This window comes from Ensifer sp. LC11, assembly GCF_001695835.1.
GTDB lineage: Bacteria > Pseudomonadota > Alphaproteobacteria > Rhizobiales > Rhizobiaceae > Ensifer.
The window spans coordinates 1-113,993 of the sequence record NZ_MBSO01000056.1; the positions used below are offsets into that span (position 1 = coordinate 1).

Genomic DNA, 113,993 nt, shown 5'->3' on the forward strand with positions numbered 1-113,993 from the left:
AAAACCTCCGTTCTATGTCTCGGCCAGCCTAGCGGTCCAAGCACGGAGGTCTCTCAAGGAAGATGTAGAACTCGTCCAGTCCTCCACCGGAGGTGGAGGTTTACTTGCTTACAACAAAAGCGGGCGGACGATCGCCCGCCCGCCCGCAGACCACCGCAGCAGTCTTGGGAGATTGGTCAGTTCCAGAACTATGACCGGCCGTAGCCGCCGCCGGTCGGCGTCACCACGGTGAAGGCTTCACCGGCTTCAAGAACCGTATGGGCGCAACCCGGCAGTTCCTCCGTCCGGCCGTCGTTGCGTCGGACGATATTGCGGCCGAGTTCGCCCGGGCTGCCGCCCTTGATGCCGAAGGGCGCGACACGGCGATGGCCGGAGAGGATCGCGAAATCAAGCGTCTCGCGGGCACGGATCGTGCGCTTCGTGCCGTTGCCGGCGTTCCACTGGCCACGGCCGCCCGAACCCACACGAATGTGAAAGTCTTCGAGCACCACCGGGAAGCGGGTTTCGAGGATTTCCGGGTCGGTCAGGCGCGAGTTGGTCATATGGGTATGGACCGCATCGGCGCCGCTGTAACCCGGGCCGGCCGGCGCACCGGAGCAGATCGTCTCGTAATACTGGTAGTTCTGGTTGCCGAAGGTCAGGTTGTTCATCGTCCCTTGCGCGCCGGCCTGGCTCTGGACCGCGCCGAACAGGCAGTTGGTCACCGCCTGGCTGACCTCGACGTTGCCGGCGACGACGGCCGCCGGATAGCGCGGCGTCAGCATCGTACCCTCGGGGATGACGATGTGGATCGGCCTGAGGCAGCCGGCGTTCATCGGGATCTCCGCCTCGACCAACACGCGGAAGACATAGAGCACCGCCGCGCGGGTGACCGGCGCGGGCGCATTGAAGTTGTCGCCGCGCTGTTCCGACGTGCCGGTGAAATCGACCGTCGCCTCGCGCTTGTCGCGGTCGACGGTGATCTTGACGACGATGCTGCAGCCCTGGTCCATCTCGTACGAGAACTCGCCGTCCGGCAACTGGTCGAGCACGCGGCGCACACTTTCGGCGGCATTGTCCTGGACGTGGCCCATATAGGCCTCGACCACGTCCTCGCCGAACTGGGCGATCATTTTCCTGAGTTCGGCGACGCCCTTTTCGTTGGCGGCAACTTGAGCCTTCAGATCGTTGACGTTCTGCAGGATGTTGCGCACCGGATAGCGCGCGCCGTTCAAAAGCGCTTCGAGTTCCGCCTCGCGGAAGCGGCCGGCGTCGATGAGCTTGAAGTTGTCGATATAGACGCCTTCCTCCTCGATGTTGGTGGCAAGCGGCGACATCGAGCCCGGCGAGATGCCGCCGATATCGGCATGGTGGCCACGGCTGGCGACCCAGAAGCGGATCTCGCTTCCGGCATCGTCGAAGACCGGGGTGCAGACGGTGAGGTCAGGCAGATGCGTGCCGCCGTTATAGGGGGCGTTGATCAGGAACACGTCGCCGGGCTTGATCATCGGGTTCTCGCGGATCGCGGTTGCAACCGAGGCGTCCATGGAGCCGAGATGGACCGGCATATGCGGCGCGTTGGCGACGAGATTGCCGCGGTTGTCGAAGACGGCGCAGGAGAAATCGAGCCGCTCCTTGATGTTGACCGAATAGGCGGTGTTCTGCAGCGTCACGCCCATCTGCTCGGCGATCGACATGAAGAGGTTGTTGAAGATCTCCAGCATGACAGGGTCGGCATGAGTGCCGATCGCGCTCTGCTGCTGCAGGGCCTTCACGCGGCGCAGCACGATGTGGTCCTTGGCCGTCAGTTCCGCCTGCCAGCCATCCTCGACAACGACGGTCTGGTTCGGTTCGATGATGATCGCCGGGCCGTCGAGCCGCTGGCCGGGAGCGATCTCTGCGCGCAGCACGACCGGGGCGTCATGGAACTGGCCCTGCGAATAGAACCGCGTGCGGCGTGAAACGTCCGGTGTGCCTGACGTGACCGCCCCACCCTCACGCTCCATCTGGGCAGCACCCCCGCCGACCGTTTCGACCTCGACGGCATCGATCACCAGCGCCTTGTTCTCGGCGACGAAGCCGAAGCGGCGCTTGTGCAGCTCTTCGAATTCGGCGCGCAGGCGGGCGATGTCGTCATGATCCGGGTAGGTCGCGTCGACGGCGAGCACCGTATCGGTGCCGGCATAGCGGATATGGGCGCGCAGATGCGTGCGGATCTCGTCACGGGCAATGCCCTGTGCATCGAGTTCGCCAAGGCATTCGACCTCAAGCTCGGCACCAAGCGTGCCGAGCGCTGCCGGTGCCTGGTCGTCGAGCGCGACGCCGAGCGCCTTCTGGCGCGTGGCGCGGATATCGGCAAGACCCATGCCATAGGCCGAAAGCAGGCCCGACATCGGGTGCACGAGAATGCTTTTCATACCGAGCTGGTCGGCAACCAGGCAAGCATGCTGGCCTCCGGCACCACCGAAGCAGCTGAGCGCATAGCGGGTCACGTCATAGCCGCGCTGGACGGAAATCTTCTTGATCGCCTCGACCATATTGGCAACCGCGATGCGGATGAAGCCGTCGGCCACATCCTCAGGGCTGCGGCCGTCGCCGATCTCAGTGGCCATGGCGGCAAAGCGGCCACGCACGGTATCGACGTCGAGGCGTTCGTCCTGATTCGGACCGAAAAGCGCCGGGAAGAACTCCGGCTGCAGCTTGCCGAGCATGACATTGGCATCGGTGACGGCGAGCGGCCCGCCGTTGCGGTAGCAGGCAGGGCCTGGGTTGGCGCCAGCGGAATCCGGGCCGACGCGGAAGCGCTCGCCGTCGAAATGCAGGATCGAGCCGCCGCCGGCGGCAACCGTATGGATCAGCATCATCGGCGCGCGCACCCGCACGCCGGCGACCTCGGTTTCGAAAGCGCGCTCATATTCGCCGTCAAAATGCGCGACGTCGGTCGAGGTGCCCCCCATGTCGAAGCCGATAACGCGGTCGAAGCCGGCCGCTTCACCGGTCTTGGCGAGGCCGACGACGCCTCCGGCCGGGCCGGACAGGATCGCATCCTTACCCTGGAACATTTCAGCAGCAGTCAGGCCACCTGAAGACATCATGAACATGACGCGGGCGCCGGTGCGGGCGACGTCGAGCTCGCCCGAGACCTGCGCCACATAGCGGCGCAGAACCGGAGAAAGATAGGCGTCGATGACGGTGGTGTCGCCGCGCCCGACATATTTGATCAGCGGCGAGACTTCGTGGCTGACGGAGACCTGCTCGAAGCCGAGTTCGCGGGCAATACAGGCGACGGTCGCCTCATGCTCCGGATACTTGTAGGCATGCATGAAGACGATGGCGACGGCCTTGTAGCCCTTGCCCTTCAGGTCTTCGAGTGCCGCCCGCGCCTTTGCCTCATCGAGAGGCTTCTCGACCGTCCCGTCGGCCAGCACGCGCTCGTCGAGCTCGACGATGTCCTGATAGAGCGCTTCCGGCTTGATGATTTCGGTCGCGAAGATCTTCTTGCGCTCCTGGTAGCCGATCTTCAGCGCGTCGCGGAAACCCTTGGTGGTGACGAGCGCCAGCGGCTCGCCTTTGCGTTCGAGCAACGCATTGGTGGCAACGGTCGTGCCCATGCGCACTTCGCCGATGAGGCCGGTCGGGATGGGTGTGCCGGTCGGCAGGCCGAGATGCAGGCGGATGCCCTGCACGGCGGCGTCGCGATAGGCGTCCGGATTTTCCGAAAGCACCTTGCGCGCATGCAGCACCCCTTGCGGATCGCGGCCGATGACATCGGTGAAGGTGCCGCCGCGGTCGACCCAGAAGTCCCAACTGCCGGTTTCGCGTGCGCTCATTGTCCATCCCTCTCGTTCGCGAGCCGCATCATTGTGCAAGCCCGGAAAATCATCAAAGCAGTTCGTTGACAAAATGTCGATAAAATGATGACATAAAATCGTCAAGATGAGGAAGAGCTGAATGACGAAGAAGTCGGAGGAGAGCTTCGAAGGACGGGAATGGGCCGAAAATGCCCTGCCCGAACATCTAAAGCCGGTCGCGGCCATCGGTCCGATCGTCTCTTCCGCGCACCTTGCCGAAGGCGGTTCTCCCGGTCTTTCCGAAGTGGAATACGGGCTGATCCTCGCATCGCACGCCTTCCATCGCTGGATGATGCGCTGCATGGCGGCCGCCGGCGTTCCCGGCCTTTCCCCGATCGAAATCCTGATCCTGCACACGATCCGCCATCGCGACCGCGGCAAGAAGCTTGCCGACATCTGCCTGGTGCTCGATATCGAGGACACCCACGTCGCGACCTATGCCATCCGCAAGCTCGAGGCCGCCGGCCTGGTGACGACGGGCAAGGAAGGCAAGGAAAAGACCATCCGCATCACCGACAAGGGCGGCGAGGCCTGCAGCCGCTACGCGAAGATCCGCGAAAGCCTGCTGGTCTCCTCGACTGCAAAGGCCCGCCCCTCCGAAGAGACACTTTCCGAGATCGCCGCCGTCCTGCGTTTCATGTCGGGCGCCTATGAACAGTCCGCGCGCGCCGCGACCACTTTGTAACGAGGAAGACCGCGTGACCGTCGATACGCCTGCGCCATTGCTCGCCGTTGAGAAGCTTTCCGTCGCCTTCAACGGCAATCCCGTCGTCGAAGACCTGAGCTTCACGGTGACGCCCGGCCGCACGCTGGCGATCGTCGGCGAATCCGGCTCCGGCAAATCGGTGACTTCGCTCTCAATCATGCGGCTTGCCGACATGATGGGCGGACAGTTCCCGACCGGCCGCATCCTGTTTCGCGGCAAAGACGGCGAGATCGACCTGACGAGCGCCCCGCAGAAGACCATGCGCGCCATTCGCGGCAAGGAGATCGCCATGATCTTCCAGGAGCCGATGACGTCGCTGAACCCGGTCTTTACCATCGGCGACCAGGTCGCCGAAGTGCTGATGCTGCACGAGAAAATGACGAAGGCGGGCGCGCTCGCCGAAACGCGCCGCCTGCTCGACATGGTGCGGCTTCCGGATTCTGCAGAGCTGATCGGCCGCTACCCGCACCAGCTCTCCGGCGGCATGCGCCAGCGCGTGATGATCGCCATGGCGCTGGCCTGCCGGCCGAAACTGCTGATTGCCGACGAGCCGACGACGGCGCTCGACGTCACCATCCAGGCGCAGATCCTGACGATCATCCGCGACCTGCAGAAGGAACTCGGCATGGCGGTGATCTTCATCACCCATGACATGGGCGTCGTTGCCGAGATGGCCGACGACGTCGTCGTCATGTGGAAGGGCCGCAAGGTCGAGGAAGGTCCGGTCGGCGAGATCTTTGCAGCGCCGAAGCACCCCTATACCCAGACGTTGCTTTCGGCCGTACCCAAGCTTGGCAGCATGACCGGCGAGGCGTTTCCGAAGCGCCTGCCGCTGACCATGATGGTCGATGGCGAACCGAAGCGCGTCGGCGAGACCCATATCCAGCGCACCGCCCGTTACGAGGCGGCCCCGATCCTCTCCGTGCGCGATCTCGTCACCCGTTTCGACGTGCGCAAGAACCTTTTCGGCAAGGCGACACATCGCGTGCATGCGATCGAAAACGTCAGCTTCGACATTTTCCCGGGCGAAACGCTGGCGCTCGTCGGCGAAAGCGGGTCCGGCAAGTCGACGATCGGCCGCACGATCCAGCAGCTGCAGAGCGCAACCTCCGGAGAAATTCTGTTCGGCGGGCGCCCGGTCTCGGCGATGAGCTATGCCGAGCGGCAAAGGCTGAAGCAGGAAATCCAGTATATCTTCCAGGATCCCTTCGCCTCGCTCGACCCGCGCAAGACCGTGGGCTTCTCGATCGCCGAGCCGATCCGCACCCATGGCCTGATCCTCGGCGAGAAAGACATCGAAAAGCGCGTGCACGAACTCTTGGAGCGCGTCGGCCTGACCGCCGCGCACGCCAGGCGCTATCCGCACGAGTTTTCCGGCGGCCAGCGCCAGCGCGTCTGCATCGCCCGCGCGCTCGCCTCGCGCCCCAAGCTGATCATCGCCGACGAGGCGCTTTCGGCCCTCGACGTCTCCATCCAGGCGCAGATCATCAACCTGTTCATGGAGCTGCAGGAGCAGGAAGGCCTCGCCTACCTCTTCATCAGCCATGACATGGCGGTGGTCGAGCGCATGAGCCACCGCGTCGCTGTGCTCTACCTCGGGCAGATCATGGAGTTCGGCAGCCGCCAACAGGTGTTCGAAACGCCCTCCCATCCCTATACCCGCCGGCTACTTTCCGCCGTTCCCGTCGCCGAGCCCGGCAAGGGCCGCGAACGCGCCATGCTCGAAGGCGAGATCCCGAGCCCGATCCGTCGTGTCGGTCAGGAACCCGCGGTCCTGCCGCGCAGAGAAATCGCCCCTGGCCATTTTGTGGCCAAGGGCGCGTGAGCCGCTTTCTTTCCTAAAGAAGGCTGTCGAAACAGGAGTGAGTAAATGATCAACAAAAAGGGGATCCACGCCGCTTTCATCGCCCTTGCGATGGCCGGTAGTTTCATGACCGCAGCCCCGGCTTTTGCCGCCGGCACGCTGACGGTTTCGTCGCCGCAGGATCCGGGCAGCTGGGACCCGGTCGACACCTTCCTCGTCAACTGGGCGTCGGTCGCCACCAATATCTATGACGGCCTGACCTATCGCGGCCCGGATCTCAAGCTCGCGCCCGGCCTTGCCACCGCATGGGAAGAGCTCGACGGCGGCAAGCGCCTGCGCTTCACGCTGCGCGAAGGCGTCAAGTTCCACAACGGCGAGCCCTTCAACGCCGAAGCGGTGAAGTTCACCTTCGACCGCCTGCTCGGCGAGGAAGGTTCCAAGGGCCCGCAGAAGTCCAACTATGCCGTGATAGAGAAGGTCGAGATCATCGACGAAAAAACCGTCGACCTGCACCTGAAGGCACCGGATCCGGTGCTGCTCACCAAGCTTGCCGGCTACGGCGCGATGATCGTTCCGCCGAAGTACATCCAGGAAAAGGGCGAGGACTACTTCAACGCCCATCCGGTTGGTACCGGCCCGTTCAAGGTCGTCTCCTATGAGCCGAAGGTCGGGATCAAGCTCGAAGCCTTTGCCGACCACTGGGGCGGCGCGCCGAAGCTTTCGAACCTCAACTACCGCTTCATCTCGGAACCGGCGACGGCCGTTGCCGAGCTGCAGGCCGGCCGCGTCGATCTCGTCATCCCGCCGACCATTCCGATCGGCATGATTCCGACGATTCAGGACGACAGCAATCTGGAGATCGTCACCAGCGCCGGTCCGACCGTTTACGCGCTGCGCTTCAACACCCGCGACGGCATCACCAAGGATCCGAAGGTCCGCAAGGCGCTGATCCTCGGCGTCGACCGCGACACCATCATCCAGTCGATCCTCGGCGGTCAGGCGGATCCGATCGCCAGCTTCCAGGGCAAGCTCTCCTTCGGCTTCGACCCGGCGATGAAGCCGCTGCCCTATGATCCGGAACAGGCGAAGGCGCTGCTGAAGGAAGCCGGTGTTGCGCCGGGTGCGACCGTCCAGATCGACGTTCGCGGCAATGATGCGACCTTCAACGAGGTCGTGCAGGCGGTCGCCAGCTACCTGCAGCTGATCGGCATCAATGCGACGATCAAGCCCTATGAAACCAATGTGCTGCTGAACGACATCATTCCGGCCGGCAAGACCGGCGCGATGTTCCAGCAGTCCTGGGGCGGCTGGACGCTCGACTACGACAACACCGCCTACTCGATGTACCACTCCGGCGAAAAGTGGAACCCGTACGACAAGGACGCGGAACTCGACAAGCTCTTGGAATCCCAGCGTTCGATCACCGACCGTGCCAAGCGTGAGGAAATCCTCAAGCAGATCGCCAACTACGCCGCCGACCGTTCGCTCGAGATGCCGCTCTACAACCTCAACGCCATTTTCGGCGTGAGCAAGCGCGTCAAGAACTTCACGCCGGTGCCGGACAGCCGCCTGCGACTGACGGACGTGACGGTCGAGTAAAACAATCCGGTCCGCCGCTCCACGGGTGAGGCGGCGGACCACTTTCCAAAAGGGCGGGTCACTTGGCCGGATTTCTGATCAAACGTTTTCTGCAGGCGGTCTTCGTCGTGTTCGTCGTGACGCTGACCGTCTCCTATGCCATCCGCTTCACCGGCGACCCGGCGCTGATGCTGGCGCAGGGCGCCGGCAGCGTGACTGAGGAAGACCTCGTGCGCATCCGCGAGGGGCTCGGCCTCAACCAGCCGTTCCTGGCGCAATATGCCGACTTCATCAAAGGCATGTTCACGCTCGATTTCGGCCGCTCCTTCCTCGGCGGCACGCCAGTGTCGCAACTGATCGCATCCGCCCTGCCGGCAACCATGCTGCTCGCCTTCGCTTCGCTGATCGTGTCGATCGCGATTTCCATTCCGCTCGGCATTCGCGCCGCCGTCGCGCGCGGCAAGTGGGCAGACCAGACGATCCGCATCCTGTCGCTGATCGGGCTTTCCTTCCCGAACTTCTGGCTGGCGATCATGCTGGTGCTGCTGTTCTCGATCGTCTTGAAATGGCTGCCGCCGAGCGGCATGGACGGTTTTGCCAGCTTCATCATGCCGGCGCTGACCATGGGCATCATCCTGACGGCGACCAATGTGCGGCTGGTGCGCACCGCGATGCTGGAAACCCTGCAGTCGCAATACATCATGGTTGCCCGCGCCAAGGGCCTCAGCGAAAGCAAGGTGCTTTACAAGCATGCCCTGCGTAACTGTGCCATCCCGCTGATTACCTATTTCGGCCTGCAGTTCGGCGGCTTGCTCGGCGGCATCGTCGTCGTCGAGCTGGTGTTCAACTGGCCGGGCATGGGCACGCTCGCCTTCGACGCGGTCGCGTCGCGCGACTATCCCGTGCTTCAAGCGGTCATAACGGTGCTTTCGCTGATGATCGTGTTCGTCAATCTCCTGGTCGACATCGCCTATGGCCTCGTCGATCCACGCATCCGGACGGAGTGAGCCGATGACGTCAAAGGCTGCCAACACCCGCTTCGCCCGCTTCCGCAATCTGGAATTCATCCTCGGCGCGCTTCTGACCGGCGGCATCTGCCTCGCCGTTCTTTTCTCGGGCGTGCTCTTTCCGGGTGGCGTCGACAAGATCGACCTGATGGCGCGGCTGACCCCGCCCTTCGTCAACTGGGCGCATCCGCTTGGCACCGATCCGCTCGGCCGCGACGTGCTCGCCCGCGTGGTTGCCGGCGGCAAGATCTCGTTGCTCGTAGGGCTGACCTCGGTTGCCGGCGCCGTTGTCGTCGGCGTGGTCATGGGCCTTGTCTCGGGTTATTATCGCGGCTTCTGGGACATGATCGTCATGCGCTTTGCTGACGTTCAGCTGGCGCTCCCCTTCATCCTGCTCGCGATCACCTTCATCGCCATCGTCGGCGGCGGGCTGACCAACACCATCATCCTCTTGATCGTGTCGCAATGGGTGCAATATGCCCGTCTCGTGCGCGGATCGGTGCTGTCGCTGCGCGAGCGCGAATTCATCCAGTCGGCCCGCGCCATCGGTGTGCGCGACTACAAAATCCTGTTCCAGCACCTGCTGCCCAACCTGATCGGGCCGGTCATCGTTTTGATGACGCTCAATGTTGCCAACAACATCCTGCTTGAAAGCAGCCTCACCTTCCTCGGCCTTGGCGTTGATCCGCTGATCCCGAGCTGGGGCGGCATGCTTGCCGACGGTCGCACCTATCTGCAGAACGCCTGGTGGGTCAGCGTCTTCCCGGGGCTTGCGATCCTGCTCACCGTTCTCGGCCTCAATCTTCTCGGCGATTGGCTGCGCGACAGCCTCGACCCAACCGGTAGAACTTCACGATGACGACGATTTTCGAAGGCGCCTTCGAGCGCGCGCTCGACACGCTGCTGACCACCTACGGCAAGGAGGCCGCGCGCGGCACCAAGCTCGAAGCCTGGCTGTTCGACGATGCCGCCAGCCGCAAGGCGGCCGAACAGAAGCTCGCGAGCTTCGGGGTCAAAGCGACGCTGCGCAGTGCCTACAAGCCGCTGCTGCATTTCTTCCTCGAAGAGGTCGACCGCGACGCGCTTGCCAGCGTCATTATCGGCTATCCCCAGCATGAGGGTGCTGCGCAGAACCGCTTCCTGCTCGAGGCCTATCCGCTCGCAGCACTCGTCGGCGACGCGGAGATCCGCTTCGAGGCCGGCAGCAAGGCCGCCTTCATCTATGATGTCGCTCTGACCTTCCGTGACGGGCGCCAGCAAAATCACGCCGTCTTCGCGCCGAACCGCATCCACACCGACTTCATCGGCGAAACGCTTCTATCGCCGACCGGCTGGATCCGGCTCGACGAGGGCTGCGATAAACATCGCGAGTGCCATCTCGAAACCGATTACGAACGGCTCTTCGCCGGCACGATGCGGGCGATCGCCGATCACGCCTGGGGTGAAACCGAACCCTATTTCGAAGAGCTCAGCATTCGCGCGACCCTGCCGATCACCGACTTCCGCCTGCCGGTCGGGGAAGAGGTCGTGAGCCTTCGCGAAGCACTGCACGAGGATTTCTATTTCTCGCTGCTCGAAGTCTTCCAGAAGAAGTCCGGCCGACCGCTCGGTGATCGTGGCCTGAAACCCGGCCAGATCGTGCCTGAAATCGTCTTTGGCGTCGGCAGGCCCACCGTCGTCGTCGAAGTGCGAGCCTTGCAGGCAACGGACGCCGATGGCCCATCCCAACCGATCGAAACCGCAGAAGCGCCGTTGTCGGTAGCGCAGATCCATGCCGAGCTCGCCGAAATCGACGGTCAACCGTTCGAAGCACAATCACGTGCGGGTCGGACGGTCAAGGCGCGCTATCACCAGGGCACCGACGCCGCTGTCATGGTCAGCGGCGGTCAGCATCCGAATGAGACGACAGGCATCGTCGGGGCGCTGCGCGCTGCCCAGGTGCTTGCCGCCCGTCCGGGCGCGCATTTCACCATCTCGCCGCTCGAAAACCCTGACGGATACGCCGTGCACCAGCGGCTTCGCGCCGACAACCCGCTGCACATGCATCACGCCGCCCGCTACACCGCGCTCGGCGACGACCTCGAATACCGCACGGGCGCTGCACTCAATGAGCGCGAGATCCGCAAGGAAGCGGAACGCGTGACGGGTGCGCAGTTGCACGTCAACCTGCATGGCTATCCCTCGCACGAATGGACCCGACCACTGTCTGGCTACGTGCCGCGCGGCTTTGCCATGTGGACCCTGCCCAAAGGTTTCTTCCTGATCATGCGCCACCACGCCGGGTGGGAAAGCCGTGCAGAGCAATTGATCGAGGCGGTCACGTTGCGTCTTGCCGCCGTTCCCGGGCTGCTCGCCTATAACGACGCCCAGATCGCGCTCTACGAGACCCATGCCGGCGAAACCGGCTTCCGGATCATCAACGGCTTCCCCTGCCTGATTTCCGTCGACGACCGCCACACGGCGCCGCTGACGCTGATCACCGAATATCCTGACGAGACGATCTACGGCGATGCCTTCGTCGCCGGCCACGATGCCCAGAAGGAGACGGTGCTTGCAGCCTACGAGGCGTTCCAAGGGATGATGGCGCTCGCCTGACGCGGGTCCGGCCACATCCACTCGTAACGCGGGGAAGCGGCCCGTCGCCAGGCGGACCGGCTCGCGTCGTGCGTGCAAGTCTTCTGCGGCGGGCGGGAGCTGGACATGGGCGGACGGGCCTTCGCGTTCGGCTATTCCGACGCTCTCCATCCAAAAGTCCCACCCTTGCCGGCCGAGCTCCCATTGCTCCCACAAAAATCCGGGAAAACACGCAACCGAATGTAGCAGAGCCCGCAACTCGCCCTTGACGGGCAAGACAGGTTCGATAAGAGGCCAATGGCCTGAGATATTTATTTTCGTAAATTCTCATAGGGCATGCGGGGCAAGCATATCGCGGGGGCGAAAACTAGATGAAGCTGCTGAAAAGCGCTCAGCAATCATTGATTGAGGGCATCTCCAACCGTCAGTTCGTCCGGCTGGCAAACAGCACCAGTGCGCTGAAGGGCCACAAGCATCGCATCGCGATGAACGACAATGAAAGCATAATGACGCTGACCGATGGCGACGGCGAATTGCACATTTGCCGCCGCGACCGGCTGTGGCTCTACAAGCGCGGCATTGCCGCGCGGGTGAGGCAGTTGGCCGAATCCTACCTTCTGCACCGCATTACCGAGCCGCTCGAAGGCGCATTCATCGATTGCGGTGCCAATGTTGGCGAGCTCGGCGCCTTTAGCCGCGCCAAGGGCCTTGCCTACCACGCCTTCGAACCCGAAAACCTGGAGGCGGATTGCTGCGATCTCAACAATTTTTCCGGCGCGCGTGGCACCAACCGTTTCGGGCTCTGGTCGAGCGACGGTGAATTGACCTTCTATTCGAAGCCTTCGTCGGCGGACAGTTCTCTGTTCGAGACCGAGGAGTATGTCGACCAGTTCAAGATCAAGGTGCGCAGCCTCGACAGTTTTGCTGCCGAGACCGGCCTGAAGAAGGTCGCCATTCTCAAGATCGAGGCGGAAGGTGCCGAGCCGGAAATTCTCGCCGGAGCACACGAGACGCTGAAGTCGACCGCCTATGTCGCCGTCGACTGCGGTTTTGAGAAAGGCGTCAAGAAAGAGAGCACGCTGGTTCCCGTGTTCAACATTCTGCTGGAGGCCGGCTTCGAAGCGATCGACTGGAACCCGAAGCGGGTGACGGCACTGTTTAAAGCCAAGTCGCGCTGAGCGGCCCCAGCCGGCCGCGCGATCCGCCTTTCCTGCGGCGTCGGGACGTCTGACGTCGCGCGAACTGCCGCTTGTCCTCACGCCACCGATCGGCAACAACGCGACCGAAACGGTGGCTTGCTCATCTTACCGGGCGTACGACGCCTCGCCTTTCATCGGGGTTGGGTAGCTTTGCTTCCCAACCCCGATGCTATTTCCACCTCGGAGCCCTCACGCATCTGGATACGGTAAGCTCCCACCGTGTTCCATTGCGGCCTTCTGGCGTGTCCCGCTAGAACCGACAAGGCCGCTCGAAAACGCCGCAACGTTGCTGCAATCCTCATCGACCAGACGTGGCTCGACGCGATTATCGGATTCGGAGACTTTCAATGCGCCTGCTTCTTGTCGAGGACGAGTTGGAAATGGCGGCGGCGCTGAGCGCCGCACTCGGTCGCTATGACATGATTCTGGATCATGCCCCCTCGCTCGACCATGCTCTGGCAGCCCTGGCCAATCACGTGCATGACGGTATCATTCTCGACCGGCAACTGCCCGACGGCGACGGTCTGTCGCTGATCCCGCGTGTGCGTGCGTTGAAATCGGGAATTCCGGTGATCGTGCTGACGGCGCGCGGCGATGTCGACGAACGGGTTAGGGGTCTCGATATGGGCGCGGACGATTATCTCGCCAAGCCCTTTGCCGTGGAAGAGCTGCTGGCGCGGATCCGCGCGCTGATGCGGCGCTCACCGGACATCGCCCCGATGACGGCACGCATCGGCAACCTTGTTTTCGACTTCGATGGCAGGCAGGCGCGCGTCAACGATCGTATCCTCGATCTTCCACGCCGCGAGTTGCTGGTGCTGGAAACGCTGGCGCGCAGACAGGGCCGAACGGTGCAGCGCTCGACGCTGGAGGAATCCGTCTATGGCTATGACGACGAAATCCAGTCCAACTCGCTCGACGCACATGTCTCGCGGCTGCGTCGCAAGCTCTCGGAGACCGGCGCCGATGTCGAGATCCACAGCATCCGCGGCGTCGGCTACCTGCTGCGGCCGGCCCCATGACCGCCAATCCGACAAACTCCCTGAAACGGCGCCTGATCTGGCAGATCCTCACCTTCCAGGTGCTGCTGCTGGTGGCCGTCATTGCCGGTTTCATGGCGCTGTTGACCCGCGCCGATCTCGGTGGAAAATTCCTCGATGCCGACGCGGCCTCGGTTGCGGTCGGGTCGATCAAGCCGATGCCGGGCCGTGGATTGACGCTTGTGGAGACGCCGCAGCTGCTGGCCATGCGGGCCGAGTCTCCGGATTTCTGGTTCATCGCGCGAAACGAACATGGCGAAATGATCCGCAGCGGACCGGTCCCGGACGCCTATCGCAGCATTGGCGAGCATCTGGATCGGATCGCCTTTGGTGACATTCGCGACAGCATCGAGCCCTACACGCTCTCCTCGATCGTTCGCTCCATCACAACCGATACCGGCACCTACACCGTGCTCACCGGCGGCGGTCGCCTATGGAGCGCGTCTTTCGCGGTGTTCCTGCTCGCGAACCTGCTGCTCTTGCCGATCGTTCTGATCGTCGTCCTCATTCCGGCCTTTGCCATCCCGATTATCGTCAGACGCGCGTTTGCCGGTCTTGCGGACGTGGTCGACCTGGCCAAAAAGATCGATGTCGACCGAAGAGGCGCGCGTTTGCCCGATCACCGCATTCCCGGTGAGGTGCGCCCGCTCGTCGAGGCGTTCAATGGCGCGCTGCAGCGGCTCGACGACGGCTATGAACGCCGCCAGCGGTTCATTCTCGATGCGGCGCACGAGCTGAGAACGCCGGTTGCGATCCTGCAGACGCGGCTCGAGGGCCTTGACGCCGGACCGCTCAGAAGCCGCCTGCTGATCGATTCCAACCGCATCGCCGGCCTCGCCGAGCAATTGCTCGATCTCGAACGCATCGATCGTGACGGCGCCGATTTTGCCACGCTCGATCTGGTATCGCTCTGCCGCGATGTGGCCGCCGACCTTGCGCCCCTGGCGCTGTCTGCCGGCTGCGAGCTTTCCTTTGCGCCTGGTGTCGAACGCGTCATCGTGCGCGGCGATGCCGGCGCCGTCGAGCGGGCTGTCACCAACCTCGTTCGCAATGCCATCGAACACGCAGGCGGCCTCATCACCATCTCGGTCGAGCGCGGCGGCGTGATCGAGGTCACGGACGAGGGACCGGGCGTTCCAGAGCGTGAGCGCGAACGGATTTTCGAGCCCTTCCACCGGCTGCAGCCGCGCGACCATGGCGCGGGCCTCGGCCTGCACCTGGTCAGCGAGATCATCGGGCGTCACAAGGGGCACATTTCCGTCGTTGACGGGCCTTCCGGCGGCGCGTGCTTCCGCATCAGTCTGCCGACAGCATGACCGAGATGACGAGACACTATGGTTAACAAATAGTTAATATAAATATCAACAGCTAGATCATTTGTGCAATGTTGGCGCAATCCGTTGGCCCGACAAGGGGGGCCTATCTTCCGACACCCGCGAGGCACCGCCCCATGCCCGACGCGGAAGCAGGAAGAAGGCGCCCCGAAAGGGCGCATGTCCCATCAACGGAGCACTGCCATGCGGCAACCCAGCAAACGTACCCTCTGGCTCAGCCTTAGCCTCCTCTTTCTCCTCGGCGCTCAACCGTTGAGGGCCGCGGATCTCTCCGCCTCTGCTTATCAGGACCCGCCGGCCTTCAGCTGGAGCGGCACCTATGTCGGTGCCCATGGGGGTATCGGCTTCACCGGCAGCCCCAATCCGTTCGCCGACCGCAACGGCGTCGCGGTCGGCGTCCAGGCCGGTTACAACATGCAGGCCGGCCCCGGCATCGTCGGCGCGGAAGTCGAGGGCTCCTACCTCGGCGACACGGAGCACAAGGTCAACGGCGGCAAGCTCAAGGAGAAATGGCGCGCTGCGATCAAGGCGAAGGCCGGTCTCACCTTCGACCAGACGCTCGTCTACGGCACCGCAGGTTATGCCATGACCAGCTACAAGAAGGGCGGCGTGCAGAACGACGTCGGCTTCAAGGGCGGTTATCTCGTCGGCGCCGGTGTCGAGCAGGCCTTTGCCGGCGGTCTGTCGGCCAAGCTCGAGTACAACTACATCATGACGCCGGATGTTCGCACCAGCACCATCGCCGGCTCCAGCGAAAAGGACATCAACAGCCACGTCATCAAGGCCGGCATCAACATGCGCTTCTGACCTGTGCCGTCGGTTCGCTTAAGCGCGCGACGCCTCCCGGCAACGCTCTGTGCGCCGACGACACCTTACGCATTGCCGAAAGCCGGGCCTGCAACCGCAGGCCCTGCAGTTTTCCCACCCGGATAGGGGCCGGACGATCAGGCGGCCGCGTCCCTCGCCAGCGGTTCAGGCGTCCCCAGCCGACGCCAGATCGGCGCCAGGGCCTCGGCGATATCGCTGTAGAGCGCGAAGCGCCTGTCATAGTGTTTGCTGAGCGCGGCATTCGGCCGGTAATGGCGCTCCGTTCGCACCATCGCGGCTGCGCCTGCGGAGATATCGGCGAAAAGGCCGATGGCAGCGCCGGCGGTGATCGCCGCGCCAAGCGCGCCGGTCTCACGCGAGCGGGCAACGGTGACAGGCACATCCAGCACATCGGCAAAGATCTGCGGCCAGACAAGACTGCGCGACCCGCCACCGGACAGCACCGCCTCGTTGAAGGTGGCGCCGGCGACGCGCAGTGACTGGATATGCTGCCGATGACCGAAGGCAACACCTTCGAGCACGGCGCGCACCAGATGGCCCTTGCTGTGCCATCCGGCAATACCGTAGAAGCCCGCTCGCGCATTGCCGTCCTGCTGTGCCCCGTAGAGAAACGGGTGATAGAGCGGATCATCCGGCGCCGGCTCGATCTCTGCTGCCAGTTGGCAGCACACATCGAAGGGCGATCGGCCGTCCTTGCCGTCATGCGGAAAGAGCTCCCTCACCAACCATTCGAGATTGGCAGCTGACGTCGCACTCGCCTCGATCGCCATGTAGCGCTTGCGGTCGAAGGTCGAGGACATGAAGATCGGATTGCTCAGGTCAGGCTGATCGATGATGACCTGGTTGATGCTCCAGGTGCCGGCAATGATCGAGGCGGCACCGGTCTTGGTGACGCCTGAGCCGATTGCCGAGGCGACCACATCGAAGAGACCGCCCACGACCGGGGTGCCGGCAGCAAGGCCGGTTTGCGCCGCCGCTTCGTCGCTGACCCTTCCGACGATCGCATCGCTTTCAGCAAGCTCGGGCAGCAGCTCCATGCAGTCGCCGAGGCCGTAGGCCCTCATCAGCGCGGCATCGTAGCGCCTTCCGGCGACGTCGAGCAGGCCGCAGCCGCTCATGTCGGAGACGTCGCTCACCCGCGCCCCGGTCAAGCGATTGACGACAAAATCCTTGCAGAGCAGCACCGTCCCCATTTTCGCGAACAGTTCGGGCCGAAAGCGCTTCAGCCAGGCAAGCAGCGTCGGCGTCTGCGACGGCCACGGCCGTTGCCCGGCGATCGGATAGGTCCGCTCGCCAACACCTTCGGTCTGCCATTCCTCGACGAGACCGGCAGCCCGAGTGTCGAGCGATTGGATGCCGATCAAGGGTTCGCCTGAGCGATCGAGTGCATAGAGGCCATTGCCATGACCGGCGCATCCGATCGCCACGATCTCGTTCGCGGTGATGCCGGCGCGCTCGATGCAGGCGCGGATCACGACCTTCGCGTGGCTCCAAAGCTCGCTGAGCCCGCGTTCCACATAACCGGGTTTCGGGACTTGGCTGTGGCCTTCCTCGGAGGCCATCGCGATCTCGTTGCCGTCACGGTCGAAAATAACCGCCTTGATTACGGTGTTCCCGGCGTCGATCCCGAGCAGATATTCTCCCATTCGCGAACCCCTCCCAAGGTTCTGATCCTGTTCGGCCAAGGCGCCGCCGCTGTCCTGCGCGGCGATGCGCTCCACCCTGTCACAAGAGGCATTGCGCCTTGAGGCGCGACGCCGTCCTAGCCATTCTCAACCGCGCTGGTAAAGCGCGTAGGCTTCCTCGCCGCCCGCATCCTCATGGATGATCGCCATCAGGCCACGCACGACGGCGCTCGGATTGGCGTGCTGGTAGATGTTGCGGCCATAGACCATGCCCATTGCGCCCTGGCGCATCAAGGCCGCCGATTTATCAAAAACGTTGCGCAGGTCCTCCTTGCCGCCGCCGCGCACCAGAACCGGGCAGCGCGCGGCCTCTACGACCTTGTGGAAATCTTCCGCGTTCGTCGTCGGGTCCGCTTTGACGATATCCGCACCCATCTCGCGCGCAAGCCGGGTCAGGGTCACGATCTTCTCGGCATCACCATCGACCATATAGCCGCCCTGTTCGGTCACCGGCTGCATCACCAGCGGCTCGATCATCAGCGGCATGCCATATTTGTCGCAATCGGCGCGGACACGGGAAATGTTGGCGACGCATTGGCGGAAGAGATCCGGCTCGTCCGGCAGCATGAACAGGTTGACGACGACGCAGGCGGCGTCCATCGCCAGCGCTCCGATCAGCGGCTCGGCTTCGTTCTGCAGCACAGCCCACATGTGCCGGTGGCGGATGCGGTTATAGGGGTTGCCCATATCGAGGCGCATGACGAGCGCCGGCTTGTCCTTGCCCGGCACCTCCTGCAGGAGATCTGCCTGGCCATAATTCATCTGGATCGCGTCCGGTGCCGCGGCAATCAGAGCCTTGACCACCGCTGACATGTCTTCGAGACCATTGAGGAAGGACGGTTCGTTGCAGACGCCATGATCGATCGCGACGTCGAGGCAACGTCCGCCGCCGAACAGACGGTTCATCCGGACCTTGCGGTTGTTTCGCATAATGCACTCCTTTGTTCATTCCGTGCGGAAAGGGTTTCCTCGTCGACGCCGTGGCGCTCGGCGAGGAGGGTGAGAAAGCGTTTGCGCTCGGCAACAGTGCGAGCAGGCGACCAGTGCTTGTCGCTGGCGAGCAAGCCGAGCACGGCGTCGACCATGTCGCTGGAAAGCTCGCCAGTGATCGCCAGCGTCGTACGGCGAAGCAGCAGATCGTCGAGATGTTCGATGGCTTCGTTGCGGATCAGGAACAGCAGCTCCCGCGCCGAATAGTCAGGATGCGGCAGCGCGTGATCGGCACCAGCCGCGATGGAATCGGCGATCAGCGTCGAATCCGTTCCATAGCGCGCAAGCAGTGTGTGCATCCGGTCTTTCGAAAGGCCGGTCGCCAGGGCGACGTCGTGGATCCAGGCCTGGCGGTCGGAGGGAAAATGCCGGCCGCCGCCGATCGCGCGCTCGCCGGTCGACACACGGCGCTGGCGTCCCAACCGCTCCAGCGCGAGATCGGCCGCCATTTCGCCGAAGGAGCGGAACGTCGTCCACTTGCCGCCGATCATGCACAGCACCGGCGGGCCGCTGTTACCTGTCTCGACAAAGGTGCAGAAATGATCACGCGGGATGCGACCCGTAAAACTGTCCTCGCTTGCCGGAAGCGGCCGCACGCCCGAGAACTGGAACACCACCTCCTCCGGCCGGATCGTGATTGCCGGCAGCACGAAGGCGAGGGACTGCAGGATGTAATCGCGCTCGTCCGGTTCGCAGCGCACGGTCTCGGGATTATCGACACGGATATCGGTCGAGCCCACCAGCACCTTGCCCAGATAGGGAAAGAGGATGCAGATGCGGCCATCCTCGTTCTCGTAATAGATCATGTGGCCGTCGAGGGCGTCCATCAGCGCGGGATTGTCGATGATGAGATGGGAACCCTTGGTACCCCCCATCAGCGGCGCCGGCTTCGATGCCGGGGAAAACAGCGCGCCGTTGGCGATATCGATCCAGCCGCCGGTGGCATTGATGATGAGAGCGGGCTCGATCGCGGCGACAGCGCCAGTGACGCCATCCTTCAGCTCGTATCGCCCGGATGCAGCACGTGTGAGCTCGGCATAGTTGATCGCGCGGGCATGCGCGCCGGCAGCAAGGCCGTCTTTCATGAGCTCTATGCCGAGACGTTCGGGCTGGCTGACCCAGGCGTCGTAATAGGTGGCCGAACTCTTGATCTGAGGATTGAGCGCCGGCCAGCGGGCAAGCGTCGCGCGCCGCCCGCGAAAGGCATGCCGTGGCATCAGAGCCCGCTTGCGCGTCAGGAAATCATAGATGCCAAGCCCCATCTTGACCGCGACGGCGCCGCGGCGGCTCGGTCGCCGCGTCAGACCCAGGAAACGAACGACACCATTGGCGAGACCGGAAAAGATATCGAAGACCGGCACCGTCGTCGGCAGCGGCGCTACGTAATGCGGTGCGTTCTTGAGCAGCCGGTCGCGTTCGACCAGCGATTCCCGCACCAGGCTGAACTCACCGTTTTCGAGATAGCGCAGCCCGCCATGCACCATGCGCGACAGCGCCGCACTCGCGCCCGAACAGTAGTCGTGCTTCTCGACGAGCAGCACGTTGATCCCCTGCAGCGCCAGTTCGCGGAAGACGCTGAGGCCGTTGATGCCGCCGCCGAGGACGCACACGTCCACCTTCGGGCTCTCAGCGAGCCCGTTGAAAATCTCTTCACGGTTCATGATGGCAGTCCGTTAGCTGTCCATGTTGACGAGTTTCGCCGCGACCGCCGCGTCGATCCCCTTAAGATCGTCGTCATCGAGCCGGATCGTCCCGGCTCGGGCATTGTCGAGCGCTTGCGCCGGGTTGCGCGCGCCGCAGAGCGCGAAGGTCACGCCCTCTTGGCGCAGCGTCCAGGCAATGACGATCTGGGCGATGGTCGCGCCGTGCTTTTCGGCGATCGGCCGGATCGACTTGGCGAAGGCCGCGACCTTTTCGCGATTGCCGACCGAGAAGCGCGGATTGTCGCGACGCTGGTCGTCGCCCGAAAACACGCGCTCCGGGCCGATGCCGCCCGAGAGAAGACCGAGCGCCAGCGAGGAATAGCTGAGCGTCGCGACGCCGTTGCGCCGCGTCAGCGGCAAAAGCTCGGCCTCGATCTCGCGATCGATCATGCTGAAGCGTTCCTGGATCGCATCGAGCCCGCCGACGGCGATGTACTGCTCCAGTTCGCCGCGGTCGACATTGCTGGCGCCGATCGCCCGGATCTTGCCGGCCTTGCGCAGCTCTTCCAGCGCGCCCATGGTTTCTTCGATCGGCGTCGTCGGGTCCTGCCAATGGGTGATGTAGAGGTCGATATAGTCGGTGCCGAGCCGTTTCAGGCTCTGCTCCACCTCGTGGCGGATCCCATCGCGGCCGAGGTAGCGATGCACCGGCTTTCCGTCCTGGTCGAAGAAGTGCCGTCCCTTGTCCGTATGCCAGACCAGCCCGCATTTGGTGGCGATCACCGCCTGGTCGCGACGGCCGGCGAGCGCCTTGCCGACGATCTCTTCCGAACGCCCGAGGCCATAGGCAGGCGCCGTGTCGATCAGCGTCACGCCGGCGTCGAGCGAGGCCTGGATCGCGGCGATCGATTCCTTCTCGTCGGTGCCGCCCCACATCCAGCCGCCGATCGCCCAGGTGCCGAGCCCGACGGCCGAAGCCGTCACGCCGGATCGGCCGATCTCCCGCATCAATTGGTCCCCACTCATGCCAGAAGTCCCTTTTCGCTTGCCATGGCGAGCACGCGCGCGCCGGTCGCCTCGTCCGTCACCAGTGTATCGAGATGCCGCCCGCGCAGGACGCTAAGGATCGGCCCTGCCTTGTTCGGCCCGCTCGCCACCCCGATCTTCGTCGGGATCGAGGCAAATTCCTTAAGCGTCAGCGACACCAGCGAACGGTTGAGGCTGTAGTCGCAGACGCGACCCTGTTCATCGAGCAGGTGCGCGAGCAACTCGCAGCTTGCACCTGAGCGCTCGATTGCCGCCCGGTCGGTGCTCGATAACGGATGCAGGTCGTAATAACTCGAATCGTCGGAGAGGATCGAACCGATGCCGACCACGGCGACCTTCGCCTCCCGCGCCCTGCCGAAAACGTCAGCCACCGAGCGCATGTTGATCAGCATCGCCCGCTCGGCGGCGCTGTCGGCAAAGAGCGGCGCATGGATCTGGAAGGACCGCCCGCCCAGCCGGTCGGCCATCAGCGTCGAGACATGGTTGACGTCGGTATAGTGCTTGCCCTGGACGCAGCCGGTTGCCGGGATCACCTCGACATCGAAGCGGCGCGGTGCCTGCAGACCGGCGACGACGGCGCTGACGCCCTTGCCGCCGGTGATGCAGATGGTGTCGCCGTCGCCGATCTCTTCAAGCAGCAATCGCGCCGCCGCCTCGCCGACCGCCTGCAACGCGGTCTGCTGGTTCTCGGATACGGTCGGCACGACGATCGCACGGCGGATACCGCCGATCGCCAGCAATTGCTCCTCCATATCGACCAAGGGCTCGATCGGCGATTTGATCTTGATCTCGACCAGACCGAGCTGGCGGCCGCGCTTGATCAAGCGGTTGACGGTCGGCTGCGAGATGCCGAGCCGGTCGGCAATCTGCGACTGGGTCAGCCCCTCGAGGAAGTGCAGAACCAGCGCCTGGTGCATCTGCCTGGCGACGACGAGTTCTTCGCGCGCGGATGAGACCGTGGACAGAGTGGGTTTGGCAATCGGCATGTTCAGACGGCCTTCCGCTTGTGCAGCAAGTGGTCGATGGAAACGGCAGCCAAGAGAATGCAGCCTTTGATCATGTCCTGCCAATAGACGGAGACGTCGAGCAGGATCAATGAACTGGTGACGACCGAAAGCAGGGCGATGCCGAGAATGGCGCCGAGGATCGTGCCCGAGCCGCCGTTGAGCGAGGCTCCGCCGATGACGGCCGCCGCGATGATGTTGAGCTCCATGCCGACGCCGAAGGTCGGCGTCGCCGCCCCGAAGCGCGACATGTAGATGACGCCGGCGACACCGGCGAGCGTCGAGCAGAGCACCGTCACCCAGAACTTCACCTGCTTGGTCTTGATGCCCGAATAGAGCGCCGCCTTCTCGTTGCTGCCGGTATAGAACACCTTGCGGAAGGCGGTCGCCCGGCGCAGCAGGAAATCGAACAGAATAACGACGGCGACGAAGATCAGGATGACATAGGGAACACCGTGAAAGGTGCCCTGCCCGACCGCCTTGAACGAGGCCGGCAGCGTGAAGAGCGACAGCGGCGTGCCCTTGGTGATGACGAGGCAGAGACCGCGCACGATCACCATCGCCGCCAGCGACGTGATGAAGTGGTTGAGCCCGACGACGGTGACGAAGAAGCCCATGATCATGCCGATCATGCTGCTTGCGAGGATCCCGACGAGCGAGGCCGTCCAGGGGTCGACACCGGCGAGGAACAGCGATCCGGCGAGCACCATGGCGAAGCACACGACCGAACCGACCGCAAGGTCGATGCCGCCGACGATCAAGAGGATCGTCATGCCGACGACGACGATGCCTTCGACCGAGAAGCTCATCAGCATGGCGCGCATGTTGCCGAAGGTCAGGAAGTGCGGCGAGGCGAAGCTCATGACGAGCCCAAGCGCCAGGATGATCGCGATCAGCCCGGCCTCGCGCATCGTGCCGATGCGTTTCCAGGCCGGCACCTGCCTCTCGGTTGCAACCATCGTATCAACTGCCATTTCCGCCTCCCCGGCTCTTTCCGTTCTTTCAGGCGACATTTGCTGTCCTGCCCGTTGCGATCTGATCCGTTTGCGTCACGCCGGACGCCAGGCGGATCACCGCCTCCTCGCTCATGTCAGTGTCGTCAAGCTCGCCGGCGATCGCGCCCTCCCGCACGACCAGCACCCGGTCGCAAAGCCCGAGCAGCTCCGGCAGTTCCGATGAGATCACCACGATGCCGATACCGGTTTCGGCAAGTTCGCGCAGCAGCCGGTGGATCTCGGATTTCGCGCCGACATCGATGCCGCGCGTCGGCTCGTCCATGAGGATCACCTGCGGGCGAACGGCGAGCTGCTTGGCGATCGCCACCTTCTGCTGGTTGCCGCCCGAGAGCGACGACACCGGCATGTCGATGCCGCCCATGCGCACGCCGAGGCGCCGCACGAAATCGCGCGCCAGATCGGCCTCCGCCTTGGAATTCAATAGTCCGAGCGGACCTGTCAGTGTCTTCAGATCGAGCACCGAAATGTTCTGGGCAATCGAGAGCTCGACGAAGACGCCGGAGCCCTTACGGTCCTCCGACAGGTAGACGATGCCGGCATTGACCGCGTCGCGGTAGTTGGCGATGCGCTGGACCTTGCCGCGCAGGGCGACCTCGCCCTTCGACCTGGCCCTCAGGCCACAGATCGCTTCCGCTATCTCGGTGCGGCCGGAGCCGATCAGGCCGCCAAGCCCGAGGATCTCGCCGCGCTTCAGATCGAAGGAGACGGTGTCGATACGGTCGCCGTCGCTCAAATTGCGAACCGAGAGAATTGTCTCGTCCGACCGCGCCTCCGGCGCCTGCTTCGCTGGATAGAGCTGGCTGATCTCGCGGCCGACCATCCGGCGCACGACATCGTCAGGCGTCACGTCGGCGATCTTCTCGGTGACCACATGGCGGCCGTCGCGAAACACCGTGACGCGGTCGCAGAGCGAAAAAATCTCCGCCATGCGGTGGCTGATATAGATGATGGAAATACCCGCAGCCTTGAGGTCGCGGATGATGCCGAACAGCGCCTGCGCCTCGGCCTCGGTCAGCGCCGCAGTCGGCTCGTCGAGGATCAGCACGCGGCAGTCGAGCGTCAGCGCCTTGGCGATCTCGACCAGCTGCTGGCTGGAAATGGCGAGGTCGGCAACCTTGCGCCGGACATCGATCGGTGCCAGCCGGTTCATCACCATCTGCGCCTCCCGTTCGAGCGCGCCGTAGTTCATCAGCGGCGAACGGCGGCGGTTGGTGGCGGCCATGAACATGTTTTCCGCCACCGTTGCATCCGGACAGAGCGCGATCTCCTGATGGACGAGGCCGATGCCGAGCATCTGGGCGATCGCCGGCGAGCCGACCTTCACCGGCGCACCATCGACCAGCACCTCACCGTCATTCGGCTGCAGCACACCGGCAAGGATGTTCATCAGCGTCGACTTGCCCGCGCCGTTTTCACCGCAGAGCGCGTGGATCTCTCCCCGCTCAAGCCGAAAATCCACCTCCGTCAGCGCCTTCACCGCACCGAAATGCTTGGTGACGCGCCGGACCTCCAGAACCGGTTCTGCTGCCATGCTGTCCTCCACCCGCATCATTGGCTGCCCGGCAGGGGCCGGGCAGCCAAGTCATGTCCTTACTCGTCGATGCCCTTGGTACCACGACGCTTCAGGTACTTGTCCCAGTAGAAATCGTCGGCATTCTCGGCGGTGACGATCGAGAGGCCGTTGTCGACGAAGGGGATGCTCATCGGGTTGAAGCCGGCGCGCTTGGCGTCGTTCATCGGGTCGATCAGCTCCGGGTGTTTGGCCATCCACAGCAGCATGAAGCCCATATAACCCTGCATGCCCTGGTTCGGGTTGATCGAACCGAAGACTTCGCCGGCCTTGATCATGTCGAGGATGTTGGCGTTGACGTCGGCGCACATGACGAGCACCTTGCCGCCGCTTTCCTTGCTGGCCTGGGCGGCACCTATTGCCGAGTTGGCTTCCGGCATGAACACGGCGCCGAGGTTCGGATTGGCCTGGATGATGCTCATCAGGCCTTGGTAGGCCTTGTTCGGATCCTGGTTCGAGGCAGCACGTCCGACGAGTTTCATGTCCGGCCACTTTTCGGCCATGCGGTTGACGAAGGCGGTGATGCGCTTGTCGTGGTTGTCCTGGCCGGGGTTTTCGAGAACCGCATACTCGCCCTTGCCACCCATTTTCTCGGCGATCGCGTCGGCCGCGTAGGTGCCTTCGCGGCTATTGTCCGAGGTGATGAAAGAGACGCGCTTCGACAGCGGCGAGTCCGCAGCGAAGGTGACGACGGCGGTTCCTTGATCGATCGCCCGGTTGATCGGCTCGATGAACGGATCCGAGTTCATCGGATGCACTAGGATGCCGGCCGGGTTCTGGGCGAGCGCCTGGTCGAAGGTGGCGATCTGCTTGTTGACGTCATATTCCGGCGTACCGGTATATTCGGTCTCGCAGCCGAACTGCTGGCCGGCCTGCTTGAACATTTCATAGACCGGGAACCAGTATTCGACGCCGGATACCATGACGTTCATGACGTATTTTTCGCCGGGCTGGCAGCGAAACGGGTTCGCCGTTTCGGCGCTTGCCGAGCCGGCCCAAAGCGAAGTTGCAATGACCGCCAGAGCGGTCGTGCTGAAAAATTTGCGCACGCGTCCTCCTCGAGGCCGAAGCCCCTCCCAAAACCGATGGGCCGCCTGTTTGCGGCCGCTGAATGTATGAGTTTGCCGGAACTCCTCCTCGACTTCCGACGATTGCGATTAAAGCGGCGGACTCACTGTCTGTCAATATAATTCATGGCATGAATAATAATTCATGCCCAATGTGGAAAAGGCGGGAGAGAGCCTTCAATCTGCTGTCACGCGGATCGGCTAGAGGGCGACGATGGTTACCCTGCAACAGATCGCCTTCCATGCCGGCTGCTCGCTGGCGACCGTCTCGCGCGTGCTGAACGGCGAAGGCCCGGTCAGCGACGAGATGGTGCGGCGCGTGCGCCGGGCCGCTGCCGAGCTCGGCTATCGGCCAACGCCGGCCGCAGGACGCACTGCCGCCCGCAACCAGCCGGTTGTCGGCGTGCTCGTGCCAAGCGTCACCAACCCGGTCTTTGCCGCCTCGCTCGGCGGCATCCAGCATCGCATGCAGGCCGCAAACCACGGCGTGCTGATCGCCCAATCCAACTACGACCCGGCGCTCGAAGCCCGCGCGGTACGCTCGCTGCTCGAACAGCGCCCGACCGGCCTGATCCTGACGCTTTGCGATGCCCGCACCAGCGAGGCCCTTTCCGCAGCACTGCCGCCGACCGTGCTTCTCAACAACCGGCCGGTTCCCCGCTTCGCCGCTGCCGTCACCGTCGATAACTACCGGGCCGGTTTCGACCTCACCCGCCATATGCTTGACCACGGCCACCGCCGCATTCTCGTCGTCTCCGGCCACTTCCGCTCCTCCGACCGGGCACGGCTGCGCTATGACGGCTATTCCGCCGCCATGCAGGAAGCCGGCTTCCAGCCGATGGAGGCGGTCGAGATCCCCTTCGTCGATGGCTACGAGAATCTCGATCTCGCGACGGTGATCGTCCACCATCGACCGACCGCGATCATCGCCTCCAACGATCTGCTGGCGCTTGGCGTGATCGCGGCGCTTAGAAGTGAGGGCCTGGCCGTGCCGGATGACGTCTCGGTCGCCGGCTTCGACGGCATCGCACTCGGGCGGCTGATGACGCCGACGCTCACGACGATCTCGATGCCCGATGGCGACATGGGCGTCGCGGCGGCGGCGCTGCTGCTCGACATGGCCGAAAATGCGTCAGGCTGCCGTCATCTGACCCTCGAAAGCCGGCTCTATCCCGGTGGAACGGTTCGCCGCCTCGGCTGACCGGACAAACAAACGCCGCCCGCGAAGCTTCCTCCGGGGCGGCGGCAGTCATCGGGATAGTCGAGATCAGCTGCGCGGCAGCAGGCTTTCGACTTCGGCTGCGGCCTCGTCCAGCGCTTCTTTCGGCGTCGCCGTCTGCTCGACGATACGCGACAGGTTCTCGACGATCGTCTGCGTGACCTTCACCCCGTTGCTGCCGGGGAAGGCATACCAGGGACGCATGCGCGGCATCTGCTCAAGACCGGCGCGGAACAGCGGGTTTTCCTTGTAGAAGTTGGCGAGATAGTCCGGCGACTTGGCGGCGAGCTCGTTGTTCGGCACATAGCCGGTGCCAGGAACGACGACGGATGCGCCGTAAGGGCCGGCGGCGAACTTCGCAAACTTCCAGGCCGCTTCCTGCTTTTCCGCGTCGCGGGTCAGGATGACGACGGCATTGCCGCCGGTGGGCAGCTTGCCGTTTACCGGGTCGATCAGCGGGATATGGGCTGTTCGCAGGTCGAACTTGCCGCCGACATTCTTGATGGTGTTGCGCAGCGCGCCCGTCGTCTGGAAGGCAAAACCGATCTTGCCGGCAACGAAGGCCTGTTCGCCGGCCTGCTTCGTCAGCACCGGCAAGCCGCCTTCCTTGACCATGCGGTCGAGCACCTCGACGGCCTTCTGGCCTTCAGGGCCATTGAAGGTGACCTTGCTTTCGTCGGCGCTCAGCATGTCGCCGCCGGCGCCGAAGAGCAGTGCGGAAAACATCCAGTCGTCGCCCTGCCAGCGGAAGTCGATGCCCTCGTTGCCGTCACCGAGCGCCTTGATCTTGCCCCCGAGCGCGATCACCTCGTCCCAGGTCTTCGGCGGGTTTTCCGGGTCGCCGCCGGCTTTGCGCACCAGATCGGCATTGTAGTACATGATCGGGTTGGAGGTGGCGAAGGCAAGGCCCACCTGCTTGCCGCCGACCTGGGCGAGCTTCAGGATATTCTCGGAAAAGCCCTGCTCCGCCATGTTGCCGTCCTTGGCGATGAACGGGCCGAGATCGACGGGAATGTCGCGCTCGTTGACCATGCGTAGACGATTGAGGCCGATGAAGGTGAGATCGGGCATCTCGGCCGTGCCGGCCTGACGCATGATCGTCTGGATGCCTTCCTCATAGGTCGCCGAGGGATTGGCGAAGGTGATCTTGATATCAGGGTTTTCTTCCATGAACTTCTTCGAGATCGTGTCCATCACGTCCTTGAAGAAGCCCGGCATCGGGTAATGCACCGTGAGCTGGGTCTCGGCATAAGCGGGGGCGGCGAGCATCAGCGATGCGGTGGCTGCGGTGAAAAGCTGTCTCAGATGTTTCATGGATTGCGCTCCGGGTTGGACCGTTCAGCCTTTGAGACCGGTCATGGTGATGCCCTCGACGAAGCGCTTCTGCGCCAGCAGGAAAGCCGTCACGAGGGGAAGGGTGATGATGAGGGTTGCGGCCATCAGCGCGCCGTAGTCGTCGCCCGCTTCCGCGGCGCGGAAATAGAGCAGGCCGAGCGGCGGGGTGGCATAATCCTGGTTGGTGACGACGATCAGCGGCCAGAAGAGATCGTTCCAGTGGGCGACAACCGAGAAGATCGCAAAGGCGGTGATCGCCGGCCAGGCGTTGGGCACGATGACACGCGCGACGATGCCCGCCTCCGACATGCCGTCGAGCCTCGCCGCATGGATCAGGTCGTCGGGCATCGCACGGAAGAACTGCAGGAACAGGAAGATCGCAAAGACCGAGATCGAGAATGGCGCCACCAGTGCTGTGTAGCTGTTCAGCACCGAGAGCCTGTCGAAGGCCACGTAAATGGGCAGCGCCGTCGCATGGATCGGCACGAGCAGACCGAGCATGACGAGGACCATCATGGTCCGCGCCGCGCGGAACTTCAGCTTGGCCATGGCGTAGGCACAGGGGATGGCAACGACGATCTGGATGACGAAGATCAGCGCGCAGACGACGACGCCGTTGAAGAGCAGGGTCGACATCGAGACGCGCGACAGGGCCTTCGAAAAGTTCTCGATGTAGGACCATTGCTCAGGGATCAGCGACAGCGACGAGGAGAAGATCTCGCTCTGCGCCTTGCCGGCGGTCGAGACCATGAAGATGTAGGGGGCGAGGAAGAGCAGCGCGCCTGTTGACAGGATCGCAAGGCGAAGGATGCGGGCGACGGAGATAGCGTTGCTGGTCATGCGTAGTGCACCTTCCGGTCAAGAACGCGGTACTGCAGGAACATCAGGACGACGAGGATGGCGAGAAAGACGACGGTCATCGCCGATGCGTAGCCGACGCGCAGATAGACGAAGCCTTCCTGGTAGATGGTGAAGAGCAGCACCTCCGACGCCTTGTTCGGACCGCCCTCGGTCAGGGTCTTCACCGTCTCGAACACCTTCACCGAATTGATGATGCTGATGGTGGCAACGAAGAGCGTCGTCGGCCCGAGCATCGGCCAGGTCACCAGCCGGAAACGATCGAACCAGGATTTGGCGCCATCGACCTCCGCCGCGGCATAGAGCTCTCGCGGAATGGCGGTAAGGCCGGCGAGAAACAGCACCATGTTGAAGCCGACGGATTGCCAGATGCCGATGATCGACAGGCCGTAAAGCACGGTTCCGGAGGCGCCGAGCCAGTTGGGGCCGGCAATGCCGAAGAGCGCCAGGAAGGTGTTGATCGGGCCGATCGTTGGGTGGAACAGGAACTGCCACACCGTCGCCATGGCGACCAGCAGCGAGGCAACCGGCAGGAAATAGACCGTGCGGAAGAAGGCCCTGCCCTTGGTTTCCGCCTCGATCAGCATGGCGATCGCCAGCGCCAGTACGATCGAGACCGGCGTGACGATCACTGTGTAGACCGCAGTGTTCCAGAGCGAGCGGCGGAATGTGCGATCACCCAGAAGTTCGGCGTAATTCTCGAAGCCGACGAAGCGCCAGTTGCTGTAGCCGAGCTCGAAATCGGTGAAACCGAGCACGATCACAGCGGCTGTTGGCAAGAGGATGAAGAGGAAAAGCAGCGTGATCGCCGGCAGCGCTAGCAGCCAGGCGATGCGGGCTTCGCGGCGATCGGGGAGGTTGGCAGCGTCGATCGCGTGGGAGCGAAGGTGCCGCGCCGGCTGGGCAGCGTGAGCGCTTTTGTCGTGCTCGGCGGGGCAGAGGGGGGTAGTCTCGACACCCGCCGCCCCAACCGCCGCCTCTCGATCGGAACCCGCCTTAGCCATGGATCTTCTCCAGCGTCGTCGCGATAGCGACCGGCTCTGCCTGCAGCCGAGCACCCTCGCTGTCGAACAGCATCACCCGCTCGGCCATGAACTCGACATCAACCGGCTGACCGATCGCGAGGGCCGCGGCCTCGGCCGGCGCCGCCTTGGCGGTGATAACCTCGCCGATCGCATCGAGGCGAGCATGGACGATGACTTCAGAGCCGAGGAACTCCATGCGCTCGACCCGCGCCGTCAGCCGACCGGCACCTGCCGCATGGAAACGCACGAATTCCGGGCGGATCGCGAGCTTCACCGGCGCATCCGGCGCCTGCCCGCGCTTTGCCAGCAGGACCAGATCGCCGAAGCGCACGATACCGGCGGCATCGGTGCGGGTCTCAAGCACGTTGATCTTCGGCTGGCCGAGGAAGCGTGCGACCTCGATATGGGCGGGGTTGTCGTAGATTTCCTTTGGCGTCGCCAGTTGCAACAGGCTTCCGCCGATCATCACGGCGACCCGGTCGGCCATCGACAGTGCTTCCGACTGATCATGGGTGACATAGAGCGTCGGCACGCCGGCGCGGCGGTGCAGATCGACGATCTCGCCGCGCGCATGGACGCGCAGGTTGGCGTCGAGATTGGAGAGCGGCTCGTCCATCAGGAAGACGGCCGGCCGGCGCACCATCGCACGGGCGAGCGCCACGCGCTGACGCTGGCCGCCGGACATCTGCCCGGGCTTGCGGTCGAGCAGATGGTCGATCTTCAGCGCCAGCGCCATTTCCTTGACCTGACGCTGGATATCGGTGCGGATCTGCTTCTGCCCCGGCAGGACGTTGCCGACGAACGGCAGGCGTTGCGCCGCCGTCAGGCGTCGCATGGCGAGCGGCACGGCAATGTTCTGGCCCGCGGTCAGATGCGGATAGAGGGCATAGGACTGAAACACCATCGCGACATTGCGATCGGCCGCGGCCATGCGCGCGACGCTGCGTCCGCCGATGACGATCTCGCCGGTATCACCGTGGTCGAGGCCGGCCACGATGCGCAGAAGCGTGCTCTTGCCGCAGCCGGAGGGGCCGACGAGGGCGATGAATTCGCCGGCCTCGGCTTCCAGGCTGACGCCCTTGAGGATGGCGTTGCCGGCGTAGGATTTGGTGATGCCGCGAAGCGAAAGCACGCTCATTGTGCAGCCTCCACGCGGATCTTCTTCTTCGCCGCCTGCGGGTAGACCTCTTCGACGATCGGATCGAGCACGTGGCTCGTCAGCCCCGGCACCGCGACGATCTCGCTCGCGACGTCGGCATCGGTGAACCTGTGCACGACGGCGCCGACCAGCCGCTCGCCCGGCATCGGCCGTTCCAAGGTGTCGATGATGAAGGAGGTCGGCGGCGCCCAGATCAGCGACGTTCCGGCATGTTCACCCGTCCAGGCCCAATGCAGGTGGCCGCTCGCATGCAGCGCCACATCGGAAGCCGCAAACAGATCAAAGAGACGCTGGCGCTGGCGGGGACGGATGCCCCAGTAACCGGTGTCGCCTTCCTCGGGCGCATCGACGAAAAGCGGCTTGTGGGCGAAGATTGCCACCCTGCGCCCATCGCGGTTCTGCAACTGCTCTTCCAGCCAGGCAAACTGCTTTTCCTCTTCCTCGTCCTCGAAGCCGAAAAGCAGGCTGTTGAGGCCGACCAGACGCCAGTCGCCGTGGTCGGAGACCCAGTAGTCCGGGCCGGCAAGGCCGCGCCAGCGGGCAAGGCGTTCCGGATCGACCGGCTGGTGCGAACCGGGCAGATGACCGACATCATGATTGCCGGGAACAATCAGCACGGGCATCGACAGTTGCCCGATCTGGTCAAGCGAGAAGGTGATGTCGGCTTCATCGTCGGCACCATCGATCGTGACGTCGCCGGTGTGGATGACGAGGTCCGGTGCCACGGCCTCGATCCAGACGCGCAGCGGCTCCCAATTGTTGTTGAAGTGGCTCTTGGAGGGGCTGAGATGAGTGTCGCTGATCTGGACGATCTTCATGGAAACGGGCCTCCGGCAATGGCTAACGGGCGTGCTCATCGGAGGGATTTGTCTCCCCTCCGCTGCGGTTGCCGCAGTCTTTAGGGAGTTGCCATGTCAGTTTGGTAACAGCCGTTCTCAGCTGATTTTCAGTTTCTCCATGAAAGTTTCACCTTCAGGAAAAACGGTTGTCGCAAAATCTGTCCGAGCCTCAGCCGGCGGAGGTCAGGTCGCCTTTGCGCTCAAAATCTCATACTATTGTATACGATAATTTGCGCATATTGACGACAAAAAGCTCAATTCATGAGCAGTCGCTCTAAAATGCGAACGGCCGCAGTTCGTCGTCGCAACGGACATTCTCACGCAAAACCATAGCCTTAAGGCACGACGATCGAGATTGGCACGATTGATGCTTCTTGTCTGTTGCAAGGAGAAAACCTCATGTCGAAAGCCGCAGAGATCGATATCGTTTCCGTTTCCAAGATTTACGGCTCGACCACGGCTGTACAGTCCATCAGTCTCAAGATCCCCGCCGGCAGCTATTGCTGCTTTCTCGGTCCTTCCGGCTGCGGCAAGACCTCGACGCTACGCATGATCGCCGGCCATGAGAGCATCTCGTCCGGCGATCTGCGCCTCGGCAATGTCGTCGTCACCGATTTTCCGCCGGCCAGGCGCAACACGGCGATGATGTTCCAGTCCTATGCGCTGTTCCCCCATCTCGACCTCGTCGACAACGTCGCCTTCAGCCTGAAGATGAAGGGTGTCGATCGTGATGCCCGCCGCGCCAAGGCGCTCGACATGCTGAAGCTGATGCAGATGGAGGCCTATGGCTCCAGGCGTCCGGCCCAGCTTTCGGGCGGCCAGCAACAGCGTGTGGCCCTCGCCCGCGCCCTCATCACCGAGCCGGAAGCGCTGCTGCTTGACGAACCGTTGTCGGCACTCGACCCGTTCCTGAAGATCCGCATGCGGGCGGAACTGAAAAAACTGCAGAAGACGCTCGGCATCACCTTCGTCCACGTCACCCACAGCCAGGAAGAGGCGATGGCGCTCGCCGATCTGATCGTGGTGATGAACAACGGCAAGATCGAGCAGGCGGCAGCGCCGCGCACCGTGTTCGAGCGGCCGGCGACCGCTTTCGTTGCACGCTTCATGGGTGACCACAATGTGCTTTCGGGGAAAGTCCGGACGATCACCGACAACTTGATCGAAATGGAGACGACCGAGGGGCAAGTCTTCTCGGTGCGCGACATCGCCCAGGAATTCGGCAAGCCAATCGACATCGGCATCCGCACTGATCGCGTGCGGCTCGATCCGCCGAGCGAGAAGGGCCTCGGGTTCCAGGCGGTGGTCTCCAACATCGAATATCGCGGCGCTTCGGTGTGGCTCACTGCCATTGGCGCCGGCAGCGACGACTTCACGGTGATCCTCAGCGACGCCGATTACTTCAGGAAACCCGTCACTGTCGGCGACGTGGTCTCCCTGAGCTGGACCCTGGAGGACGTCGTCCCCCTCGGCCGCCTTTCCGCATGAGCTACCAACCATCAAAAAGAAGGGGAACTGCACATGACGACTGAAACCAAGACTGAAACGCCTGGCGTCGGCCTGACCCGGCGCTCACTTCTGAAAACCGGCGCTGCCGCCGTCGGCGCGATCGCCGGATCGGGCGCCATCACCGGCTTCCCGACGATCTGGGCCCAGAACCCGATCACGCTGCGCCAGTTCGGCACCGGCGTTTCCAACATCAATGCGATCGCCGAGAAGTGCAAACAGGACCTCGGCATCACGCTCGAAATGACGGCGACCGATTCCGATGCCGCAGCCCAACGCGCGGTGACCCAGCCCGATTCCTACGACATCGCCGACATCGAATACTGGATCGCCAAGAAGGTCTTTCCAGCCGGCGTGATGCAGCCGATGGATGTGAAGAAGATCAAGTACTTCGACAAGATCGTGCCGCTGTTCATCGACGGCAAGCTCAAGCCCGAAAGCGTCGTTGCGCAAGGCACGGCACCGCACACCGTCGGCTTCGTCGAGGCGCCGGGCGCCAAGACCTTCGCCAAGTCGCCGACCGACTGGATGACGCTGATCCCGACGATCTACAATGCCGACACGCTCGGTATCCGTCCCGATCTCGTCGGCCGTGAGATCTCGACCTGGGCCGACATCATGGACCCGGCCTTCAAGGGCAAGACCGCGATCCTCAACATTCCCTCGATCGGCATCATGGATGCTGCCATGATCATGGAGGCCCTTGGCAACATCAAATATGCCGACAAGGGCAACATGACCACGGAAGAGATCGATAAGACGATCGACTTCCTTATCAAGGCCAAGCAGGACGGCCAGTTCCGTGCCTTCTGGAAATCCTTCGACGAGAGCGTCAACCTGATGGCTTCGGGCGAAGTCGTCATCCAGTCCATGTGGTCACCCGCCGTCGCCGCTGTGCGCTCGAAGGGCATCGCCTGCAAGTACCAGCCGCTGAAGGAAGGCTATCGCGCCTGGGGCGGCGGCCTTGGCCTTGCCGCCCACCTTCAGGGCGCCCAGCTCGACGCGGCTTACGAATACATCAACTGGTACCTGTCCGGCTGGGTCGGCGCCTATCTCAACCGCCAGGGCTACTACTCCGCCGCCATGGAGACCGCCAAGGGCTTCATGTCCGAGGACGAGTGGGGCTTCTGGGTGGAAGGCAAGCCCGCCCAAGGCGACATCCTCTCACCGGAAGGAAAGGTCATGGAGAAAGCGGGCGCGGTGCGCGACGGCGGCTCATTCGAAGAGCGCATGGGCAAGGTCGCCTGCTGGAACTCGGTCATGGACGAGGACCGCTACATGATCAAGCGCTGGAACGAGTTCATCGCGGCGTAATCGCCCGTGGGGATTGCCCCTCACCCTAGCCCTCTCCCCGCAAGCGGGGAGAGGGGACGCGTCCCACTAGCCGGCCAAGAGCACGTAAAACGACGCGGCAGATCCCTTCTCCCCGCCTGCGGGGAGAAGGTGCCGGCAGGCGGATGAGGGGCAGATCCAGCGCCCAGGAAATCAAGAGAGGAACGACGATGGCGACACTTGCGACTTCGCAGTCAGGGGAGATCGGAACGGAGAAGGCGCCACGCCGCCTGGTCGTTCCGCGCGCCCTTGCCTCCTACCTCCAGGCTCTGCCTCTCACGCTAATCCTCGGCTTCTTCTTCGCTCTGCCGATCCTGACGATCATCGTCGTCAGTTTCTGGGACTATGATTTTGCCGGGCTTTATCCGGATTTCCTGACAATGAACTACGCCGATACGCTCGGCTCCTGGGTCACCTGGAAGACCTATCTCAACACCCTGAAATTCACCATCCTCGTCTGGGCGCTGACGCTTTTGATCGGCTTCTGGGTTGCCTATTTCCTCGCCTTCCATGTCCGCACCACCACGATGCAGATGGTACTCTTTCTCATCTGCACGGTACCGTTCCTGACCTCGAACATCATTCGCATGATCTCGTGGATCCCGGTGCTCGGCCGCAACGGCTTGGTCAATTCGACCCTGATCGAACTCGGCCTCGTCCCGAAGCCGATCGAATGGCTGCTCTATTCCGACTTTGCCGTCGTGCTCGCCATGGTCCATCTCAACACGCTGTTCATGGTTACGCCGATCTTCAACACGCTGATGCGCATCGACCGGTCGCTGATCGAGGCGGCGCACGATTGCGGCGCTTCCGGCCGGCAGATCCTCTGGAACGTCATCCTGCCGCTTGCCAAGCCCGGCATAGCGATCGGTTCGATTTTCGTCGTCACGCTGGTCATGGCGGATTTTTCGACGGTGCAGGTCATGTCGGGCGGCCAGAGCGCTTCCGTGGCGCTGATGATGAAGAACCAGATGTCGCTGCTGCAATATCCGGCCGCGGCCGCCAATGCGGTGGTGCTTTTGATCGTCGTGCTTTTGATGGTCGCGGCGATCCTCCGCGTCGTCGACATCCGCAAGGAGCTTTGACATGAGCCACGAGAAACGCGGCAAGGAATTCTACCTGCTCGCAGCCTTCTTCACCCTGTTCGTGCTCTTTCTCTACGGCCCGCTCTCGGCCGTGCTGATCCTCTCCTTCCAGGGACCGGACGGCGGCCTGACCTTTCCGCTGAACGGTGTATCGCTGCACTGGTTCTACAATCTGTTCGAGAGGCAGGCGGTCGGGGATTTCGGCGCGTCGTTCCGTCGCTCCTTCACGCTCGGTCTGATGGTGATGGCGGTCAATGTCGTCGTGGCATTGCTCGCCGGCCTTGCCTTTCGCCGGCGCTTCCGCGGCGCGACGGCGCTCTTCTATCTTACCGTCGCAAGTCTCGTGGTGCCGTCGATCATCATCTCGCTTGGCATCGGCGTTGTCTTCCAGCAATTCGGCCTGAAGCCTGCCTGGTATTCCTCCGGTTTCGGCGCGCATCTCACCTGGACGCTGCCCTTCGGCGTGCTGATCATGTTCGCAGTCTTCAACCGGTTTTCGCCAGCCTATGAGGAGGCGGCGCGTGATCTCGGGGCGACGTCGTGGCAGACCTTTCGCCACGTCCTCCTGCCGATGATCACTCCAAGCCTGATCGGCGTCGGCCTCTTCGGCTTCACGCTCTCCTATGACGAATTCGCCCGCACGCTGATGACCTCGGGCAGCTACAACACCCTGCCGCTCGAGATTTACGGCATGACCACGAATGTGACGACACCGGTGCTCTATGCGCTCGGCACCGTCACCACCCTCTTCTCCTTCACCATTATCCTCGTCGCGCTTGCGGTCATCCTGATCCTGCGGCGCCGCCAGGCAAAGCTGAGCTAGGCCAGATGCGTATCCTCATCGTCAATCCCAACACCACCGCCTCGATGACAGCCAAGGCGGCGGCCGCCGCTCGGGCGGTCGTCGGCCCCACCACCGAAGTCCTCGCTCGCACCTCCAGGTCGGGGCCGGCCTCGATCGAGGGGCACTTTGACGGCGCCGTGGCGCTTCCCGGCCTGCTTGCCGAAATCCGCGACGGCGAAGTGGCCGGCGCCGATGCCGCGGTCATCGCCTGCTTCGACGACACCGGCCTTGAAGCCGCCCGTGCGCTCGCCCGCATTCCGGTCGTAGGGCTCTGCGAATCCGCCGTTGCGACCGCTGCCATGCTTGCGCAGCGCTTCACCGTGGTCACGACGCTCGAGCGGTCGCGCGTGCTGATCGAAAATCTCGTCCGGCACTATGGAATGGGCAACCGGGCCAGGGTGCGCGCCGCCGACATTCCGGTGCTGGAACTGGAGGACGAGGCCTCGAACGCGCTCGCCAAACTCCGGCGCGAGATCGAGCTCGCGCTACACCAGGACGGGGCCGAGGCGATCGTGCTCGGCTGCGCCGGCATGGCCGATCTCGCCCGGGATCTGCAAGCCGATTACGGCGTGCCGGTGATCGATGGCGTCTCCGCCGCAGTCAAGCAGGCGGAAGCGCTGGTGGCGCAAGGGCTTATGACCAGCAAGCGCGGTTCCTACGCGCCACCGCTCACGAAGACCTATTCAGGCTTCATGAGCGCGCTTTCGCCGACCACGGCCTGAGAAGATGCCGACCTGGAATCATCCATCACAGTCGCAAGCAACGCGTTCGACGCGTCCGCCTCGGCAATGATCCAGTCACGAAAGGCCTGGATCTTCTTCTGCCGTCGGCTGCTTTGCGGATAAACCAGCCAGTAGGCACGGCCGTCGCGCACGACATGCTCGAATGGCCGGATGAGCCTGCCGCTCTTCAGTTCCTCCATCAGGAAGGTGGAGACGGCAATCGCAATGCCGTGGTCCGCAAGGGTCGTTGCCACATCCATAGCCTGGACGTCGAAGATCAGCTCGGTGCCGTTGCTTGCCGGCGGCTCGACGCCGGTTTCGATCATCCACCGCCGCCACCAGCTGGCGTTGCCGAAGCGGCGCACCCGTAAAACGTCGGACGGGTGTTTGAGCTGGTGCTTTTCCAGGAAGGACGGCGTGCAGACCGGCACATAGTCGAGCGGGAACAGCGGAAACACGTCGTTCCCCGGCCAGTCGCCGCTGCCGCTGCGCACCGCGAAATCGATGGCATCGCGCTTGAAATCGACCAGATCGGTGGACATGTGCACCCGGATGCTGATGTTCGGATGGGCCGTCTGAAACGAGGCGAGCCGCTGGCCGAGCCAGCTCGAGACGACCGTCGGAAGCACTGAAATATGCAGGTGATGTTCGGTCTTGTCGGCAATCTCGGAGAAGGCCGCGCCCAGCAGATCGATCGCCTCGGTCACCCTTGGCGCCAGCTGGCGGCCTGCAGCGGTCAACCGCACTTCGCGCGGAAGGCGGACGAAGAGCGGTGTGCCGATGCGCTCCTCCAGCAGCCGGATCTGATAGCTGACGGCAGCCTGCGTCATGCCGAGTTCTTCCGCCGCGCGGGTGAAACTCAGGTGCCTCGCCGCCGCCTCGAAGGCGCGCACCGCACTCATGGGGGGAATCTTGCTCATGCGGCTGAGATAAGCATTCTTTATGCCAGCATGCGAGAAATCGCTTTGCGCGAAGCGGCAAAAATCCTCACTTTTTTCGCGAAAACACCACCCCGAGAGAAGTGAGGATAGCAATGCTTAGCGCAGTGCGATCAACGATTTACCATGTCCTGAACTGGACCGAGAGGGCGCTTCGCCCATCAACGCCAATCGATGCCTTCAACGAGTTTCAACTCAGAGACATCGGCCTGACACGGGACCAGGAGCACATCCGCGCGCGCGTCAGTGACGCCGCGGACCCCTGGCACTGGCCGGTGGAATGTGCGGAACAACAGCGGCCGGCGCCAGCACGGCAACAGGCAGATACCCCTCGCCCCGCGATCGTCTCGCCGCGCGCATCGGCGGGAGAAAATAAAGACATAAGCATTTCTTTATGCGATTGACGCGCGTTCGGTTGCAGGGCATTGTCTTGAAATCGTGGTTCTCAGTCCCGCCATCCGGCGGGGCGGAGCTAAGAGGGAATTCGGTGCGGCGCCTCAAAAACGCCCAGGCCGGAGCTGCCCCCGCAACTGTAGGCGGAGAGCGGCCGTTCGATGATGTCACTGAGGAAGACGCCTCGGGAAGACGGAACGGTTCGTGTTGACCCGCAAGCCAGGAGACCTGCCGCGATGAACAACGTCCACGGGCGGGGTGTCCGATGAGGCGCGTTGACGACGCGGGATAGCTCCTCGCGCCGCGGCTGCGTCGCATTCCAAGCCTTGCCCATAACCTTCGGGGTAAGGAAATGACCATCAAGACTGCCAATCTCGGTTTCCCGCGCATCGGCCGCCATCGCGAACTGAAATTCGCGCTCGAACGCTATTGGGCTGGAAAGGCGAGCCGCGACGAACTTCTCGACACCGGAGCCAAGCTCCGGGCCGAAAACTGGGCCGCACAGAAGGCGCGCGGCGTCGACATCATCCCATCAAACGACTTTTCCTTCTACGATCACGTACTCGATACCGCCGTACTCGTCGGTGCAATCCCGGCCGCCTACGGCTGGAAAGGGGGAGCTGTCGATCTCGACACCTATTTTGCCATAGCGCGCGGTTCGACCGGCGCGCCATGCGCCTCCGGCTGCACGCATACGGCAAGCGACAGCGGCAATCCCGCCCTCGAAATGACCAAGTGGTTCGACACCAACTACCATTACATGGTGCCAGAATTCGACCGCGACCAACGCTTCGAGCTGACGCACAATCGCCCACTCGACGCCTTTCTGGAGGCCCTCGCGCTTGGCTATCGCACGCGGCCCGTCCTGCTCGGCCCGGTGACCTTCTTGAAGCTCGGCAAGGCCAAGGACGGCGACTTCGATCCCGTCGATCTGATTGAGCGCCTGCTGCCCGTCTACGCGCGCTTGCTGGCGGAACTTGACGATGCCGGCGTCGAGTGGATCCAGATCGATGAGCCCTGCCTCGTGCTCGATCTCACGGACAAGGACCGTCGCGCCCTCGACCTCGCCTACCGCACGTTCGCCGCCGAAATTCCCAGGCTCAAGATCATGCTCGCGACCTACTTCGGTTCGATCGGCGACAACACGGCGGCAGCGCTTGCTCTCCCGGTTGCCGGCCTGCATGTCGATCTCGTGCGCGCGCCGCAGCAGATCGACACGCTCATCCAGTCTGCCCCGGCGGACCGGGTGCTCTCGCTCGGCGTCGTCGACGGCCGCAACATCTGGCGAACCGATCTTGCCGGCGTGCTGCGCCGGCTGCAGCCACTGGTCTCGGCCCATGGCCGCGACCGGATCGAGCTTGCCCCCTCATGCTCGCTTCTGCACGTGCCCATCGATCTCGACCTGGAGCGGGCGCTCGACCCCGAACTTTCCTCCTGGCTCGCCTTCGCTGTGCAGAAGCTCGATGAACTCAGGCTGCTTGCCCGCGCCTTCGAGCCGGGACTTGCCAACCCGGAGCAGGTGTTCTCAGCCTCGACCGAGGCTGCCAAGGCGCGGCTCACCTCACTCAGGATCCATGATCCGCTGGTGGCCGGACGGTTGAAGGCGCTGACGGCTGCCGACGGCCGGCGGCTATCGCCTTTCGCCACCCGTCGCGCGCTGCAGGCTGAGCGGCTGTCGCTGCCGCTCTTTCCAACGACGACGATCGGCTCCTTCCCACAGACCTCCGAGGTCCGGCAGGCCCGGTCGCTGCATGCCAAAGGCGAGCTCAGCTATGTCGATTATGTCGCCTACCTGCGCAAGGAGACCGAGCAGGCGGTGCGCTGGCAGGAGGAGATCGGCATCGACGTGCTGGTCCATGGCGAATTGCGCAACGACATGGTGCAGTACTTCGCCGAGCAGCTCTCCGGCTACGCCTTCACCCAAAGCGGCTGGGTGCAGAGCTACGGTTCGCGCTATGTGCGCCCGCCTGTTATCTTCGGCGATGTCTCGCGGCCGAACCCGATGACAATCGAATGGGCAGCCTTCGCGCAATCGCTGACCGACCGGCCGGTCAAGGGCATGCTCACCGGTCCGGTCACCATGCTGCAATGGTCCTTCGTGCGCGACGACCTGCCGCGAGCAGTCGTCTGCCGGCAGATCGCGCTGGCGCTGCGCGACGAGGTGATCGATCTCGAGGCGGCCGGCATCGCCGTTATCCAGATCGACGAACCGGCGCTGCGCGAGGGCCTGCCGCTTAAGGCGGCCGATCGGAAAGCCTATCTCGACTGGGCGGTGGAGTGCTTCCGTCTCAGCGCCGCAGGCGTCAATGACGCCACCCAGATCCACACCCACATGTGCTACTCCGAATTCAACGACATCATGGCCGCGATTGCTGCGATGGATGCCGACGTCATCTCGATCGAGAGCTCCCGGTCGAAGATGGAACTGCTCGGCGCCTTCACCGATGAGGCCTATCCGAACGAAATCGGACCCGGCGTTTACGACATCCATTCGCCGCGGATGCCCGATGTCACGGAGATGGTGCATCTCATCGAGAAGGCGACCGAAGGTCTTCAGCCGGCACAGATCTGGATCAATCCGGATTGCGGCCTGAAGACCCGGGGCTGGGAAGAAACAAAGCCGGCACTCGTCAACATGGTGGCGGCGTCCCGAACACTGCGCCGGGCATTTGCGGCGCGTAAGCGGCAGGCCGCAAGCGCATGAGCGACACGTTCCAGACGGCGCCGAGGAGAACCTCGGCGCCTGCCGCTCTCATCGACATCGTCTTTCCGGGCGACACCAACCATCACGGCCATGCAGATGGCGGCACGCGCGTCCCCTGTCACAGGCTTGACGACGAAGGGCCGTTTACTCCCCGTTATCCACACCGGCAAAGAAATCACCCCCTTGCCCCGGCATTCGCCACCCGGAACCTATTGACGTCAGTTTGCGATGAACTACTATATGTAGTGTTCAAGGTTCTCTCGATTCGCAAGAATTGAGAGCTAAGACGGGAATACGGTGCGCCGGCGGGTTTTCGCCAGGCTATGCCGTAGCTGCCCCCGCAACTGTAGACGGCGAGCGACTGTCCGGATTTGGACCACTGAGGCATGAGGCCTCGGGAAGGTCAGGATGGAAGCTGCGACCCGTGAGCCAGGAGACCTGCCTTGAGCACCAAACGTCCACGGGCGGGGTGTCCGGAGGGGTTGAGTTGAGTGCGGCAGGATGAGCCTGCCTGATCGTCTCGACATCTCCCCGGCAACCTGCCGTAAGCTTCGGGGTGAAGTCATGTCAGCATCTTCCAGTTTAGATCCGCCAATTATGGACGGCTGCGCGTTTCGGCGCGCCTGATCGAAATGCCGCGTGCCGGAACTGCGAGAATTCGGTGCGCCCTATCACGATCAATCCGGCCCGGTCGCTCGGAGCGATGATCGGGCCTGTTTGATGACGCCAACTTCGGCCGACTTGGGCCGGAGCTGAGCAATTCATTCTCTATCGCCACCCTGACGGTTCGCATCGGTGCGACCCGACGATCCTTTGCGCCCAATTTCCAGTTCCGATTACGAGGAAAGCCATGTCCATCACCGTCTACAGCAAGCCTGCCTGCGTCCAGTGCACCGCCACCACCCGTGCCCTCGACCGCCAGGGCATCGACTACACGATCGTCGACATTTCCGAAGATACGACTGCCTTCGCGCTCGTGCAGGACCTCGGTTACCGCCAGGTTCCGGTCGTCGTTGCCGGTGAACGGCATTGGGCCGGGTTCCGCCCGGACATGATCAGCGCGCTTTCCTAAAGGAGAGAGGCGATGGGCCTGATCGTCTATTTTTCCAGTCGTTCGGAGAACACCCATCGCTTCGTCGAAAAACTCGGCCTTCGCGCGGCCCGCATACCGCTCAAGGAAGGTAAGGATCTGCTTACGATTGCCGAGCCCTATGTGCTCGTCGTGCCGACCTATTGCGGCGACGACGGCCGGGGCGCCGTGCCGAAACGGGTCATCCGCTTCTTGAACGATGCGGGCAACCGCTCCCACATCCGCGGCGTGATTGCCGCAGGCAACAGCAATTTCGGCGCGACCTACGGGATCGCCGGCGACGTAATTTCGGCCAAGTGCCGGGTGCCCTACCTTTACCGGTTCGAGCTTCTCGGAACCGAGGAGGACGTCGCCAATGTCAGAAACGGGATGGAACGATTTTGGACGTCACAACACTCGAACGCCCTTTGAAGGCGACAGAAACCGCGCTCGACTATCATGCGCTGAACGCGATGCTGAACCTCTACGACGAGCATGGGATGATCCAGCTCGACAAGGATCGGCAGGCGGCGAAGCAATACTTCCTTCAGCACGTCAACCAGAACACGGTCTTCTTCCATAACTTGCGCGAGAAGCTCGATTACCTCGTGGTCGAGGGCTACTACGAGCAGGAGGTTCTGGACCAGTATTCCTTCAACTTCGTGCGTGATCTTTACGACCACGCCTATAGCAAGAAATTCCGCTTTCCGACCTTCCTCGGCGCCTTCAAATACTACACCTCCTATACGCTGAAGACCTTCGACGGAAAGCGCTATCTGGAGCGCTACGAGGACCGCGTCTGCATGGTGGCGATGACGCTGGCGCGCGGCGATGAACAGCTCGCCCGCGATCTCGTCGACGAGATCATTTCCGGCCGTTTCCAGCCGGCGACGCCGACTTTCCTCAATGCCGGCAAGAAGGCCCGCGGCGAGCTCGTTTCCTGCTTCCTGCTTCGGGTCGAAGACAACATGGAATCGATTGGCCGCGCGATCAATTCGGCGCTGCAGCTCTCCAAGCGCGGCGGCGGCGTAGCGCTGTCGCTCACCAACATCCGGGAGATGGGCGCGCCGATCAAGCAGATCGAGAACCAGTCGTCCGGCATCATCCCGGTGATGAAGCTGCTTGAGGACTCGTTCTCCTACGCCAACCAGCTCGGTGCCCGCCAGGGGGCAGGCGCTGTCTACCTGCATGCCCACCACCCGGACATCATGCGCTTCCTCGATACCAAGCGCGAGAATGCCGACGAGAAGATCCGCATCAAGACGCTGTCGCTCGGCGTCGTCATCCCGGACATCACCTTCGAGCTCGCCCGCAACAACGAGGATATGTACCTGTTCTCGCCCTATGACGTGGAGCGCGTCTACGGCGTGCCGCTGACCGAGATCTCGGTGACAGAAAAATACCCCGAGATGGTCGAGGACGCCCGCATCCGCAAGCGGAAGATCAAGGCGCGCGATTTCTTCCAGATCATCGCCGAGATCCAGTTCGAGAGCGGCTACCCCTACATCATGTTCGAGGACACGGTGAACCGGGCCAACCCGATCGCCGGGCGCATCACCATGAGCAATCTCTGCTCGGAAATCCTGCAGGTGAGCGAGCCGAGCGCATTCAATGACGACCTGTCTTACAAGCACATGGGCAAGGATATCTCGTGCAATCTCGGCTCGCTGAACATCGCCGCGGCGATGGATTCGTCCGACTTCGGCAAGACCATCGAGACCTCGATCCGGGCGCTGACGGCCGTTTCGGACATGAGCCACATCTCCTCGGTTCCTTCGATCGAGAAAGGCAATGACGACAGCCATGCCATCGGCCTCGGGCAGATGAACCTGCACGGCTATCTCGCCCGCGAGCGCATTTTCTATGGCTCCGAAGAAGGCATCGATTTCACCAACATCTATTTCTACACGGTGACCTACCACGCGATCCGGGCCTCGAACCGCATCGCCGTCGAGCGCGGCGAGAGCTTCAAGGGCTTCGAGAGCTCGAAATACGCCTCAGGCGAATACTTCGACAAATACACCGAAGCCGAATGGCTGCCGGCGACGGAGAAGGTGAAGGAGCTGTTCGAGAAGGCCGGCATCGCTATCCCGACCCAGGAGGACTGGCTGGAGCTGAAGCAGGCGGTCATGACGGGCGGCCTCTACAACCAGAACCTCCAGGCGGTACCGCCGACGGGGTCGATCTCCTACATCAACCACTCGACCTCCTCCATCCACCCGATCGTCTCGAAGATCGAGATCCGCAAGGAAGGCAAGATCGGCCGCGTCTACTATCCGGCCGCCTTCATGACCAACGACAATCTCGAATATTACCAGGACGCCTACGAGATCGGCCCGGAGAAGATCATCGACACCTATGCTGCTGCCACCCAGCATGTCGACCAGGGCCTGTCGCTCACCCTGTTCTTCCGCGACACGGCGACGACCCGCGACATCAACCGCGCCCAGATCCACGCCTGGAAAAAGGGCATCAAGACCATCTACTACATCCGACTTCGCCAGATGGCGCTGGAGGGCACGCAGGTCCAGGGCTGCGTTTCCTGCGCTCTCTAACGCCGCGTTCCCATAAAGTGCCCCTCACCCTAGCCCTCTCCCCGCTTGCGGGGAGAGGGGACGTGCCCCGAAACGCTGATGGATGCGTAAGGACGGTGCGGCTAGTCCCTTCTCCCCGCGCGCGGGGAGAAGGTGCCGGCAGGCGGATGAGGGGCTGACACGACCCAAAAGGCCCAACCGATGAACATGCACACAAAACCCGCAAGCCGCATCCGCGCCATCAACTGGAATCGCATCGAGGACGACAAGGACCTGGAGGTCTGGAACCGCCTCACCGGCAATTTCTGGCTGCCGGAAAAGGTGCCGCTCTCCAACGACATCCCGTCCTGGGCGACGCTGAAACCGGAGGAGCAGCAGCTCACCATCCGTGTCTTCACCGGTCTCACCCTGCTCGACACCATCCAGAACGGCGTCGGCGCCGTCAGGCTGATGGAGGATGCCGCCACGCCGCATGAGGAGGCAGTGCTTTCCAACATCTCCTTCATGGAAGCGGTGCACGCCCGCTCCTACTCCTCGATCTTCTCGACGCTCTGCCTGACGCCTGACGTCGACGACGCCTATCGCTGGTCGGAGGAAAACGTGTTCCTGCAGAAGAAATCGGCGCTGATCATGGAGCAATATGCCTCCGCCGACCCGCTGAAGAAAAAGGTCGCCAGCGTCTTTCTCGAAAGCTTCCTGTTCTATTCCGGCTTCTATCTGCCGATGTACTGGTCGAGCCGCGCCAAGCTCACCAACACCGCCGACATGATCCGCCTGATCATCCGCGACGAAGCGGTGCACGGCTACTACATCGGCTACAAGTTCCAACGCGCTCTGGAGCGCTTGAGCGAAGAACGCCGACAGGAGATCAAGGATTTCGCTTTCGACCTGCTTCTCGAACTCTACGACAACGAGGCGAAATACACCGAAGCCCTCTATGACGGCGTCGGCCTCAGCGAGGACGTGAAGAAGTTCCTGCACTACAACGCCAACAAGGCGCTGATGAACCTCGGCTACGAGGCGCTGTTCCCGCCGGAGGCCTGCAAGGTCAACCCCGCCATTCTCTCGGCGCTCTCGCCGAACGCCGACGAGAACCACGACTTCTTCTCCGGCTCTGGCTCCTCCTACGTCATCGGCAAGGCGGTCGCCACCGAAGACGAGGACTGGGTTTTCTGAGAAAACCCAGGGCACTTGCGGAAAAAATGAAGAGCCGCCCGAGGACCTGGCGTCTTCGGGCGGCTCCGCACATCAACCGGGCACCTCTATTCCGCGGCGACCACCCGGCTGCGGCCGATCGTGGCCTGGGTCAGCAGGAAGGCGGCAAGCGCGCAGGCTGCAATGGCTCCGGCCATCGGCAGGGCCGTTCCGTCGAAAAAGACGCTGGCGATGATCATCGCGACGGCGGCGGTGACGAAATGCAGCGTGCCCATCAGCGCCGAGGCCGTGCCGGCAATCTCACCATGCTCCTCAAGCGCCAGCACCGCCGATGTCGGGATCACCAGGCCGAGCACACCGTAGCCGACGAACAGGAAGGCGGCCATGACCGGCAGTTGGTTGAAGCCGAGGCTCATGACGATGAACATCGTGGCCATGGTCAGCGCGAAGGCGCCAACGGCAAGGTGCATGACCCGCACCAGGCCGAAGCGTTCGCCGAGCCAGCCGGTCGCCTGCGACACGGCGAAGAACGATACGGCGTTCATCGAAAAGGCGATGCTGTATTGCGTCGGCGTCAGCCCGTAGTGGTCGATCAGCACGAAGGGCGAGTTGGCGAGATAGACGAGGAAGCCTGAGATCCCGAGCCCGCCGATGAAGGTGAGCGTCAGGAAGTTGCGGTCGGACAAGAGCAGGCGGTAGGCGGCGAGCGCGCTCGCGACACTGCTGCCGGCACGATCCTTTTTCGGGCGGGTCTCCTCAAGTTGCGTCGACAGCAGGATCAGGCCGACGAAGGCGGCGATCATCACCGCATAGAACACGCCGCGCCAGCCGTAAAACTGGATCACCGCGCTGCCGGCGAGTGGCGCCAGGATCGGCGAAATGCTGAAGACGAGCATCAGGAGCGACATCAGCCGCGCCGCCTGCACGCCGGTGTGCATATCACGGACGACCGCACGCGGGATGACCATGCCGGCGGCACCACCGATCCCTTGCAGGAAGCGGAAGGCGATCAGGGTTTCGATGTCGGTTGCAAGCGCGCAGCCGACACTGGCGACGGTGAAGAGGCCGATACCGAGATAGAGCGGCGCCTTGCGGCCCCAGATATCGGAGAGCGGACCGTAGATCAGCTGGGAAATGGCAAAGGAAATGAAGAAGGCCAGCAGGCTCAGCTGCACCACGCCGTTTTCAGCCGCCAGATCCTTGCCGATCGACGGCAGGGCCGGCAGATACATGTCGATTGCAAAGGGGCCGATCGCCGAAATCAGGCCAAGCACGATGGCTGTGCGCAGGAAGGACGTTGTCATGGCAAGATCTTTCAGAAATCGCGACAAGCAGCCGGCCCGAGGCCGGCATCGCTGCCGCCAGGATTGAAACTCGAAAGATGACGGTCGTGCCAGGATCGAACGTTTGGGAGACGCATCCGGCACTGACTACTCAGTCCATTAATTTGGACACAAGTGTAAAATTAGACACCATTGTCTAAATCGTCAATGGGCCTTATCTTCAATCCATGAAAAGAAATGACTTCGCCTCGCCGGACGCCCGCGTGCAAAAAGGACAACTGGCGAAACGCGTCTCGATCCTGGAAGCCGCAGCAGACGTATTCTGCCGGGAGGGCTTTTCCGGCGCGAGCATCGATGAGATTGCCGCCGAAGCCGGCGTATCGCGCCAGACGATCTACAACCATTACCGCGAGAAAGAGACGCTGTTCATGGCGGTAATCCAGGACATCATGGATCGCACCAACGGCGTCCTGTTCTCCATCCTCGCGACATTTCCCGAAACGGCCGACAATCTTGAGGAAGACCTTTCCGCCTTTGCGGTGCGCCTCAACAAGAGCTGCATCTGCAACCAGGATGCCAAATTTATCCAGAAGCTGATCGCCACGGAGGGCCATCGCTATCCGCATCTCTTCCAGTTCTGGCGGGAACAGGGCCCAGGCAAGACCGACCGCGCACTGGCGGCGCTTTTTGCCCGCCTTGCCCATGCCGCACCGCTCTTAATCGACGATTTCGATCTCGCCGCGCGCCAGTTCATCGCGCTGATCAAGGCCGACCTGCAGATGGGCGGGCTCTTCGGCGAAGCCCCGAGCGAGGCCGAACTTGAGGTCAGTGCCCGCAGGGCAGTCAGGACATTTCTGCGCGCCTATGGCCAGCCTGCCGCACAGACGCCCGCCTGACACCTTGCCGCCAGCGCCGCTGCTCCGCCTTGGCTGCCCGCGCCTGAAGCGCGTCGTGGTCTTTCGGATTCGCGCCTTTAGGCTTTTGCGCGACATGCTTTAGCGGGTGATGCGAAATCCTTGAAACTCTCCCGTCGTTTCGACGAATTCGGTGATGACCTGCGTGACCGATGCCATCGGCGGCCCCTTGCGCAGGCGTTCGAGCATCGTCGTTACCGCCTCTTCCGAACCATTGATCAGCGCGGCAACCGAACCGTCAGGCTCGTTTTTCACCCACCCGGCCAAACCCAGCTTCTGCGCCTCGTCACGTGTCCACACACGGAAGCTAACCCCCTGAACACGCCCGAGGATTCGCACCCGCGCCGTCTTTTGGAATTGGCCCATGATGATCGCCTCCGTCACCGTCTTCGGATCAATCTGGGGCAATCCGTGGCGAAGGCAAGCGCAATACTGCAAGCCGGGCATATTCCCCCTCATCGTTGTCCGCGCAACCCGAGGCAACGCGCTGCGCGGCAGATGTATTTATCTCGCAACCAATATATTTTTTCTTTGCGTATTTTTAAAAATTGACGCGCGAAAAGTTTTGTGGTTTTTACCCACTCACCAAGACGGCGGCGGGAGGGCCACGCCAGCTTGGCCGAGACACCGAAGGCCCACGCCGTTTCCAGGGAGGAAACCATGAACATGTCCCGCATTCTGAAATCGCTCGTCGCCGGCACGGCCCTGTCGCTGCTTGCTTCCACAGCCTTTGCCGACGGTATCGGCGCGTCGCTGCTCACCCAGCAGCATCCCTTCTACATCGAGCTTGCCGACGCGATGAAAGCCGAGGCTGAGGCCAAGAACGTCAAGCTCGAAGTGTCGATCGCCAACCAGGATCTCAACAAGCAGCTCGCCGACGTCGAGGACTTCATCGTCAAGGGCGTCGACGTCATCGTCATCTCGCCGGTCGACAGCCAGGGCGTGCGCGCCGCGATCGAGAAGGCCGAGAAGGCCGGCATCAAGGTGATCACCGTCGACGTTCCGGCCAATGGCGCAACCGTCACCTCGCATATCGGCACCGACAACTTCACCGGCGGCGTCAAGGCCGGCGAGCTGATGGCCAAGGTCCTCGACAACAAGGGCAAGGTCGCCGTCATCGACTACCCGACCGTCCAGTCGGTGGTGAACCGCGTCAACGGCTTCAAGGAAGCGATCGCCAAGCATCCGGAGATGGAGATCGTCGCGATCCAGACCGGCATTACCCGTGCCGAAGCGCTGGCCGCCGCCCAGAACATGCTGCAGGCCAACCCCGACATATCAGGCATCTTCGGCTTCGGCGACGATGCGGCACTTGCCGCCGCCGTGGCGGCCAAGGCGGCGGGCCTCGAATCCCAGGTCAAGGTCATCGGCTTTGACGGCATGAAGGAAGCCCGCGACGCCGTCGACACCAACCCGGTCATGGTCGGCGTCATCCAGCAGTTCCCGGACCAGATGGGCAAGCAGGCCGTCGACACCGCCGTCAAGGTTGCCGCCGGCGAGACCGTTCCGGCCGAACAGCCGATCGTGCCCGGCGTCTACACCGCGAAATAAGTCCTCCCAGGACCGCCGCCGCCTCCGGGCGGCGGCAACCTCTCGGGGTGAACGCCTCCGGCATGTGGCCGGAGGGCGCTCCCTCGGCTTGCTCCTTGCGCGCCTGAACAGAGGCGCGGCGCTCTATGGAGGTCGCCATGCATGGTTCGACCATGGATACCATTCTTGAGATCAGCGACATCACCAAGTCCTTCGGCCAGGTCGCAGCCCTGAAGGGCATGCGCCTCAAGGTTCGGCGCGGTCGGGTGCACACGCTGCTCGGCGAAAACGGCGCCGGCAAATCGACGCTCATGAAGATCCTCGCCGGCGTACACGAAGCGACCTCGGGAGAGATCAGCCTCGACGGGCGCCCGTATCGGCCGACCGATCCGCGGGACGCCGCCGCCCTCGGGCTTGCCATCGTCTTCCAGGAGCTCAGCCTCTGCAGCAACCTGACGGTGGCCGAGAACATTCTCGCCACCCGCGAACCGCGCCGCTTCGGCTTCATCAACGACAAGGCGCTGATCACAAAAGCCCGCGCGATCGTCGCCGATCTCGGCCTGCCTATCGACGTCAGCGAGAAGGTCGGCAATCTCTCGATCGCCCAACGCCAGCTCGTCGAGATCGCCAAGGGTCTCAGCCACGAGGCCAAGGTCATCATTCTCGATGAGCCGACCTCCTCGCTCAGCGACAGCGAAGCGGAAATTCTCTTCGACATCATCGCCCGGCTGAAGAGCCGCGGCGTCGCCGTCATCTACATCTCGCACCGCATGGAAGAGATCATGCGGCTCAGCGACGACATCACCGTCATCCGCGATGGCGAGTATGTCTCTACCCATGACCGTGACGACGTCACCATCGAGGCGCTGATCGCATTGATGGTCGGCCGCCGCATGGATGAGATCTATCCGCCACCGGTTCATGAACAGTCGGCCTCGGCAGCACCGGTCCTCTCGGTCGATCGCCTTGCCCGCGACGGAGAGTTCGACAACATCTCCTTCGACGTCCGTCCCGGCGAAATCCTCGGTTTCTTCGGTCTGGTCGGCTCGGGCCGCTCCGAGGTGATGAACGCACTCTTCGGCATGAAGTCTGCCGCCGGCACGGTGCGCTTCGACGGGCAAGCGGTTCGCTTCCGCTCACCGGCCGAGGCAATCGCCCGCGGCATCGGCTTCGTTACCGAAAACCGCAAGGAAGAGGGCCTCGTTCTCAGCCACAGCGTCGGCTGGAACATCTCGATGGCGGCCCTCTCCGATTTCACCGGCCCGCTCGGCTTCACCCGCAAGCGCGCGGAGCGCGAAGCTGCGGCCACGGAAGTCGGCCGGCTGGCGATCAAGACGCACTCGCTCGACACCCCATCGGGTTCTTTGAGCGGCGGCAACCAGCAGAAGATCGTGCTCGCAAAATGGCTGCTCACCCGGCCCAAGGTGCTGATCCTCGACGAGCCCACCCGCGGCGTCGATGTCGGCGCCAAGTTTGAAATCTACAAGATCATCCGCCAGCTGGCGGCCGAGGGCACGGCGATCCTGCTGATCTCCTCCGAGCTGCCGGAAGTTCTCGGAATGAGCGACCGCGTCGTCGTCATGCACGAAGGCGTCATCGGCGCGACCCTCTCCGGCGCAGACCTCAATCCGGAAACGATCATGGCGCACGCAACGGGATTCCAATCATGACACAGCTATCCGAAGCCCAGGCCGCCTTGATGCGCGCGCTGAAACAATATGGCGGCATCCTGCTCTCGCTGGTGATGCTCTGCGCCATCTTCTCCTTCCTCAACCCGCGCTTCATGTCGGTCGTCAACTTCATGAACATCCTGCAGCAGGTGGCCGTGGTGGCGATCGCCGCTTTCGGCATGACCTGGGTGATCCTGCTCGGCGAGATCGATCTCTCCGTCGGCTCGATCATCGCGGTTGCCGGCATGGTGGGTGCGCAATGTTTCGCCTTCGGTCTCGGCTTTGCGCCGGCACTCGTCATCACGCTTCTGGCCGGCGCTCTGATGGGCATGCTGAACGGCGTGCTGACGGCAAAACTGCTGCTCCCCTCCTTCATCGTCACGGTGGCGACGATGGGCATCTACCGCGGCATGGTCAGCCTGCCGACCAACGGTGCGCCGGCGATGATCGAGAATTCGACCTGGACGGCGATCGGCACCGAGAGCTTGCTCGGATTGCCCGTCATCATCTGGGTCGTCGCCGTCCTCTTCGTCGTCAATCATATCCTCCTGAGCAAAACGAGCTTCGGCCGCCGCGCCTACCTCACCGGCGGCAACCGCGAGGCGGCGGTCTATTCCGGCATCAAGGTCGACCGACTGAAGATCACGATCTTCATGATCTCGGGCGTGATGGCGGCGATCAGCGGCGTGCTGCTCTCCTCTCGCCTGTTCTCCGCCCAGACCAATGCCGGCATGAGCTACGAGCTCGACGCGATTGCCGCGGCGGTCCTTGGCGGCACCTCGCTTGCCGGCGGCGTCGGCACCATGGTCGGCACGCTGATCGGCGCGCTGATCATCGGCGTCATGAACAACGGCATGAACATGCTGTCCGTCCCCTACTTCTACCAGCTCATCGTCAAGGGCCTGGTGATCCTGATCGCCGTCTGGCTCGACGTGCGCGCCAAGCAGGCAAAGCGCTGATCCCCTTGGAGCGGGATGAGGAGAAGTGTTTGCGGTTTTCCGCCTGCATCCCGCTCCGACCTAATCATCGTGATCGAACGAGTGACACACCATGCATAAGATACTGACGATCGGCGAAATTCTCGTGGAGATCATCGCCACCGAAAAGGGCGACGGTTTTCGCCAGGCGACACCGCTCATCGGCCCCTATCCTTCCGGCGCTCCGGCGATCTTCATCGATCAGGTCGGCAAGCTCGGCCAGGCGGCGGCGATCATCTCGCGGGTCGGCGACGATGACTTCGGCCATGTCAACCTCGACAGGCTGAAAGCGGACGGCGTCGACATTTCCGGGATCGCCATCGACCCGCTCGGCACCACCGGCAGCGCCTTCGTGCGCTATCGCGCCGATGGCAGCCGCGCCTTCGTCTTCAACATCCGCCACAGCGCCTGCGGCACGATCCGGCTCGATGAAGCAAACCGGGCGCTGGTCAGAAGCTGCAGCCACCTGCATGTGATGGGCTCGTCGCTCTACGCCCCAAGCGTGGTCGAGAGCATTATCTCGGCGATCGAGATCATCAAATCAGCCGGCGGCACGGTCTCCTTCGACCCGAACCTGCGACCGGAAATCCTCGACAGCCCTGGCATGCGCGAGGCGCTGCAGACGGTGCTCGCCAAGACCGACGTCTTCCTGCCGAGCGGCCAGGAACTCTTCCTGTTCACGCGGGCAAAGACCGAGGCCGAAGCGGTGTCGGAACTGCTCGCCACCGGCATCAAAGTGGTCGTCGTCAAGCGCGGCGCCGAGGGCGCCAGCTACTTCGACCGCGAAACGACGTTCTCGCACCCGGGCTTCGCTGTCGAGGAAACCGACCCGACGGGCGCCGGCGACTGCTTCGGCGCGACCTTCGTCACCTTCTGGCTGAACGGCGCGAAGCCCGCAGAAGCCCTGGAATTTGCCAACGCTTCGGGCGCACGCGCCGTCATGATTTCCGGCCCGATGGAAGGGGCCTCGACGCGCGCGGATCTCGAAACCTTCATCAACGCGAAAAAGGGCTGACCGCCATGCAGCAGAACCTTCTAATCGACATTGCCCGCTGGCGCGACCGTCCGGGCTTTCGCGGCATTCCCTCCGTCTGCTCGGCCCACCCGCTGGTGATCGAGGCCGCGATGCTGCGCGCGCTTCAGGAAGATGCCGCTCTCTTGATCGAGGCGACCTGCAACCAGGTCAACCAGGATGGCGGCTACACCGGCATGACGCCTGCCGATTTCACCCGTTTCGTCGCTGGCATCGCCGATCGCGTCTCGTTTCCCAAGGACAAGATCATCCTCGGCGGCGACCATCTCGGCCCGAACCCGTGGAAGCATCTGCCGGCTGCGGAAGCGATGGCCAAGGCCGAAACGATGATCGAGGCCTATGCGAAGGCCGGCTTCACCAAGCTGCATCTCGATACCAGCATGGGCTGCGCCGGCGAGCCGGTGGCTCTGCCCGACGCCGTGACGGCGGAACGTGCCGCCCGGCTTGCGGCTGCCGCCGAAGCCGCCATTTCCGGCGAGAACGGTATCGCCCCGGTCTATATTATCGGCACCGAAGTGCCGGTTCCGGGCGGCGCGCTCGAAGAGCTCGATACGCTCGAAGTCACGGCGCCGGAGGCAGCGATCGAGACCGTGTCCATTCATCGCCGCGCCTTCGAGAAGGCCGGCGCTGCCGACGCCTTCGGGCGTGTCGTCGGCGCGGTCGTACAGCCGGGTGTCGAGTTCGGCAACGAGAACGTCATCGCCTATGACAGGCCAAAGGCGGCAAAGCTCAGCGCCAGCCTGAAACAGCTCGACGGCATCGTCTTCGAGGCCCATTCGACCGACTACCAGACGCAGGAGGCGCTGCGCGACCTCGTTTCCGACGGCTTTGCCATTCTGAAGGTCGGCCCGGGCCTGACCTTTGCACTGCGCGAAGCGCTCTACGGCCTCGACCAGATCGCCGCTTTCCTTTTCCCGGAGGCGCGCAAGCAGACGCTGGCAATGGTCACCGAGACAGTGATGCGCGAAGAGCCGGCCAACTGGGGCAAGTATTACCATGGCTCGGCCGAAGCCCAGCGACTGCAGCGGCATTTCTCCTACAGCGACCGCATCCGCTATTACTGGCCGCACCCGAAGGTCGCTGCATCAGTCGAAGAACTGCTTGCGCTGCTCAATGGTGTGATCATCCCGGAAACCCTGATCAGCCAGTATCTTTCCGGCAGTTACGAGCGTGTACGCGACGGCAAGGTTGCCCCCGAAGCAAAACCGCTGGCACTCGCCTCGGTCGATGCTGTTCTTCAGGAATATTTCTCGGCCTGCCGAGCTTAGAGCGGGACAGGAAAAAGTGCACGCGGGCTTTCGCCCGCGTGCTGCTCTCACCGATCAGAAGCGGGTCATGCATTCGGTGAATATTTGCCAGCCGGTACTGCCTATCCCCTCGAAATGAACCTATAAACGAAATCAAAACAATATGGGGTGCAGCGACCGTGGACAGACAGATCAAGACCATGGAGGATTTTTCGGAGTTCGTCGGCCTGTCGCGGCCAACGGTCTCGAAATACTTCAATGATCCAGGCTCGGTCCGCAAGAAGACCCGCGACGCCATCGAGGTGGCAATCAAGCAGTCGGGTTTTCGGCCGAACATCTTCGCCGTCAACTTGAACCGCCGCCGCACCAATATCCTCGGCGTCATCGTCCCGAACTCGACCGACCCGTTCTACATGGCGTTGACGCGCCGGATCGAGCACATCGCCAACCAGGCCGGCTTCCTCGCCTTCGTGCTCTCCTCCGACGGACGGCCGGAGATGGAGGAGCGGGCGATCGAGACCTTCAAATCGATGAACGTCGCCGGCGCCATCATCGCGCCACTCGGCGTGCAATCGCATCACAAGACGCTGACGGCGCTCGGCGAGAGTATTCCTTTGATCTACGTGGACTCGCCGCTCGACGACAGCTCCTCCTTCGTCGGCACCGACAACCGCCAGAGCTTCCGGCTGATGGTCGATTATCTCTGCCGCTCGGGAAGCCCGCCCTGTTATCTCGGCATGCCGCCGGTCAACAACAACGCCTTGGCCCGGCGCGACGCCTATCTGGAGGCGATGCAGCAGCTGAAGATGGAGCCGGCGCTGGTTACGACCACGCCGAACGGTTCCTGGGACTTCGAGAAGTTCGGCTTCGACGAAACGCTGCGTATCCTCGGCTCCGGCGGCTTCCCGACGCAGACGGTGCTCTGTGCCAACGACCGCGTCGCCTTCGGCGTCATCGCCGCCGCCTTCCAGTCGGGCCTGAAGGTCGGCCGCGACGCCGATCTGCGCGTCGCCGGCCATGACGACCATCCGCTGTCGCGCTACACCTGCCCGCCCTTGACGACGGTGGCGCAGAACTACAACGAGATCGGCCGGCTGGCGATCGAGCTCTTGCTCTTCAAGCTCGGGGAGACGTCAGACGACGGCGGCGCCTTCCCCGAGGACGAGCGTATTCTCTTGAACGCCGAGATCATGCTGCGCGGCTCAGCCTAGAAAACCCAGCAAAGTGCGACGCAGTTTTCGCTGCAATCGCCTCCTTCGAAGAGCCTCGGCCAAACCGGCGGCCGATCCGCAGTTCATGAGCGGCGCGCCAAGGCGAGGACCCGATCGGTCGTCAGGATGTCGCCGAAGGTGTCATCGATCGTCGCCAGCGACGCGCGGTGCAGCACGGCATGCGGAACGACATCGTCGTCACCCGTATCGAGATCGCGCGTGGCACAGGCATCCCCTGCCACGATGACGCTGAAGCCGAGCGGCACGGCATCGCGCGCGGCACCGGCGACGCAGGCATGGGTCATCAGCCCTGTGATGACGAGCGTATCGATCCCGGCTTTCTCGAGTTGCTGGCCGAGGTCGGTGCTGGCAAACACGCTCACCGAAGACTTGCGCACCACGGCATGGTTGGCAGCCGGCTGAATGTCCCGGTGAAAAGCAACGGTCGCGCTGTCCTCGGCAAAGACTGGGCTGCCGGCCGGGGCAACATGCTGGACATGGTAGACCTTCATGCCATCAGCGTCGGCGCGCTTGATCAGCCTCTTGGCATTTGCAAGCGCCTTTTCCCCATCCGGGATCGGCATGCGGCCCGAAAAATACTCGTTCTGGAAATCGATCGCCAACAGGGCGGTCTTGCGAGGATCCAGGCTTTCGGGCGTGGGGGCACCGGCAATGGTACGAATGGTCGGGTGTGTCATGGGAGGTTCCTTTCGTGTTCTGACGCCCGCGAAAATCGCCAAACCACCGGCATCACGAAAGTGGCCTGAATGACAATATGTGATAGGTTCCGGCCAAACTTACAGGATCGGGATCGCCTGAACATGCACACCATCGCCGTCGTCGCCTTCGAGGGCATCAGCCCGTTCCATCTCTCCGTGCCCTGCATCGTCTTCGGCGACGACCTGTTGAAGCTCGGCGTGCCGCGCTACCGGCTGCTGATCGCCGGTGAAAAGACCGGAACGGTCCGCACCATGTCCGGCTTTCACATCGAGGTGGAGCATGACCTCTCGCGCCTTGCCGAAGCGGACACGATCGTCGTGCCGGCCTGGGACGATCCACGTAACCGCCCTTCGGCAGATTTGCTGAAAACACTGCGGACCGCCCACGCCCGCGGCGCCCGGCTCGTCGGCCTCTGTCTCGGCACCTTCGTTCTGGCCGAGGCAGGCCTGCTCGATGGACGCACCGCCTCGACACACTGGGCCTGGGCCGACGAATTCGAGCGCGCCTATCCCGCGGTCATGCTGAACCGCAACGCGCTCTACATCGACGAGGGCGATATCCTGACTTCGGCCGGCACGGCCGCCGCGATCGACTGTTGCCTGCACATCGTGCGCAATGACCATGGCGCCGAGATTGCCAATCGTATCGCCCGCAGGCTGGTCGTAGCACCCCATCGCCACGGCGATCAGGCGCAATACATCGAGGCGCCCCTGCCCGCTCCGGGCAGCGGCGACCCGCTGGGCGCAACGATCGCCTGGGCGATCGAACATCTGGGCGAGCCGCTGTCCCTGGAACGACTGGCGGATCACGCCGGCATGAGCCTTCGCAGTTTCACACGGCATTTCCGCAGGAAGACGGGAACGACCTTTACCCAATGGCTTCTCATGCAACGGCTTGCGACCGCGCAACGTCTGCTTGAGACCGGCTCCTGCTCGGTCGATCACGTGGCGGAGATGGCGGGCTTCGGCTCCACCGTCTCCTTCCGACAGCATTTCACCCGGACCTTCTCGATCTCGCCAGCAAGCTATCGGCGGCAGTTCCGGGAGAGACCAGCACTCGAAGCTGCGCCCTGAAGCGCGCAACCTCAAGGCTGGAGAACATCCCTCAGGATATGCAGCCCCGGGCGCTCGCCGGCAGCGGCTGCCGGCGCACCAGGGCCACCAGCATCGGCACGGCGACCGTTGAAACAACGGCGGCGCAAAGGAAGAAAGCGGCGTAGCCGAAGCGCTCGGCGATCCAGCCGGCGCCAAGACCGCCGGCCATGCCGACGAGGCTGTCCATGCACTGGAACAGGGTGAAGTCGACGCCCGCCTGCCGCGGATCGGCCCAGCCCATGAACTGGGCGTAGAGCGCGACGAAACCGATCGCCATTACGCCCGAGGAACTGGCGACCGCAAGCGCCATCACCACCGGGCGGGACACATCGCCCGACGCGCCGACATAGGCAAAGGCGATAAGCATCGTCACCTGCAGGAGCAGGGCGCCGATCAGCACGGTGCCGGCACCGCACAGGCGCACGAGCAGTCCGCCGAAGAGCGCGCCGCCGAAACCGACAAGCATGCTGCCGACGCCATTGAGGACCCCGACCGAGGCGAGGTCAAAGCCGTAATCGATGAGGAACGGCCCAAGCATGGCGAGGCCCCATTTTTGCGCCGAGACGTAGACTGCCGCAAGCAGCAGACCTTTGCGCACCTCCGGGCGCCGCAGCGCGGCTTTAAGCGACGGGACATGGCTGCGGGCCTCGCTCGTCGGGCGCGAACCGGGGCCGAGCAGGAAGGGAAGGCCAAGCGCCAGCACGACGACCGCCATGATCCACACCGCCGGCGCCCAGCCGAGACGATCGACCAGAACGAGGAACAATCCAGCACCGATCGCCGAACCGACATAGGAACCGCCAACCTGGGCGGCGTTGCCCCAGCCGTGGTGTTCTTCGGCCAGGGTCTCGACGGCAAAGCCGTCGCAGGCAATATCGACGGTCGAGGTGAAAAGCGCGATGAACACCAAACAGGCGAGCACGGGAGCAAGCCGCTCCGGCCCGAGCAGGCCCAGGACCGCAAGCATCGTGGCCGAAAACGCGCCGCCGACAAGAATGACCACTGCCGAGCGATTGCGGCCAGCCGCCGGCAGGCGGAAACGCTCCACCTGCGGCGACCACAGGAACTTCAGCGCCCAGGGCAAGACCGTGAGGTAGACGAGGCCGATCTGGTCGAGCGGCAGCCCTTGGGTCCGGAGCACCGCCGGTGGACCAAGCATTGTCAGCCCGCCGATGACGCTTTGCGCCACATAGAGCCCGCCGACCGCAAAGAAGATCGCCGCCGGCGACGGCGCTGTTGACGGCTTGGCCTCAATCGCCATCAGAAGCGGTAGCGCACGCTGGCAACGACCTTGCGGCCTTCGTCGAAGTAGCAGAAGCCCGTGGTGCAGAGCTGCTCGACCTCGTTGAAGAGATTGGTCGCGTTGAGCTGCAGGCGGACGCCCTCGAAGTTCGGATTGGCGGCGCCGAGATCATAGCGGACCGACGCATCGACGAAGGTGCGCGCTTCGTTGTTGAGAACGGGCGTGTGAACGTTGTCGCCGAAGCTCGATCCGACATAGCGCACGCCGGCGCCGACACCGAGCCCTTCGAGCACGCCGGACTGCACCTCGTAGTCCGCCCAGAGCGAGAACATGTGGTAGGGCGAAGAATTCAGCTGATTGCCGAGCGTCTCGGAGGTCAGCTTGGTGATCTCGACGTCGTTGTAGGAATAGGAGGCGATGAAGTTCCAGCCGTTGTCGAGCGACGCCGTGCCTTCGAGTTCGAAACCGCGCGACTTGAGATCAAGCTGGCGCAGTAGGTTCAAGCCCGAGGATGTCTCATAGACGGTGGCGCTCTCCTGGTCGATGTCGAAGACAGCCGCGGTGATCGTCGCGTTCTGGCCGGGGATCTCGTACTTGATACCCGCTTCCCATTGCTTGCCGAGCGTCGGCATGGCCGGGGTATCGCTGCCGCCAAGGTTGATGATCACGCCCGGGTTGGAGACGAAGGCGGTGCCGTAGCTGACATAGGGCATCATGCCGTTCGCAAGCACGTAGCCGAGGGCGGCGCGCGCGGTCGTTTCGCTGTCGTCGCGGTTGAAGCGCCTTCCGTCGACCGCATATTTGTTGTCGACCCAGTCGTGCCGCAGGCCCGCCGTCAGGCGCCAGGCCTCATATTCGATCTGGTCCTGGATATAGATGCCGATGCCGCTCTGCGATTGCTTCTGGGTGGAGGTCAGCGCCGGCACATAGGTGAAGTCGTCCCTGAACAGATCCGGTCCGCTGCCCTGCTTCGAGGTGTATTTCATGTAGCTGTAGTCGACGCCGGCAATCAGCTGATGGGCGGCACCACCGGTGTCGAAGTCGAACTTCAGATAGGTATCGCTGGCAACGCCGGTATTGTCCTCGACGGTCAGGCCCGGATAGTTGGCGAAGACCCATTCCTGCCGCGTCGAAATGTCGGAATAGCGCAGCTTGTGAAAAAGCGTGACGCTGTCGCTAAGCTCATGCTCCAGCTCGTAGCCGATGCGCGCCTGCTTCTGGGTGAAATCGTTGAAGCGCGCATCGCCGCCATAGGTCGGGATCGCGCCGATCGACTTGCCGTCCGGCCCGTAGCGGTTGAGATAGCCCCAGGTGCCGCCGGTGGTCGAATCCATGTACTCGCCAAGCAGGGTGAACTTGGTGCCCTCGTCCGGCTGCCAGGTGAAGGCGGGTGCGATGAACAGGCGGTCGTCCTTGACCGCCTCGATCTCGGTGCGACCATCGCGCGCAAGCCCGGTCATGCGGTAGAGCATGGTGCCTTCGTCGTCGAGCGGCCCGGAAACGTCGAATGCGCCCTGTACCCGACCGTAGGACCCGTACTGCACTTCGACCTCGCGCAGCGGATCGCTGGTCGGCCGCTTCGAGACGATATCGACGATGCCGCCGGAGCTGCTGGCGCCATAGATCGAGGCCGCCGGACCACGGAGCGTGGCGATCGCCTCGACGCCATAGGGCTCCAGCCGGAAGAGACCGTTCGGGCTCGATATCTGCCGGAGGCCGTCGCGGAAGATGCCGGTCAGCGTGAGATCTATGCCGCGCACCTTGAAGGCGTCGAAGCGCGGTTCGGCACCGTACTGGCCGACGCGGGCGCCAGGCGTGTAGTTCAGCGCCTCCATCAGGTTCTGTGGCTTCAGGTCCTGCAACTGCTTCTGGCTGATCACCGACATCGACTGCGGCGTCTGCATGACAGGCGTATCGGTCTTGGTCGCGATCCTTGCGGATTTCGCCACATACCCGTCGGTCTCAACGATGCCTTCTGCGCCGGTACGCTCCCCGGTCGCGGTGATCTTTTCGAGCTGCGTCGTGCCGTCCTTGACAACGGCGCCGGTGGTGATTTCCGCATCGGCCGGGTCGAAGATCTGAACGGTCTTCGCACTGACGACCCGGTAGCCAAGCCCGGTTCCCTGCAGCAATTGCGCGACCGCCGCTTCGGTCGAAAGCGTGCCATTGACGCCCTTGGTCGCCTTTCCCGTGGTCAGCGCGCTCGGATAGAGCATGCGCAGGTCTGCCTGCTGGCCAAGCTTCAGGATGCCCGCTTCGAGGGACCCCGCGGAAACGGATATCGACCTTGGCGCCGATATCGCGACCGGTGCCGTCGTCGCCTCGGCCTGCGCTGCGTTCGCGCAGGCGATGAAAGAAACACTGGCAAGCGCCAGCCGTGCGAAAGAACGGCGCCGTGAACCGCGACCCTGCAAAATTCTCATCCGAGATCCCCTACTCAACTCCTGGGCGGGCCGCCTGCCTGGGCGAGACACGGAAACTGAGCGATTTCCGTCCACCTCAGGCATTTGCGACATTGCCACTGCTGACTAAGAGCGCGGGGGACGCGATCTCCTGACGTCATCAGGAAGATTTTTCTGCCTAACGGGATTGGACGACGACCATGAGGCCGGACAGCCTGATGACGCGCAGCGGCAGGCTCGCCTCCAGCACCCGCAGGGCGTCGTCGGTATCGTGCAGATCGAAGATGCCGGAGACTTCGAGCGCGCCGGCCGCTTCGTCGATGAGCAGGATGCGGCCGCGACGGTAGCGCTCGAGCGTGGCGAGCACGTCGCGTAAGGGTCGGCGCGAAAAGACGAGCTTGCCGTCACGCCAGGCGGTTCCGGCAGCGACATCCACCTTCGACAGGGATATCCGCCCCTGCTTGTCGATCGTCGCCGCCTCGCCGGCGCCGAGAACCGCTTTCTGGCCGGCCGCCTCGACCTCGACGCGGCCTTCCTCGACCTGCACGCCGGCTGCCCGGTCGGCACCGGCCGTTCCGACCGAATAGCGGGTTCCGAGCGCCATCGCACTCAAGGCGCCATCTTCGACCACGAAGGGCCGCGACGGGTTCTTCGCAACGGCAAAAAAGGCTTCGCCACGCAACAACTGCACCGTTCTGCGGTCCTGCCCGTAGTGAACAACGAGGGCCGTGTCGGTGTTGAGGTCGACCTCGGTTCCGTCCTCCAGCGTGATGCGCCTGATCTCGCCGACGCCGGTATAGTAATCGGCGCGCCAGCGGTCGCCGTAGGGTGTCGTCAGCGACAGGATCGCGACACCCGCCGCCAGACAGAGCCCGACGAAGCCGCCGACCCGGCGGCGGCTTTGCGCACGCAGTTCCCCGAGCCGCCCCTCGGGGATCGGCACATCTCCGAGATCGCCCCAGAGCGCCCGCAACTCGTCGTAAGCCCGCTGGTGATCCGGATGCTGGCCAACCCAGCGCTCGAATGCCTGGCGATCCACTTCCGTCGCATCGTCGGACTGAAGCCGCGCGACCCAGGTCGCAGCCGCTTGCAGAATACTGTCGTCGATGGTCTGGCGACTGCCGCTCATTCACGTCTTCCGGTCGAATTGAAAATGCCGTCGGGCGATCCTCAAAGAATCGCTCTCACCATCTTAGAGTTGAAACGACGATTTTGCCTGACGTTCGCTCAGAAAATAATCTCGGCGCGCATCTTCCGGCATTCAAGCAGCGCCCGGATGATGTGTTTTTCGACCATGTTTCTTGAGATGCCGAGCTGCTCGGCGATCGCGCCGTTGCTTAAGCCATGCAGGCGGCTGAGGATGAAGACCTGCTGGCAGCGGTTGGGAAGTCCCTGGATGGTGCGCGCCATGATCAACAGGCACTGGCGGGCGTTGACGATACGGTCCTGAATGGGGCGATCTTCCGCGTGCTCCATGCCGTCTTCGTCGGCGACAAACAATGCCTGCTCCCGTGCGGCACGCTCGGAGGCGACCCGGGCAACAGAGCGAGCAACCTGAAACAGATAGGCCTGCGGGTTCTCGATCAGCGTCGAGCGCGATGCCTCAAGCATACGCATGAAGGTCTCCTGGGTGGCATCGACCGCGTCTTCGCGATTTCTCAGGCGCCGACTGAAGAAACGGCGGATCCTGCCTTCCTCCCGCTCGTGAAGCCCCTGCACCATCGCATCGGTCATCAATCTGCCTCTCCAGCGCGGGCTTTCGCACCGCCATCACAAACGTGCGGCGCCCGGTCGCCGCCGTTATCTTGAATACTTTACTCATGTTTCATAGGCGAAGCGGAGGCGCGCTGCAATGCGGCGGCGATGCGGCAGGAAGACCGAAACCGTGACGGAGCAGGTCGAGCCGTACATTAGGAAAGAACTGTTGCATGAGGGCCACGGCGACCGACCGTTGGAGCGACCGTGGCCGCCGGCGTCAATTTCGTCCGCTGCGCGCGAACATGGTCTCGATGGAACTCAACTCCGAGGCGAGGTGATCGATCAGCAGCCGCACCCGGCGCGGCTGGACGCTTGCCGGCGGGTAGACGATTTGCAATCCCGTTTCGCCGGCAGCGAAGGTCGCGAGCAGCTCGACAAGCGCGCCGGAGGCAAGGTCTTCCGCGATGTCCCAGACGGATTTCAGCGCAATGCCATGACCGGCACGGCACCACTCCGCCACCAGCCCGCCGTCATTGGCAACGCGCCTGCCGCGCACCATCACCTTGTGCGGCTTGCCATCGACCTGAAAAGCCCATTCACGGTCGAGATTGGCGCCGAAGCGCATGACGATGCAGTCGTGGCGGGAGAGATCATTCGGATGCTCCGGCCTGCCTTTGGCCTCCAGGTAGGCCGGAGCTGCGCAAACGACGCGCCGGTTCTCGCCGAGCGTGCGCGCGCGAAGCGTGCTGTCGGCCAGAACGCCATGGCGGATGGCGAAGTCCATGCCCTGTCCGACGAGGTCGATGTAGCCATCGGTGAGGTTGAGGTCCACCGTCACATCTGGATGTTCGGCGAGAAACCGATCAAGGATCGGCACGATGTAACGTCGCCCCATGTCCTCCGGCGCGCTTAAGCGGATCGGTCCGGACACCGTGCGCGTGCCCGAGCGGATTCCAGTCTCGAGTTCGTCGGCCTCCGCCAGCAGGCGACGGGCGCCATCGACCAGCAAGCGCCCCTCCTCGGTCAGGCTGATCGCCCGCGTGGTTCTTTTCAGGAGGGCTGCGCCATAGTGCGCTTCGAGTGCCGCCAGCCGCTCCGAAACGGAGGCGGGCGACAAGCCCTTCTCGCGCCCGGCGGCGGAAAGCCCGCCCTTTTCGACAATCAGAAGAAACAGAGCCAGATTGTCGAGCAGCATTTTTCGCTTTCTCCGAAATATAATTTTGGAACTAAGCCAATTATCCGGATGTGCCGCAATAGCTAATTTCCTCCTCGAAAGGAGACGCGCCATGCAGCTCGACCATGTGACCATCCGCACAGGCGATATCGACGGAACGCGCGCGTTCTTCGAAACGATCTTCGATTTGACCGTCGGCGAGCGTCCGTCGGCCATCCGCCGTATCCCCGGCCACTGGCTCTACGCCGACGGCAAGCCGATCGTGCACATCATCGGCAGCTACGGCAGCGGTTGCGACCGCGCGGCCGAAGCGATCGATCACGTCGGCTTCCGGCTTGAAGGCTACGCCGCCTTTCGCGCCAGGCTCGACCGGCTCGCGATCCCCTATTCGACGATGGACCTTGCCGACATCGGCGAGCGCCGGCTGTTTCTGCGCACACCCGGCGGTCCGTTGCTCGAAGCCGTCTTTTCCGAACCCGTTCCCCCCATTTCCCCGGAGCATGACCATGACCTTCAATGACAACACCGTCTCCGTCGTCATCGGCGGCACCAGCGGCATCGGCGCCGCCGTCGCAAGCGCGCTGAGCCAACGCCCTGGCCGGGTCGAGATCGCCAGCCGCGCCACCGGCCTCGACATCGCCGACGCCGCTTCCGTTGCCGCCTATTTCCGCAAGCTCGGACCGATCGACCACCTGATCGTCACAGCCGGCTCCGCCGCTCCCGGCGGCGCGGTCGCCGATGTCGATCTGGACGCCGCCAAGGCTGCCTTCGACGTCAAGTTCTGGGGCTCGCTCGTCCTTGCCCGCGAGGCTGCCAAGATCATGCGCCTCGGCGGCACCATCACCCTCACCTCGGGCTTTCTCGCCCGCCGGACGGTTCCCGGCACCTTCGTCAAGACGGCGATGAATGCCGCCCTCGAAGCCACGGCGAAAGTGCTTGCCAAGGAGCTGGCGCCGCTGCGCGTCAATGTCGTCAGCCCCGGGCTCACGCAGACGGAAGCCTATGCCGGCATGGCCGGCGAAGCCCGCGACGCCATGTTCGATCGCGCCGCCTCGACCCTGCCGGCCCGCCGCCTCGGACGACCTGAAGATATCGCCAGCGGCTATCTCTTCGCCATCGACAACCCCTTCGTCACCGGGTCGGTCGTCGACATCGACGGTGGCGCCCTCATCAACTGACATATCGCCACGCGCCTTGGCCGTTTCCGTACGGCCGCCTTTCACAAAGGATTTGCTGATGTCGCCGACACTCTTCTCCCCGATTTCTCTCGGTGCGCTAACGTTGCCGAACCGCATCGCGCTTGCGCCGATGACACGGGCGCGCAGCAGCCAGCCGGGCAATGTGCCCAACGCCTTGATGGCCGAATATTATGCCCAGCGCGCGTCGGCCGGCCTCATCGTCACCGAGGCCACCCAGATATCGCCGCAGGGGCAGGGATACTCGTTTACACCCGGCATCCACTCTCCCGAGCAGATTGCCGGATGGCGGCTCGTCACCGACGCCGTGCACCGTGCAGGCGGCCGCATCATGCTGCAGCTCTGGCATGTCGGGCGCATGAGCCACGCGAGCTTCCACGAAGGTGGTCGCCCGGTTGCGCCGTCGGCCCTCTCCCCAGGTGCCAAGGTCTGGGTGGCCGATCCGAAAACCGGCATCGGTACGATGATCGATAGCCCGGTGCCACGCGCGCTGGAGGCGGACGAGATCGCCAGCATCGTCGATGATTTCCGCCAGGCGGCCGCCGATGCCATCGCTTCCGGCTTCGATGGGGTCGAGATCCACGGCGCCAACGGCTATCTGATCGACCAGTTCCTGCGTCGCTCGTCCAACCAGCGCGACGACCGCTATGGCGGCCCGGCCGAGAACCGAATTCGTTTCCTGGTCGAGGTGGCCGAGGCGGTCGCGGCGAAAATCGGCGCATCGCGCGTCGGCATCCGGCTTTCGCCCTATATCACCCAGCGCAACATGGAAGACGACGAGATCATCCCGACGATCCTCAAGGCCGCAGTCGAGATTAGCCGTGTCGGCCTTGCCTATATCCATCTGGTGGAGGCCGACTGGGACGATGCGCCTGAAATCCCCGACAGCTTCCGCCGCGATCTGCGCGCCACCTATTCCGGCCGGATTATCGTCGCCGGTCGCTACGACAAGGCGCGGGCGGAGGCGATCCTTGCCGCGGATCTCGCCGACATCGTCGCATTCGGCCGTCCCTTCATCGCCAATCCGGACCTGCCACGCCGGCTGAAGGAGGAGCTGCCACTTGCAAGCTTCGACGGCGCCAAGCTTTTCGGCGGCAACGCCGAGGGCTACTCTACCTACCCGGCGCTGGAGAACGTCGCATGACCGGACCATTGACTGAGCGCGAACGAGCGGAGGCCGCCATCAACGATCGAATCGGAACCGAACTCGTGCACGAAGGAGCGGGTTTGCGCGTCTGGCACCTCAGGCTGCAGCCGGGCGAAACGCTTGGTCCTCACCGTCACGACCGGCCGTATTTCTGGACGGCCTTGACCGACGGCACGGCGCGCGCGCGCTCGGGCGATGGAAGGACCACCGACGTCATCTACCGTGCCGGCGACACACGCCATTTCAGCGACCTGACGCCGGCAACCGCCTTCGTGCACGATCTGACCAACACCGGTGACGCCGAACTCGTCTTCGTCACCGTCGAGTTCGCACCTGAAGACCATTCGCCCGCCAATAGGAGCAAGCCATGAAAGCCGTCGCCCTCACCCGCTATCTGCCGGTTTCCGACCCGGACGCTTTCCTCGATGTCACCCTGCCGAAACCGGTGCCGCAGGGACAAGACATCCTCGTTGCCGTCGCGGCCGTCGCCGTCAATCCGGTTGACGTCAAGATGCGCGCACCGAAGGACAAGATCGAGGAAACACCGCGTGTGCTCGGCTGGGATGCAAGCGGCGTGGTCGAGGCGGTCGGCCCTGATGTGACGCTGTTCAAGCCCGGCGACCAAGTCTACTACGCCGGCGATCTGACGCGATCGGGCTCCAATCAGCAGTATCAGCTGGTCGACGAACGCATCGTCGGCCGCAAGCCGAAGAGCCTTTCCTTTGCGGAAGCCGCCGCCCTGCCGCTGACGACGATCACCGCCTACGAGGCTTTCTTCGATCGCCTCGGGATCGACCGGGACGGCGCCGATCGCGGCCAGTCGATCCTGATCGTCGGCGGTGCCGGCGGCGTCGGCTCGATCGGCATCCAGCTTGCCAAGCGCGCCGGCCTGACCGTCATCGCCACGGCCTCGCGGCCGGAAACCATCGCCTGGGTGAAGGAGCTGGGTGCCGACCATGTCGTCAACCATCGCGAGCCGCTGGTCGAACAGGTGCGAGCGCTCGGCTTTACCCATGTCGACCACATCGCCATCTTCAACGACATGCGCCATTGGGATGCCGCGGTCGAACTGATCCGCCCGCAAGGGGGCATCGTCTCGATCGACAACACCGACGTGCCGATGCCGATGGCCGGCATGAAGACCAAGGCGGCAAGCCTGCACTGGGAGTTCATGTTCGCCCGCCCGATGCATCAGACGCCGGATATGATCGAGCAGCACCGGCTTCTGTCCTTCGTCGCCGACGAGATCGACGCAGGCCGGCTGAAGACGACGCTGGCCGAGGTGCTGTCGCCGATCAACGCCGCAAACCTGCGCGAAGCCCATCGCCGCATCGAGACCGGCGCTGCCAAGGGCAAGATCGTGATCGAAGGTTTTGGCGGCTGAAGTCTGGTCCAACCGCATCGCCGCCCGCGCGAAACGCTGGCGGCGCGATTAGGTAAAATCGCTCGCCGCGACATAGATCGCGGCGAGCGCCTCGAAACCGGCCTGGTCTTCAGCACCGAAGCGGTCGGGCGTAGGGCTGTCGAGGTCGAGCACGCCGAGCACCTTGCCGTCCGTCACCAGTGGCACGACAAGCTCGGATCGAGACGCGGCATCGCAGGCAATATGGCCCGGAAAGGCATGAACGTCGGGAACCAGCATCGTCTGCTTCTGCGCCACGGCACTGCCGCAGACGCCCTTGCCGACCGCAATGCGCACGCAGGCGACCTTGCCCTGAAACGGTCCAAGCACCAGCTCGTCGTTCGACCGCAGGAAGTAGAAACCGGCCCAGTTCAGATCCGGCACCAGATCGAAAACGAGTGCCGAGAGGTTGGCGGCATTGGCGATGAAGTCGCGCTCGTCGTGCAGGAGGCCGCCGAGCTGGTCGGCAAGCTCACGATAGAATTCGGCCTTGTCACCGGTTGCGATCGTCTTCGAGGCAAACACAGTCCTACCTTTCAAATCTGGGCCTGATACCGCTCGCCAAGCGTTGCAGCCCGCCGACAAGATCGCGCCCCATGCCGGATTTGGCTGAGCAATACACCAACCGCGGACACAGCAAAATTGCGGCATTAGGTAGCAAAAGCCACCAGACCTGAAATGGCATCCCGACTACCCTGGTTTCCGGTGAAAACGGAGCCTCGAATGAGTGTAGCGTACGAGTTGAAGCAGAAACGAGCCGCCTTGACTGACAGGCTGCAGCAGCTTGAGAGAGAGCGGGTCGACATTCAAGAACTGATGAGAGCGCTGGACGGCGTCATCCTGAGCTACGAGTCCGACTACAAGGCATCTGCGCTAACGGGGTCTGAACAGGGGAACCGCTCTCGAAAGGCCAGACGCTCGTCGTCCGAGGTGAAAGCGGCCATGAACGGCGTAAACAAGCGCCAGGCCGTCTTGGAGGTTCTGCGCGAAGCAGGGGAACCTATTTCTGTGACTGACTGCGCTGCGAAGTTCGCCGCCAAGCTCGGCATCCCGAGCGAGCCAGCCGATCTTTCTGACATCGCGCACCGTCTGTCGGCAGTCCTGACCCAATTGACGACTGCGGGACGCGTGCGGCAGTCCGGCCAGTTTGACGGCCGTAAGGTTCTCTGGGAGATTGCCGTTTAGCCTTCCCAGATCAGGTCCGGCGGCTTGTTGCCCTGCCAGTATCCGCACAGATACCGAGATGTCGGGCGAGACAGTGCCCTGCCCAGCACCTGGAACGTATGGCCGCGGTTGCTCCTCACCTGGCGGCAATCCTCACGCCACGCGAGCTCGGCCACGTACCAGTCGAAGTATTTCAACGAAAACCGATGGTGGATGCCGACATAGGCCCGTTGGACGCGCGAGAAGAAACTCTCGACCTGGTCGGTGTTCGTGCCATCGTCGGTCTGATAGGCCTTTGAGTGGTTGACGCGCTCCAGCTTGTTCAGACCAGCCAGGTCGTTATAGCTACCGTGCTCGTCCGCGAAGACCGCTGCCTCCCGAGACACGTGATCTCGGACGGCCGCCCAGGCGGCATCGCCGTCCTCGTCTCGGATGATACGGGTGAACGTCTGCCCTCCCAGTCCGCGTTGGCGGATCGCAAGAGCGCACAGCCGCTTCATGTTCTGGTATTTCTTGAGGCGACGATCGATGCGATCCTCGGCCTTGTTTTCAGGACGGATGTGGCCGCCAGCGTACTTGCCGTCAATCTCGACCTCGCCATCGAGTACCATCTCCTCCCTACGCCATACGATGGCCTCTCGCAGCTTCATGAGGAGGACCCAGGCGGTCTTGTATTGGACGCCGATCTCGCGCGAGAGCTGGAGCGCAGCCTTGCCTTTCACCGAGTTCGCCGAGAACCAGATGGCGATGAGCATCTTCTTGAAGCTCAGCTTCCGCGCATGAAAGACCGTGCCCGAGGTGACGCTGAACACGGCCTTGCATGTCTTCTCGGCACACTTGAAGCGGTTGCGGCTCATCGTGTGGCAGCACAACGTTCCGCACTTGAGGCAGTAAGGCTCGCCCTCCGTCTGGTGCCAGCGCAGGCGCTTAAACCAGTTGTAGGCAGTCGCATCCCGCATCTTGGCGAGATCGAGCACCGTCAGCGTTCGGCACTCTGGCGAGAGCAGGAAATGCTGGCCCTTGGGCGTGTCGTCGGGGTTCGCCACGGCTCAACCCCTCCGCCATCCGGAAGGCGGCTGGGCGTATTTCCAAGCCCCCGACCAACACACTGACGGTCGACACCTCGGCGCGGGAGCGATGGGCAATGGCAGCGGTGGCGATGAGGGTCATGTTCAGACTCCAGAGGTCGACGGCAGGCACAGCAGATCGGCGGACGAAAAAGGCCGCGGGAGATCAGAGCTGTATTCGTATCATCCTGAACATGATCCAGGTTCTTATCTGGACTTCGCGTCGAGGTCGACCGAAGGAGGTCTAAATGATTAATTTTGGCGAGAGATCGAAAGCCTTTTGCTGGAGATCCGTGCGACCCGCGATTGCTTTCGGCCCATTGCAGGCATGTGGAAATGAATGCCCAGTTGTCGGGGCTTTCTTCGCAGAAGCCCATTGGGGCCTGATTTCAAAACTCGAATTCACATTTCGTCAGATGAGGAATGTTCTCCGGGTTGATGCCTATGTCCCGTAGACGTTGTTCAGTAAGACGACGCAGGTCTCGCTTGAGGTAATGCAGTGTCCGCCGCCGGCGCGTTTCATCGTTGAATCGACGCACCAGGTCGTGCATTTTTGAATTAAAAAAATTGAGGGTAATTTTGGTCGAGTTCATGGGGAATATTCCTTGCCGCTATCGCGGTGACCTGATATTTCTCGAATAATTGACATACTCGCATATTGAATGCGAGCAGGGAAACGAGTATTCTTGTTCAGAATTTCAAACTTTCTTTGAAGCAAAAATGAGCATAACTCCTGGAATGCGGGCGCTGAGAGCGCTTGATGCCGCGGGGCGACATCTGAACTTCAGTCGAGCGGCCGACGAACTTGGCCTGACCCCGGCGGCGGTCAGCTACCAGATCAAGGAAATCGAGGACCAGCTCGGCCTGCCGCTTTTCAAGCGCACCAATCGCTCGATCCGCATGACGGAGGCGGGATTGATCCTTTGCCGCGCATCCGGTGACGCGCTCGAACTCATGAAGCGTGCCGTCGCGCAGGCCCGCAGGAGCGAGCGCGGCTCCCGCCACCTGAAAATCACCGTCGATCCGGACTTTGCCGTCAAATGGCTGATGCAGCGGCTGAAACGCTTCCGTGGCGCTTGGCCGGAAATCGACCTGCGCTTTGATATCTCCCCCGAGGTGCGCGACTTCGAGCTGGACGACATCGATATCGGCATTCGCTTTGGCACGGGAAACTATCCCGGCCTTTGCGCTGATCGATTGTTTGATGACGTTGTCGTTCCCGTATGCAGTCCTCGGCTACTCTCGTCCGAGAGGCCCATTCGAACGCCGACTGATCTGCTTGATCACACCTTGGTCCATATCGAATGGGAGCGACAGGGTGTCGCGTGGCCGAACTGGTCGATGTGGATGGCGGCCGCTGGTATCGACGCCTTCGACGACAATCGTACGGTTGCGCTCGCCACGTCATCGGAAATGCTTCAAGCCGCGATCAGCGGGGATGCTGTGGCACTTGTGGACCTGACCACTGTCGCAAACGATCTGGCCGAGGGGCGGCTTGTCAGGCTTTTCGATCTTGGCATCCCGATCCCGTCCGAACTCGCCTATTTCCTCGTGTATCCGCAGGAAACGGCTTCCGATCCCCGTGTCGTCGCCTTTCGCGAATGGATTCTTGACGAGGCGGAACAGATGCCGGGTCAGGGATCGCGAACACCTGCATCCGATGAAAAGGGGCGCGGGACCAGGGGGGCTTAGGCCAGCCCAAGCCGTGCATCGAATTTCCCAACCAGAGGCAACATGTCCGAAGTATTCACACCCTCCACTCTAAAAAGCGTCACTCTCCGCAATCGCATTGCCGTTCCGCCGATGTAGGCTCCCTGGCATCGTTGTCACAAACCCAATCAACGTCAGTGGCATTCATGGGAATGCTGGCCTGAAATTCTGTTTTGATTCAGAGGCGTAAGGCGATTTTGGTGGTCTTTGCTACCTAATGCCGCAGAATTGCGATCGGCTGGAACTACCGATAGATCCATTGGACCATTCAATTCCACATACCACTTTTTCAAGCGCGGGACCGGCGGCGTCCACGCGTCAGCCGTCCGTCTCCGGACCGGCCTTCACTGTCGTGATGATTTCGCCGAGCACCAGATGCAGCGCGTCACGGTAGCCGTTGCGGGCAGATGGCCCGCTCTCGGCCGAGGTCATCACGACTGTCAGATCGAGGCTCGGCACGATGTAAAGCATCTGCCCGCCATAACCCCAGGCGAAATGCACGGTCTCGCCGGCGATCTGGCGCGCGAACCAGCCGTAGCCGTACTCGTCGCCGGAAAAGCGCGAATTGGTGCGATGCTGCCACGACGCTGCGACCCATTCCGCCGACACCAGTTGCACGCCTGAAGCCGTGCGGCCGCCATTGCGGTAGAGTTCGCCGAAGGCAAGCAGCGAGCGGGGGCTCATCGCCATCTGGTTGCCGCCGAGATAGATCCCTTGCGGGTCGCGATCCCAGGCTCCGATGCGGAAACCATCGAGCGGTCCCAGCCAGTCGCGCGCAAGCGTGAGCGTCGACTTGCCGCTGACCTTCGTCAGGATCGCCGAGAGCAGATGGGTGGAGGCGGTGGAATAGAGCATCTGTCCACCAGGATCATCGTCAAACGGCTGAGCCAGTGCGGTGCGCACCCAGTTGCGGCTCACAACCCATCGCCCGTAGTTCGGGCCCGAGAGACGGCCGAGCCCGGCCTGCATCGACAGCAGATTGCCGATGGTGATGTCGTTGACGCGCGGATCGGGCGAGGCCGGCAGATCGGCCCTCAGGATCGGCGCAATCTGCTGGTCCGGCCCTTCGAGCAAGCCTTTGTCGATGGCAATGCCGACGAGCGCCGAGATGATCGATTTCGAGGCCGATTTGATGTTGGTCGCGTCCGTCACGCGGTTGCCGCGATAGCCGCGCTCGACGAGGATCTTCCCCTCACGGGCAACGATCACGGTCTTCAGGGGGCTGAGGTCCGGACGTTCTGCCAACGCCTGCAGCAGGGCCGAGACCGGCGCCGGCCCCTGAGCAGCGGCCGGCAGGGCGAGGAGCGTCAAGGCGAAGAGTGTCCTGGCGAAGACGGCGGCGACAAATCTGATCATGGATCAGCATCTAAGACCACCGCACGTCGGCGTCATCCGCCGCAGCGCCATCTCACGGCGATTTGAAAGCCAGGTGATCCGCAAGCCCATGCGGGGATCTCAGGCCATTGGCTGCTGCGCAAAGGCGTCAACGAAACGCCGCAGGCTTTGCTCGACGAACGCGGTCACCGGGACATCTGGGTCGAAACTCCACCACAGCAGCGATCCCTGCCATTGCGACGCCATCAGCAGGCCGACACCGGGACCAGCGCCAGGCAACTCCGCGAGGCATTCGTCGAGCACGCCCGAAAGCACGTCGCGCCACTTCGCGCCACGGGCGCGCAGCAGCGGATCACGCAGGTCCTCGCGCAGAATCCGGAGATCGTCGGCATAGGAATCGATGCCGCCGTAGTCGCCGGAAAGGCCGACCAGCAGCGCGATTGCACCCTCAGGGGTGCGCGGCACGCTCGCCATCAATTCCGTCGTCTGCCCGTCCAGGCCATCCCAGGCGTGAACGAGCGCGCTCTGGATCAGACGCGCCTTGTTGTTGAAGCGTTGCACCAGGGTGGCGCCGGAAAGCCCCGTACGTGTTGCAAGCGCCGCGAAGGTCAGCCCCTCCGGCCCCTCCGCCCGCATGATGGCGAAAGCGGCCTTCAACACGTCCGCGTCGGGCATCGTCTTTGGTCGGGGCATCTTGACTCTCATTTATAAACGAACAATCATTTATATATCACGATCCAGTGGAAACGCCAGACATCGATGACCACGAAGGAGGAAATCATGATGCTCGAAGGAAAGGTCGCACTCGTCGCCGGCGCCACCCGTGGCGGTGGCCGCGGCATCGCCACTGAACTCGGCGCGGCGGGCGCCACCGTCTACGTCACCGGCCGCACCACAAGGCAGCAGCAATCCGAGTACCGCCGGCCCGAGACGATCGAAGAGACCGCCGAGATCGTCACCAGCCTCGGCGGCAAGGGTGTCGCGGTCCAGGTCGATCATCTGCAACCGGCTCAGGTAAAGGCACTCATCGACCGCATTCGCACGGAACAGGGACGGCTCGACATCCTCGTCAATGACGTCTGGGGCGGCGAACTGCTGTTCGAGTGGAACAAGCCCGTCTGGGAACACAATCTCGAAAATGGCCTGAAGCTTCTGCGCCTCGGCGTCGATACCCACCTGATCACCGCGCACCACGCTCTGCCGCTGATGATCGAAAGGCCGGGCGGCCTGCTTGTCGAGGTCACTGACGGCACCGCCGAGTACAATGCCGAGCACTATCGATTGTCGCCCTTCTACGATCTTGCCAAGGTTTCGGCCAACCGCATGGCCTGGGCGCACGCCAAGGACCTGGCGCCGCATGGCGCGACCGCGGTTTCAATCACCCCCGGCTGGATGCGTTCGGAGATGATGCTCGAACATTATGACGTCAGCGAAGACAACTGGCGCGACGCGACGAAGGCCCAGCCGCATTTCGTCATCTCGGAAACGCCGCGCTTCGTCGGCCGCGCCGTCGCCGCACTGGCGGCAGATCCGCAGAAGGCCCGCTGGAACGGCCAGTCGCTTTCGAGCGGCGGGCTGGCGCAGGTTTACGGCTTCAACGATCTCGACGGCTCGCGGCCCGATTGCTGGCGCTACATGCGCGAGGTGATGGAGGCGAACAAGCCGGCTGACGCCAGCGGATACCGCTGAGGACACGGCATGCCTCGCTCGCGATCATCCGAAGAGGCGATCTTGAACCCAAAGGTCGCCTCCTATAATTCGGAGCTCCAGGCAACCAAGTGGCCGTCGCATCGAATGTCCGCGGCGGCGCTGTCGAGTGTGATAGAAAATGGCATCGCGGGATCGTTATTCGAGAAAACTGGAATGCGCGAAATGCGGGTCCGCCGGCTTCGCCGAAGCGTCGGAAAATGACAAGGCGAAGGGCAGCAATCGCGGCTTTCTCATCGATGTCATGCCCAAGGGTTTTTCGACCGAGCGCACCTCTTCCGACCCCGCCAAGCACATGATCCGTTGCCGCTGCGGCAACATCTTTGCGTTCAAGCAGAAGACCGTCTATGCCCCTGGCAGCGAGCCGCGGGACTGACGCATCAGTGCCCCCTTTGCGTCCGCGTTGAGAAAAATTTCACCATCTTGTCTCAACATCGACCCAATCAGCGGGCAGCTAGGCGCGGACGCGCGTTCAAGTTTTGTTGATCGTAAGGGCCCGCGGCGAAGGCTTGCGGCCGCAGGCGCCACCGCTTAATCGCTGAAGTTGAGCCGGCCGCTGCACGTTGATTTGCAGACTGCCGACACCCACGCCGCATGAAGGATGCTTGGCGGCAAAGCATTTTCCAGGAGCCCGCATGCGGCGCGAGACGACAAAGAGCCCTTCTTCCGATACGCCCTATGCAGGCAAGGTTTTCGCGCAACTGCGGCGGATGCGGCATGCTGTGGCGATCGGCGCGGTGGCGCTTGCGCTGTCGGGCTGCATGGCGCTCGATGCCGACGACGTGCGCGAGCCTCCGCCGATCCCGGCCAAGTTGATTGCGGCGATGGCGAAGAACGGAAGCAAGCCGGAAAGCCCGGTGCTGGTGCGCATCTTCAAACAGGAAAGCGAACTGGAGGTCTGGAAGCAGAACAGCCGAGGTCAGTACGCGCTCTTGAAGACCTACCCCATGTGCCGCTGGTCGGGAAAGCTCGGACCGAAGATGAAGTCGGGCGACCGCCAGGCGCCGGAAGGCTTCTATCATGTCTCCGCCGGCATGCTGAACCCGAAATCGCAATATTTCCTGTCGTTTAACCTCGGATACCCGAACCGGCTGGAATCGGCGCTCGGCTATACCGGCGAAGCGCTGATGGTGCATGGCGCCTGCTCGTCGTCAGGCTGCTACGCCTTGACCGATCAGGGCGTCGGCGAGATCTACTCCGTCGTCCAGCGCGCGCTTGCCGGCGGCCAGGGCACCTTCCAGGTGCAGGCCTATCCGTTCCGCATGACGGCGCAGAACATGGCCAAGCATCGCGGCGATCCGAATTTCGACTTCTGGAAGAACATCAAGCAGGGCTACGATATCTTCGAAGCGACGAAGCGCCAACCGAAGGTTTCGGCCTGCGGTCGCCGCTATGTCTTCAACACCGAGTTCGCCAATGGCGAGCCGACCGATCCGCTCGCCGCCTGCCCTCCGGCGCTGTCGACGCCGGACGTCGGTCTCGTCGCGAAGCTGCAATCGGAAGACGCGAAGCTCGCCGGCCTGATGGCAAACCAGACGCCGGCCCCGCTCAACGCCTATGTCGACGGTGGCATGCATCCGAGTTTCCGGACGCTTCTCGAGAAAAACGGCGCGGAAAAGCTGGCCGCAAAGATCTCGGGAACTAAGTATCCTATCAGCCGACCCGAAGCGGCACTGGCAGACCCCTACGCCGGCCTGTGATCGCTCCTCGGCTGGAGACACGCAATCGGCATCCCGGTCGAGCGCGTTGCCACGAGCGAATACGAGGGCGATCGAGGGTTCCATGCCTGAACGAGAAATCCGCCGCCGCACCTTCCTGCAACTCTCCGCCGGGTTTGCGGTCGCCGGGCTTGCGGGCTGTGCCTCGAGCCGCCCAACCGTGATGCGCACCTACGCGCCGGAGCCGGTCGCCTACGGCGGCAACACCGTCCTCTCGGACATGTATGGCGAGAAGCCGAACGAACCCTATCCGCTGCCGGCCATTCCCTACGAGAAGATCGAGCCCCGCTTCTACCGCCAGATGGTGGCCGATCCGACCGGCGAGAAGCCGGGAACGCTGGTCGTCGACGTCGGCGGCCATTTTCTCTATCGGGTCTACGAAAACGGCCAGGCGATGCGCTATGGCGTCGGGCTCGGGCGTGCGGGCTTTGCCTGGGCCGGCCGCGGCGTCATCCAGTACAAACGCGAATGGCCGCGCTGGAACCCGCCGAACGAGATGGTGGCGCGCCAGCCGGAGCTGCAGCAATACAGCATCGACGCCGGCGGCATGGATCCAGGCCTCAGGAATCCGCTCGGCGCCCGCGCCATGTACATCTTCCAGAACGGCGAGGACACGCTCTACCGCATTCACGGCTCGCCGGAATGGTGGACGATCGGCAAGTCGGTGTCGTCGGGTTGCGTGCGCATGATCAACCAGGACGTCGTCGATCTCTACAACCGCGTGCCGAACGGCACGCCGATCGTCGTTACCGACCTCTCGGGCGGCGGCATGGTGCAATCGCAGCCACAGGTCCAGCCGGAAGCACAGCCGCTGCCGCAGTCGCCGGACTATATGCAGATGGGACCGGACGGACTGCCGCTTCCACAGCCGCTGTAAAGCAATCCGTCCGGCAAAGGCTGGGAAATTACGCCAAACTGTCGCCCATCACAGGACGAGCAGCGGCGTCTTGCCTCTGACGCGATCATAGAGATCGATCGCGTCCTGCTGCAGCATGCGCACGCAGCCGGCTGACGCGTTCTTGCCGATCGAGCGCCACTGCGGCGAGCCGTGAATGCGATAAAGCGTATCCTGGCCATCCTGGAAGATGTACATGGCGCGCGCGCCGAGCGGGTTGTCGAGGCCCGGGTCCATGCCGCCGGCATCGATGCCGTATTTCTTGAGGTGCGGCTGGCGCGCGACCATGTCGTCAGGCACGGTCCAGCGCGGCCATTTGCGCTTCCAGTGCACCACGGCGCGTCCCTTCCAGGCGCGACCCGCAGCGCCGAGACCGACGCCGTAGCGGATGGCGCGGCCGCCCGGCAGCACGTAGTAGAGGAACATCGTCTGGGTATCGACGACGATCGAATAGGGCGGCTCATTCGTGGCATAGGCCACTTCCTGGCGCAGGAACTGCGGCTTGATCTCCGTATACTGGACGCCTGGAACGTCGTAGCCTTCGTCCTTCACCGGTGCGTAGACCTTTGCGTAATCGAAGGTCTTCGTCGGGACACCCGCCGCATCCGCAGCCTTTTCCGGCGAACCGCCGTCGCCCGTGATCGGCTCGATCAGCTTCGGCTTCGGTTCGGGTTTCGGGATCTGCGTGCAGGCGCTCAAGACAGAGCTGGCGATCACCGCGAGCAGCGACCGGCGGGACAAATTCATCGACACTTTAATTCTATTCCAGGTTGGAGATTTCGGTGGGAAACGGTCCGAGGGGAGGCCCAAGGCTGTTGGGCCGAACCGTGACCGAAATGTGGTGAAAACCATTCTTTGACGTGGATCGATTGCGGCCGCGGCCACTCGATCGGACAGTGTTGCAGAATTCCCGCGCTGCTCGTCATCACCACCCTATCCGACCGCCAGATCGCCCTTGGCCGGATCCGGAATGACGACGATGGCGCTGCCGTCGCGGACCTGATCATGGAGGTAGACGACGTCCTGATTGAGCAGGCGGATGCAGCCCGATGAGACCGCCTTGCCGATCGAGTGCGCCTCGGGACTGCCGTGGATGCGGTAGAGCGTGTCCCGGCCGTCCTTGTGGATGTAGAGCGCACGGGCTCCGAGCGGGTTCTTTATCCCCGGCGGCATGCCGCCATTGGCGATGCTGTAGGGGGCGAGTTTCGGCTGGCGCGCCACCATTTCGTCGGGCGGCGTCCAGCGCGGCCATTTGCGCTTGTAGGCGACGATCGCCCGTCCCGACCAGGCAAAGCCTTCGCGGCCGACGCCGATGCCGTAGCGCATGGCCCGCCCGCCGGGCAGCACGTGATAGAGATACTTCGCCGGCGTATCGACGATCAGCGTGCCCGGCTTCTCATCGGTCGGATAGTCCACCTCCTGCCGCCAGAACTTCGGATCCACCTCGGCGATTTTGACCTCGGGGATCGGAAACTCTTCGTCCGGCATCGCATAGTACATCGGCGGTACGGTCGACCCGGCGGCGGGGCGAACGGGTGTCGCCGCCACCGGCACCACCGCGGGCGTCGGGCGCGTGGTCGCACAGCCGGTGACGAAGAGCGATGCGGCACCGACGAAAAGGCTGCGGCGGGTGAGCGTGATGCCGCTCTTGTGATCGGCCGCAGGTGAAGAAAGCTCGTTTGGTTCGGTCATATCGGGCATTCAACGATTCGATTGTTGCAATGCCGCCTTCAGGGAAGTCCTACCTTAAGGCTGCCTTAAGGGAGGGATCCAAGAGTTCCGCTCTCAAAAATGTGAGGAAAAGCAATGCGGATCCTGATCGTCGAAGACGACGATATCCTGCGCGACGGCTTGAAGGTCGGCCTGGCGCTCGCCGGCTTTACCACCGATGCCGTCGGCAGCTGCGATGCGGCGGCAACGGCGCTTGCCGCCAACGGTTTCGACGCTGTCGTGCTCGACCTCATGCTGCCGGATGGTTCCGGCCTCGATATCCTGCGCGACCTGCGCGCCGGCCAGAACGATGTCCCGGTGCTGCTTCTGACCGCCCGCGATACCGTTCGCGACCGGGTGGCCGGCCTCGATACGGGCGCGGACGATTACCTCGGCAAGCCCTTCGATCTGGACGAGGTCGCCGCACGGCTGCGGGCGCTGGCGCGACGGTCGTATGGCCGCGCGACCGCAGCACTCGAATGGTCGACGCTGAAACTCGACCCGGCCCGGCAATCGGTGGAGCAGGCGGGCAAGCCGGTGCAGCTCTCGCGGCGCGAATATTCGATCCTGCACATGCTGATGGCGCATCCGGGCGTCATCTTCTCCAAGGCCAAGCTGGAGGACAAGCTCTATGGCTGGCAGGAGGAAATCGAGAGCAACGCCGTCGAAGTGCACATCCATCACCTGCGTAACAAACTCGGCCCCGGCTTGATCGAGACCGTCCGGGGCATCGGCTATCGGCTGGGCGGCGGCTGATGCGGTCGCTGCGCACCAGGCTCTTTGCCATCCTGCTGATCACGACCGGCCTGCTCTGGTTGTCGGCGACGGTCTGGATTTTCCTCAGCACCCGCGCCGAGGTCGAACGGGTGCTCGACGCGCGGCTGATGGAGGCGGCGCGCATGGTGAACTCGCTGATCGTCAGCCAGGACATGATGCCGGAGGGCGGCGACAAGGACCGGCCGGCACAGAGCGCGATGAAGATCCCGGTTCTCGATCACCCGCACTACGACCGCCAGCTCTCCTGTCAGATCTGGTCGCTGGACGGCACGCTGATCGGCAAGTCAGACAGTGCCCCCGATGCGACGCTCGCTGCCCACGCGACCGGGTTTTCCGAAACCGTCATCAACGGCGAGACTTGGCGGGTCTTTGCCGTCGAAAATGCCGGGCTTGGCGTACGCGTGCTCGTCGGCGACAACCTGCGCATCCGCGACCGGCTGGTCAACGATCTGGTGAAGGGGTTGTTATTCCCGGCCCTGTTGATCATCCCGCTGCTCGCCGTCTTGATCTGGCTCAGCGTCGGGCGCGGACTGGCGCCGCTGAGAAAGCTCGCCGGCGACCTCGAAAGACGCGAGGCCTCGGACCTGCACGCGATCGAAGATATCGGCACGACACGCGAGATCAGCCCGGTGCTGAAATCGCTGAACGGCCTCTTTGCCCGTGTCGCCGGCGCGCGCGAACGCGAACAGAACTTCATCGCCTTTGCCGCCCACGAACTGCGCACGCCGCTTGCCGGCCTGAAGACCCAGGCCCAGGTTGCTCTGGCCAGCGACGACGGTGCGACCCGTGAAAAGGCGCTCGGCCAGATCGTCGCCGGCGTCGACCGCACCGGCAAGCTGGTGCGGCAATTGCTCGATATCGCTTCGGTCGAGGCCTCCGAGAGCGCCAAGCCCGTGGGAACCGTCAATGTCGGCGACATACTGGCGGGTCTGCGGACCGAGCTCGCCGGCCAGGCTCACCGGGTCGACGTCGCCATCGACCGGCGGCTTTTCGATCTGAAGATCGGCATGGACCCGGACCTTTTCCGGCTGGCGGCGCGCAACCTCCTGGAAAACGCCATCAACCATTCGCCGCCTGGCGCAACTGTCAACTGCACCTGTGAGCTGGATGCCGGAAGCCTCGTCATCACCATTAACGACATGGGGCCCGGCATCCCCGACGAGGAGATGGCGCACGTGACCGAGCGCTTCTTCCGCGGTCGCTTCAAGACATCGGCCGGAAGCGGACTGGGCCTCAGCATCGTCGAGCGGGCGCTCGATCGCGCCGGTGCGGATCTCGAACTGTGCAATCGCCCTGGAGGCGGGCTGTCCGCCCGCATCGTATTGCCGCAAGCCCTCGTGCAGTGAGCAGCTGCCCCTCGATCACGATTGTTTCACGTCAGTTAGAGCGGGATGCCGGCTGATTGCCGCGCGCAGTTTTCCTCATCCCGCTCTAGGCGCTCTTTCTCATCGCCGGGTCCGGTAGCGGCACCGCCGCCATCAACGCTTTGGTATAGGCGTCCTGCGGATCCTCGAAAACAGCGCGGCGCGTTCCCATCTCGACGATCCGGCCGCCGCGCATGACGGCGACATGGTGCGACATGCGTTCGATCACCGCCATGTCGTGCGAGACGAAAAGATAGGCGAGACCCATCGTCTCCTGCAGTTCGAGCATCAGGTCGAGCACGCGGGCGCGAACCGAGACGTCGAGCGCCGCCACGCTTTCGTCGGCGACGATCAGCTTCGGATTGACCGCAAGCGCGCGGGCGATGCAGATGCGCTGCCGCTGTCCGCCGGAGAACTCGTGCGGATAGCGGCTGGCGGCGTCGGGCTGAAGGCCGACGCGGCGCAGCAGTTCGGCGACGCGATCGGTGCGTTCGCTCCGGTTGCCGATGCCGTGGATGACGAGCGGCTCGGCGATCGCGGCGCCGACCGCCATGCGCGGATCGAGCGAAGCGTAGGGATCCTGGAAGATCATCTGCGCCGACCGGCGCACCGGCCGCATCTGGCGCTGCGAAAGCGCCCCGATATCCTGGCCGTCGATCGTGACATCACCACTGAAGGGGATGAGGCCGAGCACGGCCTTGCCGGTCGTCGACTTGCCTGACCCGCTTTCACCAACGAGACCCAGCGTTTCGCCCGGGAAGATGTCGAAGGAGACGTCGCTGACCGCGGCCGTCTGTTTCTTCCCGCCGAGCAAGCCAGTGGGTTTCTTGCCATAGTGGACAACAAGGTCGCGGACCGACAGGACAGGCCCGCTGACCGGCGTGAAAGGCGTTGCCGTCGCCGGGCCGACGCGTGGCGGACCGTCGGTGCCGGCATGCGCCCCCAGCCGCGGCACGGCGGCGAGCAGATCCTGCGTGTAGCGCTCGCGCGGCGCGCGAAAGATCGGCGAGACATCGCCCTGTTCGATGACGCGGCCCTGCTGCATGATCACCACGCGATCAGCCATCTGCGCCACGACGCCCATGTCGTGGGTGATCAGGATGATGGAGGCGCCGAATTCCTGTTTCAGCTCCTTCATCAGCGTCAGGATCTGCGCCTGGACGGTGACATCAAGCGCGGTGGTCGGCTCATCGGCGATCAGCACCTTGGGACGGCAGGAGAGCGCCATGGCGATCATCACGCGCTGCCGCATGCCACCGGAAAGCTCATGCGGATATTGCGTCAACCGCCGGGCAGGTTCGGTGATGTGCACCGCGTCGAGCATGCGCAACGCGACCGCGCCGGCCGTCGTCCCCTCCGACCCCTGATGTTCGCGGATCGCCTCGGTCAGCTGCTCGCCGATCGACATGACCGGATTGAGCGATGTCATCGGCTCCTGGAAGACCATGGCAACATCGCCGCCGCGCACGCTGCGCATCGCGCTGTTCGAAAGCTTCGAGAGTTCGCGCCCCTGAAGCCTGATACTGCCGGAGGCGATCCGCAGCGACGTCTTCGGCAAGAGCCCCATGACGGCAAGCGAGGTCACGGATTTCCCGGACCCGCTCTCGCCGGCGATGCAGAGCGTTTCCCCGCTCAAAAGGTCGAAGCTGACCGCATCGAGGACCCGCCGCGGTCCCTCAGGTGTCAGCGCATCGACCGAGAGCCCGTCGATGCTGAGCACGGGTGTAGCTGTCATCACGAAAAGACGATCCTCGGGAAGTAGAAGGAAACCACCCAGTTCGGCTGGTCGACGATCTCGCTGATGCGGAGATCGCCGCAGACCGAGCACAGCAGATAGGCATCGACCGGGCTCAGACCGTGTTCGGCGCCGAGCAGGTCGATCATGCGCATCAGGCTCTCGCGGGCGCCGGTCATCAGGTCCGGGCCGATGCCGGTCGTCACCTCGTAGCCGGCCGTGTCGAGATGACGGGTCACCGGCCCCGGCGTGGTGAAGCGCGGGCTGACGAGACGCGCATCCTTGACGAGTTCGATCGTCGCTTCGACCTCCATCTGGCTTTCGATGGCCGTGCCGCAGACTTCGCCGTCGCCTTGCGCCGCGTGGGTGTCGCCGATCGAAAACAGCGCGCCCTCCACTTCAACAGGCAGATAGAGCGTGACGCCTGACGTGAGGTCGCGAATGTCGAGATTGCCGCCAACCCGGCGCGGCGGCACCACCGAGTGCAGGCCGGGTTCTGCCGGCGCGACGCCGATCGTGCCGGCGAAAGGCTTCAGCGGCACGCGGCCGCCCGGACCATAAAGCGCCGGCGCCATCGTGCTGGCGTCATAGGACCACATGTGCAGGGCCGGATCGGTGAACTGGTCGGCAAGCAGCCCGAAGCCCGGAATGTTGGCGGTCCAGCCCACACCCGAGGGGATGAAGCGGCGGATCGTGACCTTCAGCGCATCGCCAGGCTTTGCCCCTTCGACATAGACCGGCCCCGTCACCGGATTGATTTTCTCGAAATCGAGCGAAGCCAGCGTTTCGAGCGTCGAGCCGGCTCCGAGCTGCCCGCCGGAGGAATCCAGGCATTCGAAGTGGATGGTCTCCCCGGGCTTGGCGATCAGCGTCGGCTCGAAATCGCGGTTCCAGCCGAAATGGTGCTTGGCGCGGTGAATGGTGTGTGTGCAGGCAACGCACATGTACTCTCTCCCAAACCTAAGAAAAGGCTCCCCGGAGACGCGCCCGGGGAGCCCGACGCTTATTGCTTCACGAAGATGGCGTCGTAATTGATCACCCGAGTGGGATCGACATAGATGTCGCCGTCGCCGCCCATGCGCGGCGACTTGGCGACGACGCGACGCTCGTTGGTGACGGGAACCCAGGGCGCATCGGCCATGATGTCGGTGAAGATCTTGCCCCACTCCGCCTGGCGCTCGGCCGCCTGTGCCGGATCGGACATGGAATCAGCTGCAACCGCGCGCTTGTCGAGCGCCTCGTTGCAGTACCACGACCAGTTCCAGCCGCCCTGGACGGCGCCGGAGCAACCGAGGATGGGCCCGTAGAAGTTGGACGGATCCGGGAAGTCGGCAATCCAGGCCATGCCACCCGACCAGATCATCGGCGCTTCGCCTTCCGTACCGCCGGCGGCGATCACATTGGCCTGGGCGAGAGCGCGGACTTCCGCCTTGATGCCGATGGCAGCCAGATCCTGCTGGATCGCCTGGGCAATGCGCGGCTGCGGATCGGTGTTGGTCGAATAGAGCACCGTCTCGAAACCGTCGGCATGACCAGCGTCGGCGAGGAGTGCCTTTGCCTTTTCGACATCATAGGCATAGCCGGGGAACGCCTTGTCATAACCCGGCATCAGCGGCGGCAGCGGCTGGTTGGCGGCCGTCGCCCGGCCGTTGAGGATGCGGGTGATGCGCTCCTTGTTGATCGCCATGTTGACCGCCTGGCGCACCTTGACGTCGTCGAAGGGCTTCACCTTGGTGTTGAGCGTGACATAGCCGGTGTGCAGCTGCTGGCCGTCGACGATGATCTCGGCACCTTCGGCCGAGTTCTTGATTTCGAGGAACTTTGCCGGCGGAATGCCGTCACCGGCGATATCGATCTCGCCCTTCTGCAGCCGCAGGAGTGCCACCAGCGGCTCCTGGCCGACCTCGACGGTGAACTTGTCGATATGCGGCATGTCCTTGACGAAATAGTCGGGGTTGCGCTCGAAGGTCAGGCTCTGGCCGACGGTCCAGTCCTTGAGGATGAAAGTGCCCGAGCCGACAGGCTTCTTGCCGAAATCGCCGGCGGCCGCCTCGACCGCTTCCTTCGGCACGACCGAGGCGAAGTTGACTGCGAGCACGTGCAGGAAGGTGGCGTCCGGACGCGACAGGCGGAAGACCACGGTCGCATCGTCCGGCGCCTCGATGCCTTCGAGCGTCGTCGCCTTGCCGCCCGACAGATCGTCAAAGCCCTTGATCGCGCCGAAGAAGCCGGCACCCGGCCCTTGTGTTTTCGGGTCGACCGCGCGCTCGATCGAGTACTTCACATCCGATGCGACGATTTCACGGCCGTTGGTGAATTTGACGCTCTTGCGCAGCTTGAAAGTATAGGTGAGGCCGTCGGGCGCGACCTCGAAGCTCTCGGCCAAGGACGGCACCAGTTCGGTGGTGCCGGGCTTGTAGTCCATCAGCCGCGAGAACAGGCTCTTGATCATCGACCAGTTGACCCAGTCGTAGCCGATGGCAGGATCGAGCGTGGCAATGTCGTCCTTGTAGGTGATGACGATCTCGCCGCCCTGTTTCGGCGAATCCTGCGCCAGCACAGTGAACGGTGACAGAGCGAGCGCTGCGGCGACAGTTGAAGTTCGAAGCCAGCTTTTGAACATTGTTGTTCCCCTTTTTGGTTGCTGTGCGAAATGAGCTTTTCCGGAAAAGTGCGAAGCAGTTTTCGGTGCCAACTCCTAGCGGGCGCGAATGCGCGGATCGATGAGCGGCGCGACGAGATCGGCGATGAGATTGCCGATGACGATTGCGAGCGCCGAAACGAGCGTCACCCCCATGATGATTGGAATGTCGACCTGCTGGATCGCCTGCCAGGCGAGCTGGCCGATGCCCGGCCAGCCGTAGACCGCCTCGACGACGACAACGCCGCTCATGAACTGGCCGATATCGATGCCGATCATCGCGACGACGGGCAAAAGCGCGTTGGGAAGCGCATGGCGGAAGACGATGCGAAACGAGGACAGGCCCTTGGCGCGCGCCGTGCGCACATAGTCCTGATTGAGCACGTCGATCATCGCCGAGCGCACCATGCGCGCATACCAGCCAGCGCCGAGGATGCCGAGCGTCAGGGCGGGCAGCACCACATGGGCGAAGGTGCCAAAGCCGCTCATCGGGAACCAGGCAAGCGTGACGGCAAAAACGTAGAGGAGCAGCAGGGCAGCGACAAACTGCGGCGCCGACACCCCGACGAAGGATGCCATCATCACCAACCGATCGATAAAACCGCCCCGCCGGACAGCCGCGAGGACGCCAAGGGCGATGCCGAGCAGCACTTCGACGAAGATGCCGGCGGCCATCAGGATCAGCGTTGCCGGCAGGCGCGCCGCAATCAGCGCGCCGACATCGGTCTTCTGCGCGTAGGAGCGCCCGAGATCACCCTGCACGAGACCTTGCAGATAGGTCCAGAACTGCACGAGCAGCGGCTGGTCGAGCCCGAGTTCGCGGCGGATATTGGCGACCGTCTGTGCCGTCGCACTGCGCCCGGCGATCATGCGGGCAGGATCGGCAGGAAGCGCATAGAGCAGCAGGAAGGTGATGGCCGCAACGCCGAGGAGAATGAGCGCGGTCTGGACGAGACGGCGCAGCAGAAGGAATGCCATCTCAGCCCCTCCCGCGCTGTGTCGGATCGAGAAGGTCGCGCAGCGCATCGCCGACCAGATTGAAGGACAGCGCGGTCAAGAGGATGACGGCGCCGGGGATGAAGACCAGCCAGGGTGCGGCCTGGAAATAGCTTTGGCTCTCAAAGATGATGTTGCCCCAGGAGGGGGTCGGCGGCTGAACGCCGATGCCGAGGAAGGAAAGCGTCGCCTCCAGCAGCACCGTCGTTGCGATGCCGAGCGTACCCCAGACGATCGCCGTCGGGATGAGATGCGGCAGGATGTGGTAAAACAGGATGCGGCCGTGACCGGCACCGAGCGAGCGCTCGGCCAGGATGAAGTCGCGTTCGACGAGGCCGCGCGTTTCGGTATAGACGATGCGGGCGACCTGCACCCAGTTGACGAGCGCGATGACCATCGCGACGATCCAAAGGCTCGGGCGAAGGAGAGCGGCAAGCACGATCGCAAGCAGCAGTGCCGGAAAGGCCATCATCAGGTCGGTGAAGCGCATCAGCGCATTGCCGACGAGCCCGCGCATGTAGCCCGAGAGAATGCCGATCAGGAGACCGATCGTAACAGCGATACCATTGGCGACGAGGCCGATGACGAGCGAGGTGCGTGCGCCGTAGAGCAGTCGGGACAGGAGATCACGGCCGAGCGCGTCGGTGCCGAGCAGGAACTGCGCGCTTGGCGGCAACGGCGCCCCTTCGAGCGTCAAGCCGTCGAACATCTGTTCATCCGGGCTATAGGGGGCAACAAGGGGCGCTGCCAAAGCGAGCAAAACGACCAGCGCGACGACGACGAGGCCGAACAGCGCTGCCGGCTGCCTGATCATGGATTTCAGCACATGCATCAGCCGGCCTCCGGCAACGGCTCGGCGCCGCCGAGGATGGAGCCGGCGACCTGCTCCATCGACAGACGCTTTTTCATCGCGCAATTGCGCAGGATGCCGTAGGCCCGCTCCTCGTCGACATGGCAGGCCTGCCCGATTTTTTGCACCGCGGCGTGCACGAGCGGGCGCATCCGCACCCGTTCTTCGAGATGCGCGATCTTGTCGGCGACGGCGCGACGTTCCTGATGAACCCCGACTGCCATGACCAGGGCCGGGTAGACCGCCGAGGACGCCAAGGGCTTGGCGAGGATCGCCGCCGCCCCCTGTCCCATGGCCCAGGCGACGCGCCCCGGCGCTTCCGAGCCGAGCAGGGCGATCAACGGCCGCGGAGCTTGCTCATCCTTCCAGGGCAGGAGCCCGCTCCAGCCCTGGTCGGCGTCGACCAGGATGATCTCGGGCAGGTGGCGCTCATCGAGCGGCTGCCACTGGACTGTGACCTCGAACCCGAAGAGCCGGAGCTGCCGGACGAGGCGTTCGGTCGTTTGATCTTCGCGGTGCAGGATCGTCGCGCGCCAGCCGGTGAAGTTCGGTGTTTCCCTCATGAGACGATCCGCAATTGGGGCGCCTTGCGCTTGCGCTGGCCGGTCAGGTAGGGGTCGGCGACGATCGACGGCTGCGAGGTGACGATGTCGAAACCGCCGTCGTCGCTAATGCGACCGAGATGGAACGGCAGTGCCGCGTGATGGGTCTGCGGATCGATCCTGAGCGGGCCGAGCACGCTCGGTCGCGCCACCGACGTAACGCGGTGCACGATCGCGGCAGGATCATCGTCGCCCGCCTCGATGATCGCTTCGGCGCAGAGCTCGACCGAGGCATAGGCGCTGGCAAACAGGCTCGAAATGCGTCGGCCTGGACCAAACCGCCTGGCGACGCGCAGCTTGAACGCGGCATTGGCGGGCGAAACCACGGTGTCGAAATAGGCGGCGGCACAGAGCTGGCCGGTTGCAACGCCGAGACCGATATCGGTCAGCTCGCATTCCTGCAGGTCGCAACTGACGACGGGGCAATTTTCCGGACGGAACGCCGGATCGCGCTCGGCGAGCGCCCGGATGGCCGCATGAAAGGCGTAGCTCGAGGGACCGACGAGATTGTTGAGGATGAAACTCGGCCGCCGCTGCTCGATTTCGGCGACGATGCGCTCGACCGCGGTTTCCTCGAGCGGCAGGTAGCGTTCGCCAAGGATGGCGCCGCAGGCCTCTTCCACGAGTTCGCGCGCCAGCCGGTTCATTTCCCAACCCCAGACATAGTTGGCGCCGACCAGATAGGGGCGGTTGCCGAAGCGCGGCAGCAGATAGTCGAGCAAGGGCAGCAGATGCTGGTTCGGGCAACCGCCCGTGTAGATCACGTTGTCATTGGCCTCGAAGCCCTCGTAGGGGCACATGTACCAGAGCAGGCCGTCGTGCTTTTCGACGAGCGGAATGACTTCCTTTCGGGCGAGCGAGGTGATGGTGCCGATGATGTGGCGGCAGCCGTGATCGCGCAGCAGCGACCGGGCGCCTTCGAGATAGCGGTCGATATTGGCTTCGGGATCGACGAAGACCGGTTCGATCCGGCCGGGATGAGCGGCGGCGATATCCTCGATCGCCAATTCCGCGCCGTCGCGGCAGTCGCGCCCCATCGCCCCATAGGGCCCGGTTGTCGAATAGAGGATGCCGATCTTTATCGCGTCGCTCATGTACCCGCCAAAAACCAAAAACCCCATGACGCCGCACCCATCATGGATGGGGGGATCATGGGGCCAAGCTGCCCGTCGACCATCGAGGTCATGTGAAAGGGATTGATGCTGCTCAATCTGAGAGCATGATTAAGATACGGGCAGCCGGACGCTGTCAAGCAAGGATTGGCAAGCAGCGAGCCTATTCTGCGCAACTTTGTACATGGAAACTGGCAGGTCGCAGCAACCACGGGCACCCCTACTCCCGGCGAGGCGAGCGCAAGTCTGGCGACCGGCCCGCGTGCAGGGCCGGTCGGGTTCAGATTCCAGCTAAATTAGAACTTGCGGCTGATCGCGATCTTGAAGTTCCGGCCCGGCATCGCCGAAATCCCGTCGCTGAGATAGGGCTCGTAGTACTTGTCGAAGATGTTGTCGACGGCGAGATGCACTTCGCCGCCTTCCATGAAACCCGATGTCGGCGTCCAATCGAGGAAGAGGCCGTGCACCGCATAGCCGGCGCTCGGCGGACGGGCATAGGTCTGTCCGCCCTGATTGTAGGGCGTGCGGTTCTGGTCGTCGACGAAGGTGCCCGTCCAGCCAAAAGAAAGGTCGCGATCCGGCACCTTGATCCCGGCGGCGGCGATCACGGTCAGCGGCGCCAGATCGTTGATGTAGGTGTCGGGTCCCCAAATGTTGTTGACGGCTCCGGTGCGCTCGCCCGTCATCCAGGACACGCCGAGATCGGCAAACGTGCGCTCGGTCTCGTAATGCGCTTGCCACTCGATGCCCCTGATATCGTAGGACGGCGTGTTCCAGTAGAACGGCACATTGCCGGTCACACCAGCAAGGTTGGCCGTGCCGAACCGGCGCGTCACCGGGTTGGAGACATGGTTGTTGTAGGCCGAGATGCGTGTCGACAGCATGTCATCGGTCGTCAGCACGTCGTTGAAGCTCAGGTCGACGCCAAGGTTGAAGGTGCTGTTGCGCTCGACCTCCATGTCCCGGCTGGTGCCGGAAGCCTTGGTGAGCGCGCTCTGCGTCGAATAGAGTTCGTCGATGTTGGGCACCCGCATCGCATAGGCCCAGTCGGCAAAGAACCGCACCGAAGGCGTCGCCTCCCATGACAGGCTGACCGCCGGCGTCACGCCCTGGTGCGAGACGGCGGAATAGTCGTGGCCGGCCAGCGGATTGTTGAAGCGTGGCGCCTGGTTCGGCACGCCCTTGGAGCGCACGTGGTCATAGCGCAGACCTGGCGTCACGGCGACCGTGTCGGTCAGCTCGATCCGGTCGCGAACGAAGGCGGCAAAGGTCTTCTGCGTACCTTCGGGCATGAACCAGGGGGCGTAATAGCCGTAATTGTACTGTGCCTGGGTGCGGTTGGCGATGTCGTACATCCAGATGTCGCGGTCATGGTCGAGATATTGCACGCCGTAGTTCAGGCTGTGCGACAGGCCGCCAAGCGTGAAGTTGGAGGTATTCTCCGCTTCAAATTTGATATCGGTATAGGCGGCATCGTTTTCGTAGCCGCCGACGGATGCGCTCGGATTGAGCCCTAAAATGTCGGGCCGCGTCGCATGCTGGCTGGTCGACGAGAAGCTCGCCATCATGCGGTAGTTCACCAGGTCGCTGTCGCCCGCATAGCTATAGGTCAGCGTCGAGGTGAAATCCTCGATCTCGCGCCAGGTGAGAAGCCGGCGCATCGCTTCCTTGTAGCCGTAACGGTCGATGTTGAATTCCGAGGGCGCCGACTGGCCGCGGATGGCGGCCACAGGCCCCCAATTGTCGTTCTGGCCATAGGCGACCGTGCCCCTGATCTCGTGGCCGTCATATTCGGCGCCGACATTGGCAAGCAGAGTGGTCAGCTTCGAGTTGGAGTAGTTGTAGATCTCGCCGCCGCCGACGCGCATGTCGCCGCTCTTGCGCCAGGTCGCCGCCAGAAGGCCATCGTAGGTGATGGGACCGCCGAAATCCGATTGTCCGTAAAGCGCGCCGGTTTCGAGAAACTGCTTGTTGGCGCTCTGGAAACCGGACTTGGCCCAGACACCCCATTCTTCGCCCGGCCGCAACATGTCGGCCGCATCCTTGGTTTCCATCAGCACCGTGCCGCCGAAGCCGCCATTGCCGTAACGCACCGAGGTTGCACCCTTTTCGATCTCGACGCGCTTCAGCAATTCGGGCTCGATGAAGACCGTGCCCTGGTCGTACTTCTCGAAATTCTTCGGCGCGCCGTCGAGGATGATGCGGACATCCGACTGCCGGGCGAAGCCGCGGATGGCGAGCGTCTGTCCTTCGATGCGCACGCCACCGCCCATCGACACGCCGGGCGTCTTCTGCAGCAGTTCCGGAAGGCTCGACGCCTGCGCCTTTTCGATGTCCTCGGCGTCGAGAACGGCAACATTCGGCGCGCGGTCGCCGCGCCTGGCATCACTGCGAGCGACGATCGGCGCCAACTTCGTGCCGTCACCCTCTACCGGTGCCGTTGCTTCGGTTGCGCCCATCAGCTTCACCGTCGCGCCGTCGACGAAGCGATAGCGGACGCCGGTGCCGGTCAACAGCCGCGCGAGCGCCTCGTCCGCCGTCATCTCGCCGGAAAGGCCTGACGTGCTCACGCCTGATGCGACCGAGCTATCGAACACGACCTGAAGCTTGAGCTGGCTCGCCAGACGGTTGACGGCGGCAGTCAACCTGCCGGCGGGCACATCGACGTGATGCAGCGATGCATTCTGAGCGAAGGCGCCGGTGGTTGCCAGGGCAAACACGGTCCCTGCCATCAGCAGGTTGAAAATAGCGGAATGACGGCGTGTGCCGGTCTTGTTCGAATATGGCATGATGGTCCCAGACAATGAGAGATGGCCGAGAAAGGGCCGGGTCTGGTTTCTGGACGAACGAGGTGCCGGTTCAGGGACACCTCGCGTGACGTTTTTTTAGCGCAGGATCGTGACGTAGGGCCCGATCCGGGTGACCTTGACGTCGAAGGCTTCGGCAAGCCCCTGCAGTGCTCTGACGGGATCGGAAAGATCGAAGCTGCCGGACACTCGTCTGGCGCCGATGGCAGCATCGGCGATCAGGATCTTCCCCGGAACATACCGCCCGATTTCCTCGACGACGGACGCGATGGTGCGCTCGTCGAAGACGAGCCGGCCGTCGCGCCAGGCGGCCGCCAACAGGGGATCGACCGGCATGATATCGCCAAGCCTGCCCCGGTGGTTGTAGCTCACCTGCTCGTTGACCTCGACGCGACGCGGCGGTTCCGCGATGTCTGTTGCAACCGACACCGCATGTTCGAGAACCGTTACGCTGGTGCCGTCGTCGGTCAGGTTGACGTCGAAAGCGGTCCCCAGTGCAGTCGTTGTGCCCCCTCCGGCTTCGACGACGAAAGGCCTGTCTTTATCGGCCGCGACCTGGACGAACGCCTCGCCGCGCAACAGCACGATCCGCCGTTCGCCTGGGGTGAACGCATAGGCGACAGCCGATTGGGCGTTGAGCTGCAGCGTCGAGCCATCGTCAAGCGTGAGGATTGGTCTTTCGCCCTTGCCGGCGATGACGTCTGCCCGCATCCACATCGCGCCGTCGAGCGCAAGAAAGACGCCGCCGCCGACGATGACCATGGCTGCAAGCGATGCCATGGTCTTCCGCCGGTTTCCGGTCGCCTTCACCGCCCTTTGCGCAAACTCCGGTTCGCGTTTGATCAACAGGGTGGCATCGCCGACCGCCCGTTGGGCGCGCGCAAAAACCTCGGCATGCGCAGGGTCTTGCGCCCGCCAGCGTTCGAAGGCGACACGCAGCTCTTCATCCTCGGGGTCTCCCGTCAGGCGGACCAGCCAGTCCACCGCTTGCTCGCGCACCCGCTTGTCACGCGCCTTGCGGCCGCGTTCAAGCGTGCCTCCGGCTGGTGCAGGCCGTCCGTCGGGCGCGGTCACAACGCCTCCTCCAGCCGGTCGAGGCAATGCAGATAGGCCTTGCGAAGATGCCGGTCGACCATGTTGCGGCTGATGCCGGTGCGCATGGCGATTTCATCCGAGGTGAGGTTGCCGATGCGGCTGGCGAGAAACACACGCCGTCGCTGCAGCGACATTTCCATGATCGCCCTCTTGAGGATCGAGAGCCGGCGGCGAAGATCGACGTTGGCGTCAGGAGCGGCGACATCGCTGGCGACAGCCAGGGCCTCCTCTTCGCTGCCGGAGAAAAGCTTGAGCTCAAAGCGATCGCGTCGCAGCCGGTCGATGCCGAGATTGGCGCAGGCGCGACGCAGAAACGCCCTCAGCGAAGACTTGCCTTCAAGCGCCGTGCGCCGGTCCACCAGCCGAACGTAGAGCTCGTGAACGACGTCGTTTGCCGTTGCCGGCGTGTGACCGCGCCGGCGCGTCATCGCGCAAAGCTCGTCGTAGTAGGCCACGATCGCGTCGTCGAGCATCAAATGCGAAGCTGATTTCTCTGGCATGGTTGTTTTCAGGGCCGATCCGGAACCGTCGGCGGAACGAAGATGGACGAGAGGGCGCGGGCAGATGCGCCGGCGCCGGCGTTCATTAGCGCGTCCTCGCGGTACGCACAATAAATATGAGCATAATACTCATCTTTTATTTTGAAGACATGTCTTCCCTGCTTCGATGGCAGCAGACTTCGATGCCGGCTGCTCGGCGCCACCGCCCGAAAGGATGCCGTTGACCTCAGAAACAGGAGGGACATGCTGAAGTGTCATTCACACCGGTCATCCGCGAGGACCTGATCTCCGGACAACTTGAACCGGAAGGAGGAAATCATGGCAGCGAACGGCAGCTACAACGGAAAGTGCTTCTGCGGCGCAGTCGAGATCGAAGTGAGCGGCGACCCGGCCGCCATGGGCTATTGCCACTGCGCCTCCTGCCGCAGCTGGTCAGCGGGACCGGTCAATGCCTTCACGCTCTGGCCGCCGGATAAAGTCAAGATCGCCAAAGGCGCCGACAATTTCATCGGCTATCAGAAGACCGCGACAAGCGTACGCAAGTGGTGCAAGGCCTGCGGCGGGCATCTTCTCAACGAGCATCCGCTCTGGGGCGTGACCGATGTCTATGCGGCCGTGCTCCCGCAGCTCGCGTTCAAGCCCATGCTGCATGTCAACTATCAGGAAACGGTGCTGCCGATGAAGGACGGCCTGCCGAAGTATCGCGACTTCCCGCCCGCCTTCGGCGGCACGGGAGAACTGATGGCCGAGTGAGCTCGCTCTTTGAACCGACGCATTCCGAACGGAAAACCGCTTCACACTTTTCCTGGACTTGCTCCCGAGCATCCCGCTCCCAAGTCGACACGTGAGGCGGAGAGATGCTCTGGAGTCAAAGTGCTTGAGTGTCCTTGGTGCGTTCAGTTGAACGCACGGCGCTCTAAGCCTGAGCTGGAGCAGTGCTTGCCAGATAGCGCTGCAGAGCGGTGCGCGTGTTGGCGAACAGGCGATCGGGGCCGAGCTGATCGGCAAATCCCGATGCGCGCACATAGGCGAGCACGTCCGGGTTCAGCTCAGCCAGCCAGACGGTCACCCCGTGTTCGCTGATACGACGCTCGCCTTCCATCATCATCTGGAGCGCAGAGTACTCGATGTCGAAGACCCGGCTCATGTCGAGCACAAGAACCCGCGGCTTTTGCTTGGCCACAAGCGCCTGCGCCTGATCGGCGACCTGCTGGGCGTTGGCGAAGAACAGGCGCCCTTCCGGCCTGAGGATCAGCAGGCCCTCAAAGGTTTCGTCATCCGGATGGTCGGCCGACAGCGGTCGCAGCCGGTCGGTCCCGCGCTTGCGGCCGACCACATAGACCTTCGCCGACGCCGCCTGGCGCGCAAGCCCTATGAACGAAAGGATGATCGCGACGATGATGCCCTGGAGCGTGCCGAAGAAAAGCACGCCGAGGAAGGCGGCAAGCGCCCACTGGAACTCCATCCGCCGGCCCTTGCGGACGGACCAGAAATCCGCGGGCCTGATGAGGCCGACCGAGTAGACGATCACGATCGCCGCAAGAACCGCCTGCGGCAACAGGCCGAGCAGTGGCGCCAGCACCAGCATGGTGGCGGCCGCAGCGGCCGCCGTGACGAGCGATGCCACTTGCGAATGGCCGCCAACGGCGCGAACGACCGCCGTCTGTGACGTGCCGCCACCGGCGCTCATTGCGCCGAAGAACCCACCGGCGAGGTTCGCAGCACCCGTCGCAAGCAACTCGCGATTGGGCCGGATCGGCGGGTCGGACGGAGCGGCGAAGGCCCGGCCGGCGGCAATGGTTTCGGTGAAGCTCATCAGCGCGATCCCGAGCGCGCCAGGCAGAAGCTCCTGCGCTAGGCTGAGGCTTGGCAGGGTGATCGAGGGCAGCGAGCGCGGAATGAAGCCGACGGTAGAGACCCCCAGCGCCTCCAAGCCGGCAAACCAGGAAAGCGCAATACCCGCGGCCACCGCCAGGAGCGGTGCTGGCGAATGCGGCCAGAGCCGTTCCAACGCCAGAAGTGCCACCAGCGCCACGGCGCCGATCGCAAGGGTCAGAAAGGATGTATCGGGGAGGTGGCCGACGATGCTGAGAATGTCGCGAAAGAAGCCTTCCTTGGCGATGTGAAGGCCGAGCAGCTTCGGCACCTGGTCAAGCACGATGACGAGACCGATACCGGCCTTGAAGCCGATCAGGACCGGCGACGAAATGAAGTTGGCGACAAATCCGAAGCGTAGCACCGACGCAAGCACCAGAAGCACGCCGGTTAGCGCGGCAAGCGTCGCCGTTGCCGTGATCAGCTTGCCCGGATCGCCATCGGGGACGGCAAGTCCGAGCTGCGTGCCGGCGAGGATGGCAAGGGTTGTCGTCGACGAGACGCTCAGCACCCTCGACGTGCCGAGCAACGCATAGACGATCATTGGCACGAAGGCGGTGTAGAGGCCGATGCTGACGGGAAGACCGGCAACCGTGGCATAGGCCATGGCCTTGGGAAGCACCACGGCGGCAGCTGTCAGCCCCGCAATCACATCCAGGCGGAAACCTACAGCAAGGCCGCGATCGTCGCCGACAAACGGGTGCTCGTTCGATGCCATCCGGATGCGTTCTCCGGCAGGAATATCATAAAGTTATCATAAGCGATAACATCGGGTCCGAGCCGTTGCAAGGAATGATCGCGGCCCGATATCGAGGGCGGCACGTCACCTGCCGGCACCGATGCTGGCGGCCTGCTTGACTTGCCGCTATCTTGAAATATCCGGGGGTAGGCCGAGAGAAGATGTCGGCTGCCAGGGCGGAAATCCGGGCTTCCTCATCGCGGCTGTGCGGGATGTGGTGCTATGACAATTCCTCCCGTCCAAGCAGAAGGAGAATTGCGTGGCGGAGACACGTGGCAGAGCCCATTCGAGGCGGATGAGACGCCGGTTTTTCTCCAACCTCTACCAGCAATTGCGCGTGCTGTGGCCGATCTTCTCGGCGATCCTCATCGTGATGGCCGGATGTGGAATTGTCATCGGGCGCATAGAAGGCTGGCGGCTCGACGAGGCGCTCTACTTCACCTTCGTTACCGGACTTACGATCGGCTACGGCGACATTACACCGAAACATCTAAGCGCCCGGCTGCTGGCGCTCGTCATCGGCTTTTCCGGTATTGTACTCACGGGCCTTGTCGCGGCGGTCAGCGTCCATGCCTTGAACGCAACGAACAGGGACGACGCGAGCGAACGCTGAAGACCGCGGAGCGGGAGCGGACGTTCCCCTCCCCTCTCCGGCACACCCACAACTCAACCCGCCACGAACCGGCCTTCGGAAACGATCTCGGACAGCGCCTTGCGCGGACTCGGCTGCTCGCGCTGCTGCAAGGCTTCGGGAAGCTGCGTCTTGTCGCCGGGCCGACCGATCGCAACGGCCGCCTCGATCCGGTAGCTCTCGGGAACCTCAAGCTCGGTGCGAGCACGGTCATAGTCGAGGCCGGCCATGCCGTGAGCCTGCCAGCCGGAATGCGCCGCCTGCAGAGCAAGCGCGCCCCAGGCGGCACCCGCATCGAAGGAATGGGTGTAGGAAGGCACCTCTTTGCTGGCACCGGGCGGCAGCAAAGAGGTCTTCGACAGCACGAAGATCAGGGCCGAAGCCTGTTGCGCCCAGCTGCGGTTGAACTCGTTCAAGAGCCCGAGAAGCCTGTCCCAGCCCTCTTCGCCGCGGCGCGCATAGACAAAATGCCACGGCTGGGCGTTGTAGGCCGACGGCGCCCAGCGCGCAGCTTCAAGGATTTCGAACAGCTCGGCCTTGGAGATCTCTGCGCCGGAATAGGCCCGCGGCGACCAGCGTTCGAGGAAGAGCGGATTGATCACGTGATCCGCAATCCGTGAATTCACATGCAACGTCATCTTGAAATTCCATTCATCGACGGCATCCTGCCGCCATTCAGGGTGGTCACTGGCGGCCGAAACTCTCATACCGGTCGCAACGACTTCTCAGGGTCGAAATCTCGTCGGAAAGTTCGGCGATACGGTCCCGCAGTTCATTGACCGTGCCGTCCTCGATTTCATCGAAACCGAAACAGTCGCGTGCCTCATGAAGCTCCAACCGGCCCTGCAGGACCTCCCGGATCGCGCTCAAACGCTCATATTGCCGCAGCATGCTCATTTCAGACCTCATCGCAGGTAGCCTGCGCGGGGTGCGCCGGCCACAGGGCCGTTATCCATGCCCTACCCGGCCGCAGCCGAGCCTCCTCAGATTATCTACTCAAATAGTAGATTAAAGGAATACCGACCCAAAGAACGGGCCGGATGTGGAAAACTGCTTCGCCTTCTCTTCACTTCGCTGCGGCGCGCAAGGCCGGTTGAGAGAGAGAGAGAGAGAGAGAAAGAGAGAGAGAGAGAGAGCCAGGATGCCCGGCGTTGGCGCCATACGGCGATGGTGAACCCGGGCGATGGGAGGCGCGCCCGGGTTGAAAGTGTCAAATGGAACGGACGTTCTTCACATCGGGGCGGTTGCCATCAAGGAAACCCATGTCCCGCTTCAGGTGATCCGACAGATCCCTGACGTCGACGACCTCGGATGCTGGGCGCTTGCGGGTAAACAAAAGCGCCAGCCACGAACGCGCAGAAAAATCGTTTGTCGACGAAAAACTACGTACTTGAATGGTTGTCATAGCTGTCATCCTCTTCATCAGTCCGTCTAATGGACGCACCTTGAAAGTGGTTATGAACAGCATCACCTTCCAATCGAATATCGCGTATCATGCATAAGGCCAATTAATGCATAAGACACTTCCCCTTCCGCCATTGACGGCCATGCGCGTCTTTGAGGCCGTGGCCCGGCACGCAAGCTTCACCAAGGCCGCAAACGAGCTCGGCATGACCCAGGCCGCGGTCAGCTATCAGATCAAGGTTCTCGAGGATCGGGTCGGAGCGCCGCTGTTCCTGCGCCGGCCGCGCCAGATCGCCCTGACGGAGGTAGGGCAGCGGCTGGCGCCGGCCGTCACGCAAGCCTTCGAACAGCTGAGCGAAGCTTACGTCGCGGCGCGCGGCGGTGCCCAGGGAACGCTTGTGATCAGCACGATCGCAACCTTTGCCTCCAACTGGCTGGCGCGGCGCCTCGGATCCTTCCAGATCGCCCACCCTTCCCTGGCCGTCCGACTTCAGACGGAACCGCATCTGGTCGACTTTACCCGCGAAGAAGTGGACATCGGCATTCGCTCGGGCAGCGGAGATTGGCCGGGGCTTGCTGCTCACCGGCTCATCGATGCCGATTTCACCCCGATGCTCAGCCCAAGCCTGGCGGCGAGCATCGGCGGGATAAAGGAGCCGGCCGATCTCCTGCGCCTACCGCTGCTCGATACCGCCGACCCCTGGTGGGCGAAGTGGTTCAAGGCCGCTGATGTGTCGGTGGAAGGGCTTGCCAGCCGGCCGGGCAGCAGCATGGGCGCCCAGGTTTACGAGGGCAATGCGGCGGCGGCCGGCCAGGGTGTCGCAATCCTGACACCGGCCTTTTTCGCCGCCGAACTGGCGGACGGGCGCCTCGTCCAACCTTTCGACCTTCTCTGCAACGACGACCACGCCTATTGGCTTGTCTATCCGGAGACGCGGCGGAATTCGCCGAAGATCAGCGCCTTCCGGCAATGGATCCTCGGCGAGCTTGCGGCATCGTCGAGCTGAGGCGTGACCACGCCCCGCGCCTGCATCGTTGGTTCGCGCAGAGGATTTTTGGCTTGCCTCCGGAACCCGGAAGCGTGATGAGGAGTTGAGCTCCCAGACGAGGCGTCCGGGAGAAAACATGCAGCGCGAGCCGACGGATCAATTCCATTCTTCCACCGAAAACGCCTGGTGGAGCATCCACCGCGGCGACGGCCCCATCGTCGGCTCCGCGATCCACAACGGACACGCCATGCGGCGTGACGCGCGCGCGCTCGTTGCGCTCTCGGACGAGGAACGGCTGCGCGAGGAAGACCCTTTCACGGAGTTCATCATCCGCGATCTCGCCAACCGCGTCGTCGTCCACCGCTCCCGTTTCGAGGTCGATCTCAACCGCGCCCGTTCGGGCGCTGTCTATATCGAACCGGCACAGGCCTGGGGCCTGACGGTGTGGAACGGGCGTCCGCCGCCTGATCTGATCGAGGCTTCGCTCGCAGTGCACGACGAGTATTACGCGATGCTTCTGCCCATGCTGACGGCCATCGAACGGCGCTACGGGCATTTCATCGTCCTCGACGTGCATAGCTACAATTATCGGCGCGGCGGCCCGCACGCCGAGCCAGCCGATGCCATCGACACGCCGGAGATCAACATCGGGACCTATACGATGGACCGGTGCAAATGGGCCGGTGTCATCGATGCCCTGATGGCCGCCCTCAGCACGGCAAAGGTCTCCGGCCGTCTGCTGGACGTGCGCGAGAACGTTGCTTTCCAGGGACGCGGGGAGCACACGCGCTTCATTCACGAGCACTTCCCGGAGACTGGCTGCGCGCTCGCGATCGAGTTCAAGAAGACCTTCATGGACGAGTGGACCGGCAAGCCGGATCTTGAGGCCCTGCGGTCGTTGCGCGCGCTGGTCGGCTCGCTCGTCCCGACCCTGACCGAGGCGCTCGTGAGGCAGCAGTGACGGAGCGTGAACACACCCTTGCCGATCCGCTCGGGGATTGGCTCGATGACGCCGTTGCCCGCTTGAGGGATGGTCGGGCCGTGCGAAGGGATTTTGGCGAAGGCGGACGGCTGCACGTCGACCGGCTGCTTCCCTTTCTTTGCGTGCACATCGCCGAGGATCGCGAGCAGCCTGTCGCCCGCGACATCGCACAGGCCAACGCCGCCTATCTTCTGGCGCCGACCATGGTGGCGGCCGTCACCATCATCGAGCGGATCGGCCGCGTGATCAAAGAGCGCCTGGGCATGTTCATCGTGCTCGAATTCGCGGAGCTCGAAAGCGACGATCCGCCGGCGAAGGACGCGCCCTTCCTGCCGCCCTTCCTGATCGAGGTGGTGACGGGAACGCGGCCCAGCGAGCAGATGGCTGCGAAAGCCCTGGTCGAGACGGCTGCGACAATCGAAGGCAAATTCCGGACGCCGCATGTGACGCTCGTCTCACGCGACCCTGATCCGGCGGCAAGCGGCAAGCGCTTGGCGATCGACTTTCCCCATCTGACCGTTCGCTTCGCCCCGATCTATTGCGAGCCGGGCACGCGCCGTATCTACCCGCAACTGCGCGAGCGACTGGTCGCAAGCATGTTTGATGCGGGCCTGCGAGCCGTTGCCGCCTTCGCCCGTGCCAAATCCGACAAGCTGCCACTGCCGACGCACCGTGCCTTTGGCCGCAAGGCGTTCGTTGACGCGGTGGTGCGTGCCGATCGCGGCATCGACGAGATCGCTTCGAGCTTCGATTTCCTGCTGGCGGTGACGCCGATCAACGCCGAGAGCGCCTGGGCGGAGTTTGCGTCGAACGGCTTTTCCCGCAGCCCCCGCCTCTACTATCGGCCGCTGACGCTGCAGATCGAGACGGCCAAGCGCAAGCTTTTCTCGCTCGGCTTCGAACACCTCGAAGACCCGCTGCTTTATGCGCTCTACCGGGAAAAGCAGCAGGAAGTCGACCTGCAGCTCTCGATGATTTCGGCGCGAGAGGCCCGCACGTTCGTCGAGCTTGGCCGCGCGCTCTATGGTCCGGTGGAAGCCGAGCTTCTGGACACGGCCTGCGCCATCCTTGCGCAAACCGCAGCCGCCGGCGACGCGAAGCCTATCGCCGAAGACAGGCGCGACTGCCACTACATAAGGGAGCGCGCACAGGCGATGGTGGCCGCCTATCGGCGGCAGTCGGCCGATTTCACCGCATCCATCGAGCTGCGCGACGATCTGCCCGCCGGCCTCCTCGTCTCCCGTGGCCAGCTGTTGATTGCCCGCAGCTCGGCGCTCGATGCCGGTCGCGTCGAAGCACTGCTCAATCATGAAGTCGGCGTTCATCTGCTGACCTATTTCAACGGCTCGGCCCAGGGGCTGAGGATCTTTCGCTCCGGCCTTGCAGGCTACGAGGGCATGCAGGAAGGGCTCGCAGTCTTTGCCGAATATCTGAGCGCAGGCATGACGCCGGAACGATTGCGGGTCCTCGCAGCCAGGGTCGTCGGCTGCGCCTCTATGCTTGACGGCGCCCTGTTTTCGGAAACCTACCGGCTTTTGACGGACGGTCACGGCTTTGCCGCCTCCGAGGCCTTCAACATCACGCTGCGCATCTATCGCGGCGGCGGACTGGTCAAGGACGCGATCTATCTGCGCGGGCTCATGCAGCTCCTCGACCATCTCGCCGCCGGCGGCAGCCTCGAGCCCTTCTGGATGGGCAAGATTGCCGCGTCGCACTTCGCCGCAATCCAGGAACTCAACTTGCGTGGCCTGCTTGGTCCGGCCGCCATTCGCCCTATCTTCCTTGATGACGTCAAAGCGGGCGACCGCCTTCAGCGAGCGCATAGGGGAATGACCCCGCTCGACATGGTCGCAGACTAGTGGAACGAATTTGACGATTGCGCCCCGTTTACCGCACGCGTTCTGCTCAAATGTCAAATTCGGAATTTCCACTGGCATCATAGCGTTACGAGTGGTCCTCGAGAATCGGACATTTGCTCTCGAGGACGCTGAGATCACATGCAAATGTCGGAATCGGACCACTGGGAAACCGGATGCGCATTGCCTTTCTCGTCAACTCCATCGAAGGCGAAGAAACATTTTACGCAACGACCTCGCTTGCGCTCGCCGGCCTCGCACGCGGCCACGAGGTGCTCTACGTCACGCCGGGCGATTTCGCGCTGAGGGCCGACGGGCGGCTGATGATCCATGCTTTAAGCCTGGGGGCGGCGAAGCCGCGCAAGGCCGAGACCTTCATCGCCGCGCTCAAGGGCGATCACACCCGGCGGGAAGTCCTCGACATAGCCGACGTCCAGGTCCTGTTTTTGAGAAACGACCCGTCGGAAGACACCGGCCCGCGGCCTTGGGCCGCCCAAGCCGGCGTGATCTTCGGCAGGCTCGCGGCCGAACGCGGAGCAATCGTCGTCAACGATGCCGACGGCCTGGCTCTGGCGCAGAACAAGCTCTATCTCCAGGACTTTCCGGAAGTCGTGCGGCCGACAACGCTGATATCGAAGCATATCGAGGAGGTCAGAGCCTTCGTCGACGAGCATCCCGAGGGCGTCATCCTGAAACCGCTGCAGGGTTCCGGCGGCCGGAATGTCTTCAAGGTCAGTTCCAGCCACGAAACCAACCTCAACCAGATTTTCGAGGCTGTCAGCGAAATGGGCTACGTCATCGCTCAGGAATATCTGCCCGCAGCATCCGAGGGCGATGTCAGGCTGTTCCTCATGAACGGCCGGCCGCTCAAGCGCGGCGATACCTATGCTGCCGTCCGGCGTGTCCCTGCGGAAGGGGATCTGCGTTCCAACATGCATGCCAACGGCACGGCCGCGCCGGCGGTGATCACACCCGAGATGCTCGCCGTCGCGGAACAGATGCGGCCCAAACTCGTGCGCGACGGCATGTTCCTCGTCGGCCTCGACGTCGTCGGCGACAGGCTCGTCGAGGTCAATGTCTTTACCCCCGGCGCACTGCCTGAAATCGCCGAGCTGACCTCGGTCGATTTCAGCGAGGATATCGTGGCAGCGCTCGAACGGAAGCTCTCTATCAAGCAGGCTTACGCAGGCGCGCTCTCCAATCGCGAGCTTGCCACGCTCTGAACGGAGACGACATTTGCACCAATCCGCTCCACCGGCAGGAAAACGTCGCCGCCTAGTGCATCCCGCTCTCAAGTGGGTCCACGTGAGGCGGAAAGATGCTCTAGAATCAAAGTGCTAGAGCGTCCTTAGTGCGTTCATATGAACGCACGGCGCTCTAGGCAGCGACATCTTTCATTTCTGGCGCCTACAGGGACTCGTCGACGATCACGACCGGACGACCCATCGAGCACGCCTCGACGCGGGCCTCGACCCGGTAGACCGAGCGCAGCATCGCCGCCGTGATGACCTCTTGGGTCGGTCCGCTTGCCAGCACGGAGCCGCCGCTAATGACGATCGTATCATCGCAGTAACGCAGGGCGTGATTGAGATCGTGCAGAGCGATCAGCACCGCCATGCCGGCCTCAGCCGACAGACGCTTCATGAAGCCGAGCACCTCGATCTGGCGAAAGAGATCGAGCGCCGAGGTCGGCTCATCCATCAGCAGCACTTCGGGCTTGCGCACCAGAGCCTGAGCGATCGAGACCAGCTGCCGCTGGCCACCGGAAAGCTCGCCGAGACCGCGAAAGGCAAGGTCGGCGATCCGCAGTTCCGAAAGCACCCGATCGATCTCGGCGAGCTCGGCGTCCTTCACCTTCCAGCTCGACCCCTGCTTGGCCGAGAGCAGCACCGACTCGTAGACGGTGAGCACGGCGTTGGCGCCGGTATCCTGCGGCATATAACAGATACCCTGCGGTCCCTTGGCCGTGTCCGCCAGGTGCACGGTACCCGGCCCTGACGTGAGCCCGGCGATGCGCTTGAACAGCGTCGATTTGCCGGCCGCATTCGGGCCGATGACCGCCGTCAGGCCGCCACCGCGCAGGACCCCGGTGTCGACGTCGGATAGCACCACGCGCCGGCCATAGTTCGCGCCGACCTTTTCGAGCGCCAGGCTTACCATGCGCGCCTCCTGTTGGTGAAAATCAGCACGAAGAAGAAGGGCACGCCGACAAGCGCCGTGATGACGCCGATCGGCAGCACCGCGCCCGGGATCAGCATCTTGCTGACGACGGAGGTGACCGAAAGCAGCAGCGCGCCGCACAGCACCGAGGCGGGCAGGAAGAAGCGCTGATCTTCACCCACAAGCATGCGGGCGATGTGCGGGCCGACGAGGCCGACGAAGCCGATCGTGCCGACGAAGGAGACGGGGATCGCCGCCAGCAGGCTCACCGTCATCATCGCCTCGAGCCGAAGGCGACGAACGTTGATGCCGAAGCTCGCAGCCTTGTCGTCGCCGAGCCGAAGTGCTGTTAGTGCCCAGGCGTGTCTTGCAAAGAGCGGCAAGGCAAAAACAAGCACAGCGCCGGTGATCCAGACCTTGGGCCAGGTCGCCTTGGTGAGGCTGCCCATTGTCCAGAAGACGACCGCGGCAAGCGCCTGCTCAGAGGCGAGATATTCGAGCAACGACAATGCGGCGTTGAAAGTGAAGACGAGCGCGATGCCGAGCAGCACGATGGTCTCAACCGTGACGCCGCGCATGGTAGAGGCAAAGTGGATGAACAGCGCGGCCAGCATCGCCATCAGGAAAGCGTTGATCGGCACCATATATTGAACCGCGACAGGAAAGATCGCGACGCCGGCGACGAGGCCGAGGGCTGCACCAAAGCTGGCGGCGGCGGAGATGCCGAGCGTGAAGGGGCTCGCAAGCGGATTGGCGAGGATCGTCTGCATCTGCGCGCCGGCGACCGACAGCGAGGCGCCGACCGTGACGGCCATCAGCGCGATCGGCATGCGGATATCCCAGATGACCACGCGCAGCTGGTCGCTCACCGTCTCGGCGCGAAAGAGCGCCGTCAGCACGTCCGACAGCGGATAGTTTGCGGGCCCGAGCGCCATGTCGACCGCAACCGACGCAAAGAGCGCGGCGACGAGACAGAAGATCAGCACCAGGCGACGCAGAACGAGGGCGCGGTAGCGTCCCCGTCCCTCGGCCCCGGCGAGTGCGTCAGCCATGGCGACCATCACTCCCCACCTTTCGGTAGCGAGACGAAATAGCCCGGGCGATAGGTTACCGGCAGGAATTTATCGTGGAGCTCGCGGAATGTTCTATCCGGATCAATATCGGCAAAGAGCTGCGGATGGAACCATTTGGCAAATTGCTGGATCGGCACGAACTCATAGGGAGCACCGTAGAACTGGTGCCAGACGGCATGCACATTGCCTTCCCTTACCGCCTTCAGGCCGGGAAAGCCCGGGCGCTGCATCAGGCCACGCAGCCGTTCCTGCGCCGCTGCCGCATCGGCACCGCGCCCGACGCTGACGAACTGGTTGAGATCGGATTCCGCCGACCAGTTGCTGCCGGTGATGATGACATGATCCGGGTCGCTGACGATCAGCTGTTCGGGATTGAGGTCGCCGAAGGTGCCCTTGATCACGTCGGAACCGATATTGTGGCCTCCGGCCTTTTCCACCATCTCGCCGAAGTTTGCAGGGCCGAATGTCCGGCAGCAGACGACGTCGCCGGTGATGCCGGGAGAGCGCTCGATGAACACCTTGGGACGCGTGATGGCACCGGCCTTCTGCAGGCGATCGGTGACAAGCGCGATCTGGGCACTGCGGTAGGCGATGAATTCCCGCGCCTTTTCTTCGGCACCGAAGATCTGACCGAGGATTTCGACGGACTTTTCGCTGTTGGCGGCCGGATCCACCCGGAAGTCGAGATAGACGACCGCGATGCCGGCGGCGGCGGCCTTTTCGATGAAGCCCGATTCCTCGACCGCCTTTTCAGCCTCGAGGTTCAGCGTCAGCACATCGGGCTTCAGCGCGATCGCCGCTTCGAGGCTGAAATCGCCCGAGGGGATGTAGCCGAAGCGCGGCAGTTTCTCGATCTCGGGGAAGCGCTCGACATAGGCCCTGTAGGAGTCCGGATCCTTCTTCACGAGATCGTCGCGCCAGCCGACGATCGTGTCGAAGAGGTGCTCGCCTTTGAGTGCCGCAGCGACATGAATCTGCCGCGCTTCGCCGAGCAGGATGCGCTTGGCCGGCAGGTCGATTTCGACCCTGCGCCCGGTCACATCGACGATTTCCGCGGCATCGGCTGGCAGTGCGGCCAACACCACAGCAGCCATGATCGCCGAGGCGATTTTCCTGTAGATCGACATTTCCAATCCTTTCAATCAGGGCGCCAGAAGCCTCCTTCTTCCGGCCACCGAATGCCTTATTTGCCGGCGGCCAGCGAGACGAAGTAGCCGCTCTTGTAGGGGAGCGGCAGGAAGCGCTCGTGCAACTCCTTGAAGGTCGCCTCCGGGTCGAGGTCGGCGAAGAGGTCCGGATGCAGCCACTTGGCGATCTGCTGGATGGCGACGAACTGGTAGGGGTTGTTGTAGAACTGGTGCCAGATGGCGTGCACCTGACCGTCCTTGACTGCCTTGACGCCGGTAAAGGCCGGCCGCTTGGTGAGGTTGTCGAGCTTGCGCGCCGCTTCCTTTTCATCGGCACCATAGCCGACGCCAACCCAGTTGCCGCCGGGCACATAGCCCTGCCAGTTGCCGCCGGTGATGATGATCTGGTCGGGATTGGACGCGATGATCTGCTCCGGGTTGACCGTTCCGAAGGTGCCGGGAATGATGTCCTTGGCCATGTTCACGCCGCCGGCGAACTCGACCATCTTGCCGAAGTTCTCGTTGCCGAAGGACATGCAGCAATCATCGGAATAGCCGCCAGCGCGCTCGACGAAGACGAGCGGTTTCTTCGGGTTGGCCTTGGCGAGAACGTCGGTCACCCTGGCGATGCTGTCGGCGCGGAACTTGATGAATTCCTCGGCTTTTTCTTCCTTGCCGAGCAGCTTGCCCATCAGCCGCATGCTCGGCTCGGTGTTTTCCATCGGCTTCTCGCGGAAGTCGACATAGACGAGCGGGATGCCGACCTTGGCGAGCTTTTCGATGTAACCGGCCTCTTCCGTCGCCGTCTTCGCGTCGACATTCATCAACACGACGTCAGGCTTCAGTGCCACGGCCTGCTCGATGTCGAACGTGCCGTCCTTCATGCCGCCAAAGGTCGGCAGCTTGGCGATGTCTGGATACTTGGCGAGATAGGCCGCGTAGCTTTCCGGGTCGGCCTTGGAAAGATCGTCGCGCCAGCCGACGATGCGCTTGAACGGTTCTTCACGGTCAAGCGCGCCGAGGAAATAGATCTGGCGGCCTTCGCCGAGGATCACATGTTCGACCGGCACGTTGACCTCGACGTCGCGGCCCGTGACGTCCTTCAGTTTCACGACGTCAGCGAAGGCGGCCGTGGAGAAAAGCGCACAAAAGCCCGTGGCGGCCAGAGCCACCCTGTTGAAAAACCGCATCGTTTTCTGCTCCGCTGGGAAAATCGTGGCGATCTAATGTTTCATGACTTTATTAGTCAACATTTATCTTTTAGAACGGCTCCAAACAGACAAGAGCGGCAACGGTATGAGCGACGCGCTTAATCGGCAGAACTACAACCTGCGGGATGAAATCAAGGCCTACTGGTCGGCGCGCGCAGCGACTTTCGACCTGTCGCCGGGCCACGAGATTTTCTCCGACGAGGAGCGCGCCGCCTGGCATCAGCTGTTCCTCAAGCACTTCGGCCCGGGCAACGGTCGCGGTGCACTCGACCTTGCCAGCGGTACGGGTGTCATTTCCCATCTGCTCGACGATCTCGGTTTCAAGGTGCAGGGGCTCGACTGGGCCGAGCCGATGCTCGAACGCGCGCGAGAGAAGGCGGTAAAACGGGGGCGGACCATCCGCTTCGATCTCGGCGACGCCGAAAACACCATGGAGCCGGACAACCGCTACGATGTTGTCGTCACCCGGCATCTGGTGTGGACGCTGGTCGACCCGGCCGCAGCCTTCCGGGAATGGCTGCGCGTGCTGAAGCCCGGCGGCACGCTGCTGGTCGTCGATGGTGACTTCGTCAATACGAGCGCACTTGAACGGCTGTTTTCGAAGCTCAGCGCCTGGGGTCAGCGCCTGCGGCTGCTCAAGGCAGAAACGCCTGTTGGCACGCCGCAGATGATGGAAACCCATCGGAGCATTCTCTCCCGCGTCCACTTTTCCGGCGGCGCGCGTGCCGAGGATGTCGCTGGCCTGCTCAACGAAGCCGGCTTTGCCGACGTCCACATCGATACCGATCTTCGCGATATCCATCGGACGCAGGCCAAGAACTGGAACGTCTTCAAAGGCCTGGCGCGGCAGAGCCAGCACCGCTACGCGATCCGTGCCATGAAACCGTAGCCCAGGCACGGGACCGGTCAGCGCACGACGGCACGAGCGCTCTGGCGTGGGTCACCTTTCTGTTGGCGCCGCTCGGGATCTCCCTGGTGCTTGCGGAGCCCATCACCGAAAGGCCTTTCTACTCGATCCGCAGTCATCACGGCGCGAGCAGGTCGAGAAACCGTCCGACCTGCTTCTGGCAGAAATCGAGATAGGCGCGCACGATGCTCGATGGGTGGCGATGCAGCGGATAGAGCAGGCTGACCTGCTGTTCAGGCATCGGGTGATCGATCAGCACGGCCCGCAACCGTCCATTGCGGATCGGCTCCGCCGCGAGAAACGGCGGCAATTCGGCGATGACTTCGCCTGCGAGTGCCCGTGCGCGCAGTTGCAGATAGTCGTTGGTCGTCAGCATCGGCCGCGGCTCGAATTTGTATTCTCCGAGTTGCCAGGCGGGATGGATGTTGGCGTCGCGGCTCCAGGCGGCGAGCGGAAAATCGTGAAGTTTCTCGGGCGTCAGCGGCTCGCCGATCTTCGTGAGCAGTTCGGGCGCGCCCACCAGCAAGTGCCGGTAGCTCAGCAATCGCCGCGCCACCATTGCCTCGTGCACGATCGCGCCGATGCGCAAGGCGACATCGATGCCATCCTGGGTCAGATCGACGCGACGATCGGTCGTGTACACGTTGAGCTGGATATCAGGATATTGCCGCTGAAAGGCGGCAAGCAGGTCCCACCAGGGCTCGAAGGCCGTTGGCAAAGATAGCCGCAACCGCCCCTTGAGGCGCGTCTGGTCGCTTTTCACCGCCTCCTCCGCCTCGCCGAGGGCCTCTATGCCGCGCGCGGCGTGTTCGTAGAGCCGTGTGCCAGCGTCCGTCAGCCGGGTTCCGCGGGCTGAACGCTCCAGCAGTTGCACCTTCAGAGCCTGCTCGAGTTCGCGGATTCGCCGGCTCAGCGTCGGCAACGGAGTGTCGAGACGCAAAGCGGCCGCCGACAGGCTGCCGGCTTGTACGACGGCGACAAACATCCGCGCAGCGTTCAGATCCATGGGCATCCCTCTCATTTTTGAGAGTAATCTTATCATTTGTCCATCTACTACGACAAGATTGAGCGGAATACCTTCGGATCAACCTCTTGAGGAGGCCAAACCCAGCGATCCAGGAGCTATCGCAATGTCCATCGAAACGACAATCAAGGCTTACGAGAAGGCCCTTAACGCCAACGATATCGACGCCATTCTCAACCTTTACGGCGAGGAACCGATCTTCATGCCGCAACACGCCCCGGCGCTGATCGGGCGCGCGGCGGTACGGGCGGGCTACGCCCAGGTGTTCGACACCATCAAGCTCGAGATCCGCTTCGACATCCACGAGATAGAGGTGACAGGTGACTGGGCCTGGGTCCGCACGAGCTCTGCCGGCAAGACCCGCATTCTGGCGGCCGACGTCACGATCGAGGAAGGCAACAACGAGATCTTCGTGTTCCGTCGCGAGGCCGGCGCCTGGAAGATCCACCGCTACCTGTTCTCAACCAATCGCCCGCGCGCATAAGACGGGGGGAAGAACGACCATGAAAGCCTATGTCATCGAGAGAGCCGGTGGCCCTGAAGTCCTCGAACTGAGGGACATTCCCTCTCCCGAAATCCAGGCCGGCGAAGTGAAGATCCGCGTGCGTGCCTTGGGCCTCAACCGCGCCGAAGTCTATCTGCGCGCCGGCAAGATGGGGGCGATCACCGGGCCGCGCGTGCCCGGTATCGAGGCCGTCGGCGAGATCATTGCCGATCCGTCCGGCACGTTCCGGGCCGGCCAGCGGGTCGCAACCGCGATGGGTGGAATGCAGTTTTCCCGCTTCGGCAGCTACGCGGAGGAGGTCACGGTGCTGCGCAACAACGTCATCGACATGAGCGGCAGCGATCTCTCCTGGGAGGAGCTTGCGGCCTTGCCCGAGGCCTACCTCACTGTCTGGGGGGCGTTGACGAGAAGTCTCGCAATCACCAAGGGACAGGCGTTGCTCGTGCGCGGCGCAACGTCTTCTGTTGGCCTCGCTGCAATCGCCTACGCCAAAGCACGTGGCCTTTCGGTGGTTGCCACGACCCGGTCATCGCAAAACGAAACCCGATTGCGCGCGGTTGGCGCTGACCATGTCGTCGTCGATGGCGGCGAGGTGGCCGGGAGGGTTCGCTCGCTTCTGCCCGACGGCGTCGATGCCGCCCTCGAAGTGGTCGGTGCCGCGACCGTTCGCGACACGATCAAAGCCTTGAAGCCGTTTGGCGGCGTCACGGTCATCGGCCTGCTCGGCGGCCCCCCGGTCCTGGAGCAACTCAACCTGATGCAGGACCTGCCGGGTGCGACCCGGCTTGGCTTCTTCTCGAGCGGTCTTCTTGGGACAGCTACCCTGCCAATGTCCGCCGCACCACTGCCGTGGCTTTCAAAGGAGATTGCGGCCGGCCGCATTCCGTCGCTCCGCAGCCGGACCTTCGAGTTCGACCGCGTTCCCGACGCGCACCGCCTGATGGAAGACGACCAAGCGCTCGGCAAGCTGGTCGTCAGGCTCTGATTTCGCTCATCAAGGAGAATGTCATGCGCCGATCTCTCGATGCCAAACTCGCCGCTGCAGGATTGTCCGTACTTTCGCTGCTGGCGTTCACTGGCCCCGCCCGCTCGGATGAAGCCGCCACAGCAGCGATTGGACGGCAGCTGCGGGACTACGAGGCGGCGCTGAACGCGGGCGATGTCGGAGCCGTCATGAAGCTCTACGCCACCGATGCCGTGTTCATGCCCCAAAACAGCCTGCCCGCTGTCGGTCGCGATGCCATCAGAAGCGCGTATCGACGTGTGTTCGGCACGATCAAGCTCGATGTCCGCTTCGAGGTTGATGAAGTTCGCGCCTTGTCGAAAGACTGGGCCTATGCGCGAACCCGCTCGAATGGCACCGTCAAGGTGCTGGCGCCCGGTGGGGCGACGATGCCCGAAGCAAATCAGGAACTGTTCGTCCTGCATCGCGAGACGGATGGCGTCTGGCGGTTCGCCCGCTACATCTTCGCAACCACCAACCCGACGCCGCAGCAACAATAGCGGCGGCGTGGTCACCGCTCACGACACCAGCCGCTGTCGCGCCAACTGGGCCCGGCAGCGGTATTGGGCGTGAGCGCCAGGACGCTCAAGCGGCATGGATGGAGGCCCGCCGTGTGAGGCTCAGGCCGCCTCGCCCCAATGGTTGGCGGGCGGCACGACGCCCTTGGTGAACAGGAAGCAACCGTGAAGGCGCGGTTCCCCGGTCACGATGATGCAATAGGCACGCTTGGCTTCCTCGTAGAAGGCGAAGCGTTCGACGGCATACATCTGCGGCACGTCGCCTTCGGCGCGGGCGATCTCAGCCTGGACCTCACGCTGGACATCCGGCAACGCACCCACCTTTCCGCTCGGGGCCATGCGTGCCGCCGATGGCTGCAGCGGCGTGTCGAGCGGCATGACGGAGAGTATGGCTCTGACGGCTCGCGCCGCCGAGACATTGGCGATGTGCAGCGGCAGGCCGAGCCGGGTGTGGCGGGCGATCGTGTCGGCCGGGAAATTTGCGTCGACCAGCGCGATGCGGTCTCCGTGCCCCATGGAGCGCAGCGCATGCAGCACGTCGGCATTCAGCGCCGGATCAATGTTCTTGAGCATCAGGCTTCCTTTCATCAGACAGCTTTCGCCCGCGGAAATCCGGGCATGAGAGCGCGGCGCGCGCAGGCCCTGTCAGCCCAAGCGCGTGAGGGAGATCGTCTCCGTCGATTTGTGCGGGCGGCGCGCCGCCCGCACAGGCGTTGGGTTCTCAGACGCCGGTCAGCCGCTCGCGATACTTGTCGATGATGACGGCGAGGATGATGACGACGCCTGTTATCATCTGGCGCATGAAGTCGCTGAGCCCGAACAGAATGAGGCCGTTGGCAAGGACGCCCGTGATGCAGGCGCCGAGCAAAGTGCCGATCACCGTGCCGCGGCCGCCATTGAGGCTCGTGCCGCCGATGATGACCGCCGCAATCGCGTTGAGCTCGAAGCCGATGCCGATGATCGGGCTCGCGATGTTGAGCCGCGCCATGTAGACCATCGCGGCGATGCCGACGAGCGCACCGGCAATGGTGAAGGCGGCCACCTTGTAGAACATCAGCGAATGGCCGGCGAGGCGCACGGCCTCCTCGTTGTTGCCGATGCCGTAGAGCAGCCGGCCGAACACCGTCTTCGACAAGACAAACCAGGCGATGGCGACGAGCACCAGCGCAATCAGGAAGACCACGGGAATGCCGAAGATCATCTGCGAACCGAAGGCGTTGAAGCTCGGCGGGAAGGAGTAGATCGTGCGCGCGTCCGTCACCTGCAGCGCCGCGCCGCGGGCGATGTTGAGCATGCCAAGCGTGACGATGAAGGAGGGCAGGCCCCAGAAGGCGCTGATCCAGCCATTGAGGAAACCGCAGACGACGCCGGTGCCGACGGCAGCAAGGGTCGCAAGCGCCACCGCCTGAAACACCGGGAGATCGGGGATCGTCAGCACCGTGCCGCCGACCACGGCGCAGAAAGCGAGCATCGAGCCGACGGAGAGATCGATACCGCCGATCAGGATGACGAAGGTCATGCCGACGGCGAGGATCAGGTTGATGGTGATCTGCGTCAGGATGTTGGAAATGTTGTTGGGCGTCAGGAAGTGCTCGGTGCCGAGCGAGAAGAAGACGATCAGCAA

General features: G+C 63.3%; 104 protein-coding genes and 2 riboswitches (1 of these 106 running past the window's edge). Of the genes, 52 read left to right on the forward strand and 52 right to left on the reverse strand.

Annotation, left to right across the window (positions count from 1 at the left end; all coding sequences use genetic code 11):
- Window positions 1-188 precede the first annotated feature (188 nt).
- Window positions 189-3,809, reverse strand: a complete 3,621-nt coding sequence (locus BBX50_RS25585; RefSeq protein ID WP_065778103.1) for a hydantoinase B/oxoprolinase family protein — start codon at window positions 3,807-3,809, stop codon at window positions 189-191.
- Between the two features lie 121 nt (window positions 3,810-3,930).
- Here BBX50_RS25585 and BBX50_RS25590 point away from each other — a divergent pair, with 121 nt between their 5' ends.
- From BBX50_RS25590 to BBX50_RS25635, 10 genes are all read left to right on the forward strand, one after another.
- On the forward strand, window positions 3,931-4,515 hold the full coding sequence (locus tag BBX50_RS25590; protein WP_065778104.1) for a winged helix DNA-binding protein: 585 nt from the start codon (window positions 3,931-3,933) through the stop codon (window positions 4,513-4,515).
- Window positions 4,516-4,528: 13 nt separating this feature from the next.
- A complete protein-coding gene (locus BBX50_RS25595; protein WP_065778105.1) occupies window positions 4,529-6,361 on the forward strand; it encodes an ABC transporter ATP-binding protein in 1,833 nt (610 codons plus the stop codon).
- A gap of 45 nt (window positions 6,362-6,406) precedes the next feature.
- Window positions 6,407-7,939 carry an ABC transporter substrate-binding protein gene (locus BBX50_RS25600; protein ID WP_065778106.1) on the forward strand — a complete coding sequence of 511 codons (1,533 nt, stop codon included), beginning with the start codon at window positions 6,407-6,409 and terminating at the stop codon, window positions 7,937-7,939.
- Window positions 7,940-8,001: 62 nt separating this feature from the next.
- Window positions 8,002-8,925, forward strand: a complete 924-nt coding sequence (locus BBX50_RS25605; protein ID WP_065778107.1) for an ABC transporter permease — start codon at window positions 8,002-8,004, stop codon at window positions 8,923-8,925.
- 4 nt (window positions 8,926-8,929) lie between these two features.
- On the forward strand, window positions 8,930-9,784 hold the full coding sequence (locus tag BBX50_RS25610; RefSeq protein ID WP_065778108.1) for an ABC transporter permease: 855 nt from the start codon (window positions 8,930-8,932) through the stop codon (window positions 9,782-9,784).
- On the forward strand, window positions 9,781-11,520 hold the full coding sequence (locus BBX50_RS25615; RefSeq protein WP_065778109.1) for a M14 family metallopeptidase: 1,740 nt from the start codon (window positions 9,781-9,783) through the stop codon (window positions 11,518-11,520). Before BBX50_RS25610 ends, BBX50_RS25615 begins: the two co-directional genes overlap by 4 nt.
- Window positions 11,521-11,870: 350 nt before the next feature.
- Window positions 11,871-12,677 (forward strand): FkbM family methyltransferase, encoded by an 807-nt coding sequence (locus BBX50_RS25620; protein ID WP_065778110.1) that lies wholly within the window; start codon window positions 11,871-11,873, stop codon window positions 12,675-12,677.
- Window positions 12,678-13,045: 368 nt separating this feature from the next.
- Entirely contained in the window at window positions 13,046-13,720 is a 675-nt protein-coding gene (locus BBX50_RS25625; protein ID WP_065778111.1) for a response regulator transcription factor, read from the forward strand.
- A complete protein-coding gene (locus BBX50_RS25630) occupies window positions 13,717-15,054 on the forward strand; it encodes a HAMP domain-containing sensor histidine kinase (RefSeq protein WP_065778112.1) in 1,338 nt (445 codons plus the stop codon). Before BBX50_RS25625 ends, BBX50_RS25630 begins: the two co-directional genes overlap by 4 nt.
- Before the next feature lie 201 nt (window positions 15,055-15,255).
- Window positions 15,256-15,879, forward strand: a complete 624-nt coding sequence (locus BBX50_RS25635; RefSeq protein ID WP_065778113.1) for an outer membrane protein — start codon at window positions 15,256-15,258, stop codon at window positions 15,877-15,879.
- A gap of 137 nt (window positions 15,880-16,016) precedes the next feature.
- Here the strand turns inward: BBX50_RS25635 and BBX50_RS25640 are convergent, their stop codons facing one another.
- The 8 genes from BBX50_RS25640 to BBX50_RS25675 form a co-directional block, all read right to left on the reverse strand.
- Window positions 16,017-17,546 (reverse strand): FGGY-family carbohydrate kinase, encoded by a 1,530-nt coding sequence (locus BBX50_RS25640; protein WP_065778305.1) that lies wholly within the window; start codon window positions 17,544-17,546, stop codon window positions 16,017-16,019.
- 126 nt (window positions 17,547-17,672) lie between these two features.
- Window positions 17,673-18,515 (reverse strand): class I fructose-bisphosphate aldolase, encoded by an 843-nt coding sequence (locus BBX50_RS25645; protein ID WP_065778114.1) that lies wholly within the window; start codon window positions 18,513-18,515, stop codon window positions 17,673-17,675.
- The gene (locus BBX50_RS25650) at window positions 18,488-20,236 is read right to left on the reverse strand and encodes a glycerol-3-phosphate dehydrogenase/oxidase (RefSeq protein ID WP_065778115.1); all 1,749 of its coding nucleotides are present in this window, start codon (window positions 20,234-20,236) and stop codon (window positions 18,488-18,490) included. Before BBX50_RS25650 ends, BBX50_RS25645 begins: the two co-directional genes overlap by 28 nt.
- Window positions 20,237-20,248: 12 nt before the next feature.
- Entirely contained in the window at window positions 20,249-21,244 is a 996-nt protein-coding gene (locus tag BBX50_RS25655; RefSeq protein WP_065778116.1) for an aldo/keto reductase, read from the reverse strand.
- A complete protein-coding gene (locus BBX50_RS25660) occupies window positions 21,241-22,251 on the reverse strand; it encodes a sugar-binding transcriptional regulator (RefSeq protein WP_065778117.1) in 1,011 nt (336 codons plus the stop codon). Before BBX50_RS25660 ends, BBX50_RS25655 begins: the two co-directional genes overlap by 4 nt.
- A 2-nt stretch (window positions 22,252-22,253) precedes the next feature.
- A complete protein-coding gene (locus BBX50_RS25665; RefSeq protein WP_065778118.1) occupies window positions 22,254-23,243 on the reverse strand; it encodes an ABC transporter permease in 990 nt (329 codons plus the stop codon).
- A 28-nt stretch (window positions 23,244-23,271) separates the two neighbouring features.
- A complete protein-coding gene (locus BBX50_RS25670) occupies window positions 23,272-24,816 on the reverse strand; it encodes a sugar ABC transporter ATP-binding protein (protein WP_065778119.1) in 1,545 nt (514 codons plus the stop codon).
- 59 nt (window positions 24,817-24,875) lie between these two features.
- The gene (locus BBX50_RS25675; RefSeq protein ID WP_065778120.1) at window positions 24,876-25,904 is read right to left on the reverse strand and encodes a substrate-binding domain-containing protein; all 1,029 of its coding nucleotides are present in this window, start codon (window positions 25,902-25,904) and stop codon (window positions 24,876-24,878) included.
- A gap of 232 nt (window positions 25,905-26,136) precedes the next feature.
- On the opposite strand from BBX50_RS25675, the gene BBX50_RS25680 reads away from it, so the two are divergent.
- The gene (locus BBX50_RS25680; RefSeq protein ID WP_065778121.1) at window positions 26,137-27,123 is read left to right on the forward strand and encodes a substrate-binding domain-containing protein; all 987 of its coding nucleotides are present in this window, start codon (window positions 26,137-26,139) and stop codon (window positions 27,121-27,123) included.
- 66 nt (window positions 27,124-27,189) lie between these two features.
- On the opposite strand, the gene BBX50_RS25685 is transcribed toward BBX50_RS25680, so the two are convergent.
- The 5 genes from BBX50_RS25685 to BBX50_RS25705 are packed head-to-tail and all read right to left on the reverse strand — an operon-like array spanning window position 27,190 to window position 32,336.
- Window positions 27,190-28,455 carry an ABC transporter substrate-binding protein gene (locus tag BBX50_RS25685; RefSeq protein ID WP_065778122.1) on the reverse strand — a complete coding sequence of 422 codons (1,266 nt, stop codon included), beginning with the start codon at window positions 28,453-28,455 and terminating at the stop codon, window positions 27,190-27,192.
- Between the two features lie 24 nt (window positions 28,456-28,479).
- Window positions 28,480-29,316: a carbohydrate ABC transporter permease gene (locus tag BBX50_RS25690; protein WP_065778123.1), complete on the reverse strand. Its 837-nt coding sequence runs from the start codon at window positions 29,314-29,316 to the stop codon at window positions 28,480-28,482.
- The gene (locus tag BBX50_RS25695; protein ID WP_083213822.1) at window positions 29,313-30,338 is read right to left on the reverse strand and encodes a sugar ABC transporter permease; all 1,026 of its coding nucleotides are present in this window, start codon (window positions 30,336-30,338) and stop codon (window positions 29,313-29,315) included. Before BBX50_RS25695 ends, BBX50_RS25690 begins: the two co-directional genes overlap by 4 nt.
- Window positions 30,331-31,497 carry an ABC transporter ATP-binding protein gene (locus BBX50_RS25700; RefSeq protein ID WP_065778124.1) on the reverse strand — a complete coding sequence of 389 codons (1,167 nt, stop codon included), beginning with the start codon at window positions 31,495-31,497 and terminating at the stop codon, window positions 30,331-30,333. Before BBX50_RS25700 ends, BBX50_RS25695 begins: the two co-directional genes overlap by 8 nt.
- Window positions 31,494-32,336 (reverse strand): metallophosphoesterase, encoded by an 843-nt coding sequence (locus BBX50_RS25705; protein WP_065778125.1) that lies wholly within the window; start codon window positions 32,334-32,336, stop codon window positions 31,494-31,496. The genes BBX50_RS25700 and BBX50_RS25705 overlap by 4 nt, the downstream gene beginning before the upstream one ends.
- Window positions 32,337-32,756: 420 nt before the next feature.
- Between BBX50_RS25705 and BBX50_RS25710 the strand changes: the two genes are divergently transcribed.
- From BBX50_RS25710 to BBX50_RS25730, 5 genes are all read left to right on the forward strand, one after another.
- Entirely contained in the window at window positions 32,757-33,845 is a 1,089-nt protein-coding gene (locus tag BBX50_RS25710; RefSeq protein ID WP_065778126.1) for an ABC transporter ATP-binding protein, read from the forward strand.
- Between the two features lie 33 nt (window positions 33,846-33,878).
- A complete protein-coding gene (locus tag BBX50_RS25715) occupies window positions 33,879-35,177 on the forward strand; it encodes a PotD/PotF family extracellular solute-binding protein (protein ID WP_065778127.1) in 1,299 nt (432 codons plus the stop codon).
- Window positions 35,178-35,365: 188 nt separating this feature from the next.
- Window positions 35,366-36,280 (forward strand): ABC transporter permease, encoded by a 915-nt coding sequence (locus tag BBX50_RS25720; protein ID WP_065778128.1) that lies wholly within the window; start codon window positions 35,366-35,368, stop codon window positions 36,278-36,280.
- A 1-nt stretch (window position 36,281) separates the two neighbouring features.
- Window positions 36,282-37,103, forward strand: a complete 822-nt coding sequence (locus tag BBX50_RS25725) for an ABC transporter permease (protein ID WP_065778129.1) — start codon at window positions 36,282-36,284, stop codon at window positions 37,101-37,103.
- Window positions 37,104-37,108: 5 nt separating this feature from the next.
- A complete protein-coding gene (locus BBX50_RS25730; RefSeq protein ID WP_065778130.1) occupies window positions 37,109-37,846 on the forward strand; it encodes an aspartate/glutamate racemase family protein in 738 nt (245 codons plus the stop codon).
- On the opposite strand, the gene BBX50_RS25735 is transcribed toward BBX50_RS25730, so the two are convergent.
- Window positions 37,804-38,748, reverse strand: coding sequence for a LysR substrate-binding domain-containing protein (locus BBX50_RS25735; RefSeq protein ID WP_065778131.1), 945 nt, complete (start codon window positions 38,746-38,748; stop codon window positions 37,804-37,806). The genes BBX50_RS25730 and BBX50_RS25735 overlap by 43 nt on opposite strands.
- 458 nt (window positions 38,749-39,206) lie before the next feature.
- Window positions 39,207-39,428: riboswitch (cobalamin riboswitch) on the forward strand.
- 101 nt (window positions 39,429-39,529) lie between these two features.
- Here BBX50_RS25735 and metE point away from each other — a divergent pair.
- The 5 genes from metE (at window position 39,530) to nrdF (ending at window position 46,660) form a co-directional block, all read left to right on the forward strand.
- Window positions 39,530-41,881, forward strand: coding sequence for a 5-methyltetrahydropteroyltriglutamate--homocysteine S-methyltransferase (metE, locus tag BBX50_RS25740; protein WP_065778132.1), 2,352 nt, complete (start codon window positions 39,530-39,532; stop codon window positions 41,879-41,881).
- Between the two features lie 235 nt (window positions 41,882-42,116).
- Window positions 42,117-42,342: riboswitch (cobalamin riboswitch) on the forward strand.
- 389 nt (window positions 42,343-42,731) lie between these two features.
- Window positions 42,732-42,953 carry a glutaredoxin-like protein NrdH gene (nrdH, locus tag BBX50_RS25745; RefSeq protein ID WP_065778133.1) on the forward strand — a complete coding sequence of 74 codons (222 nt, stop codon included), beginning with the start codon at window positions 42,732-42,734 and terminating at the stop codon, window positions 42,951-42,953.
- Window positions 42,954-42,965: 12 nt separating this feature from the next.
- A complete protein-coding gene (gene nrdI / locus BBX50_RS25750; protein WP_065778134.1) occupies window positions 42,966-43,382 on the forward strand; it encodes a class Ib ribonucleoside-diphosphate reductase assembly flavoprotein NrdI in 417 nt (138 codons plus the stop codon).
- Entirely contained in the window at window positions 43,352-45,505 is a 2,154-nt protein-coding gene (gene nrdE, locus BBX50_RS25755) for a class 1b ribonucleoside-diphosphate reductase subunit alpha (protein WP_065778135.1), read from the forward strand. The genes nrdI and nrdE overlap by 31 nt, the downstream gene beginning before the upstream one ends.
- Before the next feature lie 180 nt (window positions 45,506-45,685).
- Window positions 45,686-46,660: a class 1b ribonucleoside-diphosphate reductase subunit beta gene (nrdF, locus tag BBX50_RS25760; protein WP_065778136.1), complete on the forward strand. Its 975-nt coding sequence runs from the start codon at window positions 45,686-45,688 to the stop codon at window positions 46,658-46,660.
- A gap of 86 nt (window positions 46,661-46,746) precedes the next feature.
- Here the strand turns inward: nrdF and BBX50_RS25765 are convergent, their stop codons facing one another.
- Window positions 46,747-47,943 carry a multidrug effflux MFS transporter gene (locus BBX50_RS25765; RefSeq protein WP_065778137.1) on the reverse strand — a complete coding sequence of 399 codons (1,197 nt, stop codon included), beginning with the start codon at window positions 47,941-47,943 and terminating at the stop codon, window positions 46,747-46,749.
- A gap of 206 nt (window positions 47,944-48,149) precedes the next feature.
- On the opposite strand from BBX50_RS25765, the gene BBX50_RS25770 reads away from it, so the two are divergent.
- Window positions 48,150-48,818 (forward strand): TetR/AcrR family transcriptional regulator, encoded by a 669-nt coding sequence (locus tag BBX50_RS25770; RefSeq protein ID WP_065778138.1) that lies wholly within the window; start codon window positions 48,150-48,152, stop codon window positions 48,816-48,818.
- A gap of 99 nt (window positions 48,819-48,917) precedes the next feature.
- Here the strand turns inward: BBX50_RS25770 and BBX50_RS25775 are convergent, their stop codons facing one another.
- On the reverse strand, window positions 48,918-49,202 hold the full coding sequence (locus BBX50_RS25775) for an acylphosphatase (protein WP_065778307.1): 285 nt from the start codon (window positions 49,200-49,202) through the stop codon (window positions 48,918-48,920).
- Between the two features lie 89 nt (window positions 49,203-49,291).
- Window positions 49,292-49,504, reverse strand: a complete 213-nt coding sequence (locus BBX50_RS30145) for a hypothetical protein (protein ID WP_139108398.1) — start codon at window positions 49,502-49,504, stop codon at window positions 49,292-49,294.
- Here BBX50_RS30145 and BBX50_RS25780 point away from each other — a divergent pair.
- The 6 genes from BBX50_RS25780 to BBX50_RS25805 all read left to right on the forward strand — a co-directional run bounded on the left by BBX50_RS25780 (window position 49,497) and on the right by BBX50_RS25805 (window position 56,504).
- The gene (locus tag BBX50_RS25780) at window positions 49,497-50,387 is read left to right on the forward strand and encodes a substrate-binding domain-containing protein (protein WP_065778139.1); all 891 of its coding nucleotides are present in this window, start codon (window positions 49,497-49,499) and stop codon (window positions 50,385-50,387) included. The two genes, BBX50_RS30145 and BBX50_RS25780, sit on opposite strands and share 8 nt — an antisense overlap.
- A 137-nt stretch (window positions 50,388-50,524) precedes the next feature.
- Window positions 50,525-52,036 (forward strand): sugar ABC transporter ATP-binding protein, encoded by a 1,512-nt coding sequence (locus tag BBX50_RS25785; RefSeq protein WP_065778140.1) that lies wholly within the window; start codon window positions 50,525-50,527, stop codon window positions 52,034-52,036.
- Entirely contained in the window at window positions 52,033-52,995 is a 963-nt protein-coding gene (locus BBX50_RS25790; protein ID WP_065778141.1) for an ABC transporter permease, read from the forward strand. The genes BBX50_RS25785 and BBX50_RS25790 overlap by 4 nt, the downstream gene beginning before the upstream one ends.
- A gap of 91 nt (window positions 52,996-53,086) precedes the next feature.
- Window positions 53,087-54,028: a sugar kinase gene (locus tag BBX50_RS25795; protein WP_065778142.1), complete on the forward strand. Its 942-nt coding sequence runs from the start codon at window positions 53,087-53,089 to the stop codon at window positions 54,026-54,028.
- 5 nt (window positions 54,029-54,033) lie between these two features.
- Window positions 54,034-55,314, forward strand: a complete 1,281-nt coding sequence (locus BBX50_RS25800; RefSeq protein ID WP_065778143.1) for a D-tagatose-bisphosphate aldolase, class II, non-catalytic subunit — start codon at window positions 54,034-54,036, stop codon at window positions 55,312-55,314.
- Window positions 55,315-55,493: 179 nt separating this feature from the next.
- On the forward strand, window positions 55,494-56,504 hold the full coding sequence (locus tag BBX50_RS25805) for a LacI family DNA-binding transcriptional regulator (RefSeq protein WP_065778308.1): 1,011 nt from the start codon (window positions 55,494-55,496) through the stop codon (window positions 56,502-56,504).
- Window positions 56,505-56,587: 83 nt separating this feature from the next.
- Here the strand turns inward: BBX50_RS25805 and BBX50_RS25810 are convergent, their stop codons facing one another.
- Window positions 56,588-57,202, reverse strand: a complete 615-nt coding sequence (locus tag BBX50_RS25810; protein WP_065778144.1) for an isochorismatase family protein — start codon at window positions 57,200-57,202, stop codon at window positions 56,588-56,590.
- Window positions 57,203-57,325: 123 nt separating this feature from the next.
- Here BBX50_RS25810 and BBX50_RS25815 point away from each other — a divergent pair, with 123 nt between their 5' ends.
- A complete protein-coding gene (locus BBX50_RS25815) occupies window positions 57,326-58,297 on the forward strand; it encodes a helix-turn-helix domain-containing protein (protein ID WP_065778145.1) in 972 nt (323 codons plus the stop codon).
- 31 nt (window positions 58,298-58,328) lie between these two features.
- Here the strand turns inward: BBX50_RS25815 and BBX50_RS25820 are convergent, their stop codons facing one another.
- The 5 genes from BBX50_RS25820 to BBX50_RS25840 all read right to left on the reverse strand — a co-directional run bounded on the left by BBX50_RS25820 (window position 58,329) and on the right by BBX50_RS25840 (window position 64,856).
- Window positions 58,329-59,579: an MFS transporter gene (locus tag BBX50_RS25820; protein WP_065778146.1), complete on the reverse strand. Its 1,251-nt coding sequence runs from the start codon at window positions 59,577-59,579 to the stop codon at window positions 58,329-58,331.
- On the reverse strand, window positions 59,579-61,777 hold the full coding sequence (locus BBX50_RS25825) for a TonB-dependent siderophore receptor (protein ID WP_065778309.1): 2,199 nt from the start codon (window positions 61,775-61,777) through the stop codon (window positions 59,579-59,581). The genes BBX50_RS25820 and BBX50_RS25825 overlap by 1 nt, the downstream gene beginning before the upstream one ends.
- Before the next feature lie 364 nt (window positions 61,778-62,141).
- Window positions 62,142-63,092, reverse strand: coding sequence for a FecR family protein (locus tag BBX50_RS25830; RefSeq protein ID WP_065778147.1), 951 nt, complete (start codon window positions 63,090-63,092; stop codon window positions 62,142-62,144).
- 98 nt (window positions 63,093-63,190) lie between these two features.
- Window positions 63,191-63,697: a sigma-70 family RNA polymerase sigma factor gene (locus BBX50_RS25835; RefSeq protein ID WP_065778148.1), complete on the reverse strand. Its 507-nt coding sequence runs from the start codon at window positions 63,695-63,697 to the stop codon at window positions 63,191-63,193.
- 241 nt (window positions 63,698-63,938) lie between these two features.
- Window positions 63,939-64,856, reverse strand: coding sequence for a LysR family transcriptional regulator (locus BBX50_RS25840; RefSeq protein WP_065778149.1), 918 nt, complete (start codon window positions 64,854-64,856; stop codon window positions 63,939-63,941).
- 91 nt (window positions 64,857-64,947) lie between these two features.
- Here BBX50_RS25840 and BBX50_RS25845 point away from each other — a divergent pair, with 91 nt between their 5' ends.
- The 5 genes from BBX50_RS25845 to BBX50_RS25865 are packed head-to-tail and all read left to right on the forward strand — an operon-like array spanning window position 64,948 to window position 68,562.
- Complete coding sequence (locus BBX50_RS25845; RefSeq protein ID WP_065778150.1) at window positions 64,948-65,355, forward strand: glyoxalase; 408 nt, start codon at window positions 64,948-64,950, stop codon at window positions 65,353-65,355.
- Entirely contained in the window at window positions 65,342-66,013 is a 672-nt protein-coding gene (locus tag BBX50_RS25850) for an SDR family oxidoreductase (RefSeq protein ID WP_065778151.1), read from the forward strand. The genes BBX50_RS25845 and BBX50_RS25850 overlap by 14 nt, the downstream gene beginning before the upstream one ends.
- Window positions 66,014-66,071: 58 nt before the next feature.
- The gene (locus BBX50_RS25855) at window positions 66,072-67,175 is read left to right on the forward strand and encodes an alkene reductase (RefSeq protein WP_065778152.1); all 1,104 of its coding nucleotides are present in this window, start codon (window positions 66,072-66,074) and stop codon (window positions 67,173-67,175) included.
- On the forward strand, window positions 67,172-67,549 hold the full coding sequence (locus BBX50_RS25860; protein ID WP_065778153.1) for a cupin domain-containing protein: 378 nt from the start codon (window positions 67,172-67,174) through the stop codon (window positions 67,547-67,549). Before BBX50_RS25855 ends, BBX50_RS25860 begins: the two co-directional genes overlap by 4 nt.
- A complete protein-coding gene (locus BBX50_RS25865; RefSeq protein WP_065778154.1) occupies window positions 67,546-68,562 on the forward strand; it encodes a zinc-binding alcohol dehydrogenase family protein in 1,017 nt (338 codons plus the stop codon). The genes BBX50_RS25860 and BBX50_RS25865 overlap by 4 nt, the downstream gene beginning before the upstream one ends.
- Window positions 68,563-68,610: 48 nt before the next feature.
- On the opposite strand, the gene BBX50_RS25870 is transcribed toward BBX50_RS25865, so the two are convergent.
- A complete protein-coding gene (locus tag BBX50_RS25870) occupies window positions 68,611-69,105 on the reverse strand; it encodes a GAF domain-containing protein (protein WP_065778155.1) in 495 nt (164 codons plus the stop codon).
- 198 nt (window positions 69,106-69,303) lie between these two features.
- Between BBX50_RS25870 and BBX50_RS25875 the strand changes: the two genes are divergently transcribed.
- Window positions 69,304-69,765 (forward strand): hypothetical protein, encoded by a 462-nt coding sequence (locus BBX50_RS25875; protein WP_065778156.1) that lies wholly within the window; start codon window positions 69,304-69,306, stop codon window positions 69,763-69,765.
- Here BBX50_RS25875 and BBX50_RS25880 read toward each other — a convergent pair.
- Window positions 69,762-70,790, reverse strand: coding sequence for an IS1595 family transposase (locus tag BBX50_RS25880; protein WP_065778157.1), 1,029 nt, complete (start codon window positions 70,788-70,790; stop codon window positions 69,762-69,764). The two genes, BBX50_RS25875 and BBX50_RS25880, sit on opposite strands and share 4 nt — an antisense overlap.
- 410 nt (window positions 70,791-71,200) lie before the next feature.
- On the reverse strand, window positions 71,201-71,404 hold the full coding sequence (locus tag BBX50_RS25885) for a hypothetical protein (protein WP_065778158.1): 204 nt from the start codon (window positions 71,402-71,404) through the stop codon (window positions 71,201-71,203).
- A 127-nt stretch (window positions 71,405-71,531) separates the two neighbouring features.
- On the opposite strand from BBX50_RS25885, the gene gcvA (BBX50_RS25890) reads away from it, so the two are divergent.
- Entirely contained in the window at window positions 71,532-72,503 is a 972-nt protein-coding gene (gcvA, locus tag BBX50_RS25890) for a transcriptional regulator GcvA (RefSeq protein ID WP_065778159.1), read from the forward strand.
- Between the two features lie 336 nt (window positions 72,504-72,839).
- On the opposite strand, the gene BBX50_RS25895 is transcribed toward gcvA (BBX50_RS25890), so the two are convergent.
- Window positions 72,840-73,877 (reverse strand): serine hydrolase, encoded by a 1,038-nt coding sequence (locus BBX50_RS25895; protein WP_065778160.1) that lies wholly within the window; start codon window positions 73,875-73,877, stop codon window positions 72,840-72,842.
- Between the two features lie 99 nt (window positions 73,878-73,976).
- Window positions 73,977-74,549, reverse strand: a complete 573-nt coding sequence (locus BBX50_RS25900) for a TetR family transcriptional regulator (RefSeq protein WP_065778161.1) — start codon at window positions 74,547-74,549, stop codon at window positions 73,977-73,979.
- 87 nt (window positions 74,550-74,636) lie between these two features.
- Between BBX50_RS25900 and BBX50_RS25905 the strand changes: the two genes are divergently transcribed.
- The 4 genes from BBX50_RS25905 (at window position 74,637) to BBX50_RS25920 (ending at window position 78,158) form a co-directional block, all read left to right on the forward strand.
- A complete protein-coding gene (locus BBX50_RS25905) occupies window positions 74,637-75,545 on the forward strand; it encodes an SDR family oxidoreductase (protein ID WP_065778310.1) in 909 nt (302 codons plus the stop codon).
- Window positions 75,546-75,684: 139 nt separating this feature from the next.
- Complete coding sequence (locus BBX50_RS25910) at window positions 75,685-75,939, forward strand: hypothetical protein (RefSeq protein ID WP_065778162.1); 255 nt, start codon at window positions 75,685-75,687, stop codon at window positions 75,937-75,939.
- Between the two features lie 334 nt (window positions 75,940-76,273).
- Window positions 76,274-77,263, forward strand: a complete 990-nt coding sequence (locus BBX50_RS25915) for a murein L,D-transpeptidase family protein (protein WP_139108401.1) — start codon at window positions 76,274-76,276, stop codon at window positions 77,261-77,263.
- An 82-nt stretch (window positions 77,264-77,345) separates the two neighbouring features.
- The gene (locus tag BBX50_RS25920; RefSeq protein WP_083213819.1) at window positions 77,346-78,158 is read left to right on the forward strand and encodes a L,D-transpeptidase; all 813 of its coding nucleotides are present in this window, start codon (window positions 77,346-77,348) and stop codon (window positions 78,156-78,158) included.
- A 48-nt stretch (window positions 78,159-78,206) separates the two neighbouring features.
- Here BBX50_RS25920 and BBX50_RS25925 read toward each other — a convergent pair whose 3' ends face one another.
- Window positions 78,207-78,923 carry a L,D-transpeptidase gene (locus BBX50_RS25925; protein WP_065778163.1) on the reverse strand — a complete coding sequence of 239 codons (717 nt, stop codon included), beginning with the start codon at window positions 78,921-78,923 and terminating at the stop codon, window positions 78,207-78,209.
- A gap of 186 nt (window positions 78,924-79,109) precedes the next feature.
- Entirely contained in the window at window positions 79,110-79,868 is a 759-nt protein-coding gene (locus tag BBX50_RS25930; RefSeq protein WP_065778312.1) for a L,D-transpeptidase, read from the reverse strand.
- 114 nt (window positions 79,869-79,982) lie between these two features.
- Here BBX50_RS25930 and BBX50_RS25935 point away from each other — a divergent pair, with 114 nt between their 5' ends.
- Window positions 79,983-80,642, forward strand: a complete 660-nt coding sequence (locus tag BBX50_RS25935) for a response regulator transcription factor (protein ID WP_065778164.1) — start codon at window positions 79,983-79,985, stop codon at window positions 80,640-80,642.
- Window positions 80,642-82,009, forward strand: coding sequence for an ATP-binding protein (locus tag BBX50_RS25940; protein ID WP_065778165.1), 1,368 nt, complete (start codon window positions 80,642-80,644; stop codon window positions 82,007-82,009). The genes BBX50_RS25935 and BBX50_RS25940 overlap by 1 nt, the downstream gene beginning before the upstream one ends.
- Window positions 82,010-82,094: 85 nt before the next feature.
- Here the strand turns inward: BBX50_RS25940 and BBX50_RS25945 are convergent, their stop codons facing one another.
- The 10 genes from BBX50_RS25945 to BBX50_RS25990 all read right to left on the reverse strand — a co-directional run bounded on the left by BBX50_RS25945 (window position 82,095) and on the right by BBX50_RS25990 (window position 94,365).
- The gene (locus tag BBX50_RS25945; protein WP_065778166.1) at window positions 82,095-83,762 is read right to left on the reverse strand and encodes an ABC transporter ATP-binding protein; all 1,668 of its coding nucleotides are present in this window, start codon (window positions 83,760-83,762) and stop codon (window positions 82,095-82,097) included.
- On the reverse strand, window positions 83,762-84,706 hold the full coding sequence (locus tag BBX50_RS25950) for an acetamidase/formamidase family protein (RefSeq protein WP_065778167.1): 945 nt from the start codon (window positions 84,704-84,706) through the stop codon (window positions 83,762-83,764). The genes BBX50_RS25945 and BBX50_RS25950 overlap by 1 nt, the downstream gene beginning before the upstream one ends.
- A 59-nt stretch (window positions 84,707-84,765) precedes the next feature.
- Window positions 84,766-86,385, reverse strand: a complete 1,620-nt coding sequence (locus tag BBX50_RS25955) for an ABC transporter substrate-binding protein (RefSeq protein ID WP_065778168.1) — start codon at window positions 86,383-86,385, stop codon at window positions 84,766-84,768.
- A gap of 75 nt (window positions 86,386-86,460) precedes the next feature.
- Window positions 86,461-87,381, reverse strand: coding sequence for an ABC transporter permease (locus BBX50_RS25960; RefSeq protein WP_065778169.1), 921 nt, complete (start codon window positions 87,379-87,381; stop codon window positions 86,461-86,463).
- Window position 87,382: 1 nt separating this feature from the next.
- Window positions 87,383-88,231: an ABC transporter permease gene (locus BBX50_RS25965; protein ID WP_065778170.1), complete on the reverse strand. Its 849-nt coding sequence runs from the start codon at window positions 88,229-88,231 to the stop codon at window positions 87,383-87,385.
- Window positions 88,231-88,812 carry an ANTAR domain-containing protein gene (locus tag BBX50_RS25970; protein ID WP_065778171.1) on the reverse strand — a complete coding sequence of 194 codons (582 nt, stop codon included), beginning with the start codon at window positions 88,810-88,812 and terminating at the stop codon, window positions 88,231-88,233. Before BBX50_RS25970 ends, BBX50_RS25965 begins: the two co-directional genes overlap by 1 nt.
- Window positions 88,809-89,945 carry a transporter substrate-binding protein gene (locus BBX50_RS25975; RefSeq protein WP_065778172.1) on the reverse strand — a complete coding sequence of 379 codons (1,137 nt, stop codon included), beginning with the start codon at window positions 89,943-89,945 and terminating at the stop codon, window positions 88,809-88,811. Before BBX50_RS25975 ends, BBX50_RS25970 begins: the two co-directional genes overlap by 4 nt.
- A 314-nt stretch (window positions 89,946-90,259) precedes the next feature.
- Entirely contained in the window at window positions 90,260-92,752 is a 2,493-nt protein-coding gene (locus tag BBX50_RS25980; protein ID WP_065778173.1) for a TonB-dependent receptor, read from the reverse strand.
- A 96-nt stretch (window positions 92,753-92,848) separates the two neighbouring features.
- Complete coding sequence (locus BBX50_RS25985; protein WP_161490878.1) at window positions 92,849-93,844, reverse strand: FecR family protein; 996 nt, start codon at window positions 93,842-93,844, stop codon at window positions 92,849-92,851.
- A complete protein-coding gene (locus BBX50_RS25990; RefSeq protein ID WP_083213817.1) occupies window positions 93,841-94,365 on the reverse strand; it encodes a sigma-70 family RNA polymerase sigma factor in 525 nt (174 codons plus the stop codon). Before BBX50_RS25990 ends, BBX50_RS25985 begins: the two co-directional genes overlap by 4 nt.
- Before the next feature lie 318 nt (window positions 94,366-94,683).
- Between BBX50_RS25990 and BBX50_RS25995 the strand changes: the two genes are divergently transcribed.
- A complete protein-coding gene (locus tag BBX50_RS25995) occupies window positions 94,684-95,118 on the forward strand; it encodes a GFA family protein (protein ID WP_065778174.1) in 435 nt (144 codons plus the stop codon).
- 163 nt (window positions 95,119-95,281) lie between these two features.
- Here BBX50_RS25995 and BBX50_RS26000 read toward each other — a convergent pair whose 3' ends face one another.
- Window positions 95,282-96,958 (reverse strand): SulP family inorganic anion transporter, encoded by a 1,677-nt coding sequence (locus BBX50_RS26000; protein ID WP_065778175.1) that lies wholly within the window; start codon window positions 96,956-96,958, stop codon window positions 95,282-95,284.
- A 316-nt stretch (window positions 96,959-97,274) separates the two neighbouring features.
- On the opposite strand from BBX50_RS26000, the gene BBX50_RS26005 reads away from it, so the two are divergent.
- Entirely contained in the window at window positions 97,275-97,592 is a 318-nt protein-coding gene (locus BBX50_RS26005; RefSeq protein WP_065778176.1) for a potassium channel family protein, read from the forward strand.
- 53 nt (window positions 97,593-97,645) lie between these two features.
- On the opposite strand, the gene BBX50_RS26010 is transcribed toward BBX50_RS26005, so the two are convergent.
- The 3 genes from BBX50_RS26010 to BBX50_RS26020 all read right to left on the reverse strand — a co-directional run bounded on the left by BBX50_RS26010 (window position 97,646) and on the right by BBX50_RS26020 (window position 99,015).
- Complete coding sequence (locus tag BBX50_RS26010; protein WP_065778177.1) at window positions 97,646-98,248, reverse strand: nitroreductase family protein; 603 nt, start codon at window positions 98,246-98,248, stop codon at window positions 97,646-97,648.
- A gap of 46 nt (window positions 98,249-98,294) precedes the next feature.
- Window positions 98,295-98,501 (reverse strand): hypothetical protein, encoded by a 207-nt coding sequence (locus tag BBX50_RS26015; RefSeq protein ID WP_065778315.1) that lies wholly within the window; start codon window positions 98,499-98,501, stop codon window positions 98,295-98,297.
- 319 nt (window positions 98,502-98,820) lie between these two features.
- Window positions 98,821-99,015 carry a hypothetical protein gene (locus BBX50_RS26020; protein WP_139108396.1) on the reverse strand — a complete coding sequence of 65 codons (195 nt, stop codon included), beginning with the start codon at window positions 99,013-99,015 and terminating at the stop codon, window positions 98,821-98,823.
- Window positions 99,016-99,121: 106 nt separating this feature from the next.
- On the opposite strand from BBX50_RS26020, the gene gcvA (BBX50_RS26025) reads away from it, so the two are divergent.
- From gcvA (BBX50_RS26025) to BBX50_RS26040, 4 genes are all read left to right on the forward strand, one after another.
- Window positions 99,122-100,021 carry a transcriptional regulator GcvA gene (gcvA, locus tag BBX50_RS26025; RefSeq protein ID WP_065778179.1) on the forward strand — a complete coding sequence of 300 codons (900 nt, stop codon included), beginning with the start codon at window positions 99,122-99,124 and terminating at the stop codon, window positions 100,019-100,021.
- Between the two features lie 118 nt (window positions 100,022-100,139).
- On the forward strand, window positions 100,140-100,964 hold the full coding sequence (locus BBX50_RS26030) for an N-formylglutamate amidohydrolase (protein ID WP_065778180.1): 825 nt from the start codon (window positions 100,140-100,142) through the stop codon (window positions 100,962-100,964).
- On the forward strand, window positions 100,961-102,844 hold the full coding sequence (locus tag BBX50_RS26035; RefSeq protein WP_065778181.1) for a flavohemoglobin expression-modulating QEGLA motif protein: 1,884 nt from the start codon (window positions 100,961-100,963) through the stop codon (window positions 102,842-102,844). Before BBX50_RS26030 ends, BBX50_RS26035 begins: the two co-directional genes overlap by 4 nt.
- A gap of 173 nt (window positions 102,845-103,017) precedes the next feature.
- Complete coding sequence (locus tag BBX50_RS26040; RefSeq protein WP_065778182.1) at window positions 103,018-104,064, forward strand: glutathione synthase; 1,047 nt, start codon at window positions 103,018-103,020, stop codon at window positions 104,062-104,064.
- A gap of 184 nt (window positions 104,065-104,248) precedes the next feature.
- Here the strand turns inward: BBX50_RS26040 and BBX50_RS26045 are convergent, their stop codons facing one another.
- From BBX50_RS26045 to BBX50_RS26060, 4 genes are read right to left on the reverse strand one after another with little or no spacing between them, the layout of a single operon-like run.
- Window positions 104,249-105,001 (reverse strand): ABC transporter ATP-binding protein, encoded by a 753-nt coding sequence (locus BBX50_RS26045; protein WP_065778183.1) that lies wholly within the window; start codon window positions 104,999-105,001, stop codon window positions 104,249-104,251.
- A complete protein-coding gene (locus tag BBX50_RS26050; RefSeq protein ID WP_065778184.1) occupies window positions 104,995-106,062 on the reverse strand; it encodes an iron ABC transporter permease in 1,068 nt (355 codons plus the stop codon). The genes BBX50_RS26045 and BBX50_RS26050 overlap by 7 nt, the downstream gene beginning before the upstream one ends.
- Complete coding sequence (locus BBX50_RS26055) at window positions 106,062-107,201, reverse strand: ABC transporter substrate-binding protein (protein WP_083213816.1); 1,140 nt, start codon at window positions 107,199-107,201, stop codon at window positions 106,062-106,064. The genes BBX50_RS26050 and BBX50_RS26055 overlap by 1 nt, the downstream gene beginning before the upstream one ends.
- Window positions 107,202-107,257: 56 nt before the next feature.
- On the reverse strand, window positions 107,258-108,391 hold the full coding sequence (locus BBX50_RS26060; protein ID WP_065778186.1) for an ABC transporter substrate-binding protein: 1,134 nt from the start codon (window positions 108,389-108,391) through the stop codon (window positions 107,258-107,260).
- A 106-nt stretch (window positions 108,392-108,497) separates the two neighbouring features.
- On the opposite strand from BBX50_RS26060, the gene BBX50_RS26065 reads away from it, so the two are divergent.
- A complete protein-coding gene (locus BBX50_RS26065) occupies window positions 108,498-109,301 on the forward strand; it encodes a class I SAM-dependent methyltransferase (RefSeq protein ID WP_065778187.1) in 804 nt (267 codons plus the stop codon).
- Window positions 109,302-109,437: 136 nt separating this feature from the next.
- Here BBX50_RS26065 and BBX50_RS26070 read toward each other — a convergent pair whose 3' ends face one another.
- Window positions 109,438-110,325 carry a LysR family transcriptional regulator gene (locus BBX50_RS26070; protein ID WP_065778188.1) on the reverse strand — a complete coding sequence of 296 codons (888 nt, stop codon included), beginning with the start codon at window positions 110,323-110,325 and terminating at the stop codon, window positions 109,438-109,440.
- A 124-nt stretch (window positions 110,326-110,449) separates the two neighbouring features.
- Between BBX50_RS26070 and BBX50_RS26075 the strand changes: the two genes are divergently transcribed.
- Genes BBX50_RS26075 through BBX50_RS26085 form a run of 3 tightly spaced genes read left to right on the forward strand, consistent with a single transcriptional unit; the run spans window position 110,450 to window position 112,351 of the window.
- Complete coding sequence (locus BBX50_RS26075) at window positions 110,450-110,827, forward strand: nuclear transport factor 2 family protein (protein ID WP_065778189.1); 378 nt, start codon at window positions 110,450-110,452, stop codon at window positions 110,825-110,827.
- A 19-nt stretch (window positions 110,828-110,846) separates the two neighbouring features.
- Window positions 110,847-111,833, forward strand: a complete 987-nt coding sequence (locus BBX50_RS26080; RefSeq protein ID WP_065778190.1) for a zinc-binding dehydrogenase — start codon at window positions 110,847-110,849, stop codon at window positions 111,831-111,833.
- A 23-nt stretch (window positions 111,834-111,856) separates the two neighbouring features.
- Window positions 111,857-112,351 (forward strand): SgcJ/EcaC family oxidoreductase, encoded by a 495-nt coding sequence (locus BBX50_RS26085; protein WP_065778191.1) that lies wholly within the window; start codon window positions 111,857-111,859, stop codon window positions 112,349-112,351.
- A gap of 120 nt (window positions 112,352-112,471) precedes the next feature.
- On the opposite strand, the gene BBX50_RS26090 is transcribed toward BBX50_RS26085, so the two are convergent.
- The gene (locus tag BBX50_RS26090) at window positions 112,472-112,942 is read right to left on the reverse strand and encodes an RbsD/FucU domain-containing protein (protein WP_065778192.1); all 471 of its coding nucleotides are present in this window, start codon (window positions 112,940-112,942) and stop codon (window positions 112,472-112,474) included.
- Between the two features lie 148 nt (window positions 112,943-113,090).
- Window positions 113,091-113,993: the 3' portion of an ABC transporter permease gene (locus BBX50_RS26095; protein WP_244513169.1), read on the reverse strand. Its footprint extends 111 nt past the window's final position; the window shows 903 of its 1,014 coding nt (coding positions 112-1,014); its start codon lies beyond the right edge, outside the window — the gene reads right to left on this strand; its stop codon occupies window positions 113,091-113,093.

Bases quoted from the DNA above. Each gene is read 5' to 3' on its own strand.
- BBX50_RS25990 (WP_083213817.1), bottom strand. From the start codon at position 94,365: ATGCCAGAGAAATCAGCTTCGCATTTGATGCTCGACGACGCGATCGTG.
- BBX50_RS25835 (WP_065778148.1), bottom strand. From the start codon at position 63,697: ATGACCGATGCGATGGTGCAGGGGCTTCACGAGCGGGAGGAAGGCAGG.
- BBX50_RS25700 (WP_065778124.1), bottom strand. From the start codon at position 31,497: ATGAGCGTGCTTTCGCTTCGCGGCATCACCAAATCCTACGCCGGCAAC.
- gcvA (WP_065778159.1), top strand. From the start codon at position 71,532: ATGAGCATAACTCCTGGAATGCGGGCGCTGAGAGCGCTTGATGCCGCG.
- BBX50_RS25820 (WP_065778146.1), bottom strand. From the start codon at position 59,579: ATGGCGATTGAGGCCAAGCCGTCAACAGCGCCGTCGCCGGCGGCGATC.
- BBX50_RS25855 (WP_065778152.1), top strand. From the start codon at position 66,072: ATGTCGCCGACACTCTTCTCCCCGATTTCTCTCGGTGCGCTAACGTTG.
- BBX50_RS25730 (WP_065778130.1), top strand. From the start codon at position 37,109: ATGCGTATCCTCATCGTCAATCCCAACACCACCGCCTCGATGACAGCC.
- BBX50_RS25905 (WP_065778310.1), top strand. From the start codon at position 74,637: ATGATGCTCGAAGGAAAGGTCGCACTCGTCGCCGGCGCCACCCGTGGC.
- BBX50_RS25940 (WP_065778165.1), top strand. From the start codon at position 80,642: ATGCGGTCGCTGCGCACCAGGCTCTTTGCCATCCTGCTGATCACGACC.
- BBX50_RS25720 (WP_065778128.1), top strand. From the start codon at position 35,366: ATGGCGACACTTGCGACTTCGCAGTCAGGGGAGATCGGAACGGAGAAG.
- BBX50_RS25875 (WP_065778156.1), top strand. From the start codon at position 69,304: ATGAGTGTAGCGTACGAGTTGAAGCAGAAACGAGCCGCCTTGACTGAC.
- BBX50_RS25790 (WP_065778141.1), top strand. From the start codon at position 52,033: ATGACACAGCTATCCGAAGCCCAGGCCGCCTTGATGCGCGCGCTGAAA.
- BBX50_RS25970 (WP_065778171.1), bottom strand. From the start codon at position 88,812: ATGAGGGAAACACCGAACTTCACCGGCTGGCGCGCGACGATCCTGCAC.
- BBX50_RS25960 (WP_065778169.1), bottom strand. From the start codon at position 87,381: ATGGCATTCCTTCTGCTGCGCCGTCTCGTCCAGACCGCGCTCATTCTC.
- BBX50_RS25900 (WP_065778161.1), bottom strand. From the start codon at position 74,549: ATGCCCCGACCAAAGACGATGCCCGACGCGGACGTGTTGAAGGCCGCT.
- BBX50_RS25725 (WP_065778129.1), top strand. From the start codon at position 36,282: ATGAGCCACGAGAAACGCGGCAAGGAATTCTACCTGCTCGCAGCCTTC.
- BBX50_RS26085 (WP_065778191.1), top strand. From the start codon at position 111,857: ATGCGCCGATCTCTCGATGCCAAACTCGCCGCTGCAGGATTGTCCGTA.
- BBX50_RS25860 (WP_065778153.1), top strand. From the start codon at position 67,172: ATGACCGGACCATTGACTGAGCGCGAACGAGCGGAGGCCGCCATCAAC.
- BBX50_RS25650 (WP_065778115.1), bottom strand. From the start codon at position 20,236: ATGAACCGTGAAGAGATTTTCAACGGGCTCGCTGAGAGCCCGAAGGTG.
- BBX50_RS26050 (WP_065778184.1), bottom strand. From the start codon at position 106,062: ATGGTCGCCATGGCTGACGCACTCGCCGGGGCCGAGGGACGGGGACGC.
- BBX50_RS25615 (WP_065778109.1), top strand. From the start codon at position 9,781: ATGACGACGATTTTCGAAGGCGCCTTCGAGCGCGCGCTCGACACGCTG.
- BBX50_RS25735 (WP_065778131.1), bottom strand. From the start codon at position 38,748: ATGAGTGCGGTGCGCGCCTTCGAGGCGGCGGCGAGGCACCTGAGTTTC.
- BBX50_RS26005 (WP_065778176.1), top strand. From the start codon at position 97,275: ATGAGACGCCGGTTTTTCTCCAACCTCTACCAGCAATTGCGCGTGCTG.
- BBX50_RS25645 (WP_065778114.1), bottom strand. From the start codon at position 18,515: ATGCGAAACAACCGCAAGGTCCGGATGAACCGTCTGTTCGGCGGCGGA.
- BBX50_RS25965 (WP_065778170.1), bottom strand. From the start codon at position 88,231: ATGCATGTGCTGAAATCCATGATCAGGCAGCCGGCAGCGCTGTTCGGC.
- nrdI (WP_065778134.1), top strand. From the start codon at position 42,966: ATGGGCCTGATCGTCTATTTTTCCAGTCGTTCGGAGAACACCCATCGC.
- BBX50_RS26090 (WP_065778192.1), bottom strand. From the start codon at position 112,942: ATGCTCAAGAACATTGATCCGGCGCTGAATGCCGACGTGCTGCATGCG.
- BBX50_RS25630 (WP_065778112.1), top strand. From the start codon at position 13,717: ATGACCGCCAATCCGACAAACTCCCTGAAACGGCGCCTGATCTGGCAG.
- BBX50_RS25800 (WP_065778143.1), top strand. From the start codon at position 54,034: ATGCAGCAGAACCTTCTAATCGACATTGCCCGCTGGCGCGACCGTCCG.
- BBX50_RS25665 (WP_065778118.1), bottom strand. From the start codon at position 23,243: ATGGCAGTTGATACGATGGTTGCAACCGAGAGGCAGGTGCCGGCCTGG.
- gcvA (WP_065778179.1), top strand. From the start codon at position 99,122: ATGCATAAGACACTTCCCCTTCCGCCATTGACGGCCATGCGCGTCTTT.
- BBX50_RS25850 (WP_065778151.1), top strand. From the start codon at position 65,342: ATGACCTTCAATGACAACACCGTCTCCGTCGTCATCGGCGGCACCAGC.
- BBX50_RS25685 (WP_065778122.1), bottom strand. From the start codon at position 28,455: ATGAAACATCTGAGACAGCTTTTCACCGCAGCCACCGCATCGCTGATG.
- BBX50_RS25825 (WP_065778309.1), bottom strand. From the start codon at position 61,777: ATGCTCTATCCGAGCGCGCTGACCACGGGAAAGGCGACCAAGGGCGTC.
- BBX50_RS25610 (WP_065778108.1), top strand. From the start codon at position 8,930: ATGACGTCAAAGGCTGCCAACACCCGCTTCGCCCGCTTCCGCAATCTG.
- BBX50_RS25785 (WP_065778140.1), top strand. From the start codon at position 50,525: ATGCATGGTTCGACCATGGATACCATTCTTGAGATCAGCGACATCACC.
- BBX50_RS25910 (WP_065778162.1), top strand. From the start codon at position 75,685: ATGGCATCGCGGGATCGTTATTCGAGAAAACTGGAATGCGCGAAATGC.
- BBX50_RS25705 (WP_065778125.1), bottom strand. From the start codon at position 32,336: ATGAAGATCGTCCAGATCAGCGACACTCATCTCAGCCCCTCCAAGAGC.
- BBX50_RS25620 (WP_065778110.1), top strand. From the start codon at position 11,871: ATGAAGCTGCTGAAAAGCGCTCAGCAATCATTGATTGAGGGCATCTCC.
- nrdF (WP_065778136.1), top strand. From the start codon at position 45,686: ATGAACATGCACACAAAACCCGCAAGCCGCATCCGCGCCATCAACTGG.
- BBX50_RS25670 (WP_065778119.1), bottom strand. From the start codon at position 24,816: ATGGCAGCAGAACCGGTTCTGGAGGTCCGGCGCGTCACCAAGCATTTC.
- BBX50_RS25795 (WP_065778142.1), top strand. From the start codon at position 53,087: ATGCATAAGATACTGACGATCGGCGAAATTCTCGTGGAGATCATCGCC.
- BBX50_RS26015 (WP_065778315.1), bottom strand. From the start codon at position 98,501: ATGCTGCGGCAATATGAGCGTTTGAGCGCGATCCGGGAGGTCCTGCAG.
- BBX50_RS25590 (WP_065778104.1), top strand. From the start codon at position 3,931: ATGACGAAGAAGTCGGAGGAGAGCTTCGAAGGACGGGAATGGGCCGAA.
- BBX50_RS25845 (WP_065778150.1), top strand. From the start codon at position 64,948: ATGCAGCTCGACCATGTGACCATCCGCACAGGCGATATCGACGGAACG.
- BBX50_RS25715 (WP_065778127.1), top strand. From the start codon at position 33,879: ATGACGACTGAAACCAAGACTGAAACGCCTGGCGTCGGCCTGACCCGG.
- BBX50_RS25640 (WP_065778305.1), bottom strand. From the start codon at position 17,546: ATGGGAGAATATCTGCTCGGGATCGACGCCGGGAACACCGTAATCAAG.
- BBX50_RS26065 (WP_065778187.1), top strand. From the start codon at position 108,498: ATGAGCGACGCGCTTAATCGGCAGAACTACAACCTGCGGGATGAAATC.
- BBX50_RS25695 (WP_083213822.1), bottom strand. From the start codon at position 30,338: ATGGCTAAGGCGGGTTCCGATCGAGAGGCGGCGGTTGGGGCGGCGGGT.
- BBX50_RS25805 (WP_065778308.1), top strand. From the start codon at position 55,494: ATGGAGGATTTTTCGGAGTTCGTCGGCCTGTCGCGGCCAACGGTCTCG.
- BBX50_RS25895 (WP_065778160.1), bottom strand. From the start codon at position 73,877: ATGATCAGATTTGTCGCCGCCGTCTTCGCCAGGACACTCTTCGCCTTG.
- BBX50_RS25810 (WP_065778144.1), bottom strand. From the start codon at position 57,202: ATGACACACCCGACCATTCGTACCATTGCCGGTGCCCCCACGCCCGAA.
- BBX50_RS25775 (WP_065778307.1), bottom strand. From the start codon at position 49,202: ATGGGCCAATTCCAAAAGACGGCGCGGGTGCGAATCCTCGGGCGTGTT.
- BBX50_RS25840 (WP_065778149.1), bottom strand. From the start codon at position 64,856: ATGCTGCTCGACAATCTGGCTCTGTTTCTTCTGATTGTCGAAAAGGGC.
- BBX50_RS25830 (WP_065778147.1), bottom strand. From the start codon at position 63,092: ATGAGCGGCAGTCGCCAGACCATCGACGACAGTATTCTGCAAGCGGCT.
- BBX50_RS25690 (WP_065778123.1), bottom strand. From the start codon at position 29,316: ATGACCAGCAACGCTATCTCCGTCGCCCGCATCCTTCGCCTTGCGATC.
- BBX50_RS25915 (WP_139108401.1), top strand. From the start codon at position 76,274: ATGCGGCATGCTGTGGCGATCGGCGCGGTGGCGCTTGCGCTGTCGGGC.
- BBX50_RS25995 (WP_065778174.1), top strand. From the start codon at position 94,684: ATGGCAGCGAACGGCAGCTACAACGGAAAGTGCTTCTGCGGCGCAGTC.
- BBX50_RS25865 (WP_065778154.1), top strand. From the start codon at position 67,546: ATGAAAGCCGTCGCCCTCACCCGCTATCTGCCGGTTTCCGACCCGGAC.
- BBX50_RS25945 (WP_065778166.1), bottom strand. From the start codon at position 83,762: ATGACAGCTACACCCGTGCTCAGCATCGACGGGCTCTCGGTCGATGCG.
- BBX50_RS25930 (WP_065778312.1), bottom strand. From the start codon at position 79,868: ATGACCGAACCAAACGAGCTTTCTTCACCTGCGGCCGATCACAAGAGC.
- BBX50_RS25765 (WP_065778137.1), bottom strand. From the start codon at position 47,943: ATGACAACGTCCTTCCTGCGCACAGCCATCGTGCTTGGCCTGATTTCG.
- BBX50_RS25655 (WP_065778116.1), bottom strand. From the start codon at position 21,244: ATGAGTGGGGACCAATTGATGCGGGAGATCGGCCGATCCGGCGTGACG.
- BBX50_RS25635 (WP_065778113.1), top strand. From the start codon at position 15,256: ATGCGGCAACCCAGCAAACGTACCCTCTGGCTCAGCCTTAGCCTCCTC.
- BBX50_RS26040 (WP_065778182.1), top strand. From the start codon at position 103,018: ATGCGCATTGCCTTTCTCGTCAACTCCATCGAAGGCGAAGAAACATTT.
- BBX50_RS26045 (WP_065778183.1), bottom strand. From the start codon at position 105,001: ATGGTAAGCCTGGCGCTCGAAAAGGTCGGCGCGAACTATGGCCGGCGC.
- BBX50_RS25980 (WP_065778173.1), bottom strand. From the start codon at position 92,752: ATGCCATATTCGAACAAGACCGGCACACGCCGTCATTCCGCTATTTTC.
- BBX50_RS25710 (WP_065778126.1), top strand. From the start codon at position 32,757: ATGTCGAAAGCCGCAGAGATCGATATCGTTTCCGTTTCCAAGATTTAC.
- BBX50_RS25780 (WP_065778139.1), top strand. From the start codon at position 49,497: ATGAACATGTCCCGCATTCTGAAATCGCTCGTCGCCGGCACGGCCCTG.
- BBX50_RS25815 (WP_065778145.1), top strand. From the start codon at position 57,326: ATGCACACCATCGCCGTCGTCGCCTTCGAGGGCATCAGCCCGTTCCAT.
- BBX50_RS25885 (WP_065778158.1), bottom strand. From the start codon at position 71,404: ATGAACTCGACCAAAATTACCCTCAATTTTTTTAATTCAAAAATGCAC.
- BBX50_RS26075 (WP_065778189.1), top strand. From the start codon at position 110,450: ATGTCCATCGAAACGACAATCAAGGCTTACGAGAAGGCCCTTAACGCC.
- BBX50_RS25935 (WP_065778164.1), top strand. From the start codon at position 79,983: ATGCGGATCCTGATCGTCGAAGACGACGATATCCTGCGCGACGGCTTG.
- BBX50_RS26060 (WP_065778186.1), bottom strand. From the start codon at position 108,391: ATGCGGTTTTTCAACAGGGTGGCTCTGGCCGCCACGGGCTTTTGTGCG.
- BBX50_RS25770 (WP_065778138.1), top strand. From the start codon at position 48,150: ATGAAAAGAAATGACTTCGCCTCGCCGGACGCCCGCGTGCAAAAAGGA.
- BBX50_RS26080 (WP_065778190.1), top strand. From the start codon at position 110,847: ATGAAAGCCTATGTCATCGAGAGAGCCGGTGGCCCTGAAGTCCTCGAA.
- BBX50_RS30145 (WP_139108398.1), bottom strand. From the start codon at position 49,504: ATGTTCATGGTTTCCTCCCTGGAAACGGCGTGGGCCTTCGGTGTCTCG.
- nrdH (WP_065778133.1), top strand. From the start codon at position 42,732: ATGTCCATCACCGTCTACAGCAAGCCTGCCTGCGTCCAGTGCACCGCC.
- BBX50_RS26000 (WP_065778175.1), bottom strand. From the start codon at position 96,958: ATGGCATCGAACGAGCACCCGTTTGTCGGCGACGATCGCGGCCTTGCT.
- BBX50_RS25625 (WP_065778111.1), top strand. From the start codon at position 13,046: ATGCGCCTGCTTCTTGTCGAGGACGAGTTGGAAATGGCGGCGGCGCTG.
- BBX50_RS25600 (WP_065778106.1), top strand. From the start codon at position 6,407: ATGATCAACAAAAAGGGGATCCACGCCGCTTTCATCGCCCTTGCGATG.
- BBX50_RS26070 (WP_065778188.1), bottom strand. From the start codon at position 110,325: ATGGATCTGAACGCTGCGCGGATGTTTGTCGCCGTCGTACAAGCCGGC.
- BBX50_RS26030 (WP_065778180.1), top strand. From the start codon at position 100,140: ATGCAGCGCGAGCCGACGGATCAATTCCATTCTTCCACCGAAAACGCC.
- BBX50_RS25950 (WP_065778167.1), bottom strand. From the start codon at position 84,706: ATGTGCGTTGCCTGCACACACACCATTCACCGCGCCAAGCACCATTTC.
- BBX50_RS25920 (WP_083213819.1), top strand. From the start codon at position 77,346: ATGCCTGAACGAGAAATCCGCCGCCGCACCTTCCTGCAACTCTCCGCC.
- metE (WP_065778132.1), top strand. From the start codon at position 39,530: ATGACCATCAAGACTGCCAATCTCGGTTTCCCGCGCATCGGCCGCCAT.
- BBX50_RS26010 (WP_065778177.1), bottom strand. From the start codon at position 98,248: ATGACGTTGCATGTGAATTCACGGATTGCGGATCACGTGATCAATCCG.
- BBX50_RS25955 (WP_065778168.1), bottom strand. From the start codon at position 86,385: ATGTTCAAAAGCTGGCTTCGAACTTCAACTGTCGCCGCAGCGCTCGCT.
- BBX50_RS25925 (WP_065778163.1), bottom strand. From the start codon at position 78,923: ATGAATTTGTCCCGCCGGTCGCTGCTCGCGGTGATCGCCAGCTCTGTC.
- BBX50_RS25975 (WP_065778172.1), bottom strand. From the start codon at position 89,945: ATGAGCGACGCGATAAAGATCGGCATCCTCTATTCGACAACCGGGCCC.
- BBX50_RS25660 (WP_065778117.1), bottom strand. From the start codon at position 22,251: ATGCCGATTGCCAAACCCACTCTGTCCACGGTCTCATCCGCGCGCGAA.
- BBX50_RS25680 (WP_065778121.1), top strand. From the start codon at position 26,137: ATGGTTACCCTGCAACAGATCGCCTTCCATGCCGGCTGCTCGCTGGCG.
- BBX50_RS26055 (WP_083213816.1), bottom strand. From the start codon at position 107,201: ATGTCGATCTACAGGAAAATCGCCTCGGCGATCATGGCTGCTGTGGTG.
- BBX50_RS26020 (WP_139108396.1), bottom strand. From the start codon at position 99,015: ATGACAACCATTCAAGTACGTAGTTTTTCGTCGACAAACGATTTTTCT.
- BBX50_RS25585 (WP_065778103.1), bottom strand. From the start codon at position 3,809: ATGAGCGCACGCGAAACCGGCAGTTGGGACTTCTGGGTCGACCGCGGC.